This window comes from Cupriavidus numazuensis (assembly GCF_905397435.1).
Lineage (GTDB): Bacteria > Pseudomonadota > Gammaproteobacteria > Burkholderiales > Burkholderiaceae > Cupriavidus > Cupriavidus numazuensis.
Genome location: NZ_CAJPVI010000018.1, coordinates 1 through 113,448, shown reverse-complemented (window position 1 = coordinate 113,448; position 113,448 = coordinate 1). Strand labels below are relative to the sequence as shown.

The following is a 113,448-nucleotide window of genomic DNA, read 5'->3' as shown; positions in this document are numbered from 1 at the left end:
TCGAGCCGGGCGAGGAGCGCTTCCTCGACAGCCGCTATTCGGACGGCAAATCCAAGAACATCAACCTGCGCGCGGGCGACACGGCCGTGCGCGGCGCGCAGGGCACCGAGCAGGATCAAGCCGATCTGTACCGCCTGATCCACCGCTACGCCGATTTCAGCGAAAAGCTGGTGCTGTCGCTGTTCCCGGAGTACGGCCCGTACATGACGCGCGCGGGCACCTCGCTGCGCCCGAGCCAGATCGCCGGCCGTGCCGTGAGCTGGCGCAAGGACGACACGCGCCTGCACGTCGATTCCTTCCCGTCGAATCCACTGCTGGGCAAGCGCCTGCTACGCGTGTTCCACAACATCGACCCGGAAGCGCCGCGCGTGTGGCGCGTGGGCGAGCCGTTTGCCGATTTTGCGCAGCGCTTCGTGCCGAAGACCCACGGCATGTGGCCGGGGCAGGCGGCGTTGATGAAACTGCTGCACATCACCAAGCGCACGCGTTCGGAATACGACCACCGCATGCTGCAACTGCACGACCTGGCCAAGGCCGACCTGGACTACCAGGCCAGCGTGCCGCAGCAGGAATTCCATTTCCCGCCGGGCTCGACGTGGATCGTCTTCAGCGACCAGTTGCTGCACGCCGCCATGCGCGGCCGCGCGATGATGGAGCAGACCATCTATCTGGACCCGAAGGCGATCTCCGACCACACCCACTCGCCGGAAGCCGTGCTGTCGCGCATGCTGGGCCGGCCGATGCTGGTCTCCTGACGGCCCGCGCGCGCGGCGACTCCGCAAGACGCGCGCCCTCCGGCCTTCACTTCACGCGGCGGCAGCGCCTACACTGGTTTTCAGGCTTGCCATCCTCCGGGGTGCGGGCAGAGGGCTGAGGCCCCGCCGCCATCTCCGGACTCGCGGGGAGACTGATGGAAACCACGTATGACTATGTCGTTGTCGGCGCGGGTTCGGCTGGGTGTGCGCTGGCCGGGCGTCTCGCTGACAGCGGCAGCGACAGTATCGCGTTGGTCGAGGCCGGCCACCACGACCACCATGTGCTGGTGCGCACACCCGCGGGCATCGGCGCCATGCTGCCGCGCAGCGGGGCCCGCAACTACGCCTATGAAACCGTGCCGCAGGCCGGGCTGAACGGCAGGCGCGGCTTCCAGCCACGGGGCCGCGGGCTCGGTGGCAGCTCGTCGATCAACGCCATGATCTACACACGTGGCCGCCCGGCCGACTACGACGCGTGGGCCGCCGCGGGCTGCGACGGCTGGTCGTGGGACGATGTGCTGCCGTACTTCCGCCGCGCCGAGTGCAATGCGCGCGTGGCCGGCAGCGACGACGATCCGCTGCACGGCGGCACTGGCCCGCTTCACGTATCGGACCTGCGCACGCCCAATCCATTCGGCCAGCACTTCATCGACGCTGCCCAGCAGGCCGGCTTCACGCGCAACGACGATTTCAACGGCGACGAGCAGGAAGGCGTCGGCTGGTACCAGGTTACGCAGCATGAAGGCGAGCGCTGGAACGCCGCGCGCGCTTACCTGCATGGCGGCAATGCACGCGACAAGGCCTGTAACGGCGGACGTGCCGGCCTGCACGTGCTGACCGGCATGCAGGTGCTGCGTATTGTCTTCGAGGGCAGGCATGCGGTGGGCGTGCTGGCTGTGCGCAATGGCCGCCAGCACCTGCTGCGCGCACGCCGCGACGTGATCGTGTCGGCTGGCACCTTCGGCTCGCCACAACTGCTGATGGCCTCCGGCATCGGACCCGCGGCGCACCTGCGCGATCTCGGCATTCCGGTGGTGCATGACCTGCCCGGCGTAGGCGGCAACCTGCAGGACCATCTCGATGTCATCCTGCAGAAGCGCGTGGCCGCGCCGGAACTGTTTGGCCTGTCGTTCAGCGGTGCCATGCACTTGCTGTCCGAGATGCTGCGCTACCGCCGCGAGCGCGCGGGCATGATGAGTTCCAACTTTGCCGAGGCCGGCGGATTCATCCGCAGCCATCCCGACCTGGCGGAGCCCGACCTGCAACTCCATTTCGTGGTGGGCATGGCCGATGACCACATGCGCAGGATCCGCTTCGGCCACGGCTATTCGTGCCATGTGTGCGTGCTGCGTCCGCGCAGCCGCGGTGAAGTCCGGCTGGATTCGCCCGACATGCGGCAGCCGCCGCGCATCGATCCCGGCTACCTGTCCGATGCGCGTGACCTCGACGATATGGTGACCGGCGTGAAGATCGTGCGCCGGATTTTCAATCAGCCGCAGCTCCTGTGTTTTGGCGGGCGAGAACTGCATTCCGCGCACCTGCATGCCGACGACAGCGACGACGCCGCCGTGCGCGAGATGATCCGCGAGCGCGCGGACACGATCTACCATCCGGTGGGCACATGCCGCATGGGCATGGACGCAATGGCGGTGGTCGATCCGCAATTGCGCGTGCGCGGCGTGGAAGGCCTGCGCGTGGTCGATGCCTCGATCATGCCGACGCTCATCGGCGGCAACACCAATGCGCCCGCCATCATGATCGGCGAGCGCGCGCACGACCTGATCCGCTACGCGCCGCGCGTACTGCTCAGGATTCGCGAGCCGATGGAGGCCTGAGCCGTTTCCCTGGTTTCACGCCGTCCATCCGCGTTCGAACACGCGCTTCAGCGCTTCGGGCTCCATGTCGAGCGTGCCGAATACGCGCCCATGCTGACGGCCGAGCCGGCTTGCAACAAACGCTTCGGCATTCTCGGCATCGGCATGTGCGAGCATCAGTGCGGACTGCGCGGTGAGCACCAATCCCTGCGCGAAGCGCCGCGCATGGGCTTCGAGCTGCTCCGCAGGCTCTCGCAGCATGGCCTGCAGCGATGCCAGTTCGGCACGCACCGCAGGATGCGCCGCGGCGCGCCGGGACAGGTCGTGCAGCAGGCGCGCGGCGTCGTCGGGCGTGCGCTGGATCGCGCGCAGCACGTCCAGGCACATGATGTTGCCGGAGCCTTCCCAGATCGAATTGACTGGGGCTTCGCGATAGAGGCGCGCCATCGGGCCGTCTTCGACATAGCCGTTGCCGCCCCAGACTTCCATCGCCTCGCCGGTGGCCTCGATCGTGCGCTTGCAGATCCAGAACTTGGCGGCCGGCGTCACCACGCGCTTCCATGCCGCGGCGAGCGGATCGGAGTCGGCATGCTCGAACGCATGGGCCAGCTCCATCATCATCAGCGTGGCGGCCTCGCTTTCGAGCGCGAGATCGGCCAGCACATTGCGCATCAGCGGCTGGTCGGCCAGAAGATTGCCGAACGCGGTGCGGTGGCGCGTATGGTGCAGCGCCTGCACATAAGCGGCGCGCAGGATCGCCGCGCTGCCGATCACGCAATCGAGCCGCGTGCTCGTGGCCATCTCTATGATGGTCGGGATGCCGCGGCCTTCCTCGCCGATCAGGATGCCGCTGGCCTCGCGGAACTCCACTTCGCTGCTGCTGTTGGAGCGGTTGCCGAGCTTGTCCTTCAGGCGCTGGATCTGGATCGGGTTCTTGCTGCCGTCGTCGCGAAAGCGCGGCACGAAGAAGCAGGATAGCGGGCCGTCTTCCGCGCCCATGCGCGCGACCACCAGATGCGCGTCGCACATCGGTGCAGAGAAGAACCACTTGTGACCGGTCAGCAGGTATTCGGCGCCACGGCCTTCGCCACGCACGGGGCGCGCAACTGTGGTGTTGGCGCGCACATCCGAGCCGCCTTGCTTCTCGGTCATGCCCATGCCGATCATGATCGCGGTCTTGTCGCGCCATGGCAGGTCGCGCGCATCATGGTCCTTCGCGTACAGGCGCGGTTCCAGTTCGGCGAACAGCGCGGTTTCCTTGCGCAGCACGGGAATGCTCGCAAAGGTCATGGTGATCGGACAGAGTGATCCGGATTCGACTTGTGCCTGCAGGAAATAGCCCGCCGTGCGCGCCATCCACGCACCGGCGCGCGGCTCGGCGAATGGCATCGCCTGCAGTTGCTGGCTGCGCAACAGGGACAGCAGCGCATGCCAGCTCGGGTGGAACGTGACCTGGTCGATGCGCTCCCCGGTGCGGCTGTGCGTATGGAGTTCGGGAGCGTGCCGGTTGGCATCGGCGCCCCACGCGAGCACTTCAGGCTCGCCAAGCCGTGCCCCAAAAGCCATCAGATCCGCCGCGTGCCAGCCGCCGCCGAGGCGCTCCAGCGCATCGCCGACGATAGGGTCGCAGCCAAACAGGTTGTAGTGCGCGAGATCCGGCACCTGGTTGAAGACGCGATGCGTGGCGGCGTCGGTCATGATGTCTCCTGGATCGTGCTGGCGCTTGATTGCATGGTAGAGCACGTGGAAGCGCACATGAGTGCCCCGTTGTGCCCTTATGGCGCGTTCTGCGCTGCAGCATGCGCGATTCGATACCGTGGCGAAAAGCTGTGGCACCACAAATGACCGGCAACTGGCACTGGCGCCCACCCGGTGCTTATGCTTAAATTCACCCCGTTGGATGAAACAGGGGTGCCGTACGGATGGGCCGTGCGAGCTGAGAGAGTCCCTTCGAACCCGATCCGGTTAGTACCGGCGTGGGAAGTTTCTAGCAAGACCAAGCCTCTTGTCCCTCCGGGACTCGCCTCCCCGGCCTCAGGCCCCGGCGGCGCTCACAGGGCTCCTGGTTTCGTCCACCCCGCAAGAGAGAGGACGACACCCATGGCCCGTACTGCCCCCGCCGCATCATTCGAATCGCTCGAGAGCGACCTCGACCAGAAGTTTGCCTACCCGGCTTCCAGCAAGACCTACATTCCCGGCAGCCGCCCGGATATCCGCGTGCCGATGCGCACGATCCTGCAGACGTCCACGCGCACCGAGAAGGGCGAAATGCCCAACCCGCCGATCCCCGTGTACGACACCTCGGGCCCGTACAGCGACCCGGACGTGCATATCGACCTGAAGGCCGGCCTGCCGGCGCTGCGCGAAAAGTGGATTGCCGAGCGCGGCGACACCGAGGTGCTGCCCGGCCTGTCGTCGGAATATGGCCGCGACCGCGCCAATGACCCGGCCACCGCGCACCTGCGCTTTGCCCAGCTGACCAACCCGCGCCGCGCCAAGGCCGGTGCCAACGTGTCGCAGATGCACTATGCGCGCAAGGGCATCATCACGCCGGAAATGGAATACGTGGCGCTGCGCGAGTCGCTGAACCTGCAGGCGCTGTACGACAAGCCCGAATACAAGGCGCTGCTGCGCCAGCACCCCGGCAATGCGCTGGGCGCCGGCCTGCCGCTGCGTCCGGAAGACATCACGCCGGAATTCGTGCGCAACGAGATTGCCACGGGCCGCGCGATCATTCCCGCCAACATCAACCACACCGAGCTGGAGCCGATGGCGATCGGGCGCAATTTCCGCGTCAAGATCAACGGCAACCTGGGCAACTCGGCGGTGACGTCGTCGCTGGCCGAGGAAGTGGAAAAGATGGTGTGGTCGATCCGCTGGGGCGCCGACACCATCATGGATCTGTCGACCGGCAAGCACATCCACGAAACGCGCGAGTGGATCCTGCGTAATTCGCCGGTGCCTATCGGCACGGTGCCGATCTACCAGGCGCTCGACAAGACCGGCGGCATCGCCGAGGACCTGACCTGGGAGATGTTCCGCGACACGCTGATCGAGCAGGCCGAGCAGGGCGTGGATTACTTCACGATCCATGCGGGCGTGCTGCTGCGCTATGTGCCGATGACCGCCGACCGCGTCACCGGTATCGTCTCGCGCGGTGGCTCGATCATGGCCAAGTGGTGCCTGGCGCATCACAAGGAAAACTTCCTGTACACGCACTTCGACGAGATCTGCGAGATCATGAAGGCGTACGACGTGTCGTTCAGCCTCGGCGACGGCCTGCGTCCGGGTTGCATCGCAGACTCGAACGACGATGCCCAGTTCGGCGAACTGCGCACGCTCGGCGAGCTGACCGCCAAGGCGTGGAAGCACGACGTGCAGGTCATGATCGAAGGCCCGGGCCACGTGCCGCTGCAGCGCATCCAGGCGAACATGGATGAAGAGCTCAAGCACTGCTACGAAGCGCCGTTCTACACGCTCGGCCCGCTCGTGACCGACATCGCCCCCGGCTACGACCACATCACCAGCGGCATCGGCGCGGCCAATATCGGCTGGATGGGCACGGCCATGCTGTGCTACGTCACGCCGAAGGAGCACCTGGGCCTGCCGGACAAGGAAGACGTGCGCGAGGGCATCATCACCTACAAGATCGCCGCGCATGCCGCCGATCTCGCCAAGGGCTGGCCCGGCGCACAGCTGCGCGACAACGCGCTGTCGAAGGCACGCTTCGAGTTCCGCTGGGAAGACCAGTTCAACCTCGGCCTGGACCCGGAACGCGCGCGCTCGTACCACGATGCCACGCTGCCGGCCGAAGGCGCCAAGATTGCCCACTTCTGCTCGATGTGCGGGCCGAAGTTCTGCTCGATGAAGATCACGCAGGAAGTGCGCGACTACGCGGCATCGTTGCCGAAGGAAGCGCAGCAGGGCATGGAAGAGAAGTCGATCGAGTTCCTGAAGAAGGGCAGCAAGATCTATTCGTAAGGCAGTACGGGCATGGTTCGCTGCCATGCCCGCGTTCTTTCCGCCCGTCGCGCAGCGCCTCGCGCGGCGGGCTATCCGGAATAGGAGGCCGGAGGCGGCGCGCATGCGTTGCCAGACGGCACACACCCCATGACAGCAGTGCAGTCCTTTGATGTCGCGATCCTCGGTGCAGGCCTGGCCGGTCGCCTGGCCGCATGGCAGCTGGTGCGCCACGGCGCGCGCGTGGCACTGGTCGAGCGCGGCAGCCCGGACGGTTCGGGCTCTGCCGCGCATGTCGCCGCCGCGATGCTGGCACCGCTTGCGGAGTCGGCAATTGCCGAGCGCCGCATCGTCGATCTCGGCATTGCCAGCGTCGACCTGTGGCGCGCGTGGCTGGCACAGTTGCCCGAGCCCGTGTTCTTCCAGGAGGACGGCACGCTCGTGGTCTGGCATGCGCGCGATCGCGGCGAGATGTCGCTGTTCACGAGCCGCGTGCGCGCAGTGTCGCCGCCGGAACTGGTGGCGCAGCGCATGCGCGTGCTCGACGGCAAGGGCGTGGGCGACGTGGAGCCTGCACTGGCTGGGCGTTTTCCCCAAGGCCTGTTGCTGTCCGGCGAAGGCCAGCTCGACAACCGTGGCGCGCTGCGCGCGCTGCTGTCGTGCGCGGTCAGCGAGGGCGTGCATTGCGTCTGGGAGGCCGGAGAGGTGGACGTTGCCACGCTGCCGTCGCTAGGCATCCAGGCGCGCGTGGTGCTTGACTGCCGTGGTCTGGGTGCGCGCACCGCGTGGCCGGCCGAACCGGGCAAGGATGGCCGCGGCGCGATGCCGGGCCTGCGTGGGCTGCGCGGCGAAGTCGTACGCGTGCATGCGCCCGATGTGAAATTGCATCGGCCGGTGCGCATGCTGCATCCGCGTTACCCGATCTATATCGCGCCGAAGCCCAACGATCTGTACGTGATCGGCGCCACCGAACTCGAAAGCGAAGATGATTCGCCGATGAGCGTGCGCTCCGCGCTGGAACTGCTGTCGGCGGCGCACTCGCTGCATCCGGCATTCGGCGAGGCGCGCGTGCTTGAACTGAACGTGCAGCGCCGCCCGACGCGTCCCGACCACTTGCCTGCGATCCGCGTGGACCAGCAGGCGCGCGTGGTGCGCGTGAACGGCCTGTACCGGCACGGCTTCCTGATCGCACCCGCGGTCACCGAAGCGGCCTGCGCCGTCGTGAACGCGCTGCTCAATGATGACCCGGCCGCGCATGCGGTGCCGGCGGCTCTGCGCTGGCCCGGCATGATCGAGGCCGTGACGGAAACACCCGCGCTCGCCGGGGCCCCTGTGGTCCACTCCGGCCTGCTGCACTGATGCTGAACCCATGGATATCCTGCTGAACGGCCGCCCCTTCATCGTCGCCGACGCCGCCACGCTGGCGGACGCGGTGGTGGCCGCCAAGATTGCTCCGCCGTTCGCCGCGGCGGTCAACGGCCAGTTCGTGCCGCGCGCTGCGCACGCGGCCACGCCCCTCGCGGCCGGCGACCGCATTGACCTCGTCCAACCCGTGACGGGAGGCTGACCCCCATGACATTCGAACCGACAGAAACCCTGCGCGACCCGTTCGTGCTCTACGGCGAGTCCTTCGACTCGCGCCTGCTGCTGGGCACGGCCCGCTATCCGTCGCCGGCCACACTGCAGGCCGCCGTGGAAATCTCGCGCCCGGCCATGGTGACCGTGGCACTGCGCCGCCAGGGCGCGGTGGGCGAAGGCGAGGGTGGCCAGGCCTTCTGGCAGATGCTCAAGGGCTTGGGCGTGCCGGTGCTGCCCAACACGGCTGGCTGCTTCGCGCCGCAGGAAGTGATCACCACCGCCATGATGGCGCGCGAGGTGTTCGAGACCGACTGGATCAAGCTCGAGCTGATCGGCGACGACTACACGCTGCAGCCCGACACGCTGAACCTGCCCGCCGTGGCCGAAACGCTGATCAAGGAAGGCTTCAAGGTGCTGCCGTATTGCACCGAGGACCTCGTACTGTGCCGCCGCCTGCTCGATGTGGGTTGCCAGGCGTTGATGCCATGGGCCGCGCCGATCGGCACCGGCCGTGGCGCGATCAACCCGCACGCGATGCGCGTGCTGCGTGAACGCCTGCCGGACACGCCGCTGATCGTCGACGCGGGCCTGGGCCTGCCGTCACACGCCGCGGAGGTGCTCGAATGGGGCTATGACGGCGTGCTGCTGAACACCGCCGTGGCGCAGGCCGCCTATCCGGTCAACATGGCCCGCGCCTTCGCGCAGGCCGTCGAAGCCGGCCGCACCGCCTACCTGGCCGGGCCGATGCCCGAGCGCGAAGTCGCGCAGGCCAGCACGCCGGTGGTCGGCATGCCGTTCTGGCACGCCGAAGGCACGGAGCACCGCGCATGACCCGCCACGCGGTACACGCCGCGAGCGACGGTCCGCTGCGCCAGGCCGTACTGGAGCATTACGGCGAGACCTTTGGCCTGTCGGATCATCCGTGGCAGGCGTGGCGGCTTGCCGATGCGCCCGCCACGCCCGGCGTGCACGACGTGCTGCTGTCGGATGGTGAGGTCGATGCCGACCTGATCGCACGGATTGCCACCGCCGGTGCCACGCTGATCGAGACTGACCGCGAAGGCGGCCAGTGGATCGACACCGTGCGTTCGCCGATGGGCACATGGGTGCTCTCCTCGCGCGCTGACGACGATCACGCACACTCGCCGGCGTTCGTTGCGGTGCTGCTGGCTTGTCTGTCGCTGCATTTCCCGGCGCATGACGCGCTGTGCCTCGCACGTGCGTGGCGGCCGGGGTCGGCGGAATGGCCGTCAGAGTTCGAGCGGTTCCCGCGTGTGCGTCACGCCGCGCTGGTGGCGCCGGAAGCTGCTGCGCAGGCCTTCGCGCCGTGCCCGCCGGCGCTTGGCCTTTATGCTGTGGTGCCTACCGCGGAATGGATCGAGCGGCTGGTGCCGCTGGGTGTGCCCACGGTGCAGTTGCGCTTCAAGTCGGATGACCCGGCCGCCGTGCGTGCGGAAATCGCGCGTGCCGCGCAGGCTGCCAAGGGATCGCAGTCGCGGCTGTTCATCAACGACCACTGGCAGGCGGCTGTTGAGCTACATGCCGCCGCCGGCGGCGACAGCGGTATCTATGGCATCCACCTCGGTCAGGAAGACCTCGACGATGCCGACCTTGATGCGCTGCGCGCTTCGGGGCTGAGGCTCGGCGTGTCGACGCACGGCTATGCGGAGATGCTGCGCGTGGCGGCGATTCGGCCTAGTTATCTGGCGTTGGGGGCGATCTTCCCGACGACCACCAAGGTCATGCCTACGGCGCCACAGGGCATGGGGCGGTTCCGCGCGTATGCGAAGCTGATGCAGCCGGTGATTCCGGCGCTGGTGGGCATTGGTGGTGTGAATGCTTCCAATATGGGGCAGGTGCTGGCGGTTGGGGTTGGGAGTGCTGCGGTGGTGCGGGCGGTTACCGAGGCTGTTGATTTGACTGCGGCGGTGGGGGAGTTGAAGGCTTTGTTTGGTGTTTGATTGAGGGCGCTTGAGGTGGTGGGTTTGTCGTGCTTGGCGGGCGCCGCTGTTTCGCCGGCGTAGCCGGCGAGTCACTTTTGTCCGAGCGACAAAAGTAACCAAAAACGCGTTTTGGTTGCCCCAAAGGGGCGAATTTTTATCGTAGTGTGCTGAGGGTGTTGTACGGGTATGGGCTTCAGAGTGAATTACGCTGCCTGCCGCGTGGGGCACGACCGTGAGTGGGAATACAGCGCTGATTGAACGAGCCCTGCAAGCGTCTGTGGCCCCTGCTGCGAGCGATATCGTGTGATCGCCTTCGGCTGCGCTGCGCGCAGAGCCCTAGTCTGAGCACACAAGCCCAGGGCAAACCACGCCTCGGGGACGATGCCCGCGCATGGCATGCCGAAGTCGAGAGGACCTTGGACGAACCTGGGCGCCAGCGACGTTGATGAGCTTGCCCCCAGACGACGACGTGCGCGCAGCGCAGCCGAAGGCGTCCCACCACTGACCTGGTTGGAACGCTGTACCCGAGTCCGTCTTGGGGATCGTCCAAAAGTCGTGCCGCGTGAGGCACAGGTTCTGACTCACATGGCGTAGCAGGTTGGAACGGCCGACCACCATCGCTGGCGTCCAAAGCCGTTGGAACCACTGTCGCCGTGGAATTGATGGCCAGCGGCAACGACGCGCTTTTTGGTTACTTTTTGTCGCTCGGACAAAAAGTGACTCGCCGGCTACGCCGGCGAAACAGCAGCGCATGCCAAGAGCGATACCCCGGTCTCAACCAAAACCCGCCGGCTACGCCGGCGAAACAGCGGCGCCCGCCAAGAGCGATTCCCTCGCCCGAACCAAAATCCCTCCCCGATCCCCCCAAAATTCGTGCGACTTTCGCCCAGCACCCGAAACCGCTCCAAACCACCCCGCTATCATGTCGTGCAGCATCCCCGGCCAACCACCGATCGTTCCCCGCCATGTCCAGCCCGACCATCCCCGAAATCATCCCCGCCGCCCCCGGCACGCCTGAAAAGCCGTATTTCGGCATCGATGTCCCGCTGATGCGCTACTTCGGCCTGCAGCCGGAGCTGATCGAGGAGGGCTATTGCCGCACGCGCCTGCCCGCGCATCCGCAGCTCGTGAACAGCCGCGGCGACGTGCACGGCGGCACCCTGATGGCAACGCTGGATTTCACGCTGAGCGGCGCGGCTCGGTCGCACGCACCCACGGAAACGGGTGTGATCACGATTGATATGTCCACACATTTCCTGGCTGCGGCGCGCGGCGAGCTGACGCTCGAGGCCCGTTGCATGCGCCGCGGCGCCCGCATCGCGTTCTGCGAGGGCGAGGTGAAGGACGCCTCGGGCACCGTGGTGTGCGTGGCCCGTGCGGCCTTCAAGCTCGTGCCGCTGTCCAGCGGCGGCAACTGATCAGTCCGGCAGTCGCCGGTAGACCGCTGCGAAGCGCTTCTGCTCGGTGATGCCGTAGTCGCCGGGCGCGTACTGCATCAGCCAGTCGCCCGGCTTGCCGTGCAGCACATCGCCGCCGTCCGAGCGCGCGATGCTGAACGCCTCTTCCATGCGCCGGGCCAGCACGGGTACCGGCTTGTTGCGGTAGGGGCCATCCTGGCCGTGGGCGGACGGCTCCAATGCCACGTACTTCGGGTCGAAGCGCTCGCGCGAGACGACCCAGCGGTCGCCGGTCGCGCCAGTGACGATGGCATCGCCGACCCGGTAGCGGTTGGGGCCTTCGCGGCTCTCCAGTTCGCCGGCTTTGGCGGCAAACATCACCTGTACCTGCTCTTCCTTGACGTAGCGCGCGGCGGCGGGGTCTTCGCGCAGGTCGATGTCGGATAGCTGCTGCATATCGGCTCCGTTCAGCCCAGCACGCGCGGTGCGAAGGCGTGGTTAAGCGGGCCATTGCCCGCGCCAAGTTTCAGGCTGGCGCCGGCTGTGATCGCCTGCGCCACGTAGTCCAGTCCCTTGCTGACAGCATCTTCCAGCGCGTCGCCGCGTGCCAGTTGCGCCGCGACGGCTGCGGCCAGCGTGCAGCCCGTGCCGTGCAGGTTCTTCGTGTCGATGCGCGGGTGCGTGAAGACACGCACGGTGCCGTCGGCCAGCATCAGCAGATCGTCCAGTCCGCCGGCCACGCTCGCGGGGCCATCGTCATCGAGGTGGCCACCCTTGAGCAGCACTGCGGGACAGCCCAGCGCGATCAGGTCGGCGGCGGCCTGTTCCATCTCGGCGCGGCGTGTGATCGGCCGGCCCAGCAGGTAGGAGGCCTCAGGCAGGTTGGGCGTCACCAGCACGGCGCGCGGGAACAGCAGGCGCACCATGGCCTGGCTGGTGGCGTCATCCGAGAGCGTCGCGCCCGATGTCGAAATCATCACCGGGTCGACGACCAGCTTGCGGATGCCATGGCGGTCCGCAGCGGCAGCCACGGCCTCGACAATGGCCGCGGTGCCGAGCATGCCGGTCTTGGCGGCATCGACGCCGATGTCCGAGGCGACTGCGTCGATCTGCGCGGCAACCATGTCGGCCGGAATCGCATGCACGCCCGTCACGCCCAGCGTGTTCTGGGCCGTGATCGCGGTGATGGCGCTCATGCCGAAGCAGCCGAGTGCCGAGAACGTCTTGAGGTCGGCCTGGATGCCGGCGCCGCCGCCCGAGTCGGAACCTGCGATGGTGAGAGTGCGGGGTGGTGTCGGGGTCATGTCAAGGAAATGAGCGGAAAAAAAGCCGGTGGCCATTGTGCGGGTCCACGCCGGGCAGGCTACAATACCGCCACTCCGAGGAGCGTTGCAACGGATCGTGGCGTAACATGCCCTCCGCCAGGCTCGGACTGTCTTCAACGGCGCTCGCTGATCCGTGGTTTGCACGGTGGCGAGTCGACCTATCCGCCCGTTTCATCCCTATCCGCATGGCGTTTCATGCATATGGGAAGCGCGGCCTGATTTCCCGCCCGTCACCGTCATCCACTCTTCACCGGGAGTGATACATGAACGCTGTGACCGACCTCAAGCAAGATTATCTCGTCGCCGACATCGGCCTGGCCGGCTGGGGCCGCAAGGAAATCGCCATCGCCGAGACCGAAATGCCGGGCCTGATGGCGATCCGCGACGAATTCGCCGCCGCGCAGCCGCTCAAGGGCGCGCGCATCGCCGGCTCGCTGCACATGACGATCCAGACCGCCGTGCTGATCGAGACCCTCGCGGCACTGGGCGCCGACGTGCGCTGGGCCTCGTGCAACATCTTCTCGACGCAGGACCACGCCGCTGCCGCGATCGCCGCGGGCGGCACGCCGGTGTTCGCATTCAAAGGCGAGTCGCTCAAGGAATACTGGGACTTCACGCACCGCATCTTCGACTGGGCCGACGGCGGCACCCCGAACATGATCCTGGACGACGGCGGCGATGCCACGCTGCTGCTGCACCTCGGCGCCAAGGCCGAGAAGGACGCTTCGCTGATCGCCAACCCGGGCAGCGAGGAAGAGACCTTCCTCTTCGCCGCGATCAAGGAAAAGCTGGCCAAGGACCCGTCGTGGTACAGCCGCAACCTGGCCGCCATCCGCGGCGTGACCGAGGAAACCACGACCGGCGTGCACCGCCTGTACCAGATGGCGCAGAAGGGCGACCTCAAGTTCCCGGCCATCAACGTCAACGACTCGGTCACCAAGAGCAAGTTCGACAACCTGTACGGCTGCCGCGAATCGCTGGTCGATGGCATCAAGCGCGCCACCGACGTGATGATCGCCGGCAAGGTCGCCATCGTGGCCGGCTACGGCGACGTGGGCAAGGGCAGCGCGCAGGCGCTGCGTGCGCTGTCGGCTCAGGTGTGGGTCACTGAAATTGATCCGATCTGCGCGCTGCAGGCTGCCATGGAAGGCTACCGCGTGGTCACCATGGACTACGCCGCCGAGCACGGCGACATCTTCGTGACCTGCACCGGCAACTACCACGTCATCACGCATGAGCACATGGCCAAGATGAAGGACCAGGCCATCGTCTGCAATATCGGCCACTTCGACAACGAGATCGATATCGCCTCGATCGAGAAGTACGAGTGGGACGAGATCAAGCCGCAGGTCGACCACGTCAAGTTCCCGGACGGCAAGAAGCTGATCATCCTGGCCAAGGGCCGCCTGGTGAACCTGGGCTGCGCCACCGGCCACCCGTCGTACGTGATGAGCTCGTCGTTCGCCAACCAGACCATTGCGCAGATCGAACTCTGGCAAGAGCGCGACAGCGGCAAGTACCCGGTCGGCGTGTACACGCTGCCGAAGCACCTGGACGAGAAGGTCGCCCGCCTGCAACTGCGCAAGCTGAACGCGCAGCTGACCGAGCTGACCGAGCAGCAGGCCGCGTACATCGGCGTGAAGAAGGAAGGCCCGTACAAGGCCGATCACTACCGTTATTGATACCGTTGCCACGCACCCTCTCCCGCTTGCGGGAGGGGGAGAAACCGATTCCAAGGAGCCGTCATGAGACTGCTGATCGTCTGGATCATCAACGCCGTGTCCCTGTTCGTGCTGCCGTACATCCTGCCGTCGATCCACCTCAAGAGCTTCGGCTCGGCGATGCTGGCCGCGCTGGTGCTGGGCCTGGTCAATACGCTGATCCGGCCGATCCTGGTGATCCTGACGTTGCCGGTGACGGTGCTGACGCTGGGGCTGTTCATCTTCGTGATCAACGCGCTGCTGTTCCTGTTCGTCGGCAACTTGCTGTCGGGCTTCTCGGTCGGCGGTTTCGGCGCGGCGCTGCTGGGCTCCATCCTGTACAGCGTGATCTCGTGGCTGCTGTCCAGCTTGCTGCTGGGCGAGCGCACGGCCTGACGGCCGCGCACTACCGCGGGTCCTACCAAGCGCGCTGTGCCAACGCAGCGCGCCACTATCATGCAAGACCGCTACTACAGCTTTGAATTCTTCCCGCCGAAGACGGCGGAGGGTGCCGAGAAGCTGCGCAACACGCGCGCGCAGCTCGCTCCGCTCAACCCGAAGTACATCTCGGTGACGTTCGGCGCCGGCGGCACCACGCAGCAAGGCACGCTCGATACCGTGCTGGAAATCCAGCGCGAAGGCATCGAAGCCGCGCCGCACCTGTCGTGCGTGGGCTCGTCGCGCGAGAGCATCCGCGAGATCCTGCAGCAGTACCGCGACGGTGGCATCCGCCACATCGTGGCGCTGCGCGGCGACATGCCGTCGGGCATGGGCGAGATCGGCGAATTCCGCTACGCCAACGAACTGGTGGAGTTCATCCGCGCCGAGACCGGCGACTGGTTCCAGATCGAAGTGGCGGCCTACCCGGAATACCATCCGCAGGCAAAATCGCCGCGCCACGACCTGGAGAACTTCGCGCGCAAGGTGAAGGCCGGCGCGAACTCCGCGATCACGCAGTACTTCTTCAACGCCGACGCGTACTTCCGCTTCGTCGATGATGCGCGCGCGATGGGCGTGGACGTGCCGATCGTCCCGGGCATCATGCCGATCACCAACTATTCGCAGCTGATGCGCTTCTCCGACATGTGCGGCTCGGAAGTGCCGCGCTGGGTGGCCAAGCGGCTGGAGAGCTTTGGCGATGACCGCGAGTCGATCCGCGCGTTCGGCCTGGACGTGGTCACGGCGCTGTGCGAACGGCTGCTGGCTGGCGGCGTGCCGGGCCTGCATTTCTACACGCTCAACGCGGCCGGCGCCACCAAGGCGATCTGGCAGCGCCTGAAGCTCTGAGCGTGGCCGCGCGCCGACCCGATCCCTTCATCGAACACCTGCTCGAACTGATGGGGCCGCTGGCGGCGTGCATCGGCGCCATCTCCGCGCGCCGCATGTTCGGCGGACACGGCCTGTTCTATGACGGGCTGATGTTCGCGCTGGTCAGCGATGGCCAGTGCTACCTCAAGGCCGACGACAAGACGCTGCCGCGTTTCGAGGCCGAGCGCAGCCATACGTTCCGTTACCAGTCGTCCCGGGGCGAGGTGGCGTTGCGCCACTACCTGAGCCTGCCGGCGGAGTGCCTGGAGTCGCCGGCGGCGATGACGCCTTGGGCGCAGATGGCCGTGGAGGCCGCGTTGCGGCTGGCGAACCAGAAGGGCTGAACCGCGCCACGGGGCCAACGGTGTCATACTCTGCCCCATGGTCACCGCTACCTTCCGCTTCTACGAGGAGCTGAACGACTTCCTTGCGCCGGACCAGCGCAGGCGTGACCTGTTGTGCCCGTGCGCGCGCGCCGCCACGGTCAAGCACATGATCGAGGCACTGGGCGTGCCGCATACCGAGGTGGAGCTTATCCTCGTCAACGGCGAGTCGTCAGGCTTCGACCGCATGCTCGAGGACGGCGACCGCGTCTCGGTCTATCCCAAGTTCGAATCGCTCGATATTTCTCCGCTGCTGCGGGTACGCGCATATCCCATGCGCGTCATGCGTTTCGTGGCCGATGCCCATCTTGGCGGGCTGGCCCACCTGCTGCGCATGATGGGTTTCGACACGCTCTACGACAACCACTTCGAAGACAGCGAGATCGAGCGCATTGCCGAGCGCGAAGGGCGCATCGTGCTGACGCGCGACCGCGAGCTGCTCAAGCGCCGCGGCATTACGCACGGCTGCTACGTGCGCGCGATCAAGTCCACGCCGCAGGTGCGGGAGATCTTTCAACGGCTCGACCTGGCCCGCAGTGCCAGGCCGTTCTCGCTCTGCCTGGACTGCAACGTACCGCTGCAGCGGGTGGCGCGCGACGTCGTGGCGGACCGCGTGCCGCCTGCCGTGCTCGAACGCCACGACCGCTTCGTCACGTGCGATTGCTGCCGGCGCGTGTTCTGGGAAGGCTCGCACTGGCGCTGCATGCGCGCGCTGGTGGACGAACTGGTCTGCGCGGGCTGAGCCCCCTCAAGCCTCGCGCCGTTTCACCGTTAGTCTCAGCGTCAGAACACGCCAGCCTCGCTGACGATCCAGTCCATCGGCAGGTCGTGCTCCTGCGCCTGCAGCGCGATGCGGCAGGCCTCGAAGCCAATGCCGATGGCCACGGGCGACGCGGACATGGCCGCCAGCGTGCGGTCGTAGAAGCCGCCGCCGTAGCCGAGGCGGAACTTATCGGGGCTGAAACCGACACAGGGAATCAGCAACGCGTCGGGCTGCGCCGCGTCGGTGCCGTCCGGTACCGGAATGCCGTAGTGGCCCTTGGTCATCGGCGTGTCCGGTGTCCACAGGTGGAAGTCGAGCGGCGCGCCCGGGCGGCTGACGGCGGGCAGCGCGGCGCGGCGGCTGGTGTCCTCCGACAGCCACTGCATCACGACGGCGCGTGCATCGAATTCCTGCTGGATGGGCCAGTAGAAGCCCAGGCAGCGGATCGCCAGCCGTTCGAGCAGCGGCAGCAGGCTGGCGGCGATGCGCGCCTCGGCATCGCCACGGTCGGGCACGGCGGCACGCAGCGCGAGCAGGCGGGCGCGCTGCGCGCGGCGGTCGTCTTCCGGACCTGAATCGGGGGGCGGCGAAGGTGGATGATGGGCTGACATGGCGTGGGATAATGCCTGCAATCGAACCAACATTGGCGGCGGTGGCGCGCAAGGCTGGCGCTGCACGACGTCACAACAAGGAAGCAAAGAATATGCTGAAGGGAGTATATCTGCGGCGTGCCGGGCAGGCCGCATGGGTCACCGTGGCGTGTGCCTTGCTTGCCACCCCCGCGCTCGCGCAAAAGCGCCCGCAGCAGCAGGCTGCGCCGCGCGTGCAGGCGGCGCCGGTCATCCCGTCCGATCCGGACGACGCGTTCGTTGCGTTGCGCGAAGCTGCGCGCAAGAACGACGTCGAGCGCGCGTACGCCATCTCGGCGACGCTGGTCGACTACCCGATCCCGTCTTACGTCGAATATTTCCGCATCAAGCCGCAGATGTTCGACGGCAGCGGACTGGCGCGCATCGATGCGCCGGACGACCAGGTGCGCGCGTTCCTGCAGCGCTACAAGGGCCAGGCCATTGCCGACCGCATGCGCAATGACTGGCTGCTGGTGCTCGGCAAGAAGCGCGACTGGGCCAATTTCGATGCGGAGTATCCGCAGTTCGTGCTCAAGGACGACACGCAGGTCGAGTGCTATGCGCTGCTGTCGCGCGCGCTCAAGGGCCAGAATGTGGCGGCCGATACGCGCAATGTGCTCAGCGATGTGCGCTACTACGGCGAAGGCTGCGTCGACCTGATCAGCTATCTCGTGCAGAGCCAGCAGATCCAGCGCAGCGATGTCGCGTTCCAGGCGCGCCAGGCGCTAGAGCAAAACCTGGTCACGCTGGCGGGCAGGATCGCGGCCACGGTGCCCGATGCGCGCGCGGACGGCGACACACTGGCCACTATCGTCAAGATGGCGCGCAATGATCCGTCGCAGGCCGTGGCCTATCTGACCGCAAGCGGCGGGAGCCTGTCGCGCGACGAGCAGGGCGCGGCGTGGGGCGTGATCGGCCAGTACGCGGCCAAGAAGCTGCTACCCGATGCCGCCTTCTACTACCGCCGCCAGATGGACCTGGGCGGCAACCAGTGGATGTCCGACGAGTCGCAGGAATGGCGCGTGCGCGCTGCGTTGCGGCAGGGCGACTGGAAGCAGGTGCGCCAGGCCATCGAGATGATGCGGCCCGAGCTGCGCGCCAAGGACCCGGCCTGGACCTACTGGTACGGCCGCTCCCTGAAGGCTGATGGCCGCGACGCCGAGGCGCAGCAGCAATACCAGCAGATCGCTGGCCAGTTCAATTTCTATGGCCAACTCGCGAGCGAAGAACTCGGCAACCGCATCACGCTGCCGTCGCGCACCACCGTAAGCGATGCCGAAGCCATGGCCATGCGCAGCCGCGCGGGGTTCCAGCGTGCGCAGAAGCTCTACAACATGAACCTGCGTTTTGAAGGCACGCGGGAATGGAACTGGGAACTGCGCGGCATGAGCGACCGCGAGTTGCTGGCTGCTGCCGAGTACGCACGCCGCGTCGAACTGCTCGATCGCACCGTCAACACCGCGGACCGTACGCGCGCCGAGCATGACTTCTCGCTGCGCTTCCCGATGCCGTATCGCGACCTCATGCAGCGCGCGACCGACGATGTCGGCCTCGACATGGCATGGGCCTACGGCCTGATCCGCCAGGAATCGCGTTTCATCATGAATGCGCGTTCGTCGGCGGGCGCGCATGGGCTGATGCAGGTGATGCCGGCGACCGCCAAGTACGTGGCGCGCAAGATCGGCATGCCCGACTTCTCGCCGTCGATGATGGGCGATCCCAACATCAACATCGTGCTCGGCACCAACTACCTGAGCATGGTGCTCACGGATCTCGACAGTTCGTGGACGCTGGCGTCGGCGGCCTACAACGCTGGCCCGGGCCGGCCCAAGGCCTGGCGCAGCACGCTGTCGCGCCCGGTCGAAGGCGCGATCTTCGCCGAGACCATTCCGTTCAACGAAACGCGTACGTACGTGAAGAATGTGCTTTCCAACGCTACGTACTATGCTGCATTGATGAGCGGCCAGCCTCAGTCGCTGAAGTCGCGCCTGGGCCAGGTTGCACCGTCGGCGGTGACCACCACCAGCCTGCCCTGAACGCGTGCGCGCCCCGCCTCTCCGGGGCGCGTGCCTAGGCCGGTCTGCCGCCACGTGCCGTTTTCCTCGCACGGAGGCATCCATGCAGACCAGCAACGTCCTCATCGTCGGTGGCGCCGGGTTTATCGGCAGCCATCTCGCTTCCCGGCTGGCCGGCGCCGCCTCGGCGTCCGGCGCGCCGCTGGAACCGGGCTCCAATCCTGATTCCCCCATCGCGCCCGAACGCATCGTGATCGGCACGCGCAACGTGGAGCATGCGCAGCATCTGCTGCTGTTGCCGCGTGTCGAGGTGGTGGAACTTGGCCTGGCCGACAATGCGGCGCTCGACGACGCGATTGGCCCGCTCGGCACGGACGGCATTGTCGTCAACCTGGTTGGCGTGCTGCACGGCGAACGTGGCGATCCGTATGGGCCGGAGTTCGCGGCCGCCCATGTCGAAATCGTCGAGCAGGTGGTGGGTTCGTGCCTGCGCACCGGTGTTCGCCGGCTGCTCCATATGAGTGCGCTCGGCGCGGACAGCCGCGGCCCCTCGATGTACCAGCGCAGCAAGGGCGACGGCGAACGCCTGGTACGCGACAGCGGCCTGGACTGGACCGTTTTCCGCCCCTCCGTAGTCTTTGGTCCCGACGACCACTTCCTCAACCTGTTCGCGCACATGCAAGAGATCGCGCCGGTGGTGCCGCTAGCCTGCGCGCATGCGCGCTTCCAGCCGATCTACGTACTGGACGTGGTGCAGGCCTTCGTCAACGCCATGGTCACGCCCTCGACGATCGGACATGGCTATGACCTCGGCGGACCGCAGGTGTACACGCTGGAAGAACTGGTGCGCTTTGCGGGCCGTGCTTCGGGGCACCCGCGCCCGGTGATCGCATTGCCCGACGCGCTGGCTCGCGTGCAGGCCGCAGTGATGGAGCACATGCCGGGCGATCCGCTGCTTTCGCGCGACAACCTCGATTCGATGCAGTTCGACAACGTGCTGCACGGGCCGATGGCGAGCGAACTCGGCCTGCATCCGGTCGGGCTGGAATCCGTCATGACAGACGTGCTGGCCGGGCGCACGCGCGATGCCCAGCTCACGGTCATGCGCGCGAGCGTGCATCGGTAGCGAGGACCCGCCTGCCAACGCTGCGTCTCTATGTGATCTGGATTCACAGCCGTTGCGAGTCCTTTTCACTTTGAGAGCGAACGGCGCGCTGGCAAAATGAACGGTTCGGCACAGCCACCCGCAAGCGGCGGCTGTGCCGGCCCCGGTCAGGCAATGCCGCTGCCCGGCGGCCTTTCTCCATCCCTTCCTCCCCCAAGGATTTCGCGATGAAGCTCGTCATCGGCAACAAGAATTACTCGTCCTGGTCGCTGCGCCCGTGGCTGCTGATGCGCCAAGCCGGCATTGCATTCGAAGAAGTGAAGGTGCGGCTGTTCGTCGACAGCTTTGCCGACGAGATCGCGAAATATTCGCCGGCCGGCAAGGTCCCGGTGCTGATCGATGGCGACATTGCGGTGTGGGACACGCTGTCGATCGCCGAATACCTGGCCGAGCGTTTCCCCGAAAAGGCGCTCTGGCCCGCTGACCGCGCCGCGCGCGCGCATGCGCGCTCGGTCTGCGCCGAGATGCACGCCGGCTTCACCAACTTGCGCAACCAGATGCCGATGAACGTGACCGCGGTGCTGCCCGGCTGCGGCTGGAACGTCTCCGTGCAACGCGACGTGGACCGCATCGCGCAGATCTGGACGGATCTGCGCGCGCGCCATGGCGACGCGGGCCCGTTCCTGTTCGGCGCCTTTACGGTGGCCGATGCCTATTACGCGCCAGTGGTTTCCCGCTTCGCGACGTACGGCGTTCACCTGCCGGAGGCGGCCAAAGTCTATGCGGACTTCATCCTCGAGCTGCCGGCCGTGCAGGAATGGATTGCCGATGCGCGCGAAGAGCGCGATTTCCTGGCTGACGACGAGCCGTATCGCCTGGCGCCTGATCGTGCCGATGCGATAATCATCAACCACTGAGCGCCGCGCCGGCGGCGCAGCACAACGAGGCAAGACAATGCAGGTGTACGCCGTCGGCGGCGCAATCCGCGACGAACTGCTGGGCAAGCCCAGCCAGGACCGCGACTATGTTGTGGTGGGGGCCACCCCGGCCGACATGGAAGCCGCCGGCTACAAGCCGGTCGGCAAGGATTTTCCGGTCTTCCTGCATCCGCGCACCAAAGAGGAATATGCGCTCGCGCGTACCGAGCGCAAGACCGCAATGGGCTACAAGGGCTTCGCGTTCTATTGCGAGCCCGATGTCACGCTCGAAGACGACCTGGTCCGGCGCGACCTGACCATCAACGCGATGGCGCGCGCCGTCGGCGATGACGGCAATCTGGTCGGCCCGGTCATCGACCCGCACGGTGGCCAGCGCGATCTGGCGGCGCGGCAATTCCGGCACGTGTCCGATGCCTTTGCGGAAGACCCGGTGCGCATCCTGCGCGTGGCGCGCTTTGCCGCGCGCTTCCATGACTTCACCGTCGCACCCGAGACCGTTGCGCTGATGCGCAGGATGGTCGACGCTGGCGAAGTCGACGCACTCGTGGCCGAGCGCGTCTGGCAGGAGCTGGCGCGCGGCCTGATGGAGGCGCGGCCGGCGCGCATGTTCGAGGTGCTGCGCCAGTGCGGCGCGCTCGCGCGCCTGCTGCCCGAACTGGACCGGTTGTGGGGCGTGCCGCAGCGCGCGGACTATCACCCCGAAATCGATACTGGCGTGCATGTGATGATGGTGATCGACTGCGCCGCCGCGATGCGCACGCCGCTCGCGGTGCGCTTTGCCGCGCTGGTCCATGATCTTGGCAAGGGCACCACGCCCGAGCACGTGCTGCCGCGCCACCTGGGCCATGAAACGCGCAGCGTCGAACTGCTCGAAGACGTTTGCAAGCGCCTGCGCGTGCCTAATGACTGCCGCGACCTGGCCGTGGTGGTGGCACGCGAGCACGGCAACATCCATCGCTCCACGGAATTCGGCGCGGCCGCGATCACGCGCCTGCTCGAGCGCTGCGACGCGCTGCGCAAGCCTGCCCGCTTTGCCGATGCACTGCTCGCGTGCGAGGCGGACAAGCGCGGACGCAAGGGTTTCGAGGCGGACACCTATCCGCAGCGGGCGCGGCTGCTCGCGGCGCTGGATGCCGCGGCCAGCGTAGACGCCGGCGCCATCGCCAAGGCGTCCGCCGACGATGTCAGCAAGATCAAGGAACGCGTGCACGAGGCGCGCGTGGCGGCGGTGAATGCCCGACTAGAGCAGCTTGCCGATCACTAGCGCGATCAGCGACAGCAGGATCGTCGACGCGAACGGCAGGGTGTAATCGCGCCCGAACAGCCGGAAGCGCACGTCGCCGGGCAGCCGGCCGATGCCGAGCTTCTGCAGCCACGGCAACGCTGCCGACAGCACGACCACGCTCAGGAAGATGGTGAGTGTCCAGCGCAGCATGGCGGCAGCGGCTCAGAGCGTGTGGCAGCGGTCGCCGCGTGCAAAGCCTGCGAGCGGCTCGCTGTCGTCCAGGCCGCGTGTCAGCGCCACCACCTTGAACAGTTCGCCCATCTCGGCTTCGGACAGCAGCTTCTGCACGGCGTTGGCGGCGGGCAGGAAAGCGCGTGTGTCGGACGGGTCCAGCGTCATCAGGAGGTCGGTGATGCCGGCGTTCATCAGGAAGCGCGCCTGCGAGGCAAAGCCCGACACGGACAGGCCGGCGTCGACAGCCGCATGGGCGATGCTGCTGAAATTGACGTGAGCGGTGATGTCCTGCAGCCCCGGGTAGAAGAAAGGATCGGGGTGCGCGTGGTGGCGGTAGTGGCACATCAGCGTGCCGCCGGTGCGCTGCGGGTGGTAGTACTCGCTCGCCGGGAAGCCATAGTCGATGAAGAACGCGGCGCCGCGCGCGAGCATGGCGCCCACCGCGCGCGCGAAGCCATCGGCCTCGGCGTGGGTTTCGGTGACGACGTCGTGGTCGCCGGGAATGGCATGCAGCGCGTCGGGGACCGCTTGCGCGGCGAGCAGGCGGTCTTCGAACGAGAACGCATGCGCGGCGGTGCTGTCATCGCCGGCGACGCTGCGGGCCACGCCGCGTTCATGCCAGCGCGCGCCCGTGCGCGCGAACAGCCGCACCGGCATGGCGTCCAGCACTTCGTTGCCGACCACGATGCCCTCGAAATGTTCGGGCAGCGTGTCCAGCCATTGCACGCGCGGCGCCAGGTGTGGCGCGCGCTGCGTCAGCGTATCCTGCTGGCGCGCGCGCAGTTCGCCGGACAGTTCGACGATGCCGTAGGTGTCGGGTAATTGCCCTTCCTGTTCCAGCGCCAGCAGCAGGTCGGCAGCCAGCCGCCCGGTGCCCGCGCCGAACTCGAGCATGCGCGGCAGGCCCTGTGCCAGCAGCGGCGCGAACTGGCGCGCGAGCGTGCGCGCAAAGAACGGGGACAGTTCCGGGGCGGTGATGAAGTCGCTGCCATCGCGCACATCGCGCCCGAACTTGGCGGCGCCGCCGCTGTAGTAGCCCAGTCCGGGCGCGTACAGCGCCAGCGACATGTAGCGGTCGAAGCCGATCCAGCCACCGGCCGCATCGATGGTTTCGCCGATCAGGGTGGCCAGCGCGTCGGAGGCGGCCAGCGCGTCGGCGGGGGGAAGGGGTAAACTAGCGGCTTTCTGCATGCCTTGATTGTAGCAATGCCCGAAACCAATCCATCTGCCGCCGCTCCCTCGCCGGCCCAGCCGCAGGCTACGGCCGCGCGCGGCGTGGCCATCGTCACCGGCGGCGCGCGCCGGCTTGGCCGTGCCATCGCGCTCGAACTGGCCGCGCAAGGCTGGGATGTGGCCGTGCACTGCCACCGTTCCCGCGACGAGGCCGAGGCGCTGGCCGCGAAGATCCGCGCCGGCGGTCGCCGTGCCGCCGTGCTGCAGGCCGACCTGGCCGACGAGGCCTCCACGGGGACGCTGATCGCCGCCTGCACGGCCGAACTGGGCGTGCCGACCTGCCTCGTCAATAACGCGTCGCTGTTCCAGTACGACGTGGCGACGAGTTTCTCGTATGCGTCGCTCGACACGCATATGCGCACCAACGTTGCGGCGCCGCTGCTGCTCGCGCGTGAGATGTACAAGGCACTGAGCGCCGCCGATGATGCGGTGACGGACCCGCGCGGCGTCGTGATCAACCTGCTGGACCAGAAGCTCGACAACCTGAACCCGGACTTCCTGTCGTACACGCTGTCCAAGGCCGCGCTGCAGACCGCCACCGTGCAGCTCGCACAGGCCTTCGCGCCGCGCCTGCGCGTGGTTGGCGTCGCTCCCGGCATCACGCTGATGTCGGGCGAGCAGTCGGAGCAGAGCTTCCGCCGCGCGCACCGCGTCACGCCGCTGGGCAAGTCGTCCACGCCCGAGGACATTGCCCAGGCTGTGGCCTATCTCGCCTGCGCGAATGCCGTGACCGGCACCACGCTCTACGTCGACGGCGGCCAGCACCTGATGCCGCTGTCGCGCGACGTGATGTTCCTGACAGAATGATGTAAACACCTGCCGCGCCTGCACACCATTTCGTGGCCAGGCGCGGCCCCTCCTGAATTCCCTTTTCCCCGCTTGCCATGACCATGCTCGCCGCCCTGACCCATCCCAGCCTGCAAGACTGCCGCCGCATGTTCCTGCGTAATTACGAAGTGCAGATCAATATCGGCGTGCACGAATTCGAGAAGAAGGGCGAGCAACGCGTGCTGATCAATATCGACCTGTTCGTGCCGCTGGCCGCCAGCACGCCGCAAGCCGACAAGCTTGAAGAAGTCGTCGACTACGATTTCATGCGCAATACCGTCGCCGAGCGCATGGCGCAGGGCCACGTGCACCTGCAGGAAACGCTGTGCGACGACGTGGCCCGCGCCATGCTCAAGCACCCGAAGGTGCGTGCCGTGCGCGTGTCGACGGAGAAGCCCGACGTCTACCCGGATTGCGACTCGGTCGGCGTGGAAGTCTTCCACATCAAGCAGAACTGAGCCGGCCCGGGTAAAATCTTGGCCCTTCCGAGCCGTCCCGGCCATTTCATCCGGGCGGCCGCAACGATCAGGTATGCCCCATGAGCCACTCCAATAACTTCTACCGCCTCGAGACGAGGCTGCAATCGCAAACCGGCAAGGCCATCGGCGACTTCGGCATGATCGAGGACGGCGACACTGTGCTGGTCTGCATGAGTGGCGGCAAGGACTCGTACACGATGCTGTCGGTCCTGATGGCGCTGCAGAAGCGCGCGCCCATCCAGTTCAAGCTGATCGCGATGAACCTGGACCAGAAGCAGCCTGGCTTCCCGGAGCATGTGCTGCCGGAGTACCTGAAGTCGACGGGCGTGGAATACGTGATCGTCGAGGCGGACACCTACTCGATCGTCAAGGAGAAGGTGCCCGAGGGCAAGACCACGTGCTCGCTGTGCTCGCGCCTGCGCCGCGGCGTGATCTACCGCACCGCCAAGGAGCTTGGCGCCAACAAGATCGCGCTGGGCCACCACCGCGACGACATCGTCAACACGTTCTTCCTGAACATGTTTTTCGGCGGCAAGATGAAGGCCATGCCGCCCAAGCTCGCCACGGACGACGGCGCGCACATCGTGATCCGGCCACTCGCGTACTGCTCGGAGAAGGACATTGCCGCCTATGCGCGCGCGATGGAATTCCCGATCATCCCGTGCAACCTGTGCGGCTCGCAGGAGAACCTGCAGCGCAAGAAGGTTAGCGAAATGCTGCAGGCATGGGAGCGCGAGAACCCGGGCCGTATCGACAATATCTTCGCCTCGCTGCGCAATGTGGTGCCGTCGCACCTGGCCGATACTGACCTGTTCCCGTTCACGGGGCTGGCCACGGGTCTGGCCAAGGTGGATGAGGCGTCCCTGTTCGGCGAGACCACGTTCACGCAGCAGCCGCTGGTGTTTGCCGGCAGCAGCGACGAGAACCGACTGGAATTCGTGCGCTTCGAGCGGCCACAGACGTCGGCGCCGGCCCAGCAGGCCAGCATCGAATAATCGGCCCGCCGGAAAGCAAAACGCCCGCGTTGTGACGCGGGCGTTTTGCATTGGGCCGGCGCTACTTGTTGGCCGCCTGGGACGTATTGCCCTGCCGTTCGCGCATCAGGCTGCGCGTGTCGTCGATCCACTTCTGGAAGCGTTCCACGGCATGCGCCTTCTGCGTGGGCGTTGCGAGGTTGGCGATGGTCGTGGCCAGCGCCACGCCGGCCTGGTTGTTGGCTTCATAGCTGGCGGCGCGTACCTGGCCCTGCGGGTGCTGCCAGCGGTCGCCGAAGCGGCGCAGCAGTTCGACGACCTGTGCCTTGGGCGGATGCGTCTGCTGGACCTGCCGCGCCAGCGCCAGCCAGTCCTCCTGCCGCCGCAGCCGTTCCGCGTAGCGCGCCTGGGCACCCTGCATCAGCGGGGCCATGGCGGCGTGGATGGCCTGTTCCTGCTCGTTCGAGAAGCTTCCGTAGATCAGCTTGGCGTAGCTCATTACCTTGTCAAAGCGCGCCGATTCGCGGTCCTCGGCGCTGCCGCTCAGGAATTTCTTGCGGTACTTGGCGTTGCCCTCGTCAAACTTCTTTTCCATCCGGTCGATCTGGGCCGGGGTCAGCGTGAGCAGCAGGTCCGCCACATCGGGGATGGCCTGGTCGAACGACTGCCGCGCCAGGCGCTGGCTGGCCTCCTGGATCTGCACGATGGCCGCGGTGCTAACCGGTTGCTGGACCTGATTCCGGGCCTGCGTCAGCAATCCGGCGATTTCCGGCAGCTGCGCCTGCCGGTGCCAGGCGAAGAAGCGCGCAATGGCCTCGCGCGTGGGCGGCTCCTGAGCGTCGGTGACGTCGACGTAGTGGTCGACCCACCAGTAAGCCAGGCGGTCGCCCTGCTGATAGCCGGTCTTCATTGCGCTGCACGCGCCAAGGATTGCCGTGGCAAATATCGCCAATATCAGGCGCAGCCAGCGATTGTGAGAATCGGAAACAGGGGGGGATTGAGCAGATACCGTCATGTTAAAATCGCCGCGCATCTTGCCAGGGTTTGCTGATTGCCCACAAGCCCAGTCCTGGCAAGGGTTCGGCGGTTCCAGAAAAGCTGGAAGCCACCACCGCCGGGCTGGCGGAAACCGGGTTGTTGAACGCCATGAACGCCGGTTATCGAACATCCGGCTGGTGCTTTAAAGAATATATTTCCCGATACATGCACCAAGGGGTCTCCTTGTGAATATCGTCATTCTCGCCGCGGGCATGGGCAAGCGGATGCATTCCGATTTGCCCAAGGTCCTGCACCCAGTCGCCGGGCGCCCGATGCTCGCGCATGTCATCGATACGGCACGTACGCTGTCGCCTTCGCGGCTGGTCGTGGTCGTCGGCCACGGTGCCGAGCGTGTGCGCGAGGCCGTCGCCGCCGATGATGTCACCTTTGCCGAACAGGCCCAGCAACTGGGTACCGGCCATGCGGTGATGCAGGCACTTCCTCAGTTGGACGACAACCAGCCCACATTGGTTCTCTATGGTGACGTGCCGCTCACCACGGCAGCGACGCTCAAGGCGCTGGTCGAGGCAGCCGGCAACACGCGTTTTGGCGTGCTGACCGTGGAAATGCCAGATCCGACCGGCTATGGGCGCATCGTGCGTGATGCCGCGGGCAGTATCGTGCGGATCGTCGAGCAAAAGGACGCCAGCGAGGCTATCCGCGCGATCCGCGAGATCAACACCGGCATCATCGTGTGCCCGACTGGCCATCTGCGTCGGTGGCTGTCGACGCTGGGCAACGACAACGCGCAAGGCGAGTACTACCTGACCGATACCGTCGAGCGCGCGGCGACCGAAGGCATCGACATCGTCTCGGCCCAGCCCGCGGCGCTGTGGGAGACGCTCGGCGTCAACAGCAAGGTCCAGCTGGCGGAAGTCGAGCGCATCCACCAGCGCAACCTGGCCCAGCGCCTGCTCGAGGCCGGCGTGACGCTGGCCGACCCGGCGCGCATCGACGTGCGGGGCGAGCTGACTTGCGGGCGCGATGTCTCCATCGACATCGGCTGCGTGTTCGAAGGCCGCGTGCATCTCGGTGACGGTGTGCAGATCGGCGCCAATTGCGTGATCCGCAACAGCAGCATCGATGCCGGCGCGCAGGTACAGCCGTTCTGCCATATCGACAGTGCGAAAATCGGTGCCGACGGCCGCATCGGACCGTATGCGCGCCTGCGCCCCGGCACCGAACTGGGCGAAGATGTCCATATTGGCAACTTCGTGGAAGTGAAGAATTCGCAGGTCGCCGCGCACAGCAAGGCCAACCACCTGGCTTATGTGGGCGACGCCACGGTCGGCGCGCGCGTGAATATTGGCGCCGGCACCATCACCTGCAACTATGACGGTGCGAACAAGTTCCGTACGGTGATCGAGGACGATGTCTTTATCGGCTCCGATACGCAACTGGTTGCGCCGGTGACGGTGCGCCGCGGTGCGACCATCGGCGCTGGCACGACGCTGACCAAGGAAGCGCCGGCCGACAAGCTGACGCTGTCGCGCGCCAAGCAGATGACGCTCGACGCCTGGCAGCGCCCGGTCAAGAAGCCGAAGCAGTAAGCGAGTAAGCGGTACGGCGGCCGCGCACGTCATGTACGGTGGCCATCGATCAACACAATACGGCGGCCGCAGTGTTGCGGCCGTTCCGGCGCGGCGCTGTGGCCGCGACCGGCATTGAAACAGGCGCCGGCATCGGCGCCGAGCACGGGGGTACAGCCATGTGTGGCATCGTCGGCGCGGTTTCCACGCGCAATATCGTTCCGGTCCTGATCGAAGGCCTGCGCCGCCTCGAATACCGCGGCTATGACTCCTGCGGCGTCGCCGTCGTGCGCGATAACGCTGTCGAGCGCGCACGCACGGTGTCGCGCGTGGCCGATCTGGATGCCCAGACGCAGGCATCGGGCCTGGCGGGCACCACTGGCGTTGCGCACACGCGCTGGGCCACGCATGGCAAGCCCGACACCGTGAACGCCCACCCGCACCTGTCCGGCGAGACCATCGCGCTAGTGCACAACGGCATCATCGAAAACTACGAGCCGCTGCGCGAAGAACTGCGCGCGGTCGGCTATGGCTTCGAGTCGCAGACCGACACCGAGGTCGTCGCCCACCTGATCCACCAGGCCTACTGCTATCCGAGCAGCGCCACGCGCGGCGACCTGTTCGCATCGGTGCGCGCCGTGACCAAGCGCCTGCACGGCGCCTACGCGATCGCCGTGTTCGCCAAGGACCAGCCCGAGCGCGTGGTCGGCGCGCGCGCGGGCTCGCCGTTGGTGGTGGCGCTTGGCGACGGCGAGGCCTTCCTCGCTTCGGACGCGCTGGCTGTGGCTGGCACGGCCAACCGCATCATCTACCTGGAAGAGGGCGATGTCGTCGAGGTCACGCGCGACGGCGTGACCATCCACGACGGCCATGACCATCCGGTCGAACGCGAAGTGCGCGTGGTCGAGGCGCACGCCGCCACGGTGGACCTGGGCCCGTACCGCCACTTCATGCAGAAGGAAATCTTCGAGCAGCCGCGCGCGCTCGGCGACACGCTGGAAGGCATCGACGGTATCTCGCCCACGCTGTTTGGCGATCGCGCCGCCGAGGTGTTCCCGGAGATCGACAGCGTGCTGATCCTGGCTTGCGGTACCAGCTACTATTCGGGCTGCACGGCCAAGTACTGGCTCGAAAGCATCGCGAAGATCCCCACGCAGGTCGAAGTGGCCAGCGAATACCGTTACCGCGACACGGTGCCCAATCCGCGCGCACTCGTGGTGGTGATCTCGCAATCCGGCGAGACCGCCGACACCATGGCTGCATTGCGCCATGCACGCGCGCTGGGCCATACGCATACGCTGTCGGTCTGCAACGTGGCGACCAGCGCCATGGTGCGCGAGACCGAGATGCGCTTCCTCACGCGTGCCGGCACTGAAATCGGCGTGGCGTCCACCAAGGCCTTCACTACCCAGCTCGCCGCGCTGTACATGCTGACGCTGGCGCTGGCCAAGGTGCGCGGTTTCCTGTCCGAAGAAGCCGAGGCCAAGGACATGGCCAACCTGCGCCACCTGCCCGCCGCGCTGCATGGCGTGCTGGCGCTGGAGCCGCAGATCATCGCGTGGTCGGAAGAATTCGCGCGCCGCGAAAACGCGCTGTTCCTGGGCCGCGGCATGCACTACCCGATCGCACTCGAAGGTGCGCTCAAGCTCAAGGAAATCTCGTACATCCACGCCGAGGCGTATCCCGCCGGCGAACTCAAGCATGGCCCGCTCGCACTGGTGACGGAAGCCATGCCTGTGGTCACCGTGGCCCCGCACGACGCGCTGCTCGAGAAGCTGAAGTCCAACATCCAGGAAGTGCGCGCACGCGGCGGCCGTCTGTACGTGTTCGCCGACAGCGACACGCATATCCAGTCGTCGGACGGCATCCAGGTGATTCGGATGCCCGAACACTATGGCGACCTGTCGCCGATCCTGCACGTGGTGCCGCTGCAGCTGCTGGCGTACCACACGGCGTGCGCACGCGGTACCGACGTGGACAAGCCGCGGAACCTGGCGAAGTCGGTGACGGTGGAGTAATTGGGCGCGCCTGGCGGCGCGTCGTAGTAGTACACCCCGGCAAGATAAAGCCCCGCTTGTGCGGGGCTTTGTCATTCAGGCAAGATGGCCGGGCGTTACTTGGCGTCCGGTGTAGATGCCGGGCACGTCTTTACGCCAAGAAGGCTATACGCTGGACAGACGCGCAGGATGCCCGTGGCCAGCGGTACGATGCCGATCCATCCCCACGCCCCGATGTGCCCCGTTGCCGCCAGGACGATGAGGGCCAGGCCGATGACGATCCGGAGAGTCCGGTCGAGGGTTCCGACGTTTGCTTGCATGGCCGGCTCCTTGCCAGTTTGCGATGCGGGTGAAATTCCCGGGATCTGCCAGCAATAACGCCGGCAGATCCATACTGCGCCTTGCGTGCGGCCGGCCCTTGATCTGGCGCAATCTCCCGCGACAATGCCGACACACTCAGGCTTGCCGCATGGTGGACGTTGCGCGCTCGACGACTTCGAATACGATCATGCGGCCACCCTGGCCGCCACAAGGCCAGTTGCTACGAGGCCGTTCTCGCGCAGCACGCCCAGTTGCCGGGACAGCGCGGGCTGGCGGATGCCAAGCTGTTCCTCCAGTTCGCCCACGGCAAGCTCTCCCTGCGACAGCTGGCACATTCGCAGCAGGCGATCCGGGTTGGCCAGCACCTTGAGCACGCCGCATGCGCCGGGCCTTACTTGCATGATTGAAGCCTCGGCAGTAGCATGGTCCGCACGACGGTCTCCCGCTTTGACAACCAGCCACGCCACCATGCAGAGAAAGACCTTCCGGGACATGCAGTGTCCCATCGCGCGGAGCCTTGAGCGGGTCGGGGAGTGGTGGAGCATCCTGATCCTGCGCGAGGCGTTCTATGGCACGACGCGCTTCGATGCCTTCCAGAAGAACCTTGATATCGCGCCGAACATGCTGACGCGCCGCCTCAACGGACTGGTGGATGAAGGCTTGCTGGAGCGCCGCCAGTATTCGGAGCGGCCGCCGCGCTACGAATACGTGCTGACCGAGTGCGGCCGCGATTTCGAGCCGGTAATGCTGTCGATGCTGGCCTGGGGCAACAAGCATTTCGCGCCCGAGGGAGTGAGCGTGCAGCTTGTCGACAAGGCCACCGGGGCGCCCGTCGAACCCGTGCTGGTCGATGCCGCGAGCGGTGCGCCGGTTGACCTCGCGCGTTACGCGCTGGCACCCGGGCCTGCAGCCGGCGAAGGGGTGCGCCGGCGCCTGGCCGATGCTGCCGCCTACCTGTCGACCACGGAAAAGGCCGAAGCCGGTTAAGGCGACGCGGCGCTTCCTTCCTGCCCCTTACCAGCCGCCACCGAGCGCACGGAACGCCGCCACCGCGGCGCGTGCGTTGTCGGTGCCCACGCGTGCCTGCTGGTCGCGTGCGGCCAGTAGCTGGCGGTCTTCCTCAAGCACCTCGAACAAGCTGACCGCGCCGCCCTTGTAGGCCTCTTCGGACGCGCCGCGCGAGCGGGCCTGAGCATCCACTTCCACGGCCAGATCCTGGCTCTGCAGTTGCAGCTGGGTCAGCGTGACGATGGCGTTCTCCACATCCTCCGTCGCGCGCAGCATGGATTTGCGATAGGTGGCGAGTGCCTCCGCATTGGCGCCGCGCGCCTGCGCGACTTCGGCGTCGACGCGGCCGAAATCGAACAGGCGCCAGCGCAGGCCCGCCATGGCCGCGGGCTGGAACGTGGCGGCCGTGAACATCTTGCCCGCCGACAGGCTTTCAAAGCCGAGCAGCGCCGATAGCGACAGCTTGGGGTAGTACTCGGCAGTGGCCACGCCGATGCGCGCGCTGGACGCGGCCAGCCGGCGTTCGGCGGCAATGACGTCGGGGCGGCGCTCGAGCAGCGCGGCAGGACCCTGCGCGAGCGGGATCTGCGGGACGCCCGTGCGCGCACCCGGCGCGGCGAGTTCGGCGGCATAGGTGCCCGGCGCAGCGCCCATCAGCACGTCGAGTCGGTTGAGCTGCGTGTCGAGCTCGATCTGCAGCGGCGGGATGGTCACGCGGGTTTGCGCGAGCCGCGCTTCGGCCTGGGCGCGCTCGCGCTCGGCGCCGATGCCGTCGGCCAGGCGCAGCTTCACCAGATCGAGCAGCCGCGCATTGGTCTGCACCTGCTGCTGTGCAATGGCGATGCGCTGCTGCGCACCGCGCACGCGGAAGTAGGCGTCGGCCGCTTCCGCTGCCACCAGCACGCGCACGCCGAGGTGTTCGGCCTCGGCCGCCTGGGCTTCCGCGTCGGCCGCCTCGGCCCCGCGCCGCAGGCCGCCCGCGATGTCGATTTCCCAGCTTGCCCCGGCACCGATGTTGTACAGCGTGTTGTTGCGCTCGAAGCCAGGCGACTTGCTGGCGATCTTGCCGAGCGGGCTTTCGAGCGACTGCCGTTGCCGCGCGACGCTGCCGGACAGCGATCCCTCGGGCAGCAATGCCGCGCCCGCGTAGTTGGCCGCCGCACGCGCCTGGTCGACACGGGCCACCGATGCGGCAAGGTCCAGGTTCTGCGCCAGCGCGCGCTCGATGATCCGGGTCAGCGCGGGATCGTCGAATCCCTTCCACCAGCTATCCAGCGCGGGCGCTGCAGGCACCGCTTCCTGACCCTGCAAGGCGGCGGCGTGCGCATAGGCCGCCGGCAGGTCCGCTGCGGGGGCACGGTAATCGGGGCCGACCGCGCACGCGGCCAGGCTGGCGGCCATTGCCGCGGCGGTCAGGGCCGCGAGGCCGCGCCCGAAGCGCGCTGCCAAGGGGAAGGGTTGCGCTTGCGTCATGTCATACACCTCTCATTCGTGATCCGGACTGCATGTTTCAAAATTAACTTGCAACATGATAGTCACCACTCTAGACTAACTTTCAACTTGATAGCAACCCCGGATTGAAAGGGATGATGATCATGCAGAGAAAGCCACTGGACCAAGCACCGTGCCCGATTGCGCGGACCGTCGCGCGTATCGGCGACGCGTGGAGCGTGCTGATCCTGCGCGAGGCCTTCTACGGCACGGCCCGCTTCGACGATTTCGAGAGGAGCCTCGGCATCGCGCCGAACATGCTCGCGCGCCGGCTTGCCGCGCTCGTCGCGGAAGGCTTGCTGGAGCGGCGCAGCTACTGCGAGCGCCCGCCGCGCTTCGAATACGTGCTGACCCCGCGCGGTCGCGACTTCCGTCCCGTGCTGGTGGCGCTGCTGGCGTGGGGCAACCGGCATTTCTCGCCAGAAGGCGAAAGCGTGCAGCTCCTGGATCGCGAGACCGGAGCGCGTGTCGAGCCGGTGCTGGTCGATGCCGCGAACGGGCGGCCCATTACCGAGGCCGCCTATGTGCTCGGGCCCGGCCCGGCCGCGAGCGAGCGCATGCGGCAGAGACTGAATCGCACTGCGGCGGCCCCGGCCGCATCCGCTACGAATCTGAATCCCTCCGAACTCAAGTGCAGAAAGGAAGTGCAATGACAAGCAACACCATGACCGAACGCACGGGCGAGCAGCCCGTTCCGGCCGCGAAACAGGCAGGATCGCGGCCCAATACGAAGAAGCTGCTCGCGACCGGGGCCCTGCTTGTCGCGGGACTGGCCGGCGTCGGCTACGGGTACCACTGGTGGAGCTCCGCGCGCTTCGTGCAGAGCACCGACGATGCCTACGTGGGCGGCGACGTGACCGTGATCGGCGCGAAGGTTGCCGGCTATATCTCCGAAGTCGCCGTGACTGACAACCAGCCTGTGCATGCAGGGGATGTGCTGGTTCGCATCGACGACCGCGACTATCGCGCCGCGCTGGCCAAGGCCGAGGGAGCGGTGGCTGCGCAGCAGGCGCTGCTCGAGAACCTCGATGCCACGCAGCGGCTGCAGGAAGCCGTCATCGGCCAGGCCCGGGCCGGCTTCGCGGGCGCGAATGCCGATACCGTGCGCGCGCGCCAGGACCAGGCACGCTATGCGAGCCTGGTCGAGAAATCGGCGGTGTCGATCCAGAGTTCGCAGAAGGCCGACGCCGACTACAAGCAGGCGGCCGCCAACAGTGAAAAGGCACAGGCGTCGCTGCTCGCCGCGCAGCGCCAGCTCGAGGTGATCGGCACGCAGAAGCTGCAGGCGAAGGCGGCGCTGGCGCAGGCCGTGGCGGAGCGCGATATCGCAAAGCTCAACCTCAGCTACACCGAATTGCGCGCGCCGGTCGACGGCACGGTGGGCAACCGGCGCGCGCGCGTCGGCGCCTACGCGGGCAGCGGTAGCCAGTTGCTGTCCATCGTCCCGGCCAGCGGCTTGTGGGTTGATGCGAACTTCAAGGAAGGTCAGCTCACGCATCTGCGCGAGGGCATGCCGGTCACGATCGAAGCCGACGTGCTGCCCGGGCGCGTCTTCCATGGCCGCGTCGGCAGCCTGGCGCCGGCGACGGGCGCGCAGTTCAGCGTGCTGCCCGCCGAAAACGCGACCGGCAACTTCACCAAGATCGTCCAGCGCGTGCCGGTACGCATCCAGCTCGACGAGAAAGATGCCACGCTCGGCACCTTGCGCCCGGGCCTGTCCGTCATTGCGCAGGTCGATACGCATCCCGATACGCATCCAACCAAGCAGGTGCAATGATGGGTACGGCCACCCTCGACAGGCCGGTCGCGGCGCCGGCGGCGGCATTGCCGTCCCCGGCATCGCTATCCACGCCGGCGAAGATCTTCGCCTTCGCGACCATGTGCGTGGGCATGTTCATCGCGCTGCTCGACATCCAGATCGTCTCGGCGTCGCTGCGCGATATCGGCGGCGGCCTGTCGGCGGGCACCGACGAGACGGTCTGGGTCCAGACCAGCTACCTGATCGCGGAGATCATCGTCATCCCGCTGTCCGGCTGGCTGTCCCGCGTGATGTCGACGCGCTGGCTGTTTGCCGCATCGGCCGCCGGCTTTACGGTGACCAGCCTGCTGTGCGGCGTGGCGTGGAATATCCAGAGCATGATCGCGTTCCGTGCGGCGCAGGGCTTCCTGGGCGGATCGATGATCCCGCTGGTGTTCACCACGGCCTTTGCATTCTTTGCGGGCCCGCAGCGCGTGATCGCCGCAGCGACCATCGGCGCGCTGGCGTCTCTCGCGCCTACGCTTGGTCCGACCATCGGGGGCTGGATTACCGACAACTTCTCGTGGCACTGGCTGTTCTTCATCAATCTGGTGCCTGGCATCTTCGTCACGGTTGCCGTGCCGATGCTGGTCAAGGTCGATCGCCCGAACTGGTCGCTGGTGCGCGGCGCCGACTACCTCGGCATCCTGTTTATGGCGCTGTTCCTGGGCTGCCTGGAATACACGATGGAAGAGGGGCCGCGCTGGGACTGGTTTGGCGACGAAGTGATCCTTGCGACCGCATGGATTGCCGGATTATCGGGCGTGGCCTTTGTCTGGCGATCGCTGACCTACGCGAATCCCGTGGTGGACCTGCGCGCGCTGCGCGAGCGCAACTTCGCATTGGGCTGCTTTTTCTCGTTCGTTACCGGTATCGGCATCTTCGCGACGATCTACCTGACGCCACTGTTCCTCGGACGCGTGCGCGGTTTCAGCGCGCTGGACATCGGCCTGGCGATCTTTTCGACGGGCCTGTTCCAGGTCGCGTCGATTCCGTTCTATGCCTTCCTGGCCAATCGCGTCGACCTGCGCTGGCTGATGATGTTCGGACTCGGTTTGTTTGCGCTGTCGATGTGGTTCTTCGCGCCGATCACGCATGACTGGGGTGGTGCCGAACTGCTGTTGCCGCAGGCACTGCGCGGCATGGCGCAGCAGTTTGCGGTGGCGCCGACAGTTACGTTGACGCTGGGCAGCCTGCCGCCCGAACGGCTCAAGCTTGCATCGGGCCTGTTCAACCTGATGCGCAACCTTGGCGGCGCCATCGGCATCGCGGCCTGCGCCACCGTGCTCAACGACCGCGGCAACCTCCATTTCCTGCGCGAGGCGGAGCACCTGAATATCCGCAACGAGGCGATGGGTGCGTTCCTGCAGGGCGCCGGCAACCAGATGCTCGCAGCAGGCCACGACCTGGTCGATGCGAACACGGCCGCGCTGAAGCAACTCTTCGCGCTCGCCTGGCGGGAAGCGCAGACGCAGACGTTCGGCGATGCGTTCCTGATTGTCATGGTGTGCTTCGTGATTGCCACCGCGATGGTCCCGTTGATGCGCAAGGTCGCGCCGCCGAAGGCACCGTCTGCGGATGCGCATTGAGCTGGTGCGCTACGCCAGGAAGCCCGACATGAAAATACTTCTACACTGTGCCGCGCTGCTGGCAGCAAGCGCGTTCACGGCGGTGCACGCCGACACCGACCGTCCGCGCCAGACCGGCGTGGCATGCGCCCGCGCCGGCAATAGCTACTGCCAGGCGCCGCAACCAGCGGCGGATTCCGCGTCGCACGCCTTGCGGCCTGGCAGCACCGACACGCCGGCTCCGGTTGGCGTACCCGCCTGAGATCCTCTTACGCCTGCTTCGCCAGCACGACGTGCATGGCAGCCGGCGTATTCACGTGCTCGCTGCAAGCGAAGCCGAGCGCGGGCAGATCCAGTCCGGCCAATAGCGCCTCGCCGCCGCCGAGCAGTTTTGGCACGATGGCAAGGTGCATCTCGTCGACCAGGCCGGCCTGCAAATACTGGCGGATCGTTGACACGCCGCCCCCGAGCCGCACGTCGCGTCCCTGCGCCGCTTCGCGAGCGCGCGCCAGGGCCACATGGATGCCTTCGGTGACGAAGTGAAAGGTCGTGCCACCGTCCATTTCGATCGATGGCCGCGCGTGGTGCGTGAGCACGAACACGGGTACATGGTAGGGCGGGTTATCGCCCCACCAGCCTCGCCAGTTCTCGTCGGGCCATGGTCCGCGCACGGGCCCGAACATATTGCGGCCGAGAATCCATGCGCCGACGTTGTCGAAGCCGCGTTCGACGAATTCGTTGTCGACGCCGGTGCCGCCGCCTTCGCCGCCGAACATGACCTGGAAGCGGCGTGTGGCGAACGCCCATTCGTGCAGCGCTTCGCCGCCCACGCCCAACGGGTTCTGGAGGCTCTGGGCGGGCCCGGCACCATAGCCGTCAAGCGACAACGTAAAGCTGTTCACTCTGAGTCTGGACATTGCCGTGTCTCCTTTTTCTTCGGGAAACCGAAGTGCAAAGCATACGCCGCACGCGCCTACCGTGCGCCCTTGCGCAAGGCCGGATGTTCGGCCAGCACCTCATGCACCAGCGTCACGAACGCCCGCGCGGCCGGGGACAGGGAGTGCCCGGCCAGTGACACCACGCCATACGGTGCGCGCAGTTCCGTCGCGGGACGCAGCGGCAGCGCCACGGCTTGTCCGTCGGCCTGCAGGCCCGCCATCATCGCGCGCGGCACCAGCACCACGGCATCCGTCGACAGCATCAGCGTGCGCAGCGCGTGCATGTCGTCGCACGTGACCGTCAGCAGTTCACGCGCGGTGCCATCGGTGTTGCCCTGGTCCTCGGCGACCCGGCGGTTGAAGAAATCGCTGACGTCGGCAGGCAGGCGCGGACCGGCGACCGGGTAGGGCGTCAGTGCCGCAAGGTTGACCGCGCGGCGTTTGGCCAGCGGGTGGCTGCTGCGCACGAAGAATGCCGTCTGCAACGCGGGCAGCCGTTCGATGTGCAGATGCGGCAGCCGGGCCAGGCTCTGGCTCTCGCCGACAAAGGCATCGAGCCGTTCCGCTTCCAGCGACTTCAGCATGGTGCGCGTGTCCGCTGTCTCCAGATCGATGCGCAGCGTCGGATGGCGCGCCACCAGCGCCGCCAGCACCGGCTCCAGCAGGAACGCGGACGCGAACGGCCCGAAGCCGATGCGGATCTCGCCGATCTCGATGTCCTGCAGCATCTGCAGGTCGCGCCTGAGTTCGCGGCCTTCGCGCAGCATACGCTGTGCGCGCTCGAGCACGATGGCGCCGGCAGCGGTGGGTCTGGCTTTGCCATAGGCGCGGTCCACCAGTGTGCCGAGGTCGCCTTCGAGCGTCTGGATGCTGCGTGTGAGCGCGGGCTGCGACAGGTGCAGCGCATCCGCGGCGCGGGCAAAGCTGCCTTGCTCGATCAGCGTGACGAAGTGATGGAGCTGGCGCAGGCTCATAAATTCAGCTTTTATGCATGGAAATCTGAAAAATATTGCATTGGACGTATTTTCTCAAGCCAGTTAGCTTGTCTGCCAAACCAAGAACATCAAGCTCAAGCAACTGGAGACAAGGCATGAACCGACGTGCGCTGCTGGCGCTCGCCCTGAGTGGCATCACTGTTTGCAGCGCACCGGCGCTCGCGCAGACCTATCCCTCCAAGCCGATTCGCATCGTCGTGCCGTACGCGGCCGGCGGCGGCACCGACACCGTGGCGCGCGCGCTCGGCGAGAAGCTCAGCAAGCGGCTGGGCCAGCCCGTCGTGGTCGAGAACAAGGCGGGTGCCTCCGGCATCATCGGCACCGACGCGGTGGCCAAGGCCGCACCGGACGGCTATACGCTGCTGGTGACGATCACCCAGACAGTCCTCACCAACCAGTTCCTGTTCGCCAAGCTGCCTTACGACCCGCGCAAGGATCTGTCGATGGTCAGCGTGCTCGCCGACGCACAGCTCGTGCTGGTGACGAATCCGTCATTGCCGGCGCGTTCCCCGCGCGAACTGGGCGACTATGCGCGCACGCGGCCGGGCAAAGTCAGCTATGCATCGTGGGGCGTGGGCTCGTACTCACATCTGAGCGGCGCGTATTTCAGCAAGCTTTCACACGCCGAGTCCACCCATGTGCCGTACAAGGGCGAAGCGCCGATGCTGCAGGACCTGCTCGGCGGCCAGGTGCAGTTCGGCTTCGCCAGCATCCTCACGGCCAAGCCGTATATCCAGAGCGGCAAGCTCAAGGCGCTGGCAGTGACGGGTGCGCAACGCAGCAGCGCGCTGCCCGAGCTGCCGACCTTTGCCGAACTGGGCATGGGCGACAGCGCGTTCAAGACGGTAGGCTGGATCGGCATGGCAGCCCCCGTTGGCGTGCCGCCGGCAGTGACCGCGAAGCTGGAAGAAGAGGTGCGCGCGATCATGCAGACGCCCGACATGCAGTCGCGCATGGTGGGGCTGGGCCTGCGCCCCCTCGGCAGCACGCCGGCCGAGGCCCAGACGATTTTTGCGCGCGACTGGCCGGTTCTGAAAATGCTGGTGGCCGATTCGGGGGCGAAGCTCGACTGAGTCCGGCATCGCGATGGGGCAAAGAAAGAAAACCGCCGGTCACGGCGGTTTTCTACTTCTGCATGGCAAAGCATAATCTGGACGAAAATCAAAACCATACGCATTCTCGATTACCGTCGCGAGAAGTGGCGATTACCGTCGCATTTTGGCGTGTCGCTTGATGTCACGCCAATTGTGGCTACCATAAAAATGCACCGGTAAAAGCCGGGCACGATGGAGAAAAAGGAGAAGCACGATTTTCAGCCGCCGGGGGGAGGGAATATGCCATGAAAACGGACAAGAAAGTCATCCAGCTCCTCAACGGCCAGCTCAAGCATGAACTGACCGCGATCAACCAGTATTTCCTGCACGCGCGCATGTACCGGCACTGGGGCATGAACGCGCTCGGCAAGCATGAATACGAGGAATCGATCGAGGAAATGAAGCATGCCGACAAGCTGATCGAGCGCATCCTGTTGCTCGACGGCTTGCCGAATCTGCAGGACCTCGACAAATTGCTGCTCGGCGAAAACACCGAGGAAATGCTGGCCTGCGATCTCAAGCTCGAACAGGTTTCCCAGGCGAGCTGCAAGGATGCGATCAAGTATTTCGAATCGGTGGGCGACTATGTGTCCCGTGAGGTGGTCGTCGATATCCTGCAAGCCACCGAAGAACATATCGACTGGATCGAATCGCAGATCGAGCTGATTGGCAAGGTCGGCATACAGAACTACATCCAGTCGGCCATGGGCGGCATGGAATAGCCGCGCCGCGAGCAGCGTTCCTGCAGACTTTCCGATTTCCCGCTACACTGCGCCCCGCAACACGATTTGTCCCCGGACGTTACGTCCACGGCGGGGTGGCAGAGTGGTGATGCGACGGCCTGCAAAGCCGTTTACGACGGTTCGATTCCGGATCCCCGCCTCCAGTTTCCTTCCGCGCGCCTGGCGCCGGATCTTCGCGGCGCCGTGCAGCGGCGCCCGCATTCCAGTATTGCCTTTCTCTCTCACCCGTTCGGGGCCTCTCCGGCACCCGCGCCTCGCGGCCGGTGTGCTGAATTTGCCGCTGTTTACGCGTTCTTCCCGTCTGGAACAACCGCGCGGTTTAAGGTACTGTGATGGCGCGGCTGCGAGTCGATGTACGGCATACACTTCAGGCAGACGCACGTGACAACCATGCAGGGCTTCCGTGGTGTTGCCGTACTTGAGTGACGCAAGAACAAGAGGCTCCAGATGATCAAAGATTTGCGAATCCGGGCGGCGCTCGCTCCGGATGCGCCCGCGGTCGGCGCCGTGCTGGAACGCTGCGGCTTGCCGACCGATGATGTGTTCCGCTTGCTGGAACACTTCCACGTTGCCGTCCATGAATCGCAGATTGTCGGCTGCGGGGCCGGCGAGCGGTTTGGCGACACCGTCGTGATCCGCTCGGTCGCGGTGTTGCCGGAATACCGCGACCAGGGCGTTGCGTCCCATGTGGTCCGCGCGGTGCTGATGCGGGCGCGTGCCAACGGCGTCAAGCGCGCCGTGCTGCTGACGACGAGCTGCCCAAGCTATTTCGCACGCTATGGCTTCTCGCTGATCCCGGCCGCCAAGCTGCCGGCCGAGGTGCTGTCGTCGAGCGAATTCCACCGCCATACCGACACGCCGCCGCTATGCATGTGCTGCGAGCTGACCTGAACGCTTGCGCCTGAGCGCCGGCACGTTTTCGCAAAACCGGAAATAATCGGGTCTTCTCAACCACAGGAGACCCGGCATGCCGACCGCCCGCGTCATACGCGTCCACGAATTTGGCCCACCCGAAGCCATGCAGCTCGAACGCATCGAGCTGGCATCGCCCGCCGAAGGCGAGGTACTGGTGCGCCAGACTGCGATGGGCTTCAACTTCATCGACATCTACCAGCGCCGCGGCACGTATCCGTTGCCGCCGGGCACCGGTCTTGGCCATGAGGCTGTCGGCGTGGTCGAGGCAGTCGGTCCGGGCGTGAACGGGTTTGCACCGGGCGACCGCGTGGCTTACATGAATGCGGGCCTTGGCGCCTATGCCGACTACCGCAACGTGCCGGCCGCGAAGCTGGTGCGCGTGCCTGACAGCATCAGCGACGAGCAGGTAGCCGCCGTCATCTTCAAGGGCATGACCGCGCAATACCTCGTGCGCCATACCCATGCCGTGAAGGCGGGCGATGCCGTGCTGGTCCATGCCGCCGCGGGCGGCGTGGGCCAGATCCTGAGCAGCTGGGCCAAGGCGCTCGGCGCCTTTGTGATCGGCACCGCGGGCTCGCCGGAGAAATGCGAACTCGCGCGCCGGATGGGTTGTGACGTGGCCATCGACTATCGCACCAGCGATTGGGTGAAGGCTGTACGCGATGCCACCGGCGGACGCGGCGTGCGCGTCGTGTACGACGCGGTGGGCAAGGACACTTTCCTGGGCTCGCTCGATTGCGCGCAGCAGTTCGGCCTGGTGGTGCTGTACGGCGCTGCGTCCGGTCCGGCGCCGGCAATCGAACCCGAACTGCTGAACAAGAAGGGCTGCCTGTTCCTGACGCGTCCTTCAGTGTTTCCGCACAACGCCGATCCGGATACCTTCAGGGCCAATGCAAAGGACCTGTTCGACGCCGTTACCGCCGGCCATGTGAAGGTGGAGATCGGTGCGCGCTACGCGCTGGAAGACGTTGCCAACGCGCATGCCGCCGCCGAGGCCAGGGCGACGACCGGAGCGATCGTGCTGTTGCCGTAGTGTGCGATCAGCCGTGCCGCGTTGCCGGCACGGCGTGCCAGTCTTGATCCCGGCATACACTGATCTCCACCGTCACGTGCACGAGCTCCTCGTGCACGGACAGCGCCTCGCGCACGTGCTGCGGCGTCAGCGTGGTGTCGTGCGTGACCAGGCAGACAATGGAGGCGAACTGCTGCTTGCCGACGCGCCAGACATGCAGGTCGGTCACGCGCGTGGCGTCGCGGTCGTTGCCGGCGTGCTCGAATGCGGCGAGCACCTCGCGAACTTCATCGACCACGGGATGGTCCATCTCGCGATCCAGCAACACGGTGCCGCTCTGGCGCAGCAGCCCGAACGCCCAGCGGCCCACCAGTGCCGCGCCAACCAGTCCCATCACCGGATCCAGCCAGCTCCAGCCGAGCCACCATCCGCCCGCCAGCGCGACGATGGCGAGCACCGACGTCGCCGCGTCCGCGAGCACGTGCAGGTAGGCCGAGCGCAGGTTGATGTCGTGGTGGTGGTCGTGGCCGTGCGCGTGGCCGTGATCATGGTGGTCGTGCGCATGCCCGTGGCTGTGTTCGTGATGGTCGTGGCCGTCGTGGTGGTGATGCGCGCCGCCGAGAATCAGCGCGCAGCCCAGGTTCACCAGCAGGCCGAGCGCCGTAACCACCATGGCTTCACGGTAGTGGATCGCCTGCGGACTGAACAAGCGCTCGACGGAGCCGATCGCCATCAGCGCCGCCACGCCAAGCAGGAATATGGCGCTCGCGAAGCCCGCGAGCACCTCGACCTTCCACGTGCCGAACGCAAAGCGCGCATCGGTCGCATAGCGGCGCGCGGCGGCGTAGGCAAATGCCGTCAGGCCGATAGCAATCGCGTGCGAGCTCATGTGCCACCCGTCGGCCAACAGCGCCATCGAGTTGAACCACCAGCCCGCGGCGATCTCTATCACCATCGTCGCGGCGGTGATCACCATCACCAGCCGCGTGCCGCGCTCGGCAGCATGGTTGCCTGTGTCGAAGACGTGGCTGTGGGTCCACGAGGAAAGGTTGTCAGTGTGCATAGCGTTATGTCACAGAATGAGCAGAATGAAGCACCATCAAGACGGATATTCGGCGAATGTGATGATTGCCAGAAACATACATTCATGAATGCATGTATAATTTCAAAAAGTATTCACATTCTTGCCTCACATTTGTTGTTGATTCCGATATGAGCTACCGTTTCATCGCTACCTGCATGACAGTCTGGATTGGCGTTTGCGCGACGGCAGGCTGGGTGGTCGAGCGCCTCTGGGGTTGATCCTCCGCGGCGGCCGGTTCATCAGCTTCAGGCGGCGCGTGCCGCGCGCTCCCGGTCCGCCAGGCTGTCAAAGAATTCCCACAATTGTGGCGCGTCGCCCGTCGCCACATTGAAACGAATCCACGGCGAATCTGTTTCCTCCGGCTCGAAATAGGAGCCTGGCGCCAGCCAGATGCCCCGTTCGAGCGCCAGCGTGGCCAGCCGGTTGCCGGTCATGGGCGCGCCATCATGCAGGGCATCGCGCACACGTGCCCACGCGAACATCCCGCCTTCCGGCCGCAGCAGCACTTCCAGGCCGTGCGCTTCCATCTTCTCCGTCACGCGGTCCTGCTGCGCGCGCAGGCGCTCGGCCAGCGCTGCCACGTGCCGGCCGTAGTGGCCGCTCGTGAGCACCGAGTACACGAGCCGCTCCGTGACCTCCGATGACGTCAGGCCGACGGCCATCTTGGTCCGCGCAAACGCCTTGGCCAGATCCGCGCTGGCGGCGAGGTAACCCACGCGCAGCGACGGGGTGATGGTCTTGGAAAACCCGTTGATGTAGACCACCTGCGACAGCCCGTCCATCGCGGCCAGCATCGGCGAGCCGGCCGGCGCGAGCTCGCGGTAGATGTCGTCTTCCACGACCAGCAACCGGTGCTGCTCGGCTAGCTGCAGCACGCGGAACGCGTTCATGCTGGTCAGGCTCGCGCCGGTGGGGTTCTGCAGCACGGTGTTGATGAAGAGCGCGCGCGGTGCGTGAGTGCGGATGGCGTCTTCGAGTGCATCGGTATCGAGCCCGGCCGCGGTGCGGGGCACGCCGATCACGCGTAGCCCGGCCAGCCGCAGGATCTGCAGCAGGTTGCAGTAGCAGGGCGCCTCGACCAGCACCGCATCTCCGGCGCGCAGCAGCGTACGTACCACGAGGTCCAGCGCCTGTGTGGCGCCTTGCGTCAGCACGACCTGCTGCGCCTGCGCAGGTATGCCGTACTGGCCCAGGCCCGTGGCGATATGCTCGCGCAGCGGCGCGTAGCCATAGGGGTGGCCATAGCCTGATACCTGCGCGGCTGGCACCCGCGCCGCCGCGCGCATGGCCTGGTGCAGGCCTTCCTCATTGAGCCAGTCGCCCGGCAGCCAGCCGGCGCCGGCCTTGATCGGCACCGAATGATCGGCGAATACATCCGACAGCAGCCATGCAGCGTTGAGACCGGGCGCCTCCCATTGCGGCGAGCGCATGCCGCCGGCCGGCGCATGGCGGTGCGCGACGGTGTAGCCGGAGCCCGGGCGGGCAGCGAGATAGCCGAGCGCGGTGAGGCGGCCATAGGCTTCTGCCACCGTAAAAGTGCTGACGCCATGCTGCTGCGCGAAGCGGCGTACCGAAGGCAGTGCGGAGCCCGCGCGCAGCGCGCGGCGGTCTACCAGTGCGGCAATGCCGGCCACGATCTGTTCGGTCAGGGTCTCGCCGCCACGGCGGCTACGGGTAAGGTCCAGGGTCAGCATGGGGCACTTCGGGCGGGTTCCAACCTGTACAGTTTAGCGGTTGCGCGACTCGCTCTGGCGAAGGCGGCCGCGCTGTCTCCGTAAATGACGCAGTGCAATGTGGGGCGCCGCACGGCATCGCATCGACCACTCTGCCAGACTGCGCGCGGACTGCTGCTGCACCGGCACAATCCTGTACGGTTTGGCTTGTCTAAACTGTACGGTAAGGCGACGTTGTCCGGACTGTATATTTTGTCGCCCCCGCGCCGCCGGTAGAGTGGCCGACATCCCTGCCGCTGCACACGTTTCGCCGTGACAGCGCGCGCCAACGCGAATTGCCTGATTGCCCAGAGGAGGACGTATGGACGCCGCCAAGACCGTGATTCCCGATCTCGATGCCCTGTGGATGCCCTTTACCGCGAACCGCCAGTACAAGGCGGCGCCGCGCCTGCTGGCCTCGGCCAGTGGCATGTATTACACCACCCACGACGGACGCCAGATCCTCGACGGTTGCGCGGGCCTCTGGTGCGTAGCGGCCGGCCACTGTCGCAAGGAGATTGCCGAGGCTGTGGCCCGCCAGGCTGCCACGCTGGACTACGCGCCGCCGTTCCAGATGGGCCATCCGCTGTCGTTCGAAGCCGCCACCAAGGTGGCCGCGATCATGCCGCAGGGGCTGGACCGTATCTTCTTCACGAATTCCGGTTCGGAGTCGGTCGACACTGCACTGAAGATCGCGCTGGCTTACCACCGCGCGCGTGGCGAGGGACAGCGCACCCGCTTCATCGGGCGTGAGCGCGGTTACCACGGCGTGGGCTTTGGCGGCATGGCGGTGGGTGGCATCGGGCCGAACCGCAAGGCGTTCTCGGCCAACCTGATGCCGGGCACCGACCATCTGCCGGCGACGCTGAACATCGCCGAAGCCGCGTTCTCCAAGGGCCAGCCGACATGGGGCGCGCATCTGGCGGATGAACTCGAGCGTATCGTCGCGCTGCATGATCCTTCCACGATTGCCGCCGTCATCGTCGAGCCGCTGGCCGGCTCGGCCGGGGTGATCGTGCCGCCGGTCGGCTATCTGGACAAGCTGCGCGAGATCACCAGCAAGCACGGCATCCTGCTGATCTTCGACGAGGTCATCACGGCTTTTGGTCGTCTGGGTACCGCCACCGCGGCGGAACGCTTCAAGGTCACGCCGGATCTGATCACCATGGCCAAGGCCATCAACAACGCCGCCGTGCCGATGGGCGCCGTGGCCGTGCGCCGCGAGGTGCACGATGCCGTGGTCAACTCGGCCGCACCGGGTGCGGTCGAGTTCGCGCATGGGTACACGTATTCGGGCCACCCGCTGGCCGCCGCCGCTGCCATCGCCACGCTGGACCTGTACCAGCGCGAGAACCTGTTCGGCCGTGCCGCCGAACTGTCGCCGGTGTTCGAAGCCGCCGTTCACAGCGTACGCGGCGCGCCGCACGTAAAGGACATCCGCAATCTCGGCATGGTGGCCGGCATCGAACTGGAGCCGCGTCCGGGCCAGCCCGGCGCACGTGCCTACGAAACCTTCCTCAAGTGCCTGGAGCGTGGCGTGCTGGTGCGCTACACCGGCGACATCCTGGCGTTCTCGCCGCCGCTGATCATCAGCGAGGCGCAGATCGCCGAGCTGTTCGATACGGTCAAGCAGGCCCTGCAGGAAGTGCAGTAACGAAGGATTCAACGTGAATATTGCTGAGAACCGGCAGATCGCCGAAATCCACCACTACATTGGTGGCACGGTCCGGCCAGGCGCGTCCGCGCGCTTTGCCGACGTCTTCAACCCGGCCACCGGTGAAGTGGCCGCGCGCGTGGCGCTCGGCACTGCGCAAGAGGTGTCCGACGCCGTCGCCGCCGCGAAGGCAGCGTTCCCGGCCTGGGCCGACACGCCGCCGTTGCGCCGCGCGCGCATCCTTTTCAAGTTCAAGGAGTTGCTGGACAAGCATCACGATGACCTTGCTGCGCTGATCACGCGTGAACACGGCAAGGTGTTCAGCGATGCGAAGGGCGAAGTCACGCGTGGCCTCGAGATCGTGGAGTTTGCCTGCGGCATCCCGAACCTGCTCAAGACCGATTTCACCGACAACGTTGGCGGTGGCATCGACAACTGGAACCTGCGCCAGCCGCTGGGCGTGGTGGCCGGCATCACGCCGTTCAACTTTCCGGTGATGGTGCCGATGTGGATGTTCCCGGTCGCGCTCGCATGCGGCAACACGTTCGTGCTGAAGCCTTCGGAACGCGATCCGTCGCCGAGCCTGCTGATCGCCGACCTGCTCAAGCAGGCAGGCCTGCCGGATGGCGTGTTCAACGTGGTCCAAGGCGACAAGGTCGCGGTCGATGCGCTGCTCGCGCATCCGGACGTGCAGGCGCTGTCGTTCGTGGGCTCGACGCCCATCGCCGAATACATCTACACGGAAGGCACGAAGCGCGGCAAACGCGTGCAGGCACTGGGCGGCGCGAAGAACCATCTCGTGGTGATGCCCGACGCGGACCTGGACCAGGCCGTCGATGCGCTGATCGGCGCGGGCTACGGTTCGGCCGGCGAGCGTTGCATGGCGATCTCGGTTGCGGTTGCCGTGGGCGACGTAGCCGACAAGCTCGTACCGCGACTGGCCGAGCGCGCCGCGGCGCTGAAGATCCGCAACGGCATGGAAGCGGACGCCGAAATGGGCCCGCTGGTGACCGGCGCGCACAAGGCGAAGGTCGAAGGCTATATCGCCAAGGGCGTGGAAGAAGGCGCGACGCTGGTGACCGATGGCCGCGGCCACAAGGTCGAGGGCCACGAGAACGGCTTCTATGTCGGCGGCACGCTGTTCGACCATGTCACGCCGGACATGACGATCTACAAGGAAGAGATCTTCGGGCCGGTGCTGTCGGTGGTGCGCGTGCATGACTTTGCCGAAGCGGTGGCGCTGATCAACGCGCATGAGTATGGCAATGGTGTGTCTTGCTACACCAGCGATGGTGGCATCGCGCGGGCGTTTGCGCGGCAGATTCAGATTGGTATGGTGGGGATCAATGTTCCCATCCCTGTGCCGATGGCATGGCACTCGTTCGGCGGCTGGAAACGCTCGCTGTTCGGTGACCACCATGCCTACGGCGAAGAGGGCGTGCGCTTCTATACGCGCTACAAGAGTGTGATGCAGCGTTGGCCGGATTCGATTGGCAAGGGGGCGGAGTTTATGATGCCGGTGGCGAAGTAAGAGGGATTGCTGGGAATGGCGTTGATCGTTCTTGGCTGGCGCCGCTGTTTCGCCGGCGTAGCCGGCGAGTCACTTTTGTCCGAGCGACAAAAGTAACCAAAAACGCGTTTTGGTTGCCCCAAAGGGGCGAATTTTTATCGTAGTGTGCTGGGGGTGTTGTACGGGTATGGGCTTCAGAGTGAATTACGCTGCCTGCCGCGTGGGGCACCACCGTGAGTGGGAATACAGCGCTGATTGGACGAGCCCTGCAAGCGTCTGTGGCCCCTGCTGCGAGCGATATCGTGTGATCGCCTTCGGCTGCGCTGCGCGCAGAGCCCTAGTCTGAGCACGCAGGCCCAGGGCGAACCAGGCCCGGGTGAAGATGCCGCGCTTGCATGCGCGCAGAGAAAGGAAATCTGGACTCGGGCGCCAGCGACGCTGATGAGATCGCACCCAGACGACGACGTGCGCGCAGCGCAGCCGAAGGCGTCCCACCACTGAGGCTATTGAAATGCTGTACCCGAGTCCGTCTTGGGGATCGTCCAAAAGTCGTGCCGCGCCAGGCACAGGTTCTGACTCACATGGCGTAGCAGGGTCGAACGGCTGACCACCATCGCAGGCGTCCAAAGCCGTTTGAATGACTGTCGCCGTGGAATTGATGGCCAGCGGCAACGACGCGCTTTTTGGTTACTTTTTGTCGCTCGGACAAAAAGTGACTCGCCGGCTACGCCGGCGAAACAGCAGCGCCTGCCAAGGGCGACCACCTCCCCCTAACAAGAAGCCCCCGGCGATTAGTGCCTCCCCCCGCCCCCCCACAAGAGTAAACTCCGACCCTTTCCAGAAAGAGCCGAATCCCCTCCACAAGACGGGCATTCGCAGGAGTTGCTCCAATGAGTCTGTTCCGCACCAAGAATATCGACGCCATGCTCGCCGTGGCACACAACGACGGCCTGAAGAAGGTCCTCGGGCCGATGGATCTCGTGATGATGGGCATCGGCGCCATCATCGGCACCGGCATCTTCGTGCTGACCGGGACCGGCGCGCTGACTGCCGGGCCCGCGCTCACCGTGTCGTTCGTGATTGCCGCGATGGCCTGCGGGTTTGCCGCCCTGTGCTATGCCGAGTTCGCATCGGCCATTCCCGTCTCGGGCTCCATCTACACCTACAGCTATGCCACGCTCGGCGAGATCATCGCGTGGATGATCGGTTGGGACCTGTTGCTCGAATACGGGCTCGCTACGTCGGCGGTGTCGGTGGGCTGGTCCGGATACTTCCAGTCGCTAGTGGCAGGCTTCGGCGTGAAGTTGCCGGCGGCGCTGACCGCGGCGCCCGGAGCGGTGCCCGGCGTCGAGACCATGGTGAACCTGCCGGCCGTGCTGATCATGCTGGCGATCACGTGGGTGGTGTCGTATGGCGTGAAGGAATCGGCGCGACTGAACAACGTGATGGTCGCGATCAAGATCAGCGTGGTGGTGCTGTTTATCGCGGTGGGCGTCTGGCACGTGAAGCCGGCCAACTGGCAACCGTTCGCGCCGTTCGGCATGACCGGCGTGTTCAATGCGGCGGCGCTGGTGTTCTTCGCCTTCATCGGCTTCGATGCCGTGACCTCGGCCGCGGAAGAGGTGCGTAATCCGAGCAAGGATCTGCCCATTGGCATCATCGGCTCGCTGGCGGTCTGCACGGTGCTTTACGTCGTGGTGGCCGCGATCATGACGGGCATCGTGCCGTTCGACAAATTCGCGGGTGTGGATCACCCCGTGTCGCTGGCGCTGCAGTACGCGGGCAAGAACTGGGTGGCGGGTTTTGTCGACCTTGGCGCCATTCTCGGCATGACCACGGTGATACTGGTGATGACGTACGGCCAGACCCGCATCATCTTCGCGATGTCGCGTGATGGCCTGCTGCCCGAGCGGCTGTCGTCGGTGCATCCCGTCCACGCCACGCCGTATTTCGCCACGTGGACCGTGGGCATCGTATTTGCCGCGATTGCCGGCTTCGTGCCGCTCAATGTGCTGGCGGAGCTGATCAACATCGGCACGCTGGCTGCGTTCACGCTGATCTCGATTGCCGTGCTGGTGCTGCGCCGCACGCGCCCGGACCTGCCGCGCGCGTTCCGCTGCCCGGGCGTGCCCGTGGTGCCACTGCTGTCGGCCGGTTTCTGCCTGTTCCTGATGGCGCATCTGCAGGCGCTTACGTGGATCGCATTCCTGGTGTGGCTGGTGATCGGGCTGGCGATCTATTTCCTCTACGCGCGGCGCAATGCCGTGCTGCATAACCACGGCGGCTGAACGTCAGTCGCGGCTTACCCTCTTGAGGCGGCCTCGCGCAAGAACGCCACGGCGCGGGGCTCGTTGACGTAGGCGGTGTTGACGCGGATCCACGCCGAGGTCTCGCCGCCAGGCCGGAAGTAATTGCCCGGCGCCAGCGTCACGCCGAACGTCTCGGCCAGCGTGACCAGTTCGCGCGAATCCTCGACGCCCGGCGGGCGGGCCCACAGGAAATTGCCGCCGGCTGGCTCGCAGAATACCTCCCACCCGCAGGACGCAAGCTGGCGCAGCGCGTTGGCCGATGACTCGCGCACGCGCAGGCGCAGCCGCTCCACATATTTGCGATAGCCGCCACGCTCCAGCAGCGCGGCCGTGACGGCTTCGCCGAAGTGTGAGCCAGCCACGCTGGTCAGCACTTTCACATCCACCAGGTCTTTCACCAGCGCCTTGTCGGCGACCACGTAGCCGATGCGCAGCGACGCCGACACGGTCTTGGAAAATCCGCCGATGTAGATCACGTGCTCGAGCTGGTCCAGCGTTGCCAGCCGGTCGGTGAAGTGCGTTTGGAAGTCCGAGAAGATGTCGTCCTCGACAAAGCGGAAGCCATGGCGGCGCGCAAGCTCCAGCAACCGGAACGCGACCGGCGGCGCCAGTGTGGAACCCGTGGGGTTCTGCAGCACGCTGTTGGTGAAGAACAGCTTGGGCTTGTGCTGGCGCAACAGCGCCTCGGTGGCATCGGGATCTGGGCCCGAAGGGGTCTGGGGCACGCCGACGAGTTGCACGCCGTGCAGGCGCAGCAGGCCGAACAGGTTGTAGTAGCCGGGGTCTTCGACGAACACGGTATCGCCGGGCTTGAGCAGATGGCGCACGACTAGATCGAGTGCCTGGCTTGCGCCGGTCGTGATCAGCACCTGCGGCAGTTCCGCCGCGATGCCGAGCTGGCGCACGCGGTGCAGCACCTGCCGGCGCAGCTCCGGGTGGCCCATCGGCGTGGCGTAGTGGATCACGCTGTCGATCTCGTTGCGCGAGACCGCGCGGATCGCCTGCGTCAGTCCCTCCACATCGCGCCAGGTCTCCGGCACAAAGCCGCCTGCGAGCTTGAGCGTGCTGCTCGGGTGGTTGAACTGTTCGAGGATATGGTCGGACAGGTCCTCGGCCAGGCTCGGGTCCGACCAGCCGCGCGCCGAGCGGCTCGCCAGCGGACTATCCGCGACATAGAACCCCGAACCCTGCCGCGAATCGAGCAATCCCTGCGATACAAGGCGGTCATAGGCTTCGATCACCGGGAAGCGGCTGATGCCGTTGTCGGCCGCGAGTTGCCGGATCGACGGCAGCCGCGCGCCGGGACGCGCTTCGCTCGAACTGATCCAGGCCTTCACACCCTGGATGATCTGGTCGGTCAGTGGGATGCCGGTGTTGGCGTCGAGGATCAGCTTCATGGCGGCGTGGTGAACTGTCAGGGAAAACTGCTGAACAGTTCATCGAAAACTGTTCACAACTGTACATGGGATTGTAGGCGCCAATGCGAATAATGGAAGCATGGCGGCGAAGGGTCCCGCCAGGCAGACAAGGAGTGGCGACATGCGTGAACTCAGGGTGTTCGAACTGGAAGAGCCGGGGCAGCCCGTGAGCCTGCGCGCCGGCTATGGGCAAAGCGTGAAGGTGATGGAAGGGCGGGTATGGGTCACGGTGGAAGGCTGCGTGGCCGATTTCTGGCTGCAGCCGGGCGAAGTCTTTGCACTGGCGGAGGGCGAGCGCTTCTGGCTGTCGGGCGAGGGCGGCCCGGCTCGATTCACGCTGGCGGCAACCTCAGCGCCGCTGTCATTGCGGCGGCTGGCCGGCTGGCTGCGGGCGCTGGCGCACCGCTGGGGCGAGTGGAAGACGGATGCGTTTGGCGAGTGTCCGAGGCTGAGTGTGCGGTGATGCCGCTCAACGGTTTGGCGAAGGCTGCCTTCGGCTAGCCTTCGTCACGATGTGGCTTGGGCCACAACCGTTTGCCGGCTGATCTCCGCCAGCTTGGCCGGGCCGATCCTTTCTTTCGCCATTTCGGTGTCGTAGTAGGTCTGAAGGTTCATCCAGCTTTGCGCATCGGTGCCGAAGTAGGCGGCCAGGCGCACCGCTGTGTCCGCCGTGATCGCGCGTTCGCCTTTGACGATCTCGTTGATGCGGCGCGGCGGTACGTCGATGGCTTTTGCCAGAGCATTCCGCGAAATGTGGTGTGGCTCGAGCCACTCCATCTGAAGAATCTTCCCCGGCGTGGCCAGGGGGATTTCACGTGCCATAGACCGCTCTCCTTCATATCTAGGTCGGAATATGCCAGTGTGACCGAGCGCTCTTGCCGCCACAACCGTCCAAAGCTTGTCTGACGTCAAAGTCATATAATCGACTGGCCTTCGCCTCGCGAGGGCCATCCCCGCATGCACGGCCAAGCCGGCAACAGACCGGCGTAACAGGCCAGCAAGCGGCCGCCAGCCCATATCAGCGAGCGGTGGAGACTATGACCGACCTTTCCGATGTGCGAGACGTACGTCGCGACGCGCCCCAGGCCCAGGCGCGCGGCCCCGTCAACAAGGTGCGTTTCGTCACGGCGGCTTCGCTGTTCGACGGCCACGATGCGTCGATCAACATCATGCGGCGCATCCTGCAGTCCCAGGGCTGCGAGGTGGTTCACCTCGGCCACAACCGCTCGGTCGACGAGATCGTCACGGCCGCCCTGCAGGAAGACGCGCAGGGCATTGCCATCTCCAGCTATCAGGGCGGCCACGTCGAGTACTTCAAGTACATGGTCGACCTGCTGCGCGAGAAGGGCGGCGAGCATGTGCAGGTGTTCGGCGGCGGTGGCGGCGTGATCGTGCCGGACGAGATCCGCGAGCTGCAGGCCTATGGCGTCGCACGCATCTTCAGCCCCGAGGACGGCCAGCGCATGGGCCTGGCCGGCATGATTGCCGACATGGTGCAGCGCTGCGATATCGACCTGAGCCGCTACGCGCCGACGACGCTCGATACCGTGAAGGCCGGTGATCGTCGCGCGCTCGCGCAGCTCATCACGGCATTGGAGAACGGCAAGGCGGAGCCGGGACTGGTCGCGGACATGCACGTGCAGGCTGGCAAGGCCACGGTACCCGTGCTCGGCATCACGGGCACAGGCGGCGCGGGCAAGTCGTCACTGACCGATGAACTGATCCGGCGCATCCGACTGGATCAGCGGGACACGCTGCGTATCGCGGTGGTGTCGATCGATCCGTCGCGGCGCAAGTCGGGCGGCGCGCTGCTCGGCGACCGCATCCGCATGAACGCGATTAACCATCCGAACATCTTCATGCGATCGCTGGCGACGCGCGAGGCAGGCAGCGAGATATCGCAGGCGCTGCCTGACGTCATCGCCGCATGCAAAGTTGCCGGGTTTGATCTCGTGATCGTGGAGACCTCCGGCATCGGACAGGGCGACGCAGCCATCGTGCCGCACGTGGACCTGTCGCTCTATGTGATGACGCCCGAGTTCGGCGCCGCGAGCCAGCTCGAGAAGATCGACATGCTCGACTTCGCCGATTTCGTCGCCATCAACAAGTTCGACCGCAAGGGCGCGCAGGATGCGTGGCGCGACGTCGCCAAGCAGGTGCAGCGCAACCGCGAGCAATGGCACGGCAAGCCCGAGGATATGCCCGTGTATGGCACGCAGGCCTCGCGCTTCAATGATGATGGCGTCACCATGCTCTACCAGGGCCTGCGCGCGGCGCTCGCGGGCAAGGGGCTGAAGCTGGAGCCGGGTACGTTGCCAGCGCTGAAGGGCCGCATCTCCACGGGGCAAAACGTGATCGTGCCGCCGCAGCGCAGCCGTTATCTGGCGGAGCTGGCCGATACGGTGCGTGCTTACCATCGTTGCGCAGTGGAACAGAGCCGCATCGCGCGCGAACGTCAGCAACTGCGCGCATCGAGCCGGATGCTGACGGAAGCAAATGGCGAGGGCGCTTCAGCCCTGGACAACCTTGCCGCCGAGCGCGACGCAGCGCTCGGCGCACTCGAACGCAAGCTGCTGGCGATGTGGCCGCAGATGCAGCAGGCCTACAGCGGCGACGACTACGTGGTGAAGATCCGCGACAAGGAACTCCGCACGCGGCTGGTGACCACCACGCTGTCCGGCACCAAAATACGCAAGGTGGTGCTGCCACGCTTCGAGGATGAGGGCGAGATCCTGAAGTGGCTGATGCGCGAGAACGTGCCTGGCAGCTTCCCGTACACGGCTGGCGTGTTCGCATTCAAGCGCGAGAACGAGGATCCGACCCGCATGTTCGCGGGCGAGGGCGATGCGTTCCGCACCAACCGACGATTCAAGCTGGTGTCGGAGGGCATGGACGCCAAGCGGCTGTCCACGGCCTTCGATTCCGTCACGCTGTATGGCGAAGACCCGCATGTGCGTCCCGACATCTACGGCAAGGTCGGCAATTCAGGCGTGTCGATCGCCACGCTTGACGACATGAAGGTGCTGTACGACGGCTTCGACCTGACCAGCCCGAGTACATCGGTGTCGATGACCATCAACGGTCCGGCGCCGACCATCCTGGCGATGTTCATGAACACCGCCATCGACCAGAATCTCGACAAGTTCCGCGCCGACAACGGCCGGGAGCCGACCGACGACGAAGAAGCCAAGATCCGCGCGTGGGTGCTGCAGAACGTGCGCGGCACGGTGCAGGCCGACATCCTCAAGGAAGACCAGGGCCAGAATACGTGCATCTTCTCGACCGAGTTCTCGCTCAAGGTCATGGGCGATATCGCCGAGTATTTCGTGCACCACCAGGTGCGCAACTTCTATTCGGTGTCGATCTCGGGCTATCACATTGCCGAGGCCGGTGCGAATCCGATCTCGCAGCTCGCCTTCACGCTGGCGAACGGCTTCACCTACGTTGAAGCGTACCTCGCGCGCGGCATGCATATTGACGATTTCGCGCCCAACCTGTCGTTCTTCTTCTCGAACGGCATGGACCCGGAATACAGCGTGCTCGGCCGCGTGGCGCGCCGCATCTGGGCGGTCACGATGCGCGACAAGTACGGCGCCAACGAGCGCAGCCAGAAGCTCAAGTACCACATCCAGACCTCCGGCAGATCGCTGCACGCGCAGGAAATCGACTTCAACGATATCCGCACCACGCTGCAGGCGCTGATCGCGATCTACGACAACTGCAATTCGCTCCACACCAATGCGTATGACGAGGCCATCACCACGCCCACGGGCGAGTCGGTGCGCCGCGCGCTGGCGATCCAGCTGATCATCAACCGCGAATGGGGCGTGGCGAAGTGCGAGAACCCGAACCAGGGCAGCTTCCTGATCGAGGAACTGACCGACCTGGTGGAAGAGGCCGTGCTGCAGGAATTCGAACGCATCGCCGAGCGCGGCGGTGTGCTCGGCGCGATGGAGACCGGCTACCAGCGCGGCAAGATCCAGGAGGAGTCGCTGCACTACGAGCAGCTCAAGCATGACGGCACGCTGCCCATCATTGGCGTGAACACGTTCCGCAATCCGGAAGGCGATCCGATTCCGCAGAAGCTCGAACTGGCACGGTCCAGCGAGGCCGAGAAGCAGAGCCAGCTCGACCGCCTGGCTGCGTTCCAGCACGCGCATGCGGCCCAGGCCCCGGCGATGCTGCAGCGGCTGCGTCAGTCCGTGATCGACAACGAGAACGTGTTCGCGGTGCTGATGGACGCGGTGCGCGTGTGCTCTCTTGGGCAGATTACGCACGCGCTTTTCGAGGTTGGAGGCCAGTACCGGCGCAATATGTAGGTCGAACCGGGCTGGAAGCGCGGAAACCGCCTGGAAATCGGGGGGCGGAGGGTGGCTGTCACGTCCATGGCGGCCCTCGTGCGGTAAACTCGGAGGCTCGCCGGATTCCGGAACCACCGCCGCACCCGACCATGAACAGCCAATACGACACGAACAACATTTTCGCGAAGATCCTGCGCGGGGAGATTCCGTGCAACAAGGTCTATGAAGATGCCGAGACCATCGCCTTCATGGACATCATGCCGCAATCGGATGGCCACACGCTGGTAGTGCCCAAGGAGGCCGCGGTCAACCTGTTCGACCTGTCGGAAGCCGGTGCCGAGGCCGCCATCCGCACCACGCAGCGCGTCGCGCGCGCGGTGCGCCAGGCGTTCAATCCGGACGGACTGTCGATTGGCCAGTTCAATGGCGCGGCAGCCGGCCAGACCGTACCGCACATCCATTTCCATATCGTGCCGCGCTATGCCGACCAGACGCTGCGCGGTCACGCGCGCGACATGCAGGACCCGGACCTGCTCAAGAAACACGCAGAGCGCATCATTGCCGCGCTGAGCGAACAGGCAGCCTGAGCTGCCGCGAACACCGAATATATAACCAGCAAAGAGGAAGAAGAGATGGCAATCAGGACAGTAGGCATCGTGGGTGCCGGCACCATGGGCAACGGCATCGCGCAGGCCTGCGCGGTGGTGGGCCTGGACGTGGTGATGGTGGACATCAGCGACGCAGCAGTGCAGAAGGGCATCGCCACGGTCGCCGGCAGCCTGGACCGCCTGATCAAGAAGGACAAGATCAGCGAAGCCGACAAGATGACCGCGCTCTCGCGCATCCACGGCAGCACTGCGTATGACGACCTGAAGAAGGCCGACATCGTGATCGAGGCCGCCACCGAGAACTATGACCTGAAGGTCAAGATCCTCAAGCAGATCGACGGCATCGTCGGCGAGAACGTGATCATCGCGTCGAACACCTCGTCGATCTCGATCACCAAGCTGGCCGCCGTGATTAGCCGCCCCGAGCGCTTCATCGGCATGCACTTCTTCAACCCGGTGCCGGTGATGGCGCTGGTCGAACTGATCCGCGGCCTGCAGACCAGCGACGCGGCCCACGCCGACGTCGAGGCGCTGGCCAAGGAACTGGGCAAGTACCCGATCACCGTCACGAACAGCCCGGGCTTCGTCGTCAACCGCATCCTGTGCCCGATGATCAACGAGGCCTTCTGCGTGCTCGGCGAAGGCCTGGCCTCGCCGGAAGAGATCGACGAAGGCATGAAGCTTGGCTGCAACCACCCGATCGGCCCGCTGGCGCTGGCCGACATGATCGGCCTGGACACCATGCTGGCCGTGATGGAAGTGCTGTACACGGAATTTGCCGATCCGAAGTATCGTCCGGCCATGCTGATGCGCGAGATGGTGGCTGCGGGCTACCTGGGCCGCAAGACTGGCCGTGGCGTGTACGTCTACAGCAAGTAATGGAAGCTTTGACCTGACCGGTCGGCGGCCAGGTCGATGAAGGCCGGCAACTGGACTTCAGTCCGGTGCCGGTCTTTTTTTGTTCCTGCGAGGCGCAACGTGGCCGCCGAATTTCGGGGCCCGGATCATTGCCGGTGCCACGCTGGCGTGCGGCGCAGTGTCGCCACTTGCGATAACAGTTCCGCAAGTGACTTCGGTTACGTTTGAGGCCGATCCGGCCTTTTCCGAACGGCCAAACCACGATTAGCTCAAGGAAGCAGGCGCATGAATGCTGGCGAACTCATCCTCTACACCACCGATGACGGTGTGGCACAGATTCGACTGCGGGCGGTGGACGGCACGGTTTGGCTGACGCAGGCGGAAATGGCGGAGCTTTTCCAGACCACGCCGCAGAACATGACGCTGCACATCAAGGCTGTCTATGCCGAAGGCGAGTTGAAGGCGGAGGCAACTTGTAAGGAAGACTTACAAGTTCGCCTTGAGGGCGGGCGGCAGGTCCAGCGCCAGTTGAAACAATACAACCTGGACGTGATCCTGGCCGTGGGGTACCGGGTTCGCTCCCATCGTGGCACCCAGTTTCGCCGGTGGGCCACCACGCACCTGCGCGAATTCCTGATCAAGGGATTCGTGATGGACGACGAGCGGCTCAAGGAGCCCGGCGGGTGGGACTACTTCGAAGAGCTGACCAAGCGCATCCGGGACATCCGGGCGTCCGAAAAGCGGTTCTATCAAAAGATACGCGACATCTACGCTACAGCCGTGGACTATGACAGCACGACTGAAGCAGCCCAGCGCTTCTTTGCCAAGGTCCAGAACAAGATGCTGTGGGCCGTCACTGGCCATACCGCCGCTGAATTGATTGCAGCGCGCGCAGATGCTGCTCAGGCCAATATGGGGTTGACGAGTTGGAAAGGCCGGCGCGTGCGGCAGGGCGATGTGACGGTTGCCAAGAACTATCTGCAACAGGCGGAAGTGGACACGCTCAATCGCATTGTCGTGATGTATCTGGACTACGCGGAAAACATGGCGGAGCGGCGCAAGGTGATGACCATGCACGAGTGGGCAGAGAGACTGGATGCATTCCTGGAGTTCAATGATCACGACGTGCTGACGAACGCAGGACGGATTTCTGCGGAGGTGGCTGAGCGCTTGGCGGTGGGGCGCTATTCGGAATTCGACAGCAAGCGCCGCGAGGCCGAGCGGTGCGATGCCGATGCTGAGGATGCCCGTGAACTGGAGCGAATGACGCGCCAGCTTGAAAGCAACGGAGCGGCAAAGGGAAAGGGCGCAACCGAAAGTGAAACTTGATCGCTGTGCTCGTCCGATCACCGCGTGTTGTTGCCCGACAACACGGAATGTGAAGTGAACGTTGGCCGCCTTTCAGGCGGCCGGTTTTTTTTTGACGTGAATTCGGGCGTTGGCGGCGCGCCGCGAAAGCCGCTTACACGGATACACATGCGGAAACAATTCCCCGTCACCCGTTACGCGACTCGCGCGTTAGAGTGAATCATGGATGCAATACAAAAGAGGAATCCGATGATCCGCCCCCTGCTTGCCACCCTGACGCTCGGCGCGCTGTCGCTGGCAGCCAGCCCGGCAATGGCACACGTCGATGTCGGTGTGAGTATCGGCGTGCCGGCGCCCGTGTATGTCGCCCCCGCACCTGTCTACGCGCCGCCCCCGCAACCGGTCTATGTAGCGCCGCCGCCACCCGTCGTTTATGGCCCGCCGCCCGTCGTATATGGTCCGCCGCCTGCGGCCTATGGCCCGGCCCCCGTGGTGGTCGCGCCGGCCCTCGTCATCGGCTGGCATGGCGACCGCTACTGGGACGGCCGCCGCTGGTGGGGACGCGATCAATACTACGGCCATCGCCACCATCGCGACCACGATCGCTGGTGATCGCTGGTCATTGCCCTCCGGGGGCAGGGTCCGATTTCGTCTATAACTGAAGTCGCCCCTGCTCATCACCGGAGACGGCAATGCAAAGAACCTGTCTGGCAGTCCTGCTCCTGGCCCTGTCGCTCACCGGTTGTATTTCCGTCAGTAGCAGCGATCCGAATCCTCCTGCCAACAATGCTGCGGCGAGGCCGTCGTCCGGAACCACAGTCACGTGTACGCAGTTGCCGTGTTATTGAGCGCTGGCAGGAGTTGACGGGCGGGAGAGCGGCGAAACCCGGACCAACCCGTCCTCCCGCTGTTCCGACCCAATCCGCCTGACCTGCATCATGACGTCGTCCGCGAACACCGCGATCGGTGCGAGCGGCAGCCCGGCATGGCGCAGCGCGTCGGCCGTCCACGTATTGCACGTATAGAGCAGGCTGTAGGCGGCCGTCGCTGACAGGTAGGCGCCGCCTTCGTAGGGCCCGGCGCCAAGCGGTATGGCGCCGCCGTCCGCATTCCTTTCCACGGCGTTGCGCAGGTAGGTCTGCAGTCCTTCAAGCCCGGCATCGCCGACGGCCAGGCCGACCACATTCTCCGCCCCGAACGCATCGGCCGGCGGCGCGCGCAGCGCGGTCATCAGCACTACGCCGCGCCCTGGCACCAGCGCCAGCAGCATGGTGCCGATCCCATGATTGCGCCGGACCACATACGAGCGGTCGCCGAATCCGAAGCACAGATAGCGCACGTCCTCGAACCCGCTGGCGAGGCTGCGCACGCCGGCGCCTGCATCCTCGCTGCGCAGGCAGACGTCGGTGTGCCAGTCGCGCGCGACCACGTCGATCGTGGCGGCAACCGGGATGGCTGGCGTGGTGGACGGTGCAGGCGGCAGCGGCGCGCATGCGGCAGACGCCAAAGCGGCCGCGCTGGTCAGCAGGCGAATGGCACGGGCAAAGGCGCGGCGCACGATCAGCGCAGCAGGATCAGGCGCGGTACGGCGTCGGCGCCGCTCCAGACGATGGCGTTCTGGCCGTACTTTGCGCCAAGCATGCGGACGGCTTCAAGCGAGATGCCCGGCACAAGGAAGCTCGGCTCCCCCGGCCAGCCATTGTCCGGATGCTGGCCGACGCCCGGGATGGCGGTAAAGCCGAGCTGCACGAGTTCATCGGCCAGCGCTTGTTGGCGTGCGTCGTTAAGCGAGGGATCGCAAGGCTGGCTGAGCGGATTGGCCGCCGTGATGAACGCGCTCGATGCCACGTGCAGGCGTTCGTGCAATGCAGCCAGCGGTGCGTTCGGTTCGTCGATCTTCAGTGTCAGCGGCGCGTCGCCATGCACGCGGTATTCGGTCTCGCGATAAGCCCGCAGCGTGGCATCGTCGATCGCGGAGCGCGCTGGCATCGCGTCACTCGCCGTACTGGCGCAGCCCTTCGAGATCGAGCACTTCGATCACGCCATAGTCCACGCGCACCAGGCCCTGCTGTTCGAGCACCTTGAGCGCCTGGTTCGCGCGCTGGCGCGAAATGCCGGCGAGCAGGCCGATCTCTTCCTGCGAGATTTCCAGTGTTTTGCCGATGCCTGGATAGAGATGCTCATTGAACAGCGACGACACCGCGCGCGCCACGCGGGAATCGATGTCGAGCAGGCGTTCATATTCGACCGCGGCGATGAACTGGCCAAGGCGCTCGTTGAACTGCGTGAGCAGGAAACGCGTGAATGGCAGGCTGGTATCCAGCAACCACTGAAAAACCTCGCGCGGCAGGAAGGCGATGGTCGAGCGGCGCAATGCCATCACGTCGTACTTGCGGATCTCCGACTTGAGCACCGCGCCCTCGCCGAACCAGCCGCCGGTCGGCACGCCGGTGAACGTGACCGACTTGCCGGATGGCGACACGGTAGTGATCTTGACGATGCCTTCGAGCACGCCCATCCAGTGCTCGGCCATTTCACCCTTATGACAGACGTAGTCGCCCTGCGTGTACTCGCGCACGAACATCGCGCGGCGCACGACGTCACGCTGCTCCGGACTGAGGTCAGCGGCCCATACGCAACGGTCGACGAAATCGTTCAGCATGGCGAAAAAATCATTGTGTAGGGATTAACCCGGAATTGTCACCGGCGTGACAACCGGGGGGGAAGGCATCGGCTATCTTACGTTCACCACGGAGCCGGCAAGTGCCACAAGGCAAGACAACAAACAGGGCACGACGGGCTTGATGCGCCGCGGCATGACTGCCGCCAGGCAAAACAGGCCAAGTATAACGACCGGACCGGCGCTTGACACCGCGAGTGGATCCCCACCGCGGAGGGACAGGAGACAGCGATGCAGGAATCGTCGGCGACGACCTTCCCGCGATTGCTGCTGGAGCACGCCCGGCAGCGGCCGGCGCATCCGGCGTATCGCGAAAAGGATCTCGGCATCTGGCAAACATACAGCTGGTCACAGGCGGCGCAGGAGGTCAGGGCGCTGGCCTGCGGGCTCGCGGCACTGGGATTCACGCGCGGCATGAACCTGGCAGTGGTGGGCGACAACCGCCCGCGCCTGTACTGGGCCATGACTGCCGCGCAGGCCCTGGGCGGCGTGCCGGTGCCGCTGTACCAGGACGCCATTGCCAATGAAATGGTCTATGTGCTCAACGATGCGGAGATCGACTTCGCGATCGTCGAGGACCAGGAGCAGGTGGACAAGCTGCTGGAAGTCGAAGAGCAGCTTGCCGCGTCCGGCCGCAGCGTGCGGCACGTGATCTACGAAGATCCGCGCGGCCTGCGCGACTACGATCATCCGTCGCTGATGTCGTACGAGCGGCTGCAGGAAATCGGCCGCGAGTTCGACCAGGCGCATCCCGGCTTCTATGACGAGGCGATTGCCGCGGGCTCGTCCGAAGACACAGCCATCATCCTCTACACGTCCGGCACCACCGGCAAGCCCAAGGGCGTGTGCCACGCGCATCGTGGCCTGATCGGCTCGGCGCAGAACGGCTGCGGCTTCGATGGACTGACGGAGAAGGACGACGTGCTGTCGTACCTGCCGATGGCGTGGGTCGGCGACAACCTGTTCTCGTACGCGCAGGCCATGGTGGCCGGCTTCACGGTGAACTGCCCCGAATCGCGCGAGACTGTAATGACGGACCTGCGCGAGATCGGCCCGACCTATTACTTCGCACCGCCGCGCATCTATGAAGGCCTGCTCACGCAGGTGATGATCCGCATGGAAGACGCGGGCTGGATCAAGCGCAAGCTGTTCCACTGGGCCATGGACGTCGCAAGGCGCTGCGGCGCCGACATCCTCGACGGCAAGCACGTGGGGCTGGCCGACCGCATGCGCTATGCCGCAGGCGAGTTCCTGGTCTACGGCCCGCTGCGCAACGTACTCGGCATGAGCCGCATCCGCGTGGGCTATACCGCGGGCGAGGCGATCGGCCCGGACCTGTTCCGCTTCTATCGTTCGATCGGCGTGAACCTCAAGCAGTTCTATGGCCAGACCGAAACCTGCGCCTATGTCTGTCTGCAGCCCGACGGACAGGTGAAGTTCGATTCCGTGGGGCCCGCTGCACCGGGCATGGAAATCCGCATCGCCGACAACGGCGAAGTGCTCGTGCGTGGCGTGGGCCTGCTCAAGTCCTACTACAAGCGCGACGACGCCACGCGCGAGGCCATCAACGACGAGGGCTATTTCATGACCGGCGATGCCGGCGTGATCGATGCCGACGGCCACCTCAAGATCATCGACCGCGCCAAGGACGTGGGCAAGCTTGCCGATGGCTCGATGTTCGCCCCCAAGTACATCGAAAACAAGCTCAAGTTCTTCCCGTACATCAAGGAAGCGGTGGCCTTCGGCACCGACCGCGACACGGTCTGCGCGTTCATCAATATCGACTTCGACGCGGTGGGCAACTGGGCCGAGCGCCGCCACCTGCCGTATGCCGGCTACGTGGACCTCGCGGGCCAGCCCGACGTGATCGCGATGATCGGCGAATGCGTCGAGCAGGTGAATGCCGACCTCGTCAACGACGGCATGCTGGCCGGCTCGCAGGTCGCGCGCTTCCTGATCCTGCACAAGGAACTCGATCCGGACGATGACGAGCTGACGCGCACGCGCAAGGTGCGGCGCGGCTTTATCGCCGAGAAGTATGCGGTGCTGGTCGATGCGCTGTATGCGGGCAAGACCGAGCAGTTCATCGAGACGCGCGTCAAGTTCGAGGACGGGCGCGAGGGCAGCGTGTCGGCCACGCTGAAGCTGATGGATGCCAAACGCCTGCCGCCGGCGGCACGTGCGGCATGAGCAGGGGAGCGAAAGCATGACGCAAGTGGCCTGGCAAGGAACGGACCGCATGCCCGCGGCGCGTACTGACGCGAGCGGTGCAATGCCTGGTGGCGGCACCATTGCGCCGGTTGGTCCGATGGCGCCCGATACGCTGGCCGATACTGGCCTGCAGACCGGCACGCGGCATTCGCAGCAGACGCATGAGCACGCGCGCACCGGCGGCGAGGTGATCCTCGACCTGCAGAACATCTCGCTGTCGTTCGGCGGCGTGAAGGCGCTGACCGATATCTCGTTCAATGTGTGCGAGCACGAGATCCGCGCGATCATCGGACCCAACGGTGCGGGCAAGAGCTCGATGCTGAACGTGATCAACGGCGTGTATCACCCGCAGCAGGGACGCATCGTGTTCCGTGGCGAGGAACGCCGCCAGATGCACCCGACTGCCGCTGCGCGCCAGGGCATCGCGCGCACGTTCCAGAACATCGCGCTGTTCAAGGGCATGACCGTGCTCGACAACATCATGACCGGTCGCAACACGCAGTTCCGCACGAGCTTCCTCGCCCATGCGCTGTGGTGGGGCCCGGCGCGCAACGAGGAAGTGCGGCACCGCCAGAAGGTGGAGGAGGTGATCGACTTCCTGGAGATCCAGTCGATCCGCAAGACGCCGGTCGGACGCCTGCCGTACGGCCTGCAGAAGCGCGTGGAACTGGCGCGCGCACTCGCGGCCGAGCCCTCGATGCTGCTGCTCGACGAACCGATGGCCGGCATGAACGTGGAAGAGAAGCAGGACATGTGCCGCTTCATCCTCGACGTGAACCGGCAGTTCGGCACCACCATCGTGCTGATCGAGCACGACATGGGCGTGGTGATGGATATCTCGGACCGCGTGGTGGTGCTCGATTACGGCAAGAAGATCGGTGACGGGACGCCGGAAGAGGTGAAGGCGAATCCGGATGTGATCAAGGCCTACCTCGGTACGTCGCACTGATTGTTTGCTCCCCCTCTCCCGCGCGCGGGAGAGGGGAGCCAGGCGGCGGTAAAGGTTGGACCTTATACGGAAGCAAGCAAAGGCAAACCATGACGTTCTTCATTGAAATCCTGCTCGGCGGCTTGCTGTCGGGCCTGATGTACTCGCTGGTGGCGCTGGGCTTCGTGCTGATCTACAAGGCCTCGGGCGTATTCAACTTCGCGCAGGGCGCGATGGTGTACTTCGCCGCGCTGGCCGTGGTGGGCCTGATGGACAAGGGCTTGCCGATGTGGGCCGCCGTGATCGGCGCCTTCGTGGTGATGATCCTCGTCGGCATGAGCACCGAGCGCTTCGTGCTGCGCAAGCTGGTCAACCAGCCGCCGATCACGCTGTTCATGGCGACCATCGGCCTGTCGTTCTTCCTGGAAGGACTGGGACCGCTGCTGTTCGGCAACGAAGTGCGCCCGATCAACCTTGGCATCGTCGACGAGCCGATCGAAGCGATCCTCACGCGCTTCAATATTGTCCTCTCCAAGTTCGACATCGCCGCCGCCGCGATTGCCGGCGTGCTGGTCGGTTCGCTCGCGCTGTTCTTCCAGTACACCAAGGTGGGCCGCGCGCTGCGCGCTGTCGCCGACGACCACCAGGCCGCGCTGTCGCTGGGCATTCCGCTGCAGCACATCTGGGCGATCGTGTGGGGCGTGGCGGGCTTTGTCGCGCTGGTGGCCGGCATGCTGTGGGGCTCGCGCAATGGCGTGCAGTTCGCGCTGACGCTGACCGCGCTGAAGGCACTGCCGGTGCTGATCCTTGGCGGCTTCACTTCGGTGCCGGGCGCCATCGTTGGCGGGCTGATCATCGGCGCGTCGGAGAAGCTTGCCGAGATCTACATCCCGCCGGTGTTCCAGTCGGCGTTCGGCGGCAACTTCGGCGGCATCGAAGGCTGGTTCCCGTATGTGTTCGCGCTGCTGTTCCTGCTGGTCCGTCCGGAAGGGCTGTTCGGCGAGAAGCACATCGACCGCGTTTGAACTGACTACGCTCCAGGAGACTTTCCATGTTCTATCGTGAAGCCGGCCAGTTCAAGACGAGCTACGTCGCGGACAGCCAGATCTTCCCCATCCGCCAGGACCGCATCGGGTTTGCGGTGCTGATGGCGGTGGCCTTCGGCGTGATTCCGTTCGTTGGCTCCGAATACTGGTTCTCGGCCATCCTGATCCCGTTCCTGATCTTCTCGCTCGCGGCGCTCGGACTGAACATCCTCACGGGCTACGCTGGCCAACTATCGCTTGGTACGGCCGCTTTCATGGCGGTGGGCGCCTACGCCGCGTACAACTTCCAGCTTCGCATCGAGGGGATGCCGGTGCTGCTCACCTTTATCCTCGCCGGCCTGTCGGCGGCGGTGGTGGGCGTGGCCTTCGGCTTGCCGTCGCTGCGCATCAAGGGCTTTTATCTCGCGGTCGCCACGCTCGCCGCGCAGTTCTTCGTAGTGTGGGCGCTGACCAAGTTCCCCTGGTTCTCCAACAACAGCTCCTCGGGCGTGATCACGGCGCAACGACTGGACCTGTTCGGCATCGCCATCGACACGCCGGTAAAGAAGTACCTGTTCGTGCTGGCCCTCGTCACCGTACTGGCATTCATCGCCAAGAACCTGGTGCGCTCGGCCACGGGCCGTGCATGGATGTCGGTGCGCGATATGGACGTGGCAGCGGAAGTCATCGGCATTCCGCTGATGCGCACCAAGCTGCTGGCCTTTGCCGTGAGCTCTTTCTACTGCGGCGTGGCCGGAGCGTTGTACGCGTTCTGCTACCTCGGCTCGGTCGAGCCGGACGGCTTCTCGCTGGACCTGTCGTTCCGCGTGCTGTTCATGATCATCATCGGCGGCGTTGGCAGCATCCTGGGCTCGTTCCTGGGCGCGGCGTTCATCCTGCTGCTGCCGATCTTCCTGGACAACGTGCTGCCGCCGCTCGCATCGCTGCTGCACCTGCCGTTCACGAATGCGACGGTGTCGCATATCCAGCTCATGGTGTTCGGCGGGCTGATCATCTTCTTCCTGATCGTCGAGCCGCATGGCCTCGCGCGGCTGTGGCAGATCGCCAAGGAGAAGCTGAGGCTGTGGCCGTTCCCGCACTAGCCGCATCGCTGATTTTCAGACGTAGCGTTCGATTCAAAACGGGTACCCCATAACAAACGCACCTGCCAAGGTGAAGGAGACTGTCATGACAACCCTGATTCGCAATGTGCAGCGTGCCGTGCTGGCCGTGAGCGCCGCGGCCGCACTGATGGCGCCGGCGGCATCCGCACTGGCGCAGGCCAACGAGCAGTTCGTGGCATTGCCGAGCTACCGCGTGGGCCCGTATGGCGCCAACGGGCAGTCCTGGTATGGCGGCTTCGTCGACTACCTGAACTACGTCAACCTCAAGGACGGTGGCGTCAACGGCGTCAAGCTGAGCTGGGAAGAGTGCGAGACCGAATACAACAACGCCAAGGGTGTGGAGTGCTATGAACGCCTGAAGGCGAAGAACGCCACCACCAAGGGCACCGCCTATCACTCGATGTCGACGGGCATCTCGTATGCGCTGGTCGACAAGACCGCCGCCGACAAGGTGCCGCTGGTAATGATGGGTTACGGCCGCACCGATGCGGTGGATGGCTCGGTGTTCCCCTATGCCTTCCCGCTCGTGACGACCTACCAGATGCAGGTGTCGGCCATCGTGAAATACCTGGCGACCAAGAATGGCGGCTCGCTCGCCGGCAAGAAGATCGTCTACCTGTACCACGACTCGGCCTATGGCAAGGAGCCGATCGTCGCGCTGCAGGCCGAGGCCAAGCTCGGCAAGTTCAACCTGGTCGAGATTCCGGTGGCGCACCCGGGCAACGAGCAGGGCGCGCAGTGGCTGAAGATCCGCCAGGAGAACCCGGACTACGTGATTTTCTGGGGCTGGGGCGTGATGAACCAGACCGCGCTGAAGGCCGCGCAGAAGGTGGGCTTCTCGCGTGACAAGATGATTGGCTCGTGGTGGGCGGGTTCGGAAGAAGACACCGTGCCAGCCGGCGAAGCCGCCAAAGGCTATATGAGCGCCACCTGGAACGTGGCGGGCCGCAGCGTTCCGCTGATCGCCGACATCGACAAGGTGGTGTACGGCGCGGGCAAGGGCAATATGCAGGACAAGAACAAGGTTGGTTCGGTGCTCTACAACCGTGGTGTTTCCGCGGCTGTGGTGACCGTGGAGGCGGTGCGTGTGGCACAGGAGAAGTTCGGCAAGGGCAAGCCGATGACCGGCGAGCAGATGCGCTGGGCGTTCGAGAACCTGAACCTGACCAACGCGCGCCTGCAGCAGCTTGGCGCGACCGGCCTGCTGCCGGAGATCAAGACGAGCTGTGACAACCACGAGGGCTCGGGCAAGGTGAAGATCCAGCAGTGGGATGGCACCAAGTGGGTCGTGGTGTCCGACTGGATCGAAGGCAACAAGAACCTGATCCACCCGCTGTTCAAGGCAACCGCCGCGCAGTACGCGAAGGAGAAGGGAATCACGCCGGGGTGCATGAAGTCGTGATTGCCGCGGCAGTGAACGCTGCCAGTTGTGTGCTCTCCGCTCGTGCGTGCACGGGCGGAGAGGCCCCAGACATTTGAGAGCCGTACCATGACCCTCCTCTCCGTCAACAATATCGAAGTCATCTACGATCACGTGATCCTGGTGCTCAAGGGCGTATCGCTCGAAGTGCCGGAGGGCAAGATCGTCGCGCTGCTGGGCGCCAACGGTGCGGGCAAGACCACCACGCTCAAGGCCATCTCCAACCTGCTGCATGCGGAGCGCGGTGACGTCACCAAGGGCTCGGTCGAATACCGCGGCGACCGCGTCGACCAGCTCACGCCCAACGACCTGGTCCGGCGTGGCGTGATCCAGGTGATGGAGGGCCGCCACTGCTTCGCCCACCTCACCATCGAAGAGAACCTGCTGACCGGCGCCTATACGCGCGGCCTGTCGCGCGGCGAGACGCGCGACGAGCTGGAGAAGATCTACGCCTATTTCCCGCGCCTGAAGACACGCCGCAAGTCGCAGGCGGGCTATACCTCTGGCGGCGAGCAGCAGATGTGCGCGATCGGCCGGGCCATGATGGCCAAGCCTGCGATGATTCTGCTCGACGAGCCGTCGATGGGCCTCGCGCCGCAGATCGTCGAGGAGATCTTCGAGATCGTGCGCGACCTGAACACGCGCGAGAAGGTCAGCTTCCTGCTGGCCGAGCAGAACACGATGGTGGCACTGCGCTATGCCGACTACGGCTACATCCTCGAGAACGGCCGCGTGGTGATGGACGGCGACGCCGAGTCGCTGCGCACCAATGAAGACGTCAAGGAGTTCTACCTTGGCGTGGCCGCCAACGACGCGGAGGGTGGGGAGAGGAAGTCGTTCCGCGATGTGAAGAGCTATCGCCGGAGAAAGCGCTGGCTGGCGTAACGTAATCCAACTGTTTTCCCTCTCCCCTCAGCGGGAGAGGGGAGCACCTTCCGCCGAATTCACCGAACCTATTCGTCGTATCCCACCATGCCTGAATACTTCGATTCGCTCGAAACCCGTGCGCCGGAAGTCCGCGAGCAGGCGCTGCTGGCTGCACTGTCCCGGCAGGTTGCCCATGCGCGTGCGCATGCGCCGTACTTCGCGGAAGTGCTGCGCGATGTCGATCCCGCCATGCTGACCACGCGCGAAGCGCTGGCCGCGCTGCCGGTAACACGCAAGTCGGACCTGACCGCGCGGCAAAAGGCCATGCCACCGCTTGGCGGCCTCAATGCCACGCCGATCGGCGGCCTGCGCCACATCTTCCAGTCGCCGGGCCCGATCCACGAGCCCGACGGTCACGACGCCGACTGGTGGCGTATCGCGCGCGCCATGTTCGCAGCAGGATTCCGCTCGGGCGAGCTGGTCTACAACACCTTCTCCTATCACTTCACGCCGGCCGGCATGATGATGGAGACGGGCGCGCACCGGCTCGGCTGCTGCGTGTTCCCGGCAGGTGTCGGGCAAACCGAGTCACAGGTGCAGGCGCTGGCCAGCCTGCAGCCGTCCGCCTACGCGGGCACGCCGTCGTTCCTCAAGCTGCTGCTGGAGCGTGGCGTGGAAATGGGCATGCCATGCCACAGCCTGTCCAAGGCGCTGGTCTCTGGCGAGGCATTGCCGCCATCGCTGCGCGGCTGGTTCCAGGAGCGCGGCATCCGGGTGCAGCAGATGTATGGCTCGGCCGATCTCGGACTCATCGCTTACGAAACGGACGGCGGCGATGGTTGGGTCGTCGATGAAAACGTGCTCGTCGAGATCGTCGAACCGGGCGGCACGCGGCCGATGCCTGAAGGCGAGACCGGCGAGGTCGTGGTGACCGTGCTCGGCAATGGCGACTATCCGTTGATCCGCTTCGGTACTGGCGACCTGTCGGCAATCGTCGCCGATTCCTCGCATCGCGCAAGCCCATGTGGACGTACCAATATCCGCCTCAAGGGCTGGCTCGGGCGCGCCGACCAGACCACCAAGGTCAAGGGCATGTTCGTGCATCCGGGGCAAGTGGCCGACGTGCTGCGCCGCCATCCGGAAATCCGCGCCGCGCGGCTGGTCGTGACCGGCACCATGGGCGCCGACGTGATGACGCTGCATTGCGACGCCACGCGCGACGACGACGGGCTGAAGCAGGCGGTGGCGGAGTCGTTGCGGGAAGTGATGCGCCTGCGCGGCGAGGTAGCGTTCGTGCCATCGGGTTCCTTGCCGCAGGACGGCAAGGTGATCGAGGACGCGCGTCGCTACGACTGACGCCGCCGTCTCAGCGCCCCCCCTGTGTGCTCCCCTCGCCCGCTTGCGGGAGAGGGGCTGGGGGAGAGGGCCGGCGCGTGCAATCGCGACAAGCCATCCGCTCTGACGCAGTGGTCTAGTTCCCGTGCCCGCCCGGAGGCCGTGTCGGCAGGCGCAACATCCAGATACTGACCGCCGCCGCACAAGCGATCAGCGCCGCCGACGCCAGCGGCCGCGCGCGCATCAGCCACGCGGTGGCGCCCATCGATGTCCACATCATCACGAGCGCCAGGCATTTCGCGCGCAGCGGAATGCTGTGATGGCGCTGCCAGTCGCTGACCAGCGGCCCGAAGCGAGGATGCTCCAGCAGCCAGTCGTGGAAGCGCTCGGAGCCGCGCGCAAAGCACGCGGCGGCCAGCAGCACGAACGGCGTGGTCGGCAGCACCGGCAGGAAGATGCCGATGATCCCGAGCAGCAGGCTCAACGCCCCCAGCGTCACCCACATCGCGCGCAGCAGCCGCTGCCGGCGGCTCAATACCACCGTGGCAGCAAGCTCCGGTTCGGGCGTGTTGCGGCGCAGGGACGGCAACGGTACGAAGCAGGCTTAGCGCGCGATGCCGAGCCGCGCCTTGGCGGCATCGTACTCGGCCTTCATGCGCGCGACGATCTCGCCGGCGGGCGGGATATCGTGGATCTGGCCCACGCCCTGGCCGGCGCCCCAGATCTCCTTCCATGCCTTGGCCTTGGAGCTGCCGCTGGAAAAATCCATCTTGCTCTTGTCGGCTGACGGCAGGTTGTCCGGATCGAGGCCGGCACCGACGATGCTTTCGCGGATGTAGTTGCCGTGCACGCCGGTGAACAGGTTCGTGTAGATGATGTCGGAGGCGGCCGAGCCCGTAATCGACTGCTTGTACGCTTCGTTGGCGTGCGCTTCCTGCGACGCGATGAAGCGCGTGCCCACGTAGGCAAAGTCGGCACCCATGGCCTGCGCGGCGAGCACGGCGTCGCCGGTGGCGATCGAGCCCGACAGCGCGATGGGGCCATCGAAGATCTTGCGTACTTCGCCGACCAGCGCGAACGGCGACAGCGTGCCGGCATGGCCGCCTGCACCCGCCGCCACCAGGATCAGGCCGTCGACACCCGCTTCCAGCGCCTTCTCGGCATGGCGCAGGCTGATCACGTCATGCAGCACGATGCCGCCATAGCTGTGCACGGCATCGATCATTTCCCTGACCGGCGCACGCAGCGAGGTGATGAAGATCGGCACCTTGTGGTCCACGCAGACCTTTACGTCCTGTTCCAGGCGGGCGTTGGACGTATGCACGATCTGGTTCACCGCGATCGGCCCGACCGGCTTGCCGGGATTGGCGGCCTGGAAGCTGGCCAGTTCCTCCTGCATCTGCGTGAGCCATTCGTCGAGCAGCTCGGCCGGGCGTGCGTTCAGCGCGGGGAACGAGCCGACAATGCCGGCCTTGCACTGCGCCAGCACCAGTTCCGGATAGCTGACGATGAACATCGGCGAGGCGATGACGGGAAGAGCCAGGTTTTGGAGCGCCTGGGGCAGTTGTCGTGCGGCGGGCATGATGTCTCCTGAGCCACGTACGGGCGCCGGCGGCACCCTGAAATGAACGGTCGTTCGATTATAGGGATTTTCGGATTGCGGGGGCTAGAAGCGTCAATCTACGCCAAATTGGGGAATCGTCGCGGCGGTGCGCAACCGCGGGTTGGCTTACGCTGCGACTACTCGCTCAAGGCAGACACCATCTCCTTTGCCGCCTGCTGCAACTCCGGCACAAACCGACGCGTCGCCTCTGCCGGACTGATCGCCTGCTCCAGATACACGACGTTCAGGCTCGCCAGCACGCGCCCCTCTGCCTGGATCGCAACTGCCACCGCCCCGATCTTTTTCTGGTCCGCCCAGTCCCCATGATTGGACCCGAACCCGTCCTTGCGCGTCTGCCGGATCAGGTTGCGGATATATGCGTCATCCATCGCCAGCTTGAGCTGCTGTTCGCCGCCCGCGCCCGAGCGCAGGACTTCGAGAATGTCTTCGCGCTCGGCATCGGGGCACATCGAGAAATACACGCGGCCGGCCGAGGTCAGCAAGATCGGCAGCCGCCTGCCGACCATCGCACGGTGAAACGACAGCGGGCTGAAGCGGTGCGTGGTCTCGCGGATGATCATGGCGTCGCCGTCCGGCGTGGTCAGGTCTGACGGCCACACCACGCGCTGCAGCAGCCGTCCCATGATCGGCGGCGCGATGGTGGCGATGCGTTCGTCGTCGGTGAAGCCTTCGCTGAGCGCGCGCACGTCTAGCGTCAGGCGGAAGCTGTCGTCCGACGTACTGCGCCGCACGAATCCTTCTTCGACCAGCGTTTCCAGCAGACGCCGCACGGTGGTTCGGTGCAGCCCGGTCGCTTCGCTCAGTTGCTGGCTGGTGGCACGGCCGTTTTCCATGGCATTGAGCGCCCGCAGTACCTGCAGGCCGCGTGACAACCCCCGCACGTTGGCGTACTTGGTCATGGAAAATCCTTAAAAATCAAAGATGTGCATTCCTTGCACATTTTATAGAAATGTTTGAGCGCGCGCTGGCGGATGCCTAGACTCCTCTGAAAATCGCAAATCCACGGAGACGCCCCCAATGCCCTGCCTGATCCGTCGCCAGCGCCGCACTTCCGGCGCCTGACCCTGGCCGGAACCCCGGCCACCTGATTCCCATTCATCGCAGCACAGCCATGACGCGCCACAACGGCGCGGGGGCGCGCTCGTGCCTTGCCAGTAGGAGACCTATGAACACCACGGCCACGCAGACGGCACACGCCGACCGTCTTCCCGATGTCGATACCGACGTCGCCATCATCGGCGCCGGCCCGGTCGGGCTGATGATCGCCAACATTCTCGGCCTGCAGGGCGTGCGCGTCACGGTCGTCGAAAAGCTGGACCAGCTCATCGACTATCCGCGCGCCATCGGCCTCGACGATGAAGCGCTGCGCGTGTTCCAGGCGGTCGGGCTTGCCGACACGCTGCTGCCGCACACCACGCCTGACCACTGGATGCGCTTCGTCACGAAGGACGGCCATTGCTTCGCGTCCATCGAGCCGCGCACCGACGAGTTCGGCTGGTCGCGCCGCAATGCGTTCATCCAGCCGCTGGCCGACCGCGTGCTGTATGAGGGCCTGCAGCGCTTCGAACACGTGCAGGTGCTGTTCGGCCACGGCGTCGAGGCGTTCACGCAGGACGGCCACGGCGTCAGTGCCGAGGTGACCACCAGCGCCGGTAGGCGCCGCACGATCCGCGCCGCGTACATGGTCGGCGCGGACGGCGGCAACAGCATTGTGCGCCGCGCTCTGCAGGTGCCGTTTGAAGGCCGCACCAAGCCGAACCAGTGGATCGTCGTCGACGTGCGCAACGACCCGGTCGGCTCGCCGCACATCTACATGCACTGCGACCACGAGCGCCCGTATGTCTCGGCCGCGCTGCCGCATGGCATCCGCCGCTTCGAGTTCATGGTGATGCCGGGCGAGACCGAAGAGGAGCTGTCCAAGCCTGAGAACATGGCCGCGCTGATCCGCAAAGTGGTGGCCGATCCGGACAAGGTCGACTACATCCGCAAGCGCGTGTACACGCACAACGCCCGGCTCGCGTCGACGTTCCGCGTCGATCGCGTGCTGCTGGCTGGCGACGCCGCGCACATCATGCCGGTGTGGCAGGGTCAGGGCTACAACAGCGGCATCCGCGACGCCAACAACCTCGGCTGGAAGCTCGCGATGGTCGCGAAGGGGCTCGCCGATGGCCGTCTGCTCGACACCTACACCGCCGAGCGCCGCGCGCACGCGCGTTCGATGATCCACCTGTCCGAAGTGGCAGGCGATATCTTCGCGCCGAACACCCGCTTCGGCGTACGTTTCCGCGATGCCTTCGTTCGCAGCTTCAATGTGCTGCCCGCGGTCAAGCGCTACTTCATCGAGATGCGGTTCAAGCCGATGCCGCGCTATGAGGAAGGCGTTGTGCTGCTGCCGCCGCCGCAACCGCGCGGCGGCTGGCTCGCCCGTGTGCTGGAACGCGCCGGCAACTCGGCGCCGGGCCGCCTGCTTGGCCTGATGAGCGAGAAGCGCGAATCGTTCCTTGGGCGCCTGGTGTACGGCAAGGATCCGCTGGCCGGCTCGCCCGTGGGCCGCATGTTCATCCAGCCGCGCGTACGCACCGCCAATGATCGCCTCACGCTGCTCGACGACGCGATCGGCAACGGCTTTGCCGTGGTCGGCTGGGGCACCGACCCGACCTTCGGCCTGACGCCGCAGGCGCGCGCGCTCGCCGAGAAGGCCGGCATGCGCTTCGTGCTCGCCAAGCCTGATGTGCAACTGCGCCACGGCGACGATGTGCCCGAAGGCGTGATCGCGATTGGCGACGCCAGTGGCCGCCTGAAGGAGTGGTTCAGCCGCCTGCCGCAATCGGTGGTGCTGCTGCGCCCGGACCGCTTCGTGGCGGGCGTGTGCTCGCCGCAGCAAGTGTCGGAAGCCATTACCGAACTCGCCGGCAAGCTTGGCATGACGCAGGCGTCGCCCTATGCGGAAGCCTCCAACCCTTCCATGACGTCGCGCCCTGTGCTCGACCCCATCACCGTTACCCAGGCAGCAGGAGCATGAGGATGCCGATTCAACTTGAATGTCTGTCGCATACGCCGTTGCACGGCTACGTCGACCCCGCGCCCGAAGTCGTTGCCGAGGTCGAGCGCGTACAGGCCGCAGCGCGCGAGCGCGTGCGTGCATTCGATCCCGAACTGGTCGTGGTGTTTGCGCCGGACCACTTCAACGGCTTCTTCTATGACGTGATGCCGCCGTTCTGCATCGGTGCTGCGGCCACCGCGATCGGTGACTTCAAGAGCCTGGCCGGCAAGCTGCCCGTGCCCGCAGACCTCGCGCAGTCGCTGGCCGAAAGCGTGATGGCCGCGGATATCGATGTCGCGCTGTCGTACCGGATGCAGGTCGACCACGGTTGTGCGGATGCGCTCGCAGCACTGACCGGCGGTTTGGATCGCTATCCGGTCATCCCCGTCTTCATCAACTCGGTGGCGCCGCCGATGGCCACGTTACGCCGCGCGCGACTGCTCGGCGATGCGGTCGGCCGCTTCCTGTCGCGCACCGGCAAGCGTGTGCTGGTGGTCGGTTCGGGTGGCATCTCGCATGAGCCGCCGGTACCGGAACTGGCCGGTGCGAGCGAGGAAGTTGCCGAACGCCTGATCGCGGGGCGCAACCCGTCGCCCGAATCGCGTGCCGCGCGCCAGGCCCGCACCGTTGCCGCTGCCAAGGCATTCGTCGCAGGCGACAGCCATTTGCACCCGCTCAATCCCGAGTGGGACCGTGCGTTCCTGTCGCTGCTCGCATCCGGCGAACTCACCGCTGTCGACGGCATGACCAACGACGCCATCACGCGCGACGGCGGCAAGTCGGCGCACGAGATCCGCACGTGGGTAGCTGCGTTTGGGGCGCTGGCCGCATACGGACCATACCGTGCGTCGCTCGACTTCTACCGCGCGATTCCCGAGTGGATCGCGGGCTTCGCCACCATGCACGCCGAGCCTGCGGCGGCCTGATCCGATCAAGGAGAATCCATGACTGAACCGAACATCGTCAACGCCATCGCGGCACGCCTGCGCGATGCCGAGGCCACGCGCCAGACCGTTGCACCGGTGCGCGGCGAGATCGCGATCGATGACATCGCGACCGCGTACGCTGTGCAGCAGGCCAACGTCGACGCGCGCATCGCACAAGGCGAGCGCATCGTCGGCCGCAAGATCGGCCTGACGTCGATGGCCGTGCAGAAGCAGCTCGGCGTCGACCAGCCCGACTTCGGCGCGCTGTTCGCAAGCATGGCGTATGGCGACAGCCAGCCGATGCCGCTATCGCGCCTGATTCAGCCGAAGGTCGAGGCCGAGATCGCGCTGGTGCTCGAGCACGACCTGACGCACGAGCGCCACACGTTCGCCGACATCCTGCGCGCCAGCGCCTACGCGCTGGCAGCGATCGAAGTCGTCGACAGCCGCATTCAGAACTGGGACATCCGCTTCGTCGATACCGTGGCCGACAACGCGTCGAGCGCGCTGTTCGTGCTCGGCAGCCGTCCGGTGCCGCTGTCCGCGGTCGATCTCACGGCATGCGCGATGACGCTTTCGCGCGACGGCGAAGTCCTGTCGCGCGGCAACGGCGCTGCCTGCCTCGGCAATCCGCTCAATGCCGCGGTCTGGCTTGCGGATCGCATGGTGCAGCTCGGCACGCCGCTGCGCGCCGGAGACGTCGTGCTGACCGGCGCGCTCGGCCCGATGGTCGCTGTGACCGAGCCCGGCACCTACACCACCGAAATCGAAGGACTCGGCAGCGTCCGCGCGACGTTCGCCGCATAAGCCGCCACCAAGAGCGGCATACAGATAGAAGCGGAGACAAGAATGAGTACATCGAACATCAGCAGCGCCGACGTGCGCAGCACAAAAGGCAGCATCACCACCATCGGCCTGTGCCTGGCCATCGCCCTGCTGGAAGGGCTGGACCTGCAATCAGCCGGCGTCGCCGCGCCACGTATTGCGAAGGAGTTCTCGCTGTCGGTGGCGCAGATGGGCTGGGCCTTCAGCGCCGGCGCCATCGGCCTGCTGCCGGGTGCGGCGCTGGGTGGGCGGCTGGCCGACCGCATGGGCCGCAAGCGCGTGCTGATGCTGTCGGTCGCGCTGTTCGGCGCGTTTTCGCTCGCGACGACGCTGGTGTGGAACTTCGAAAGCCTGCTGGCCGCGCGCCTGCTGACGGGCCTCGGTCTGGGTGCCGCCATGCCCAACCTGATCGCGCTGTGCTCGGAAGCGGCTTCGCCCGCGCAGCGCAGCACCGCCGTTGGCGCAATGTACTGCGGCATGCCGTTCGGCGCCGCACTCGCAGCCGCAATCGGCATTGTCAGTCCCGCTGACGAAGGCTGGCGGCACATCTTCTACGTGGGCGGGTTCGGGCCGCTGCTGATGGTGCCGCTGCTCGCGCTGTGGCTGTCCGAATCGGCGCAGTTCGTTGAAGCGAAGTCGCAATCGGCGAAGCGCACGGAAGCCACACCGAGCTTTGCCGAGGCCTTGTGCGGCGACGGCCGTACGCGCGCCACGCTGGCGCTGTGGATCAGCTATCTGGGCACGCTCATCGTGCTGTACTTCCTGATGAACTGGCTGCCGTCGATGGTGCTGTCCAACGGCCTGACACGCACGCAGGCGGGCATCGCGATGATGATGTTCAACATCGGTGGCGGTATCGGTGCGGTGGGCATTGCCAACGTGATGGACCGCTTCAGCCGCCGCCTGACGGTGGTCGGCATGTACGTGGGCATCGCCGCCGCACTGGCGGGGCTGGCCGGAGCGGGCGGAAGTACCTCGATGGCGGTCGGCGCGTTCTTTTGTGGCCTGTTCCTGGTGGGCGGTCAGTCGGTGCTGTACGCGCTGGCCGGCCAGGCCTATCCGACGCAGGTGCGCGGCACTGGCGTAGGCGCAGCGGTCGCGATCGGCCGGCTCGGCTCGATCCTCGGGCCGCTCGTCGCCGGGCAGTTGTTCGCGCTGGGCCAGAGCGCATCGATGCTGGTAGCCGCGAGCATTCCGCTGATCGTCATCGCTGCAGTCGCCGCGCTGGCGGTGGTGGGTTCATTCTCGCCGCGCCTTGCCTCCGGTGCGGCAGTTGCAGGCGGGCGCGGCGCCTGAGCGGCGCACTGTCAGCACATTCCATTCCCTACAGATTCAGTCGAGCAAGGAAGATCAACATGCAAGCGAACGTACAAGCTATCACCGAAGCCAGCACAAGCCGTTTCGTGACCGTGAAGGATGGCGATACCGAATTCCGCATCCACTGCAACGATACCGGCGCCGGTGCCGAAACCGTCGTCATGCTGCACGGCTCGGGGCCGGGTGCGACCGGCTGGGCCAACTTCAATCGCAATGTCGAGCCGCTGGTGGCAGCCGGTTATCGCGTGCTGCTCGTCGATTGCCCGGGCTGGGGCAAGAGCGATCCTGTCGTCAACGCCGGCTCGCGTTCGGAACTCAACGGTCGCGTGCTCAAGGGCGTGCTGGATGAACTCGACATCGAGCGTGTGCACATTCTTGGCAACTCGATGGGCGGACATAGCGCGGTGGCTTTTGCGCTTGCCAACCCGCAGCGTGTCGGCAAGCTCGTGCTGATGGGCGGCGGCACCGGCGGCCCGAGCCTGTACGCGCCGATGCCGACGGAAGGCATCAAGCTGCTCAACGGCCTGTACCGCGAGCCGTCGATCGAGAACCTGAAGCGCATGATGAATGTGTTTGTCTATGACGCCAGCTCGCTGACTGATGATCTGATGCAGGCACGGCTCGACAATATGCTGGCGCGGCGCGATCACCTCGAGAACTTCGTCAAGAGCCTCGCGGCGAATCCGAAGCAGTTCACCGACTACGGTTCGCGCCTGGGTGAGATCACTGCGCCGACGCTCGTGATCTGGGGGCGCGACGATCGCTTCGTGCCGATGGATGTCGGGCTGCGGCTGATCGCCGGGATTCCTGATGCGCAAATGCATATTTTTAATCGCTGTGGGCACTGGGCGCAGTGGGAGCATGCGGAGGCGTTTAATCGGATGGTGGTGGGTTTTTTGGGGAATTGAAGGGGGCTACTGGGGTGATGTCGTCGTGCTTGGCATCCGCGGCTGTTTCGCCGGCGTAGCCGGCGAGTCACTTTTGTCCGAGCGACAAAAGTAACCAAAAACGCGTTTTGGTTGCCCCAAAGGGGCGAATTTTTATCGTAGTGTGCTGGGGGTGTTGTACGGGTATGGGCTTCAGAGTCAGTGACGCTGCCTGCCGCGTGGGGCACCACCGTGGTCGGGCATACGGCGCTGATTGAACGAGCCCTGCATGCGTTCGTGGCCCCTGCTACCACCCATATCGTATGAACGCCTTCGGCTGCGCTGCGCGCAGGGCCCTAGTCTGAGCACACAGGCCCAAGGCAAACTACGCCTCGGTGAAGATGCCCGCGCTTGCATGCACGTAGAGAAAGGAAACGGACCTCGGGCGCCAGCGACGTTGATGCGCTTGCCCCCAGACGACGACGCGCGCGCAGCGCAGCCGAAGGCGTCCCACCACTGACCTGGTTGAAACGCTGTACCCGAGTCCGTCTTGGGGATCGTCCAAAAGCCGTGCCGCGCGAGGCACAGGTTCTAACTCACATGGCGTAGCAGGGTCGAACGGCTGACCACCGTAGCAGGCGTCCAAAGCCGTTTGAACCACTGTCGCCGTGGAATTGATGGCCAGCGGCAACGACGCGCTTTTTGGTTACTTTTTGTCGCTCGGACAAAAAGTGACTCGCCGGCTACGCCGGCGAAACAGCCGCGCCAGCGAAGAGCGACACCCCCCCATCCCAACCACAAAACCCCCGTCGGCTACGCCGGCGAAACAGCGGCGCATGCCAACAGCGATGCCCCCATCAACTGAAACCCAAAAAAAACGCCCCGCACAAAGCGGGGCACCAACTACCACGAAGACTGATAAAAGAAGCAAGCAGTCAAGGCACCTGCCAATGCCGCAACCGCACACGAAATATAGTCGCCGATTGTGACGTTGACATGGCAGTGTAGTGAAAACCCTGAGACGGGTTATGCAGCAAGTTTCCTATAAGCCATAGCGCTTGATCTTGTCATACAGGGTCGCCTTCCCGACCTGCAGCAAGTCCGCCGCCTGGCTGACGGCACCGCCGGTGCGGGCCAGCGCATCGGCGATGACGGCGCGCTCGAAATGCTCCATCCGTTCGCGCAGCGGCGCAGTCTCGTCCGGCGCCGCTGTGGCCGCGCCGGCCTGTCCGCCTTCGGGCACACCCAGCACGAGCCGGTCCGCCGCATTGCGCAGCTCGCGCACATTGCCAGGCCAAGGCCGCTGCGCCAGCGCCTGGCGTTGCGACTCCGACAGGATGGGTGCGGGCCGCTGATAGCGCACAGCCGCCACGAGCATGAAATGCTCGAACAAGGGCACGATATCTTCACGCCGCTCGCGCAGCGGCGGCAGCGCAATGGTGACGACGTTCAGGCGGTAGTAGAGATCCTGCCGGAACACACCCTGCGCCACCAACGCGTCCATGTCGCCCTTGGCGGCCGCCACGATGCGCACGTCGATCTTTACCGACGCATTGGAGCCAAGCCGCTCCAGCGTGCCTTCCTGCAGCACGCGCAGCAGCTTGACCTGCAAAGCCAGCGGCATGCTTTCGATCTCGTCGAGGAACAACGTGCCGCCCGACGCGTGTTCGAGCTTGCCGATACGACGCTTGCCGGCGCCGGTGAAGGCGCCCGCTTCATGACCGAACATCTCGCTTTCGAAAATCGACTCGGGCACAGCGCCGCAATTGAGCGCGATGAAGGGCCCGTCGGCGCGGTTTGACAGCGCATGCAGGCTGCGCGCGACCAGTTCCTTGCCGGTGCCGGTCTCGCCGTTGATCATGACCGGCACGTCGGTGGCTGCGACGTTGGCCACGAGCCCACGTACCTGATCGATCGCATGCGAGCGGCCGATGATGCGCGTGCCGGCCGCCGAGCCCGCCAGCTCGCGGCGCAGTGCCTGGTTTTCCAGTTCGAGCCCACGCCGTTCGATGGCGCGGCGCACGGTCTCGGTCAGGCGGTCGGCACCGAAGGGCTTTTCAATGAAGTCATAGGCGCCTTCACGCATGGCCTGCACGGCCATGGTGATGTCGCCGTGGCCTGTGACCAATATCACGGGCACACCGGGCGCGGCGTTGCGGCAGTGATGCAGCAGGTCCAGGCCGCTCGCGCCGGGCAGGCGCACGTCGGTCACGAGCACGCCGGGGAAGTCGGCGCTCAGGTGGGGCAGGGCAGCTTCGGCCGTGGGCAGCGCAAGCACGGAGAAGCCGGCCAGCTCCAGGCTTTGCGCGGTGGCCTGGCGCACCAGCGGTTCGTCTTCGACGAAGAGGACGCGCAAACCGTCTTGCATGGGGGGCCTCAATGTGTCTGGGCGACGCCTGCCCCGGCTTCTGCCGGTGCGCGCGTCAGCACGATGGTGAATGCCGCGCCGCCGCCATCGGCATTGGCGGCGCTGAGCTGTCCGCCGAACTCGCGCACGATCGACGACGAGATCGCCAGGCCGAGGCCCAGCCCCTGACCGGTTTCCTTGGTCGTGAAGAACGGTTCGAACAGGCGCGGCAAGTCTTCAGGCGGGATGCCGGTGCCATTGTCGCGCACCTGGATCGTCACTGCGCTTGCATCGGCGCTGACGGAAACGTCGATGCGCCCTTGCGCAGGCGCCGCGCTGGCGATGGCATCCAGCGCATTGCCGACCAGGTTGAGCAGCACCTGCTCGAGCTTGAGTTCGTCGGCGCGCACGGCGATGCAGGGCAGGGTGTCGAGCCCTTCCACATGCAGCGTCACGCCAGCCAACCGCGGCGCCAGCAGCGCCAGCACATGTTCGATCGCGGCGCTGACCAGCACCGAACGGCGCGGCGGGCGGGCCTTGCCGGCAAACAGCTTGAGCTGGCCCGTGATCTTGCCCATGCGCTCGGTCAGGTCGGCAATGGCGGACAGATTGCCCTCTGCCGCGGCCAGTTGCCCACGCTCCAGCAGTACGCGCGTGTTGTCGGAGAATGTGCGCAGCGCCGCCAGCGGCTGGTTCAGCTCATGCGTGATGCCGGCGGCCATTTGCCCGAGCGCGGCGAGCTTGCTGGCCTGCACGAGTTCATCCTGCGCCGCGCGCAACTCGCTTTCGGCGCGCGTGCGTTCGGCGACTTCTTCTTCCAGCTTTTCGTTGATGGCCATCAGGTCGGCCGTGCGTGCTTCGACACGCCGCTCCAACTCGTCATAGGCGGCCTCAAGCAGGCGGCGGCTGTAGAGCATGTCGCGCGCGCGCTGTCGGCGTTGGCGCCAGTTGACCAGCAGCAGGCAGATGCACGCGTAGGCCAGCGCCGCAGCCACGGTGGCATTGCGCGCATTGGCGAGCACCGGGTCGAGCGGCGCCATCACCTGCATGGTCCAGTCCGCCGGGCCCACCTTGCGGCCGAGTTCGAGGTAGCGGTCGGCACGCTCGCTGCCGTCCGGATTGGAGCTGTCGGCGCGCACACGCACCAGGCGAGCGCCCGGATCGAGCGCCCTGGCGGCCAGCCATTCGGTGACCGGCGAGGTCAGTGGTTCAAGCGGAAGCGGCGTGACATCGCGGTCGTGATACTGGCGGGTCTTGCCCAGTTCGTCATGCAGTTCGGCCGGCAGCGGGCCCAGCGTGCGGTACTGCCAGGCCGGCACCGACGAGAGGAAGATGACGCCGTGGTCGTCGCTGACCATGAGCGGCTCGGCGCTGCCGCCGCCGGCGCGCTGGAACCATTCCAGGTTGAGCTTGACCACGGTGACGCCGATCACCTTGCCGCCCGACTCCACGGGCTGCGCGATGTAGTAGCCCGGCTCGTCGCTGGTGATGCCGATGGCATAGAAGCGCCCCATCTCGCCGCGCGATGCGATCTGGAAGTAGGGGCGGAAGCGGTAGTCGGTGCCGACGAAGCTGCCGGGCTCGCCGGCATTGCTCGCGGCCAGCGCGATGCCGTTGGTGGCGATCACGTAGGTGGCCGAGGCATGCGAGCGCCGGTTCACCTCGGCCAGATAGTGGTTGGCCGCGGCCACGCGGGCCGGGTCGTCAGGCGCCTGCAGCAGGCCGCGCACGAAGGGGTGCAGCGATACCAGCGCGGGCAGGAATTCGTAGCGGTCGAGCGTGCTTTCGAGCGTGGCGGCGTAGCGGTCGGCGCGCGTGGCGGTGGTTTCCTGCAGCGTTGCCAGGCCACGCTGCACCGATACCAGCCAGGTCAGCGCGCACAGCAGCACCAGGCCTGCCACCAGCACCACGGCAAAGCCCCACCAGCGGCGGTTCTCGCTGCCGGGCTCGTGCGCCGCCTGGGCGGCGGCGGGGTCATGTACGGCGAGGAAGTCGTCGGAATGGGGCATCGGCGCGCGCGAAGGCTGTCGCGCCGATGATACTCGCTGCGGAGTGGCCGGCCCATCAGGCCGGCCACTTGCCTGCGGCGCGTCAGACGTTCTGGCCGGCGTCGGCGAGTTCAGCCTCATCGTCTTCGCCACCCTTCTGCAGGGTGCGTTTGAGCTGGGCGCGGTCAAGCTCGTGCTCCCATGCCGAGACCACCACGGTCGCCACGCCGTTGCCGATGATGTTGGTCAGCGCACGGCATTCGCTCATGAAGCGGTCGATGCCCAGGATCAGCACCATGCCGGCCACGGGAATGGTCGGCACCACCGCCAGCGTGGCGGCGAGCGTGATGAAGCCTGCGCCGGTCACGCCGCTGGCGCCCTTCGAGGTCAGCATGGCCACCGCCAGGATGGTCAGCTGCTGCATCCACGTCAGTTCGATGCCGGTCGCCTGGGCGATGAAGATCACCGCCATGGTCATGTAGATGTTGGTGCCGTCCAGGTTGAACGAGTAGCCGGTCGGCACGACCAGGCCGACCACCGACTTGGAGCAACCGAGCTTTTCCAGCTTCTCCATCAGGTGCGGCAGCGCGGCTTCGGACGAGCTCGTGCCCAGCACGATCAGCAGTTCTTCCTTGATGTACGAGATGAAGCGCAGGATGTTGAAGCCGGTCATGCGCGCGATCGTGCCAAGCACGAACACCACGAAGATGATGGCCGTGAAGTAGAACGTGCCGATCAGCTTGAGCAGCGGCACGAGCGAGCCCAGGCCGTACTTGCCGATGGTGAACGCCATGGCGCCGAACGCGCCGATCGGCGCGACCTTGGTGATGACGTGCACGATGTGGAAGAACACCTTCGACACCTGCTCGATCAGCTGCACGACGATGCGCGCGCGTTCGCCGATGGCCGCCAGCGCGGCGCCGAAGAACAGCGAGACCAGCAGGATCTGCAGGATGTCGCCGTTGGCGAAGGCGCTGAAGATCGTGTCCGGGATGATGTGCATCAGGAACTCGACCGTGCTCTGGCCATGCGCCTTGGACACGTACTGCTCGATGGACTTGGTGTCCAGCGTGGACGGGTCGATGTTGAAGCCCACGCCCGGCTGGAGCAGGTGCCCGGCGCCCAGGCCAATCAGCAGTGCGAAGGTGGAGACGATCTCGAAATACAGCAGCGCCTTGCCGCCGACGCGGCCGACCTTCTTCATGTCGCTCATGCCGGCAATGCCAGTCACGACCGTACAGAAGATGATGGGGCCGATGATCATCTTGATCAGCTTGATGAAGCCATCGCCGAGCGGCTTCATGGCAACGCCCGTGTCGGGCCAGAAATGGCCCAGCAGGATGCCGACAAAGATGGCGAACAGCACCTGCACGTACAGGATCTTGTAGAAGGGTTTCCTCATGATGTCGTCCTCGGTTTTTTGGGCCGTAACCCGCCAGGCCGGCGGGCGCGCACCGTCGCGGATGCGGCGCGTCTCGGGATCTGGAATCGCAATGGATGTGCCAGCGCGCGCCAGATTCGTAACTCTTTGATTTGAAAGAGGACATGCAGCCAGGCGCAGGGCTCGGCACTCCGGATTTCCGGAAATCCGGAATCGCCGGCTCCGGGGATCCGGAAGGTCGGCGCACGTTGGGGTGCCCGATATGGCACATGAGGCGGCAGGATTGGGCGACAGCGCGCGCGGACCCTGCTTGCGAAAGCCGGATTGGCCTGGTCCGGCCCTCCGCACACCGTATAATTCCGAGCTTCCACCCATGCCGCCGGACGCGTCGAACCCTGTGCCGGTGCGGCAAGCCATCTTCCCCAGCACGCATGAGCAGCTACTACAAGCACCACGTCTTTTTCTGCCTCAACCAGCGCGAGGCCGGCGAGAACTGCTGCGCCCAGCACAATGCCAAGGCCATGCAGGAGTACGCCAAGAAGCGTTGCAAGGAACTGGGCATCGCCGGCGGAGAGGGCCGCGTGCGCATCAACAAGGCCGGCTGCCTGAACCGGTGTGAACTCGGACCGGTACTGGTGGTCTACCCCGAGGCCGTCTGGTACACCTTCGTCGACGAGAAAGATATCGACGAAATCATCGACAGCCATCTGCTGAACGGCAAGCCGGTGGAGCGGTTGATGGTGGACCGCTGAGCCGCTGAATGCGGTGCCTGCCCGCGCGGCAAGGCCCGCATCACCGGATGTCCCGAGGTTTTCCAGTGTTTACCGTAGCGATGCCGCTTCAGCCCGAGCGCAGCGGCAGCGTTTTTCATTGCCCATTGCCCCAGTTGCATCGTCCATCGTCATCATGAACGCGCATACCCAGGTACTGACCATTGCCGGCCCAGCCGGCGCGATCGACCTCTCGGTCGACCTGCCGCAAGCCGCGCCGCGCGGGCTGGCGCTGGTCGCGCACCCGCACCCGCTGTTCGGCGGCACCAAGGACAACAAGGTCGCGCAGACGCTCGCGCGCTGCTTCGTGCAGCTCGGCTATGCCACGGTGCGCCCGAATTTCCGCGGCGTGGGCAACAGTGCCGGCGAGCATGACAACGGCGTGGGCGAGCAGGACGACCTGCTCGCCGTGGTCGCATGGATGCGTGAGCAGACCGCATGGTCACCTGACGCAGCGACGCTGCCGCTTGCGCTGGGCGGATTTTCATTCGGCAGCTTCGTGACCACGCACGTCGCGAAACGCCTGGCCGACGCCGGCACGCCCGCGCAGCGCCTGGCGCTGGTCGGCACCGCCGCAAGCCGCTGGCAGGTGGCCGACGTACCCGCCGATACCATCGTGATCCACGGCGAGCAGGACGACACCGTGCCGCTGCAAAGCGTGTTCGACTGGGCTCGCCCGCAGGAACTACCCGTGATTGTCATACCGGGCGCCGATCATTTCTTTCATCGCAAGCTGCACCTGATCAAGCAGCTCGTCGTCAACGCGTGGGACCGGTAAGGACGGCCTTGCCCGTAGCCGCCACCGTCTTTCGCGAAACTTATCTTGTCGGAAACTGAAAACATGCTGAACAGAGCCACGCCGCGCCTAGCGTCCGTCTTTGCCCCCGCCGCCATCGTCGCGGCAGCCACGCTCGCCGCCGCGCCTGCCGCCGTGCTGGCCCAGGGCGTGCCGATGCCGCAGGTGGCCGCCAAGTCCTGGATGCTGTTCGACGTGACCAGCGGCCAGGCCCTGGCTTCGCAGAACGCGGACCAGCGCATCGAGCCCGCGTCGCTGACCAAGCTGATGACCGCCTACCTGGCGTTCGAGGCACTGAAGGAAAAGCGTCTGACGCTGGACCAGACCGTGGTGCCCACCACGCTGGTGCTGAAGGTCAAAAGCGATGAATCGCGCATGTTCATCGAGCCCAACAAGCCGGTCAGCGTGCAGGACCTGCTGATGGGCCTGATCGTGCAGTCGGGCAACGACGCCGCACTGGCGCTGGCCGAAGCCGTGGGCGGCTCGGAAGAGGGTTTCGTCGCGATGATGAACCGCGAAGCCCAGCGCATGGGCATGAAGAACACCCACTTCACCAACACCGACGGCATTCCCGACCCGAACCACTACACCACCGCGGTGGATCTGGCGACGCTGACCACGCGCCTGATCCAGGACTTCCCCGAGTACTACGGCATGTACTCGCAGAAGGAGTTCACCTATAACAAAATCAAGCAGCCGAACCGCAACCGCCTGCTGTATATCGACCCGACCGTCGACGGCGTCAAGACCGGCCACACCAAGTCGGCCGGCTACTGCCTGATCTCGTCGGCCAAGCGGCCGCTGGCCAATGTGCCGAACGGTTCGCGCCGGCTGATTTCGGTCGTGATCGGCACCACCACCGAACAGGTGCGCACCCAGGAAAGCCTGAAGATCCTCAACTACGGCTTCCAGTTCTTCGACACGCTGCGCCTGTATGACAAGGGCCAGGTGCTGGCCACGCCGGACATCTACAAGGGCAAGGCCGGCACGGTCAAGATCGGCGTGCAGAACGAGACCTTCGTCACGGTGCCCAAGGGCACGGGCGGCCGCCTGAAGCCGGTGCTGGAGCGCCAGGAACTGCTGATCGCCCCGATCGCCGCCGGCCAGCAGGTGGGCTCGGTGAAGCTGATGGATGGCAACACGAAGGTGGCGGAATTCCCGGTGGTGGCACTGGAGGAAGTGCCCGAGGCCGGCTTCTTCGGCCGCCTGTGGGACACCATCCGCCTGTGGTTCAAACGCAAGTAATGGGATGGAGCGGCCCGGCGCGCATGTCGCGCACCAGGCCGCCGGAGAAACTGATATGACAGCCGATAACACTGGCGGCAAGCCGGGCGATATCCCGCCCGAACAGTCGCTGATCGAATACCCCAGCCATTTCCCCATCAAGGTAATGGGCGCGATGCAGGACGGCTTTGCCGAAGCCATCGTGGCGCTGGTGCAGGAGTTCGACGCTGGCTTCGACGCAGGCAAGATGGAAATGCGTCCGTCCAGCAAGGGCAACTACCTTGGCCTGACCGTGACCGTGTGGGTCACGAGCCGCGAACAGCTCGACGATATCTATCGCGCGCTGACGGCGCATCCGATGGTGAAGGTGGTGCTGTAAGGCATTGCTTTGTTGCGTCACTTCCCACATTGTTTTCTCCCCTCTCCCGCGCGCGGGAGAGGGGCCGGGGGAGAGGGCAGGCGTATGCAATATCGACGCCCGTCACTTCGTTGACGCTCTTGCCCTCTCCCCCAACCCCTCTCCCGCAGGCGGGAGAGGGGAGCTGTCCGTAGCATGAGACACGCGCTCTGCGACGGCGAGCTTTTCCCCATACCAACATGAACATCATCACCCTCAAGCCCGGCAAGGAAAAATCCCTGCTGCGCCGTCACCCTTGGATCTACGCGACCGGCATTGCGACCACGGAAGGCCGCTGCGAGCCGGGCGCGACCGTCATCGTGCGCGCCGCCGATGGCCGCTTCCTGGCCAAGGCCGCCTACAGCCCCGAATCGCAGATCCGCGCGCGCGTGTGGACGTTCGACGAGAACGAGCCCGTCGATCACGCCATGTTCAAGCGCCGCATCTCGGCGGCGGTGGCGCATCGCCGCCAGTGGGTGAAGGACAGCGACGCGGTACGCCTGATCTTCGGTGAATCCGACCGACTGCCGGGCCTGATCGTCGACTACTACGGCAATGGCGAAAGCGGCCAGCTCGTGTGCCAGTTCAACGCCGCGGGCGTGGAGCACTGGAAGACCGCCATCGTGCAGGCATTGGTCAAGGAGACTGGTTGCCCGAACGTATATGAGCGCTCCGACGCCGCCGTGCGCCAGCGCGAGGGACTGGAACTGGTGACCGGCGTGCTCGCGGGCGCCGAGCCCGATCCGGCGCTGTCGGTGACCGAGCATGGCGTGCGTTACTACGTCGACGTGCGAAACGGCCACAAGACCGGCTTCTATGTCGACCAGCGCGACAACCGCAAGCTCGTGGGCGACCTCGCGGCGGGCCGCGAGGTGCTCAACTGCTTCTGCTATACAGGCGGTTTTTCGCTGGCGGCGCTGCGCGGTGGCGCTACCTCCGTGACGTCGATCGACTCCTCGGGCGAGGCGCTGAAGATTGCTGCCGGCAATGTCGCACTCAACGGCTTCGACGAAAACCGCGCGACGTGGCTCGATGCCGACGTGTTCAAGACCCTGCGCGAATTCCGCGCCGAGGGCCGCCAGTTCGACCTGATCGTGCTCGACCCGCCGAAGTTCGCGCCGTCGTCGCAGCATATCGACCGCGCCGCGCGTGCTTACAAGGAAATCAATCTCGTCGGCATGCAACTGCTGCGTCCGGGCGGACTGCTGTTCACGTACTCGTGCTCGGGCGCGATCAGCATGGAGCTGTTCCAGAAGATCGTGGCCGGTGCGGTGACGGACGCGCGTGCCGATGCGCGCATCATGCGACGTCTGTCGGCGGGCACGGATCACCCGATGCTCGCGGCATTCCCGGAAGGGGAGTACCTGAAGGGGTTGTTGCTGGAGAAGGTGGCTTAAAGGGAGTCGACAGCGGCCTTTAATAGACCACTGTCTTTCTCCCCTCTCCCGCTTGCGGGAGAGGGGCGGGGGAGAGGGCAGGAGCTTCGACGAAGTAACGGCCTTCGCTATTGCGTACGCCGGCCCTCTCCCCCAACCCCTCTCCCACTTCGCGGGAGAGGGGAGCAAAGAGCGTGAGCATTCCACTCACCGCCACATATTCCGCATCCTGCTAGCCAAATCCACCGGCGCCAGCGTCGCCTTCGACGGCGCTTCCCCCGGCATCGGCGGCGGCGGCCAGGACCGGCTGTAGAAATTCGGCATTACGCGATTCGGCAGGAAGCGCGTGCGCGACGCATACACATGGCGGTCGCCGAACCCCGGTTGCTGGTGCACGTAGAAGCGCTGCGGCACCACGACATCGAGATGGTCCTTGGCGCGCGTCATCGCCACATACAGCAGCCGTCTTTCCTCTTCGATCTCTTCCGTGGTGCCGGTGGCCAGGTCCGACGGCATGCAGCCGTCCACGGCGTTGAGCACGTACACCGCTTTCCATTCCTGGCCCTTGGCCGAGTGAATGGTCGACAGGATCAGGAAATCCTCGTCGCGCAGCGGTACGCCCGATTCATCGCTGGATGCGCTCGGCGGGTCCAGAGTCAGCTCGGTCAGAAATCGCTCGCGTGAGGCATAGGTCGCGGCAATGCGTTCGAGCTGCTGCAGGTCGGCCATGCGCGCGGCGGCATCGTCGTGGATGCGCTCCAGATGCGGCTGATACCAGGCGACGACCTGCTCGAACTCCGACGGCCACGGCGATGCGGGTCCCAGCAGCGCGCGGGCGAGCGCCAGGAAATCTGTCCAGGCCGGCGCGGCAGCAGGTGGCGGCTCGAACGATTCCAGCGCGAATAGAGGCTCGGTGGCGACGGCGAGTCCGTCCAGCACGCGCGCCGCGGTCTTGGGCCCGATGCCCGGCAGCAACTGCAGCGTGCGGAACCCGGCGATGCGGTCCAGCGGGTTCTGCAGCCAGCGCACCACCGCCATCGCATCCTTCACGTGCGTGGATTCGAGGAACTTGAGCCCGCCGAACTTCACGAACGGGATATTGCGCCGGGCCAGCTCGATCTCGACCTGCGCGCTATGGTCGGCGGCGCGGAACAGCACGGCCTGCGCCATCAGCGACAGGCCCGCCTCGCGCCGCTCGAGCACGCGCTCGACCACGAAGCGGGCCTGGTCGGCTTCATCGTTGACGACGACCACGCCAGGCTTCTCGGCCGAGGTCCGCTCGGACCACAGATCCTTGGTGTAGCGCTCGGCAGCCAGCCCGATTACCGCATTGGCGGCATGCAGGATCGGCTGCGTCGACCGGTAGTTCTGCGACAGCGTGACCTGATGCGCGGCCGGCGCGAATTGCGCCGGGAAATCGAGAATGTTGCGTACGGTCGCGCCGCGGAACGCGTAGATCGACTGCGCGTCGTCGCCGACCACGGTCAGGCCGCGCCCGTCGGGCCGCAGCGCCAGCAGGATCGACGCCTGCAGCGCATTGGTGTCCTGGTATTCGTCGACGAGGATATGGTCGAAGCGCGCGCCCATGTCCTGCGCGATCGCGGGTTCGGTCAGCGCCTGTGCCCAGTACAGCAGCAGGTCGTCGTAGTCGAGCACCTGCTGTTTCTGCTTGGCTTCCACATAGCCCGCGAACAGCGTGCGCAGCGCATCGACCCACATGGTGTAGCGCGGGAACCAGCGCTTGAGCACGTCTTCGAGCGGCGCCTGCGTGTTGACCACGCGCGAATAGATTGACAGGCAGGTTTCCTTTTTCGGGAAGCGGCTGGCCTGCTCCGACAGCCCCAGGTCGTGCCGTACCACGTGCATCAGGTCGGCGGCGTCGCCACGGTCGCAGATCGTGAATGCGGGCGACAAGCCCAGCGTCTCCGCATACTCGCGCAGCAGGCGAGCGCCGATCGCGTGGAACGTGCCGGACCATTGCAGCGCGGCGCGGCCTGCGCCGGTATTGGTACCAAGCGCCTGGTCGACGATGCGCTCCACGCGCCGCCCCATCTCCGCCGCGGCGCGGCGCGAGAACGTGAGCAGCAGGATGCGGCGCGGATCGGCACCATTGAGCACGAGGTGTGCGACGCGGTGCGCGAGTGTGTTGGTCTTGCCCGAGCCTGCGCCGGCGATGATCAGCAGCGGGCTGTCGCTGTGGTGCTCGACCGCCGCGCGTTGCTCCGGATTGAGCCGGGCGAGGTATGCCGGAACATCAGCGTCCGGGGAGACGTCTGCGGAGGGAGCGGACGGGCGTTCCGCAAGAGGGGCAAGATCCAGTGACACGGGCGGTTCGGGAGCGCCAGGGCGCGGGGCGGATGAGACTGGCGCAAACTGTATATCCATACAGGCCGGTGATGCAAGCCGCTTGAGCGAACGCGGCAGCCGCCCAACAAAAAAGGTGCTCGATGAGCACCTTTTTCGTAACTTTCGCTGCCGTTGCCGGGAAATCGGTCAGGCGGCCTTCTCCAGCGCGCCGTCGAGCAGCTTGTGCAGGGCGTCCCACTCGGGCTCGCCGACATAGCGCTTCAGGATGCGGCCGTCCTTGTCGACGACGAAGGTGGTGGGCGTCAGCTGCACATTGCCGAAGGCCTTGGCCGCCGCGCCGTCCGAGTCCATCGCGACCTTGAACGGCAGGCCGCGCGTCTTGGCGTAGTTCATCACGTACATCGGCGGATCGTAGTTCATGGCCACGGCCACGAACTCCAGGCCCTTGCCCTTGTACTGCTCGTAGGTGCGAACCATGTCGGGCATTTCCTTGACGCACGTGGCGCAGCTCGTTGCCCAGAAATTGATCAGGTAGACCTTGCCCTTGAGGTCGCCGGTGCTGACTTTCTCGCCCGACAGCAGCGTGAACGTGGCCGCAGGCACCTGGCTCGACGGCGACAGCGCGCGATAGCCGAACCAGCCCAGCGCGGCGAGGACGACGAGCGCCACGGCAATGGGCCAAAGCTTGCGGGGTTTCGAAGTGGCGGATGCGGGGTTTGTCATGGCAATGCGGTCCGGCGGGGGCGGAGCCCGTTTAACTGGCAACAGGCCATTCTAAACCCGTGTGCGCGGTGTTGCTGTCATCCGGCGCCTGCGTCAATCGGCCGCAGTCCGGGACCGGTCAGTGCGAGGCGGCGACGGCAGCGCGTGCCTGGCCCAGCGCCTGTTCCAGATAGGCGCCGTAGAAGTCGGGCTGGAGGCCGCGCAGCGGGGAAGCTGCCTGCTTGCCATCGCGATCGAGGAACAGCACCGTCGGCGCGACCCGCACCTGGTGAGCCCGGGCCCAGGCGCGCGCGGTGGTCATGGTGCCGTCGGTGTCGCGCAGCGGCGTGTCGGCCGTCATGTCGATCTCGCGCACGGCGATCTCGCCAGCCGCCGCCTGCGGGCCGAGGTAGCTCTTGCGTACGGTGTCGCAATAGCCGCAGTCGGGCAGCGAAACCAGTACCACGAGCGGTTCGCCGCGCCGCGCCGCTTCTGCGGTGTGGGTGGCCAGGTCAGTCGCGCGCGGCAGATGTGCGGTGCCAGCGCCAGCCGGGCTGGCGAGCGTGGCCGTCGTCAACAGCAAGACTGCCGCAAGACGAAAGGAGGGGCGACGGATCGGGGGGATCGCAGTGATCGGATTGAGGGGGCGCATCATGTGAAGTGCGGCATGCAGGGGCGGGCCGCTTCCCCGATAATACCGGTTTCGCCCGACGGCAAGGCGTGCCCGCCAGCCGTGCGCCGGTCCCGATAACACGCGCCGCACCGTACGGCCACGTCCTCCGATGCCCCTTCCTCAGGTTTGTCAGTGGTTCCCCCGGCTGCGCCTGGTGCTGCCGGCCATGCTCGCCGTGGCCTGGCTCGGCGCATGTTCGCCGCGCTATGACTGGCGCACCATCCAGTCGGGCGAGGGCGGCTATGCGGCGCTCTATCCGGCAAAGCCCACGAGCGCCGCGCGCGACGTGGCCATCGCCGGACACAAGCTGCCGATGACCATGCAGGCGGCCCGCGTCGACGACACGCTGTTCGCCGTCGGCGTGGTCACGCTGCCGTCTGACGACGCCGGGTTGCGGCGCGAAGCGCTGGCCGCCATGCAGTCCGGTCTGCTGGCCAACCTTGGCGTGCATGCCGGCGACCCCGCGCGTACACGCCCGGTGACGATCCAGTCCGCCGACCAGCCGGCGCGGCCGCTCGATGGTGTAGAGGTCCAGGTCAGCGGCGTGTCGCCGCAGGACCAGTCGCCACGCCGCCTGACGGCGCGGCTCGTGGCCGTGGGCACACACGCTTATCAGGCCGTGGTGCTGGAATCGGGCGAAGGCGCGCGCGACCAGCGCAACGCCGAGCAGGTGGAGCAGTTCCTGGGCGGATTCCATCCGTACTGATCCGCCCCGTAAGGTTTATCTGAAGGAGAGAAGTGATGCGTTGGGAAGTCTGGCTGGCTTATTTCGCCGCGTGCTGGGTCATTGCGGTGTCGCCCGGTTCGGGCGCGGTGCTGTCGATGAGCCACGGCCTGTCGTACGGCGTGCGTCGGACGTCGACCACGATCTTCGGCCTGCAGGCCGGGCTGGTGATCATCCTGCTGGTGGCCGGCGGCGGGCTCGGCGCGCTGCTGCTGGCGTCGGAGCACGCGTTTGCCGTGGTCAAGACCGTCGGCGCGATGTACCTGATCTATCTGGGCCTGCAGCAATGGCGCGCGAAGGTCGAGGAAGGTGGCGCCGACAGCGGCAACACCACCGTCCGCGTGACGCCCATGAGCCCGCGCCGGCGTTTCGCCACCGGCCTGCTAACCAATGTGACCAACCCGAAGGGCATCATTTTCATGGTCGCGGTGCTGCCGCAGTTCATCGACCCGTCCCACCCGCTGGCGCCGCAGCTCGCCATCTTGGCCGCGACCATGTGCGGCGTGGACCTGATCGTCATGCACGGCTACGCGCTGCTGGCGTCGCGCATGCAGGGCCTGTTCCGTAACGCGCGTGCCGTGCGCTGGCAGAACCGCTTCTTCGGCAGCGTGCTGATGGCGGTCGGGGCGGCGTTGTTCTTCGTGCGGCGGCAGCACGCCTGATAGCCGCAGCCCGGTTGCGTGCTGGCGGCTTGACGCCCGGTTTGCTTCAATGGGAGAGACCCCTCGCCGCGGAGATCTCCCGAATGCCGACAATTCCGTTCCCCCAAGCCGGCACGTTTGCGCACCCCACGCATACCGTGCCGCCTGTCGACGATCCCCCGCCGCCGGGCGTCCCGCCTGATCTGCCGTTGCCGCCCGAAGAGGACCCGGTTCCCCCGCCGGTCGATCCGCCTGTCGGCGTGCCGCCGCGCCGCTGAGCGCATCGGATCTCCCTCATCCCGGCGTGCGCAAGGCGCGCCGGTATTGGATCGCCTCGCCCACGTGCGCGGTGGTCAGGACTTCGGCACCTTCGAGATCCGCAATCGTGCGAGCCACCTTGAGCACCCGGAAATAGGATCGCGCCGACCACGCCAGGCGGGCCATGGCCCCGCGCAGCAAGGCCTGGGCGGTCGGTTCCAGCGGACAGTGCTTGTCGATCTCGCGCCCGGACAGGTCGCTGTTGGGTTTGCCCTGCCGCGCAAGCTGGCGCTCGCGTGCGGCCAGCACCCGTGCGCGCACGACTTCGCTGGACTCGCCCGCGGGCCCGTCCAGCATCTCGCCCTGGTCCTGGGCCGGCACTTCGATCTGCAGGTCGATCCGGTCCAGCAGCGGCCCCGAAATCTTGGACTGGTAGCGCCGGATCTGGTCCGGCGTGCAGCGGCATGCGCGCTCAGGGTGTCCGAGATAGCCGCAGGGGCAGGGGTTCATCGCCGCCACGAACTGGAAGCAGGCCGGGAAGTCAGCGTGGCCGGCGGCGCGCGCAATGGTGATGCGACCGGATTCCAGCGGCTCGCGTAATACTTCCAGCACTTTGCGGTCGAACTCCGGCAACTCATCCAAAAACAGCACGCCGTGGTGGGCCAGCGAAATTTCGCCGGGGCGAGGATTCCCGCCGCCGCCAACCATGGCCGGCCCCGAGGCGGTGTGGTGAGGCGCCCGGCACGGACGCACGCCCCATCGCGACGGCTTGAAGCCGCCCGGCGTCAGGCTGAGCACGGCGGCTGACTCGAGCGCTTCATCGAGCGACATGGGCGGCAGCAGCCCCGGCAGCCGCTGGGCCAGCATCGACTTGCCGGTGCCGGGAGGTCCAACGAGCAGGGCCGAATGCTGGCCTGCGGCAGCCACTTCCATGGCGCGCCGCGCCTGCGCCTGGCCACGTACGTCGCGCAGGTCCGGCCCCGGTTCCGGTACCAGCGAGAGCGCGGCCGGTACCGCGCGGGCCAGCCGACGGTCGTGCGGCGGCGTGAAATGGGCGCAGACCTCGCGCAGCGTGGTGCCGCTGTGGACGGCCAGGTCTTCGATCAATGCCGCCTCGGCCCCGTTGCCTGCGGCCACCAGGAACGCGCGAGGGTTGGCGCCGCTGGCCTGCCGCGCGGCGTTCTCGCGCGCCAGGCGCATGGCCATCGCCAGCGCGCCGCGCACCGGGCGCAGGTCGCCGGACAGCGACAGCTCGGCGGCGAATTCGTACTGGTCCAGCTCGGCGGTGGGAATCTGGCCGCTTGCCGCCAGGATGCCCAGCGCGATGGCAAGGTCGAACCGTGGAGTTACGGGTTAGATTGCGGACGTGGACATGGCGAAGACGTACGGCAAAGCCGCCTCTCCGGATTCTTGCCTTGTCCATGCCGAAGGCAAAACGGAGTGGACGCACCAAGGCAATGGCTATGAAAACTTCGGCACCAAGGTGAAGGCACCGCCGGGAGGATTCCCCGAATTTGTCAGAGTGGCTGCCTACGGATCCTTTACCGACGAAATGCGGGAAAGTCATATACGAAAGCTCACAGCGATAGCCGCTATACTTGCAAACTGCTAGCAGTTTGCTCACAGGAGGTGCGCAGTGGCCGTTACGAAAACTGAAGTGGTTAGCGCTCGCGTGCCACCGGACGTCAAGGCGGCGCTGTCTGCCGCCGCTCATATGGAGAGGCGCAGCGTTGCCTCCATGCTTGAAGTGATGGTCTTGAGCTACTGCCGAGAACACGGAATCGCGGCGGCGCCGGCAAGTTCCGTTAGCCAGCAGAGCGTTCAGGCCATTGATTAAGTTTGCTTTCCCAGCGTCTGCCAACGAAATAATAGTGCGGTCGTTGCGCGACGGCCAAATCGGTCTTTACAAATAGCGAACTTGTAGGTTCAGTGGGATTGTATTTTGCACGGATTCCCTGTGGCTGCGGCACTCTTCGCTAGTAGTAACATATCTCAGAAAAAAGATACCCTCATGACTTCTATGAACGCTGCAGCGTCCGACATCGTTGCAAAGCTCTGGAACCTGTGTCACATATTGCGCGACGATGGTGTCACCTATCACCAGTACGTTACCGAACTCACCTATTTACTTTTTCTGAAGATGATGCAGGAGACCGACCAGGAGGATCGGCTGGTCGTCTTTAAAGCCTCTAAGAAAAACACTGAAAAGGAGCAACAGAGCGGTATTCGGTGGTCGGATTTAATGAGCTGCACACCGCTGCGTCGGCTTGACCTTTATAAGGAGTTGCTTCGTGATTATGGCCGTAATGGTCATGGCACTGTTCAAGAAATTTATGCCAACGCCAGCACCTTCATCACTAAGCCCGTAACGCTGTCCAAGTTAGTAGAGGGAATCGACAAGCTGGATTGGTACAGTGTACATCGTGAGGATCTGGGCGATCTATATGAGGGGTTGTTAGCGCGTAACGCTAACGAAAAGAAGAGCGGAGCAGGCCAATACTTTACACCGCGTGAGTTGATTGACAGTATCGTGGCGGTAATGAAACCTTCGCTTGACGATGTAATTCAGGATCCGGCCGCTGGAACATCCGGATTTCTAATTGCAGCAAATCATTACCTTCGTCAACACAATGACTTCAGCAAACTCTCCGAAGCCCAATTGGAGAAGTACAGGCATAGTACGTTCTACGGCATAGAGCTTGTTCAAGATGCACATCGCCTGTCGCAGATGAACATGCTGCTACACGGAATCGAAGGGGGCATCCAATTTGGCGACACATTGGCCGAAGAGGGGGAGGCCCTTCCTCCTGCTACGCTGATTCTGTCCAATCCTCCTTTTGGCACCAAGAAGGGAGGAGGTCTGCCTACGCGTGGGGATTTCACTTTTCCCACGGCGAACAAGCAGTTTTGTTTCCTACAGCATATCTATCTCAATCTGAAGAGGGGGGGGCGCGCGGCTGTAGTCTTGCCCGATAACGTACTGTTTGAAAGCAATATCGGCGCAGAAATACGTAAAGACCTAATGGATAAATGCAATCTGCATACCATCCTACGTCTTCCCGCGGGACTATTCTATGCCCAAGGCGTGAGGACAAATGTGCTATTTTTCACTCGTGGTGCGAGTGACAAGGGCAACACGAAGGACGTTTGGGTATACGACATGCGTGCAAACATGCCGCAGTTCAATAAGCGCACGCCCCTAACGCGAGGGCATTTCGCAGAGTTCGAAGCCGCGTTTGGGAAGGACCCATTTGGCCTTCCAAAGAATACAGCCAAGCGTAAGGACACGGGCGAACAGGGAAGGTTTCGAAAGTTTTCGCGAGAATGGATTGCGCAGCGCGGAGAAAGCCTGGACATAGCGTGGCTACGGGATGAAAACCTAAGCACGGGAGACGGCGTGCCCGAGCCCGCAGCGCTAGCGCGAGAGGCAATGACCGAGCTCGAGAGCGCTTACGAAGAACTGCGCGGGATACTCGCAGTCCTGGGCGAAGACGAGGATCTATTGGAGGTCGGTGCGTGAACGAGCTTCCTGACGGGTGGATAGAGACTACTATCGGGGAAGTAGCCGAGTATGTTGCGCGAGGTAAATCACCAAAATACGCGGAAAAAAGTAGTCTTCCCGTTATCAACCAAAAAGCAATCCGCTGGAACGGCATCCAAAAGGAGCACCTTAAGTTCATACATGAAGATCAGATTGACCAGTGGGGTGCGGAGCGTTTTATCAAACAGGGAGATATTCTTTGGAATAGCACCGGTACTGGGACGATGGGGCGCGCTTGTTTAGTGCGTGCCGCCGATCTAGATCCGCCGAAGGTTGTAGATAGCCACGTCACTATCATTCGACCGACGCCCGGTATCATTGACTCACGGTTCTTGTTCGCATGGATCCGGGGGCCTCAAGTTCAAGATAGTCTTGAAGAACTCGCCTCGGGAAGTACAAACCAGATCGAACTAAATCGAAGTACTGTTGTTTCCATTAGGCTACCTTTAGCCCCTCTGCCTGAGCAAGAGAGAATCGCCAATAGACTTGACCCCCTCCTGGCGCGTGTGGAAGCGTGCCGCGATGGCCTCAACCGCGCTGGCGTAATATTGGAGAGTTTTCGTTCATCCGTGCTCGCGGCAGCGACGAGAGGGCATCTTACGCGGGATTGGCGCGAAGAGCATAATCTCCCGCGGGAATGGCCTATTGTCGAGTTAAAGAACGTTGCATCGGATTTCTCATATGGTTCGTCCTCTAAATCGTCAAAGGTCGGCGAGATTCCCGTTCTACGCATGGGAAATATCCAAGGCGGCGTGCTCGATTGGCAAGACTTGGTTTATACAAGCGATCCTGCGGAAATAAAGAAGTATAAGCTCTCGCCAGGCGAAGTTCTCTTCAATCGAACGAATAGTCCCGAGCTGGTTGGGAAGTCGGCTGTGTATTGGGGGGAGAGAGAGGCGATTTTTGCCGGTTATTTGATCCGTGTTAGATGCGGTGAGGCATTGCTCCCTGATTATCTGAATTATTGTCTTGGGAGTCCTGCGGGTAGAGAGTACTGTCGTGCAGTTAAGTCAGATGGTGTTAGTCAATCTAATATTAATGCGAAGAAACTCGCGGCATTTGCTTTTGAGCTACCTAGCGTTGCTGAGCAGCGTGAGATTGTTCGGCGCGTGAAAGAGCTCTTGGCATTGAGCGGAATGATGGAGGTTAAAAGATCTCGAGCTGCAACGCTCGTAGATAACCTCATTCCCTCAATTCTCGCGAAGGCATTCAGGGGGGAGCTCGTCTCGCAGGAATCAAGGGACATGCCGGCCTCTGTAATTTTGAATAAATTGAAGGGCGATGGAAATGTTGAATCCGCAGCCCCTCCTCGCAAGCGCTCAAAAAAGCCAGTGGGTCGTTCGAATATGAAAAACGTTGATAAAGATTCCATCAAGGAGGTAATCCTCAAGTTGGAAGCGAACGAATTTTCTTTTGATGAGCTCAGGGCGAAATTAGGCGGCGACTATGAGTTCCTGAAAACTGCTCTCTTTGACCTATTGCAAGAGCCGACCCCCATTGTCCGACAGGTCTTCGACGTGAACGCGCGTGCTATGCGGTTGGTGCGAGTCATTCTATGAAACTAACTCGCGTTCATATCATTAGGGCAGCGACCTGCGGCGGACTGTTGGATGGACTGGACGTTGGCTTGAGGGGCGGGCTTCCGAATTCGAGGCAGTTCGATCCGCTCTGCCTTGTTGGTGCCAATGGAGCTGGCAAATCGCAATTTCTTCAAGTTATAGCGGAGGCATTTCAAACCACATTTCATGCCTGCGCGGGCGATGAAGAGCTAGCCAAAGGTAATGAAGACCTTCAGTTTGAACTTGAGTATTTGATTTCTCCTAAACCCGCTGACGAGCCGCTCCTCGTGAGGCTATCGCGCCGTGGCGAAGGAAAGCGGAGGCCGATGCTTAAGGTTCAGCGTAGGGAAGGTCGTGAGTGGGTGGATTGTGGGCTGGATGACCCCGCAACGCGGGAGCTGCTGCCGACGAGAGTGGTGGGGTACACCTCGGGTGATAACGAAACGCTGAGCCTGCCATTTCTGCTTAGCAGAAGTGGATATGCTGAGGCAGTGGGGAAGCAGGCTTTGGATGGAGATCTGGGCACAATCCGGAAGCCAGTCCCCGATACACGTCTAATGTTGGTGGACTATGGAACCCACCTCGAAGTACTCGTGGCAAACCTCATTCTCGGCTCAGAGGAGGAACGCCAGGCATTGCTCAACGATGCGAAGCTCAGTGAGCTGCATTCGTTTCGATGCGTAATCCAACTAGCACACAGCGCGGTTCCCAAACTTACTGCCCGCTCGACCAAGAAAAAGCGGAAAGGTGTGCAACTTACAGATGAGCTGGAAGCCTATATCGAACAGCTGGGACGTTGTTCGACTTGCCATTCCTACGACGAAAAGTCTGAGACCTATATCTTCGATTTCTTGGTGACAGAGGAGACGCGGGTAGCTTTCCGTGCTTTCTGGGCGACAACAATTGAGTTGTATTCCGCTCTACATAAGCTGTCAATGCTTAACGACTTGGCGATTCCGAAAGCAGCGAGGGCGCGTCTGCTTCGGGATATAAAAACAAGGCGATTTGCCTCACGGCTACCAGAGCCACAAGATGAGGATCGAGTTTTCCGTTTTGAGCAGGTTCGCTTTCGTCCTAAAACTGGGGAGGGCGTTGTTGACTATGTCTCGTTATCGGACGGGGAGCACCAGCTTGCACAGATTTTAGGCACCATGTGCATGGCATCATTTCCCAATACATTGTTTTTACTTGACGAGCCAGAGTCACATTTCAATCCTCAGTGGCGTGTAAAATTTATTTCGCGTTTAATGGACCTACCGACTGCCAATGGGAAACGTAGCGATCCTGTAAGCTCGTCGGCGCAGCAAGACTGCCTGTTGACAACCCATTCGCCATTCGTGCCGTCTGACATGGCACGTGAAAAGGTGCTTCTTTTTCAGAAGGCAGAAGCGGGTGTTCTCGTTCGTCGTCCTGGGATTGAGACATTCGGTGCGACGTTCGATACGATCCTCGACGATTGCTTCGACGTTCGCCCGCCAATGTCGGAGGTCGCTCGCAAGGAAATTGAAGAGCTCATGCAAAGCAATGATCGCGAAGCAATAAAGACGGGTCTTGCCCGCCTGGGAGATTCTGTCGAAAAGGTATTCTTGATGGATCGTCTCCGAAAATTATCATAATAAAAATCTGGAATCATGCTTTTCGGTTATCCGATTGCTGCAACCCAAAACAACTGGCTTCACGAGTGTATTTGTGAAGCAATTCGTCGAATTCACGCGGCAGCAGATGCAAGGAAACGTTATCCGGTTTGGCCGCAGATACTCCCTGAGGAATATAGAGAAAATCTGGCTTCACGGCGTGGGTTGCGAGACAGGCTGCAGACCTATAATCGAGCAATTCGAAGATTGAGCGCGGACGAGCGCGCTCTGGTACTTGAGACGCTCGATGCGGAAAATCGAATCCCAGACTTGCTGTCCGGAGCACATGACTGCGGTACCGTTGACTCCTTGCCAGAGATCGTGCAAAAACCCGTTATCGATCTCTACAGTTTTGCATTTGACTTGCTTACAGAACTAAGTTTGCGAGACGAGCATTACGCGGCAATATATGCAGCAGCTCCCGAGCATACTTGCCCGTTCTGTGGCACTGAGATCTTCGATGCTCCTGGTGCGCCGCGAGAGGACCTGGACCACTACCTCGCGCGGAGTCGCTACCCGTTCGCAGCGATCAATCTACGTAATCTGGTGCCCATGGGGCATAAATGTAATTCGAAGTACAAGCTCGCGCGCGACTTATTGCGGCGCGATGATGGCTCCAGACGGGTGGCATTTGATCCATACAACCATGTTAAGGTTGACGTTATTTTGGACGATAGTGATCCATTTGACGGTTCCACTGCGAATACCCCACGGTGGATTGTGCGCTTCGATCCAGAAACGGCAGAAGTTCCAACCTGGGATGAGGTTTTTTCGGTGCGGGAACGGTATAGTCGCGATCATCTTGACCCGTCGTTTTCGAGGTGGCTCAGCCTGTTCGGTAAATGGGCTAGATCCGAAATTGGCGATGATACCGATGAAGCCCTAGTGGCGGTCTTGAGAAAATATGAGGAATTCTGGGCGGATCATGGCATGCAGGATCGGGCTTTCTTGAAAGCAGCGGTGTTTCGTATGCTTCGTCTTCATTGCGAGGCCGGTCACAGGCGACTTATTCAACAGCTCCGCCACGTGATCAGTCCCTCTAGATATTTTGGCGCCCTTTAGCGCCGGCGTAGCAGGGGTATTCTAACCATGATCGATATAATGTCACTGGAAGAGCTCTCGCCAGACGAGGAGGAGCAATTCTTTGCCATTTTCGAGTACATGCTTACCAACGATGATGACACAGAAGCGGCGCGGCACCTGAGTCAAGGTCGTGCCATCTACATATCCGATCCACACTATCCTGGCCGCGCCATACGCGAGCATCCCGATGGTAGGCGCGAACTGATGCGACTAGATATGGCAAGCGGACAGTTGGTAGTGGAGGTCGCCATCTGATAACAATAATGCGTTGCAGTGACGCATGAGGGACGGCGCGACAAAAATTTGGGGTCTTGCGTTTCTCGCCCAACGGAGTGTCTAGTGGCGTGCCGGCCGATTTCGCGAAGATGGATTAGCATTAAGGGTGCTGATGAGTTTCCCAGGAAGTCTGCCATGTCCTATTCAAATAGAAAACGATCGTCCGGAAGGCTCTCGCCATTTGCCCAAGCGCGCTCACAGGCAAATGTCCTTTTGGAAATTGCCTTTTCGCCGGACGTACCGCATTTTGAGGCAGTTCGTGTTGGTCCGCGCACAATGAGTGTGGCAGAGGTGAGAACCGAGTTGAATGCCGTTCGCGCCCGTGTTGAGGTGCAGTTGGCTCGGCCGAACATGGGAGCAGACGCAGTTCGGGAACGTACCAACAGGGCTAAGCAGCGAGATGATGAGATGCCTTTCGGCGTAATGACGGGAAGCGTCGATAACCCCTAATGTGCTGTCGCAGATGCTTCGCCGCTGTACACCGTTCCAAGTGACCTACACTTGCAATATTCTAGGGAGAGGCGCTCTCATCGTGCCAAGAAGAATGGTGCAGTGTCCAGCTGCGGATAATCTGGGTGTCGATTTCTCGGACCTCCGATGAATGCCATTTTCCGCTTTCTGTTTGGTATTCGACGCCTGTTTGCACACCGGACGACCATTCTCGCAAAGCGACCACGCGTTCCAACTCCCACGAGTCACCATGTGAAATATGGGGCGGCATGAGAACCTGAACGGCGCCAATCTGAGTCGGAGAGCAGGAGAGGTATTCGGTCAATGCCTCAAACTGAGGCAGCAAGATCCACTCGCTGTGACTTTCTCCTGCATCTTGATGTCTGACCTCAACCAACAATAGAGCTCGTATGAAGCCGACCGCAATACAGCACCACGCAACTGCGGGGCTTGCAAGCGCCTGTACGTAACGATTCGGGTGGCGCCATTCTTCACGCGTTAGAAACATAGCTCCTCCTGTGAACACTATAGATTGTAGCTCTATAGTGTTCGTAGGGGCGAGATTCTTAGATTTGCACAGAGCAAGTCTCATGAATCTTCGCCGGAATTTCGGTCGCGCTTTACGAGCAGCGCGAAGGCTTCGCAACATGCCGCAAGAGGCGCTCGATAGCGTAAGTAGCCGTACGTATATCAGCACACTGGAGCGTGGATTAAAGAGCCCCACGCTTGACAAGATCGACCAAATTGCGAGCGAGCTAAATATGCATCCTCTTTCTCTTCTCGCGTTTAGCTTTGTCGGTCGGCAGCCAGCTCAAACCATCGATGAAGTATTGAGACAAGTCGAAGCAGAATATTTACTACTTGTTGAAGCGGATCGTGATTGAGCTAAATCCACACCACAATACGCAGGGATGACTGGTCTCGGTCGGACAAGACGGGCAACGAGCTAATGAGTTCGCCATAGGCGTGGGTGTCGGTAGCATGGGAGCGAGCGAGAATCGCATCGTAGCTGGCAAACACAGTCATTTGACAATGATTTGTCGATAGATAGATAACCGCTCATTACGTGATTGCTGTATTTACCGTAGATGGTAAACGTTCGACTTTGGCACGAGCGCCTGCATGCGCTCATTCTCAATTCTAAGTTCCAATATTTTCGCATCTGCCTCCACAAGCAATGAGGCTAAGTGATCCCTTTGGGCTTTCAATTCTGAAATTTTTGCCACCAATGTTATCCGCTTCCTTCTTTTGGATAACTGTAGTTGCCGGGAGGTAACCACGAGAGCGTTATCTTTATTCCATTGCTGGATCTCGGCGATCAAGGAAGGAAATCTTGCTTTCTTGAGTGCGGAGGCGTCGCAGCCGGCCTCACGAGCGACGTTGTTTTGAGATATTTTTGAGCCAGGGGGCAATCTCTCTGGTATCCCCAATTTTAGGCGCTCAAACGCTTCTCTAAAGGATTTTTCGGCGTGGTGAGATATTGTCATATTTGGTCATTATTAATGGTTTGAAGTGCGTTTTGAATTGCTTTCTGTTGCGCTTGTAGTGATTCCCAATACGGCGAATTTAAAGGTGCAATGCGAAGATGCGAGCTTATTATATTGCTGAGGCGCTGCAGATCCCCGTGGCGTTCCCGGTCATACAATGCATCGGCGCACGGACCTCGCCCATCGCCTCCGCCGCATCGCACGATATTATCTACGCCGCCATACTCACAAGGCCCTCGTTTGGTGCATCCACCGAGAAGCGTTTCACGCCAGGAAATACTCCCAGCCTTTGCAGCAGCGAGTAATCGGATTCGGTCCTTGGGACTTACAATCTGCAGTATTTCCCACTTTCGCTCTGAGCCATATGGGCTCACAAAGCGGTCGGACGCTAGATTGGCAATGTCATGGCTCATCACCTCGTACATCGTCCGTATATATTCCGACCGTGCGGATTCGCTCAGTCGGACTCGCGAATAGCCTTGCCCATAATACAAAGACATCGACAAGGTGGCGTGCTTAAGTTGATATTGCAACGACGAGTCGGAAACAAGCCCCGAAGCTTGCATGTTTACTGCGCCGGTTCGCCGGAGTTGATGCCATGAGAATGGCCAAATGGAACCAACAGCGATGTTCGTAAGCTTGAGCGTTGGCGTAGTTGTGCGCGCTATCTCGAGATCCTGTTGATTTAGGCGTATTATGTTTCGATCAAATAGAAAGGGATGATCATCGATGACGCTCTGGTAGGAGGGGTAACTCGGCCGAGATGAGTGCGGCAGCAATATGTTCTTCGCCCGCGCCCACGGCTCATATGGTCTGACTACAAGATGCGGGTTTTCGAAGTCTTCCCTGGATAGGGGGACTAGGGGATTAGCTTTCGCGGCGAGCATGCGAAGGCGGGAAACGGTGGAAAGAACATCGATTGCAAGTTTGGCATATGGCGACGTCACCCAACGTGCATTGGTATCCTCGGTGAATTTGTTTGTCGTGCCCTTCAGCAGATAAACGTGGCCCAGCAATGTATCGCACTCGATTTCGAGGCAATTGCAGCGTAAATTCCAAGCCTCCTGAATGCGCATCAGAGACAGATTGAGAACGTAGGCAATCCCAACTCGACTCGCCATGGTAAGGTACGTGGAAAGTGTGCCAATCCGAAGATTCTCGGCGCCCGCTTCACTTGTACACCAGCGTTGCAAGAGTTGGCTAAGTTGGAATTCGTCCGCAACCCGTTGAAAGCCACGACCGTATCTGCCTGTGAACGGACCGCTCTTGCCCTGGGCTCGCCGACTCCCTCGCTCCAGCGTGCCATAATGCTTGTCATAGGCCTCGAGGCAATATCTATAGCACCGATCTATGCCGTCTCGATTGGACAAAAAGTCTTCCAAGAATGCACGAAGTCGGTTAAGCTGATATCCGTAAATCCGCGGAGGGATATAAAGCGTTTGCTGTTTCTGATGATCTGGTAAAGCTGCTGCCAATCTCCTAAGGGCTTCCTGGTCCAGGATCGTAAATCCCAAATTGAGCCTCTCATTGAATAGCATATGAAGGGTGCTCAACAGTGAGAATGCATGTGATGAGGCGATAAGGCTAGGAAGCTTATCCGCTACCGCCGGGTACCTGCTTAACTGAGAGGCAAGAATTTTCTCCCTAGAGCAAAGCTTAAAAACAATACGAAGAAATTTTACCTGGCTAACAAGTGAGTCAGCATTTCGTATTGATCGGGGGCGCCAAAGTAGCCATGCTGCCACTTGTCGCAAAAGTTGAGCATTAGCTGGCGAGATGGAAGCCACTCCTCTACGCTGTGGGCCATCTCCAAAGTTAACCGTTGTTGGTTTGAGCGACCATGGGGAGAGGTCCCACACCGGATCAGCATATCGACTAATAACTTCGCCTTGTTGGTCGAGAACCACAGGAAAGTCCGCGGGCGGAGGCCAAGATGGCGGTCTGAAATTGGGTCTCGAACTGCTGACGAGGGGCGAGTCAATGCTCAGCCCAAGCATGTTAATACTCATGCTCATATACGGGCCTCATATAGCTCTATGAATCCGTGCCATTTGGGATGGTATGAGCCTTCTGCTACTCGCGCCAACGCCTCCTCGATCCATAGGGCTCGCTCGGACCCGCTGATTCGAAGATTCTCGAGCTTTGCAGAAAGGCGTTCGACAACGGCTGCAGTTGGATGCAGTCCCTGGGGGGATTTTGAGAATCGGGAGCCGGCAAGTTCCAGAGTCTTGAGATGCCGATATGTAGCCAGTGACCACATATGGTCAGAACTATCAATGTCCCTGTGATGTACGCAGAACAAGCATCCAGCAGGGCTGACACAGTCGGGTCGCGGCGCCTCTTTCGGTGCATCGCGATTGGGCTTTGCTTCTGCTCTTGCGCAAGATCCCGGGCCCGGCGGCATTAGGTGCGATTCGTCCGATGAATGGAACCGTGTGATTTCTGCAACGGCAAGTTGATGATGTGGGCGCAGGTAATTCTGCAACAACGTTTCTTGCGTATGTTGAGCCATTTCTGCCGTCAATTCGCGGTCGTTGGAGTATCTCATTAACCAATTGACACGCGTGTGCCGAAGGATTCTGGGTCCGATGAAGGCGACACCTAGCCTGGCACAACGCTTTCGAACCGCTGAAAAAAACGGGGCTACATCTGGGCTGCGGCGCTGGGGGGAGTTAAGCGGAAAGAGGCGACCTTCCGGATCATTTGGAAACATATCGGCTCTCCATGATAGATACCTGTCGAATATTGGACGATATTCGCTATATATTTGAAACTCCACTTCGCCATGTTTTCTCTGTTTATATATGCGTCGAACTTGGTAGCCATCAAAATAGCTTTGATAAGAGAATTTTCCGCATTGAATTCTGTATGCTTGAGATAAGTTCATGCCGGTCTGGGAGATAAACAACAGCATCTCCGCTTCTATTCGAAGATTCATTAGCGGGTGCCTTGTTCGCGCCGATGTGTCAGTCTCATATGCTGCCCGTTTTTCAATCGACGTTTGCCTGTCACGGCTATTCGCCGCTTCTGATTGCGATTTGAGGCTGCTTGTCGGTCGCAGACGTGACCACTCTTCGAGCGATTGACCGGTCCGAAGCGATATGATAACGGGAAGCGGGCCTCTAATTGTGCTTGTGGGGAGCGCGTTTATAATATCAATTAGTGTTTGACCAAAAAGAAGTGTGCTATCTAGCGGCTGTTTTTCGGATTGAAGTCCAATGGGTCGCCGCTTTACACAGGTGTTTCTAATGCGCGTCGTGTCGACGAGTCTTGTCTCTGTGTCGAGGGCTTCGTCGAGCAGGGCGCCAAGTCGATTGGCTTTTGCATAAATGGTGAGTCGGTTTATGCATTTGGTGGTTCGCAACCGGTCCAATTGATGTTCTGTCCATTGCTGAAACTGGTCTGAAATCGATTCAACCGTTGGCGAAAGGCCGTTTTCGTCTAGCCACGCATAGAACGTCCTTAGAGTGGAAATCGTGCCTTTCGCTGTATAATAGCTTCCGCCCGCTGATAGGCGGCTTGTAATTGTTTCGTGTAATTTTCGTACAAGCGGAATTCTAGTTTCGATAGGTTGGCCTAATTTGCCAGAGGTTATTAGGGTGCTGACTTTGCGGGCGTCAATGCATGCTCCACCGCGGAACAACAGCGGTAGGAGATTCCATGGCGCGGCAGTGGAACTGAACGTTATATTTCGGAACGAGAGGTCAGGGATTTCGGAAGGCCACATGTCAATGCCGTCGGCTTTCGATGAGGCCAAGAAATTCTTGCGTAAAGACATTTGCCGCCTCGATTTTTGCCGGCATCGTCTCTATAAACTTGATGTATCTAAGGGATGTGGATTCATGCTTATGGAGTAACGCATCGCGAACTAAGGCGATAGCATTGACGGCGCCGACCGTTGAGATAGCGATTTTCGCTAACTCGGTCGCAAAAGTGCTGCGAGTCTGATGAAATCGGAGATTTCTCCAAGAGTTGTTTCCCGCCGCTAAAGCCTTCTTGCGAAATGCGTGCATTTCCACGTTCAATGCAACGCTCTTGTCGGTGCCGCGCCGCGCATATGGGTTGCCAAATCGAGTGAGGAACAAGAGATTCTTGTTGTTTACCGTGGCGCGAGCCTCTCGCTGTAGTCTCCGAACGCTGTAAGCATAATCAAGAAGCCAGTCTAAATGGGTTTTGGTAATCCAAACGTCCCCTGAAACGCTAAACTTCGTTGCCACCGGTGGCTGTGCGCTTGGTCCAAGGGACAGGCGAAATAGTCCGACTGCCGAACTGTCCTGTATTGCATTCTGTAGGGTCTGGATCTTGATATCGGCTATAGTCCCTAGCCTCATACCAGTAAAAAAGCCAAGCGTTAGAAACAAATAAAGCTCTACAGAAGAGTTTTCCTGCGCAAATGCTAGTATTTTGTTTCTATCGTCAGAGCTAACCGGAAAGAGCCCATCCTCGAGTCGAAATTTGGTTGTCGAACGGTTGGGGATGTGAACGTCGGTTGTTGTGACTGATATGGTTCTGTCAATACCCGTTGAACTTTGTAGATGTATTCCGATAGTTCGCTCTCGCCACATTGGCTGAGAGGTTGAAATTAGATCATTAGAGCGCAGCCATCGATAAAACCTGATTACCACTCTCATGCGCTGCGATACTGTAGAGGGAGAAAGCCTCCCTTCATCGCGCGCGCTAATTAGGTGTCCCCGGAATTGAATTATGCAACGCTCGGATTTTCGCTCCGGAAAATGCCACCATGCAATCTTGGCTTCCTCGAGCCAGTTTGCGTATGCGTGCAGTGCTGTAGCAAGTGCTAAAACGGTTCGCAAACTAACGCATCGGCTGCTAGCTAGCTCAAATGTCCACAGATTTGCTTCCCGCCAGGGGTTTCCATCAGCCCAGAAAATTTGCGGGAGTCCCTCGATGTGGCCAAACCGCGCAGGCGTCCATATCGTCTGTTGGCCGCGTATTTCGGATCGGTGAGGCGAAAAATATATTGATTCTAATCGCGCCAATTTACTTCCCCTCCGATAGGGCCGGGACTTCTTTACTGGAGGTGGTCGACCTCCCAACTGATTATCCGTGGAGATGGTCAAAGAAATCAACCGCTTTTCGTTGTGGTGCATTTTGGGCATCTTATGTGAGATGCGTAAATGCTATAAAGATATAAAGCTACGTCGATAGTTCGATAGCAGGCTGTTGGTGAAATTTCTTTGTAATCAAGTTGTTGTTCTCCGCCGCGGCTCGCATGTAGTAGCAGCGATGGTCGAAATTAAGCCAAGCATCTGTATTTGAAAATGCCTTGTTATCGTCGGCGCTCTACAGGGATGGGGCAGCACGGAGCATTCCGAAATGTAACGAACAAGGCATATCAGGGTGCGTCAGGGCACGACGTGAAGCGCCAGGAATTGCTTCACCGAACTACTAAGTCCAGCCAGGAGTCGTTGGGTTGTTCTGTTGTCCATGGTATGAACGAATCACCGTACGTCGTCCATGCTCCATCTAATCCGTGTCCGGACTCCTTCGGCAAATCCGCAGGCGCCAGATTGACGGTGATGCGGCGGTTCGGGAATTCAAAGCCGCTGTTGAGGATGGCGGCGCGTACGCGTTCGCGGCTTTCGCGTACGCCGGTGTCGGCCAGGCCGACGATGGTGAAGACGGGCAGGCCGTTGGCCAGATGGGTTTCGACGCGCACGGGCGGCGCTTCGATGCCGGTGAGCGCGCGGCTATGCAGGACGGCGAGGCTCATATCGCGGAAGCAGTTGTGATGGAAGCGTTAACGAAAAAGGCCGCCGTGAAACGGCGGCCTTTCGGCAAGGATCGGGTCGCAGGACCGTGGCGTCATGCGCCTCCGGTGGTGTCCACCGCGCCCGGGCCGGGCGGGATGCCGGCGCGGCGTTCGAGCTCGGCCACGCGCTCCTCGAGTTCCTCGAGGCGTGCGCGCGTGCGCGCCAGTACCTGCGACTGCACATCGAATTCCTCGCGCGTGACCAGGTCCAGCCGGGCGAAGCCCTGGGTCATCATGCTGCGCACGTTCTTTTCGATGTCCCTTGCCGGCGAGTTGCGCAGTGCCTCGCTGACCTTGTTCTGCAGGTCGTTGAAGAGATCGGTCGGTTTCATGGTTTCTCCTTCGCGCACCGTGGTGGTGCCAATGCGGGAAATGACCTGCCGCATGCCTCGCTTTCGCACAGGAATTGGGCGCCCCTAATGCGGGCGACCGCGTTGCCGTGCGTGCCGGCTGGTCATCTTCAGGCTTCGATTATCGCCCTTCAGGCACGTGCATGAAAGCACCGTGTCGTGGTCGTTCACACCTTTTGACGCGATCTGGCTTTGATGCAAGGCAGATTCAAGCCGGGTTTTGATCACCCGCCGTCCTTCGGGCTTTTCCGGATGCGTGTTTTTCGCAAAGCTGGCACGGCTGTTGCAGTAGTCAGTTCGACAGCATCACCGAAACCCTAAGAAACGAAATCCGAGCCAAAAAGGAAAAGGAGAAGGAATCCATGAAGAAGTTGGCCCTTGCAGTCAGCGCGGTCGTTCTCTGTAGTTCCGCTGCCACCGCATTCGCCCAGACCGCCGCGGATGCAGCGGCGCCGGCCCCGGCTGCCGCCGCTGCCGAGCCCGCGTCGCCGCACACGTTCACGGCGAATGTCTCGCTGGTCAGCGATTACCGCTATCGCGGCATCAGCCAGACCAACCTGCGCCCGGCGATTCAGGGCGGGTTCGACTACGCACACGAGAGCGGCTTCTACGTGGGTAACTGGAACTCCAGCATCAGCTGGCTCGAGGACGCGAATTCGTCTGTGTCCGCGCCGGTCGAGATGGATTTCTACGGCGGCTTCAAGAACACCTTCAAGGTGGCGGACCTGGAGTTCAACTATGACCTCGGCGTGCTCGAGTACTACTACCCGGGCGGTTACAACAATCCGCGTCCCTACACCACCGAGCTGTACGCCGGCATCGGCTGGGGTCCGGTATTCCTGAAGTATTCGCATGCGGTCACGAACCTGTTCGGCTGGGCCGACAGCAAGAACAGCTACTACGTCGACCTGAGCGCGAACGTGCCGCTGAACTTCTGGGACCTGACGCTGAACGCGCATGTGGGCTACCAGGGCGTCAACCATAACAGCGACGCGTCGTACACCGACTGGAAGATCGGCCTGACCAAGGACCTGGGCAAGGGCTTTGCGCTGGCGGTGGCCTATGTGGACACCAACGCCAAGGAAATTGCTTACACCAGTGCCAACCGCGGCCGCTATCTCGGCAAGGCTGCTGCCTGGGCGTCGATCACCAAGACTTTCTGAAAACTGCCGGAGGCCAGGCGGGCCTGATGCAGGTCCGCCGCTAGGAGAAACCTGATGAAACTCATCATTGCAGTCATCAAGCCGTTCAAGCTCGACGAAGTGCGCGAATCGCTGTCGGACGTTGGCGTGTCCGGCATCACCGTCACGGAAGTGAAGGGCTTTGGCCGCCAGAAGGGCCACACCGAGCTGTATCGCGGCGCGGAGTACATCGTCGACTTCCTGCCCAAGGTGAAGATCGAGGTAGCCGTGCCGGACGACGTGGTCGAACGCGCCATCGAGGCCATCGAGAAGTCGGCCCGCACCGGCAAGATTGGCGACGGCAAGATCTTCGTGGCCCCGATCGAGCAGGTCATCCGTATCCGCACCGGCGAGACCGGCAGCGATGCCCTGTGACAGCACAACCACAAGAGGTTAAGCAAATGACAACCTGGTTCAAGCGAATCCTGACGGCGGGCGCGATGGCGCTGGCCATCGGCACGGCCGGCGTCGGCCTGTCCACCCATGCCGTCGCGCAGGACAAGCCGGCGGCCTAGGCCTCCGCGCCGGCCGCCGCAGCGGCTCC

Annotated in this window: 101 protein-coding genes, 1 tRNA gene, 3 pseudogenes and 2 riboswitches (1 of these 107 only partly in view); of the genes and pseudogenes, 71 read left to right on the top strand and 34 right to left on the bottom strand. The window is 64.0% G+C overall.

Annotated features, from left to right (window positions below; translation table 11 throughout):
* Both KHO41_RS16215 and KHO41_RS16210 read left to right on the top strand, forming a co-directional pair.
* A protein-coding gene (locus KHO41_RS16215) for a Kdo hydroxylase family protein (protein WP_211954297.1) crosses the window boundary here: on the top strand, nt 1-755 show its 3' portion. Its footprint begins 157 nt before the window's first position; only the last 755 of its 912 coding nucleotides appear in the window; its start codon lies off the left edge, out of view; its stop codon occupies nt 753-755.
* Between the two features lie 155 nt (nt 756-910).
* Nucleotides 911-2,590: a GMC family oxidoreductase gene (locus KHO41_RS16210; protein ID WP_211954296.1), complete on the top strand. Its 1,680-nt coding sequence runs from the start codon at nt 911-913 to the stop codon at nt 2,588-2,590.
* A 15-nt stretch (nt 2,591-2,605) separates the two neighbouring features.
* Here KHO41_RS16210 and KHO41_RS16205 read toward each other — a convergent pair whose 3' ends face one another.
* A complete protein-coding gene (locus KHO41_RS16205; RefSeq protein ID WP_211954295.1) occupies nt 2,606-4,267 on the bottom strand; it encodes an acyl-CoA dehydrogenase family protein in 1,662 nt (553 codons plus the stop codon).
* A 199-nt stretch (nt 4,268-4,466) separates the two neighbouring features.
* Nucleotides 4,467-4,569: riboswitch (TPP riboswitch) on the top strand.
* 100 nt (nt 4,570-4,669) lie between these two features.
* Between KHO41_RS16205 and thiC the strand changes: the two genes are divergently transcribed.
* The 6 genes from thiC to KHO41_RS16175 all read left to right on the top strand — a co-directional run bounded on the left by thiC (nt 4,670) and on the right by KHO41_RS16175 (nt 11,468).
* Nucleotides 4,670-6,550 carry a phosphomethylpyrimidine synthase ThiC gene (gene thiC, locus KHO41_RS16200; protein WP_211954294.1) on the top strand — a complete coding sequence of 627 codons (1,881 nt, stop codon included), beginning with the start codon at nt 4,670-4,672 and terminating at the stop codon, nt 6,548-6,550.
* A 129-nt stretch (nt 6,551-6,679) separates the two neighbouring features.
* Nucleotides 6,680-7,888, top strand: a complete 1,209-nt coding sequence (locus KHO41_RS16195; RefSeq protein WP_211954293.1) for an FAD-dependent oxidoreductase — start codon at nt 6,680-6,682, stop codon at nt 7,886-7,888.
* Nucleotides 7,889-7,898: 10 nt separating this feature from the next.
* Nucleotides 7,899-8,096: a sulfur carrier protein ThiS gene (gene thiS / locus KHO41_RS16190; RefSeq protein WP_211954292.1), complete on the top strand. Its 198-nt coding sequence runs from the start codon at nt 7,899-7,901 to the stop codon at nt 8,094-8,096.
* Between the two features lie 5 nt (nt 8,097-8,101).
* Nucleotides 8,102-8,938, top strand: a complete 837-nt coding sequence (locus KHO41_RS16185) for a thiazole synthase (RefSeq protein WP_211954291.1) — start codon at nt 8,102-8,104, stop codon at nt 8,936-8,938.
* On the top strand, nt 8,935-10,068 hold the full coding sequence (locus tag KHO41_RS16180) for a thiamine phosphate synthase (protein WP_211954290.1): 1,134 nt from the start codon (nt 8,935-8,937) through the stop codon (nt 10,066-10,068). The genes KHO41_RS16185 and KHO41_RS16180 overlap by 4 nt, the downstream gene beginning before the upstream one ends.
* A 947-nt stretch (nt 10,069-11,015) precedes the next feature.
* Nucleotides 11,016-11,468 carry a PaaI family thioesterase gene (locus KHO41_RS16175; protein ID WP_211954289.1) on the top strand — a complete coding sequence of 151 codons (453 nt, stop codon included), beginning with the start codon at nt 11,016-11,018 and terminating at the stop codon, nt 11,466-11,468.
* Here KHO41_RS16175 and KHO41_RS16170 read toward each other — a convergent pair whose 3' ends face one another.
* Both KHO41_RS16170 and thiD read right to left on the bottom strand, forming a co-directional pair.
* Nucleotides 11,469-11,903, bottom strand: a complete 435-nt coding sequence (locus KHO41_RS16170; protein WP_211954288.1) for a PGDYG domain-containing protein — start codon at nt 11,901-11,903, stop codon at nt 11,469-11,471.
* An 11-nt stretch (nt 11,904-11,914) separates the two neighbouring features.
* A complete protein-coding gene (gene thiD, locus KHO41_RS16165; protein ID WP_211954287.1) occupies nt 11,915-12,751 on the bottom strand; it encodes a bifunctional hydroxymethylpyrimidine kinase/phosphomethylpyrimidine kinase in 837 nt (278 codons plus the stop codon).
* Between the two features lie 71 nt (nt 12,752-12,822).
* A riboswitch (S-adenosyl-L-homocysteine riboswitch) is annotated at nt 12,823-12,904 on the top strand.
* Nucleotides 12,905-13,035: 131 nt separating this feature from the next.
* On the opposite strand from thiD, the gene ahcY reads away from it, so the two are divergent.
* The 5 genes from ahcY to KHO41_RS16140 all read left to right on the top strand — a co-directional run bounded on the left by ahcY (nt 13,036) and on the right by KHO41_RS16140 (nt 16,905).
* Nucleotides 13,036-14,454 (top strand): adenosylhomocysteinase, encoded by a 1,419-nt coding sequence (ahcY, locus tag KHO41_RS16160; RefSeq protein WP_211954286.1) that lies wholly within the window; start codon nt 13,036-13,038, stop codon nt 14,452-14,454.
* A gap of 63 nt (nt 14,455-14,517) precedes the next feature.
* Nucleotides 14,518-14,868: a phage holin family protein gene (locus KHO41_RS16155; protein ID WP_211954285.1), complete on the top strand. Its 351-nt coding sequence runs from the start codon at nt 14,518-14,520 to the stop codon at nt 14,866-14,868.
* 60 nt (nt 14,869-14,928) lie between these two features.
* Nucleotides 14,929-15,759 (top strand): methylenetetrahydrofolate reductase [NAD(P)H], encoded by an 831-nt coding sequence (gene metF / locus KHO41_RS16150; protein ID WP_211954284.1) that lies wholly within the window; start codon nt 14,929-14,931, stop codon nt 15,757-15,759.
* Nucleotides 15,760-15,761: 2 nt separating this feature from the next.
* Nucleotides 15,762-16,124 carry a TfoX/Sxy family protein gene (locus tag KHO41_RS16145; protein ID WP_211954283.1) on the top strand — a complete coding sequence of 121 codons (363 nt, stop codon included), beginning with the start codon at nt 15,762-15,764 and terminating at the stop codon, nt 16,122-16,124.
* A 37-nt stretch (nt 16,125-16,161) separates the two neighbouring features.
* Nucleotides 16,162-16,905 (top strand): Mut7-C ubiquitin/RNAse domain-containing protein, encoded by a 744-nt coding sequence (locus KHO41_RS16140; RefSeq protein WP_211954282.1) that lies wholly within the window; start codon nt 16,162-16,164, stop codon nt 16,903-16,905.
* 41 nt (nt 16,906-16,946) lie between these two features.
* Here the strand turns inward: KHO41_RS16140 and KHO41_RS16135 are convergent, their stop codons facing one another.
* Complete coding sequence (locus KHO41_RS16135) at nt 16,947-17,537, bottom strand: 5-formyltetrahydrofolate cyclo-ligase (RefSeq protein ID WP_211954281.1); 591 nt, start codon at nt 17,535-17,537, stop codon at nt 16,947-16,949.
* A gap of 92 nt (nt 17,538-17,629) precedes the next feature.
* Here KHO41_RS16135 and KHO41_RS16130 point away from each other — a divergent pair, with 92 nt between their 5' ends.
* From KHO41_RS16130 to KHO41_RS16115, 4 genes are all read left to right on the top strand, one after another.
* A complete protein-coding gene (locus tag KHO41_RS16130; protein ID WP_211954280.1) occupies nt 17,630-19,591 on the top strand; it encodes a lytic transglycosylase domain-containing protein in 1,962 nt (653 codons plus the stop codon).
* 82 nt (nt 19,592-19,673) lie between these two features.
* Nucleotides 19,674-20,696: a complex I NDUFA9 subunit family protein gene (locus KHO41_RS16125; RefSeq protein WP_211954279.1), complete on the top strand. Its 1,023-nt coding sequence runs from the start codon at nt 19,674-19,676 to the stop codon at nt 20,694-20,696.
* A gap of 206 nt (nt 20,697-20,902) precedes the next feature.
* The gene (locus KHO41_RS16120) at nt 20,903-21,592 is read left to right on the top strand and encodes a glutathione S-transferase family protein (RefSeq protein ID WP_211954278.1); all 690 of its coding nucleotides are present in this window, start codon (nt 20,903-20,905) and stop codon (nt 21,590-21,592) included.
* 37 nt (nt 21,593-21,629) lie between these two features.
* Nucleotides 21,630-22,877 (top strand): multifunctional CCA addition/repair protein, encoded by a 1,248-nt coding sequence (locus KHO41_RS16115; protein ID WP_211954277.1) that lies wholly within the window; start codon nt 21,630-21,632, stop codon nt 22,875-22,877.
* Here the strand turns inward: KHO41_RS16115 and KHO41_RS16110 are convergent.
* Together KHO41_RS16110 and KHO41_RS16105 are read right to left on the bottom strand one after the other, a co-directional pair.
* Nucleotides 22,854-23,048 carry a DUF2905 domain-containing protein gene (locus KHO41_RS16110; protein ID WP_011296413.1) on the bottom strand — a complete coding sequence of 65 codons (195 nt, stop codon included), beginning with the start codon at nt 23,046-23,048 and terminating at the stop codon, nt 22,854-22,856. The two genes, KHO41_RS16115 and KHO41_RS16110, sit on opposite strands and share 24 nt — an antisense overlap.
* 12 nt (nt 23,049-23,060) lie before the next feature.
* Nucleotides 23,061-24,263, bottom strand: a complete 1,203-nt coding sequence (locus KHO41_RS16105) for a class I SAM-dependent methyltransferase (protein WP_211954276.1) — start codon at nt 24,261-24,263, stop codon at nt 23,061-23,063.
* 15 nt (nt 24,264-24,278) lie between these two features.
* Between KHO41_RS16105 and KHO41_RS16100 the strand changes: the two genes are divergently transcribed.
* The 3 genes from KHO41_RS16100 (at nt 24,279) to ttcA (ending at nt 26,607) form a co-directional block, all read left to right on the top strand.
* Entirely contained in the window at nt 24,279-25,112 is an 834-nt protein-coding gene (locus KHO41_RS16100) for an SDR family oxidoreductase (RefSeq protein WP_211954275.1), read from the top strand.
* A 77-nt stretch (nt 25,113-25,189) separates the two neighbouring features.
* Entirely contained in the window at nt 25,190-25,591 is a 402-nt protein-coding gene (locus tag KHO41_RS16095) for a dihydroneopterin aldolase (RefSeq protein WP_011296416.1), read from the top strand.
* 80 nt (nt 25,592-25,671) lie between these two features.
* Nucleotides 25,672-26,607, top strand: coding sequence for a tRNA 2-thiocytidine(32) synthetase TtcA (gene ttcA, locus KHO41_RS16090; RefSeq protein ID WP_211954274.1), 936 nt, complete (start codon nt 25,672-25,674; stop codon nt 26,605-26,607).
* A 61-nt stretch (nt 26,608-26,668) separates the two neighbouring features.
* Here ttcA and KHO41_RS16085 read toward each other — a convergent pair whose 3' ends face one another.
* The gene (locus KHO41_RS16085) at nt 26,669-27,496 is read right to left on the bottom strand and encodes a DUF6279 family lipoprotein (protein ID WP_211954273.1); all 828 of its coding nucleotides are present in this window, start codon (nt 27,494-27,496) and stop codon (nt 26,669-26,671) included.
* A gap of 134 nt (nt 27,497-27,630) precedes the next feature.
* On the opposite strand from KHO41_RS16085, the gene KHO41_RS16080 reads away from it, so the two are divergent.
* The 3 genes from KHO41_RS16080 to glmS all read left to right on the top strand — a co-directional run bounded on the left by KHO41_RS16080 (nt 27,631) and on the right by glmS (nt 31,171).
* Complete coding sequence (locus KHO41_RS16080; protein WP_211954272.1) at nt 27,631-27,813, top strand: hypothetical protein; 183 nt, start codon at nt 27,631-27,633, stop codon at nt 27,811-27,813.
* Nucleotides 27,810-29,174 (top strand): bifunctional UDP-N-acetylglucosamine diphosphorylase/glucosamine-1-phosphate N-acetyltransferase GlmU, encoded by a 1,365-nt coding sequence (gene glmU / locus KHO41_RS16075; protein ID WP_211954271.1) that lies wholly within the window; start codon nt 27,810-27,812, stop codon nt 29,172-29,174. The genes KHO41_RS16080 and glmU overlap by 4 nt, the downstream gene beginning before the upstream one ends.
* A 158-nt stretch (nt 29,175-29,332) precedes the next feature.
* Entirely contained in the window at nt 29,333-31,171 is a 1,839-nt protein-coding gene (glmS, locus tag KHO41_RS16070; protein ID WP_211954335.1) for a glutamine--fructose-6-phosphate transaminase (isomerizing), read from the top strand.
* Nucleotides 31,172-31,266: 95 nt separating this feature from the next.
* On the opposite strand, the gene KHO41_RS16065 is transcribed toward glmS, so the two are convergent.
* Nucleotides 31,267-31,470, bottom strand: coding sequence for a YgaP family membrane protein (locus tag KHO41_RS16065; RefSeq protein ID WP_211954270.1), 204 nt, complete (start codon nt 31,468-31,470; stop codon nt 31,267-31,269).
* A gap of 216 nt (nt 31,471-31,686) precedes the next feature.
* A pseudogene (locus KHO41_RS16060) lies at nt 31,687-31,872 on the bottom strand (ArsR/SmtB family transcription factor); the annotation flags it as partial.
* A gap of 67 nt (nt 31,873-31,939) precedes the next feature.
* Here KHO41_RS16060 and KHO41_RS16055 point away from each other — a divergent pair.
* Entirely contained in the window at nt 31,940-32,458 is a 519-nt protein-coding gene (locus KHO41_RS16055; RefSeq protein ID WP_211954269.1) for a winged helix-turn-helix transcriptional regulator, read from the top strand.
* Between the two features lie 27 nt (nt 32,459-32,485).
* On the opposite strand, the gene KHO41_RS16050 is transcribed toward KHO41_RS16055, so the two are convergent.
* Nucleotides 32,486-33,952: an efflux transporter outer membrane subunit gene (locus tag KHO41_RS16050; protein WP_211954268.1), complete on the bottom strand. Its 1,467-nt coding sequence runs from the start codon at nt 33,950-33,952 to the stop codon at nt 32,486-32,488.
* A gap of 122 nt (nt 33,953-34,074) precedes the next feature.
* On the opposite strand from KHO41_RS16050, the gene KHO41_RS16045 reads away from it, so the two are divergent.
* The 4 genes from KHO41_RS16045 to KHO41_RS16030 are packed head-to-tail and all read left to right on the top strand — an operon-like array spanning nt 34,075 to nt 37,598.
* On the top strand, nt 34,075-34,623 hold the full coding sequence (locus KHO41_RS16045; protein WP_211954267.1) for a winged helix-turn-helix transcriptional regulator: 549 nt from the start codon (nt 34,075-34,077) through the stop codon (nt 34,621-34,623).
* The gene (locus KHO41_RS16040) at nt 34,620-35,747 is read left to right on the top strand and encodes an HlyD family secretion protein (protein WP_211954266.1); all 1,128 of its coding nucleotides are present in this window, start codon (nt 34,620-34,622) and stop codon (nt 35,745-35,747) included. The genes KHO41_RS16045 and KHO41_RS16040 overlap by 4 nt, the downstream gene beginning before the upstream one ends.
* Nucleotides 35,747-37,357, top strand: coding sequence for a DHA2 family efflux MFS transporter permease subunit (locus KHO41_RS16035; protein ID WP_211954334.1), 1,611 nt, complete (start codon nt 35,747-35,749; stop codon nt 37,355-37,357). Before KHO41_RS16040 ends, KHO41_RS16035 begins: the two co-directional genes overlap by 1 nt.
* 28 nt (nt 37,358-37,385) lie before the next feature.
* Nucleotides 37,386-37,598: a hypothetical protein gene (locus tag KHO41_RS16030; RefSeq protein ID WP_211954265.1), complete on the top strand. Its 213-nt coding sequence runs from the start codon at nt 37,386-37,388 to the stop codon at nt 37,596-37,598.
* Between the two features lie 7 nt (nt 37,599-37,605).
* On the opposite strand, the gene KHO41_RS16025 is transcribed toward KHO41_RS16030, so the two are convergent.
* Nucleotides 37,606-38,253: a dihydrofolate reductase family protein gene (locus KHO41_RS16025; RefSeq protein ID WP_211954264.1), complete on the bottom strand. Its 648-nt coding sequence runs from the start codon at nt 38,251-38,253 to the stop codon at nt 37,606-37,608.
* A 56-nt stretch (nt 38,254-38,309) separates the two neighbouring features.
* The gene (locus KHO41_RS16020; RefSeq protein WP_211954263.1) at nt 38,310-39,248 is read right to left on the bottom strand and encodes a LysR family transcriptional regulator; all 939 of its coding nucleotides are present in this window, start codon (nt 39,246-39,248) and stop codon (nt 38,310-38,312) included.
* Nucleotides 39,249-39,364: 116 nt separating this feature from the next.
* On the opposite strand from KHO41_RS16020, the gene KHO41_RS16015 reads away from it, so the two are divergent.
* The 5 genes from KHO41_RS16015 (at nt 39,365) to KHO41_RS15995 (ending at nt 43,054) form a co-directional block, all read left to right on the top strand.
* A complete protein-coding gene (locus KHO41_RS16015; RefSeq protein WP_211954262.1) occupies nt 39,365-40,342 on the top strand; it encodes a Bug family tripartite tricarboxylate transporter substrate binding protein in 978 nt (325 codons plus the stop codon).
* Between the two features lie 266 nt (nt 40,343-40,608).
* Nucleotides 40,609-41,085: a bacterioferritin gene (gene bfr / locus KHO41_RS16010; RefSeq protein WP_211954261.1), complete on the top strand. Its 477-nt coding sequence runs from the start codon at nt 40,609-40,611 to the stop codon at nt 41,083-41,085.
* Nucleotides 41,086-41,174: 89 nt separating this feature from the next.
* Nucleotides 41,175-41,249 (top strand) — tRNA-Cys (locus tag KHO41_RS16005).
* Nucleotides 41,250-41,553: 304 nt separating this feature from the next.
* Entirely contained in the window at nt 41,554-41,997 is a 444-nt protein-coding gene (locus KHO41_RS16000; RefSeq protein ID WP_211954260.1) for a GNAT family N-acetyltransferase, read from the top strand.
* 76 nt (nt 41,998-42,073) lie between these two features.
* On the top strand, nt 42,074-43,054 hold the full coding sequence (locus tag KHO41_RS15995; RefSeq protein ID WP_211954259.1) for a quinone oxidoreductase family protein: 981 nt from the start codon (nt 42,074-42,076) through the stop codon (nt 43,052-43,054).
* A gap of 7 nt (nt 43,055-43,061) precedes the next feature.
* Here KHO41_RS15995 and dmeF read toward each other — a convergent pair whose 3' ends face one another.
* Both dmeF and KHO41_RS15985 read right to left on the bottom strand, forming a co-directional pair.
* Nucleotides 43,062-44,096, bottom strand: a complete 1,035-nt coding sequence (gene dmeF / locus KHO41_RS15990; protein ID WP_211954258.1) for a CDF family Co(II)/Ni(II) efflux transporter DmeF — start codon at nt 44,094-44,096, stop codon at nt 43,062-43,064.
* Between the two features lie 266 nt (nt 44,097-44,362).
* Nucleotides 44,363-45,811, bottom strand: a complete 1,449-nt coding sequence (locus tag KHO41_RS15985) for an aminotransferase-like domain-containing protein (RefSeq protein ID WP_211954257.1) — start codon at nt 45,809-45,811, stop codon at nt 44,363-44,365.
* Between the two features lie 340 nt (nt 45,812-46,151).
* Here KHO41_RS15985 and KHO41_RS15980 point away from each other — a divergent pair, with 340 nt between their 5' ends.
* From KHO41_RS15980 to KHO41_RS15970, 3 genes are all read left to right on the top strand, one after another.
* Nucleotides 46,152-47,483 (top strand): aspartate aminotransferase family protein, encoded by a 1,332-nt coding sequence (locus KHO41_RS15980; RefSeq protein WP_211954256.1) that lies wholly within the window; start codon nt 46,152-46,154, stop codon nt 47,481-47,483.
* 13 nt (nt 47,484-47,496) lie between these two features.
* Nucleotides 47,497-49,014 carry a CoA-acylating methylmalonate-semialdehyde dehydrogenase gene (locus tag KHO41_RS15975; protein ID WP_211954255.1) on the top strand — a complete coding sequence of 506 codons (1,518 nt, stop codon included), beginning with the start codon at nt 47,497-47,499 and terminating at the stop codon, nt 49,012-49,014.
* An 869-nt stretch (nt 49,015-49,883) separates the two neighbouring features.
* A complete protein-coding gene (locus tag KHO41_RS15970; RefSeq protein WP_211954254.1) occupies nt 49,884-51,281 on the top strand; it encodes an amino acid permease in 1,398 nt (465 codons plus the stop codon).
* A gap of 14 nt (nt 51,282-51,295) precedes the next feature.
* On the opposite strand, the gene KHO41_RS15965 is transcribed toward KHO41_RS15970, so the two are convergent.
* Entirely contained in the window at nt 51,296-52,699 is a 1,404-nt protein-coding gene (locus tag KHO41_RS15965) for an aminotransferase-like domain-containing protein (protein WP_211954253.1), read from the bottom strand.
* A 142-nt stretch (nt 52,700-52,841) separates the two neighbouring features.
* On the opposite strand from KHO41_RS15965, the gene KHO41_RS15960 reads away from it, so the two are divergent.
* The gene (locus KHO41_RS15960) at nt 52,842-53,183 is read left to right on the top strand and encodes a DUF2917 domain-containing protein (RefSeq protein ID WP_211954252.1); all 342 of its coding nucleotides are present in this window, start codon (nt 52,842-52,844) and stop codon (nt 53,181-53,183) included.
* 44 nt (nt 53,184-53,227) lie between these two features.
* Here KHO41_RS15960 and KHO41_RS15955 read toward each other — a convergent pair whose 3' ends face one another.
* Entirely contained in the window at nt 53,228-53,542 is a 315-nt protein-coding gene (locus tag KHO41_RS15955) for a HigA family addiction module antitoxin (protein ID WP_211954251.1), read from the bottom strand.
* 215 nt (nt 53,543-53,757) lie between these two features.
* Between KHO41_RS15955 and icmF the strand changes: the two genes are divergently transcribed.
* The 5 genes from icmF to KHO41_RS15930 all read left to right on the top strand — a co-directional run bounded on the left by icmF (nt 53,758) and on the right by KHO41_RS15930 (nt 60,407).
* Nucleotides 53,758-57,039, top strand: coding sequence for a fused isobutyryl-CoA mutase/GTPase IcmF (icmF, locus tag KHO41_RS15950; RefSeq protein ID WP_211954250.1), 3,282 nt, complete (start codon nt 53,758-53,760; stop codon nt 57,037-57,039).
* A 131-nt stretch (nt 57,040-57,170) separates the two neighbouring features.
* Nucleotides 57,171-57,608: an HIT family protein gene (locus KHO41_RS15945; RefSeq protein WP_211954249.1), complete on the top strand. Its 438-nt coding sequence runs from the start codon at nt 57,171-57,173 to the stop codon at nt 57,606-57,608.
* Between the two features lie 45 nt (nt 57,609-57,653).
* Complete coding sequence (locus tag KHO41_RS15940) at nt 57,654-58,508, top strand: 3-hydroxybutyryl-CoA dehydrogenase (RefSeq protein ID WP_211954248.1); 855 nt, start codon at nt 57,654-57,656, stop codon at nt 58,506-58,508.
* A gap of 264 nt (nt 58,509-58,772) precedes the next feature.
* Nucleotides 58,773-59,816, top strand: coding sequence for a virulence RhuM family protein (locus KHO41_RS15935; protein ID WP_211954247.1), 1,044 nt, complete (start codon nt 58,773-58,775; stop codon nt 59,814-59,816).
* Between the two features lie 228 nt (nt 59,817-60,044).
* Nucleotides 60,045-60,407 (top strand): hypothetical protein, encoded by a 363-nt coding sequence (locus KHO41_RS15930; protein ID WP_211954246.1) that lies wholly within the window; start codon nt 60,045-60,047, stop codon nt 60,405-60,407.
* Nucleotides 60,408-60,636: 229 nt separating this feature from the next.
* On the opposite strand, the gene KHO41_RS15925 is transcribed toward KHO41_RS15930, so the two are convergent.
* From KHO41_RS15925 to KHO41_RS15915, 3 genes are read right to left on the bottom strand one after another with little or no spacing between them, the layout of a single operon-like run.
* Nucleotides 60,637-61,353: a DUF2459 domain-containing protein gene (locus KHO41_RS15925; RefSeq protein WP_211954245.1), complete on the bottom strand. Its 717-nt coding sequence runs from the start codon at nt 61,351-61,353 to the stop codon at nt 60,637-60,639.
* Between the two features lie 2 nt (nt 61,354-61,355).
* Nucleotides 61,356-61,784, bottom strand: coding sequence for a DUF3293 domain-containing protein (locus tag KHO41_RS15920; protein ID WP_211954244.1), 429 nt, complete (start codon nt 61,782-61,784; stop codon nt 61,356-61,358).
* A gap of 4 nt (nt 61,785-61,788) precedes the next feature.
* Nucleotides 61,789-62,457, bottom strand: a complete 669-nt coding sequence (locus KHO41_RS15915; RefSeq protein ID WP_211954243.1) for a Crp/Fnr family transcriptional regulator — start codon at nt 62,455-62,457, stop codon at nt 61,789-61,791.
* A gap of 249 nt (nt 62,458-62,706) precedes the next feature.
* On the opposite strand from KHO41_RS15915, the gene KHO41_RS15910 reads away from it, so the two are divergent.
* The 7 genes from KHO41_RS15910 (at nt 62,707) to KHO41_RS15880 (ending at nt 71,406) form a co-directional block, all read left to right on the top strand.
* Nucleotides 62,707-64,665 carry an AMP-dependent synthetase/ligase gene (locus KHO41_RS15910; protein ID WP_211954242.1) on the top strand — a complete coding sequence of 653 codons (1,959 nt, stop codon included), beginning with the start codon at nt 62,707-62,709 and terminating at the stop codon, nt 64,663-64,665.
* Between the two features lie 16 nt (nt 64,666-64,681).
* Nucleotides 64,682-65,635 (top strand): ABC transporter ATP-binding protein, encoded by a 954-nt coding sequence (locus KHO41_RS15905; protein WP_211954241.1) that lies wholly within the window; start codon nt 64,682-64,684, stop codon nt 65,633-65,635.
* Between the two features lie 89 nt (nt 65,636-65,724).
* Complete coding sequence (locus KHO41_RS15900) at nt 65,725-66,639, top strand: branched-chain amino acid ABC transporter permease (protein WP_211954240.1); 915 nt, start codon at nt 65,725-65,727, stop codon at nt 66,637-66,639.
* Nucleotides 66,640-66,665: 26 nt separating this feature from the next.
* Nucleotides 66,666-67,742, top strand: a complete 1,077-nt coding sequence (locus tag KHO41_RS15895) for a branched-chain amino acid ABC transporter permease (RefSeq protein WP_211954239.1) — start codon at nt 66,666-66,668, stop codon at nt 67,740-67,742.
* 85 nt (nt 67,743-67,827) lie between these two features.
* On the top strand, nt 67,828-69,165 hold the full coding sequence (locus tag KHO41_RS15890; RefSeq protein ID WP_211954238.1) for an ABC transporter substrate-binding protein: 1,338 nt from the start codon (nt 67,828-67,830) through the stop codon (nt 69,163-69,165).
* 87 nt (nt 69,166-69,252) lie between these two features.
* A complete protein-coding gene (locus tag KHO41_RS15885) occupies nt 69,253-70,068 on the top strand; it encodes an ABC transporter ATP-binding protein (protein ID WP_011296455.1) in 816 nt (271 codons plus the stop codon).
* A gap of 87 nt (nt 70,069-70,155) precedes the next feature.
* On the top strand, nt 70,156-71,406 hold the full coding sequence (locus KHO41_RS15880) for a phenylacetate--CoA ligase family protein (protein WP_211954237.1): 1,251 nt from the start codon (nt 70,156-70,158) through the stop codon (nt 71,404-71,406).
* 115 nt (nt 71,407-71,521) lie between these two features.
* On the opposite strand, the gene KHO41_RS15875 is transcribed toward KHO41_RS15880, so the two are convergent.
* From KHO41_RS15875 to KHO41_RS15865, 3 genes are all read right to left on the bottom strand, one after another.
* Nucleotides 71,522-71,890, bottom strand: a complete 369-nt coding sequence (locus tag KHO41_RS15875) for a YbaN family protein (RefSeq protein ID WP_211954333.1) — start codon at nt 71,888-71,890, stop codon at nt 71,522-71,524.
* 99 nt (nt 71,891-71,989) lie between these two features.
* Entirely contained in the window at nt 71,990-72,967 is a 978-nt protein-coding gene (locus KHO41_RS15870) for an NAD(P)H-dependent flavin oxidoreductase (RefSeq protein WP_211954236.1), read from the bottom strand.
* A gap of 158 nt (nt 72,968-73,125) precedes the next feature.
* Nucleotides 73,126-73,908, bottom strand: coding sequence for a DNA-binding transcriptional regulator (locus tag KHO41_RS15865; protein WP_211954235.1), 783 nt, complete (start codon nt 73,906-73,908; stop codon nt 73,126-73,128).
* Nucleotides 73,909-74,174: 266 nt separating this feature from the next.
* Here KHO41_RS15865 and KHO41_RS15860 point away from each other — a divergent pair, with 266 nt between their 5' ends.
* Genes KHO41_RS15860 through KHO41_RS15840 form a run of 5 tightly spaced genes read left to right on the top strand, consistent with a single transcriptional unit; the run spans nt 74,175 to nt 80,028 of the window.
* Complete coding sequence (locus KHO41_RS15860; protein WP_211954234.1) at nt 74,175-76,031, top strand: bifunctional 3-(3-hydroxy-phenyl)propionate/3-hydroxycinnamic acid hydroxylase; 1,857 nt, start codon at nt 74,175-74,177, stop codon at nt 76,029-76,031.
* Nucleotides 76,032-76,033: 2 nt separating this feature from the next.
* Nucleotides 76,034-76,978, top strand: a complete 945-nt coding sequence (locus KHO41_RS15855) for a 3-carboxyethylcatechol 2,3-dioxygenase (protein ID WP_211954233.1) — start codon at nt 76,034-76,036, stop codon at nt 76,976-76,978.
* 18 nt (nt 76,979-76,996) lie between these two features.
* Entirely contained in the window at nt 76,997-77,785 is a 789-nt protein-coding gene (gene mhpD / locus KHO41_RS15850) for a 2-keto-4-pentenoate hydratase (RefSeq protein WP_211954232.1), read from the top strand.
* A 42-nt stretch (nt 77,786-77,827) separates the two neighbouring features.
* Complete coding sequence (gene mhpT, locus KHO41_RS15845) at nt 77,828-79,099, top strand: 3-(3-hydroxy-phenyl)propionate transporter MhpT (RefSeq protein WP_211954231.1); 1,272 nt, start codon at nt 77,828-77,830, stop codon at nt 79,097-79,099.
* A 59-nt stretch (nt 79,100-79,158) separates the two neighbouring features.
* Nucleotides 79,159-80,028 carry an alpha/beta fold hydrolase gene (locus KHO41_RS15840; RefSeq protein WP_211954230.1) on the top strand — a complete coding sequence of 290 codons (870 nt, stop codon included), beginning with the start codon at nt 79,159-79,161 and terminating at the stop codon, nt 80,026-80,028.
* Nucleotides 80,029-81,028: 1,000 nt separating this feature from the next.
* Here KHO41_RS15840 and KHO41_RS15835 read toward each other — a convergent pair.
* From KHO41_RS15835 to KHO41_RS15825, 3 genes are all read right to left on the bottom strand, one after another.
* Nucleotides 81,029-82,354: a sigma-54-dependent transcriptional regulator gene (locus KHO41_RS15835; protein WP_211954229.1), complete on the bottom strand. Its 1,326-nt coding sequence runs from the start codon at nt 82,352-82,354 to the stop codon at nt 81,029-81,031.
* 8 nt (nt 82,355-82,362) lie between these two features.
* The gene (locus tag KHO41_RS15830) at nt 82,363-84,342 is read right to left on the bottom strand and encodes a sensor histidine kinase (RefSeq protein ID WP_211954228.1); all 1,980 of its coding nucleotides are present in this window, start codon (nt 84,340-84,342) and stop codon (nt 82,363-82,365) included.
* A gap of 82 nt (nt 84,343-84,424) precedes the next feature.
* Nucleotides 84,425-85,726, bottom strand: a complete 1,302-nt coding sequence (locus KHO41_RS15825) for a dicarboxylate/amino acid:cation symporter (RefSeq protein WP_280519701.1) — start codon at nt 85,724-85,726, stop codon at nt 84,425-84,427.
* Nucleotides 85,727-86,133: 407 nt separating this feature from the next.
* On the opposite strand from KHO41_RS15825, the gene KHO41_RS15820 reads away from it, so the two are divergent.
* From KHO41_RS15820 to KHO41_RS15800, 5 genes are all read left to right on the top strand, one after another.
* Nucleotides 86,134-86,454 (top strand): (2Fe-2S) ferredoxin domain-containing protein, encoded by a 321-nt coding sequence (locus KHO41_RS15820; RefSeq protein ID WP_011296468.1) that lies wholly within the window; start codon nt 86,134-86,136, stop codon nt 86,452-86,454.
* Nucleotides 86,455-86,608: 154 nt separating this feature from the next.
* The gene (locus tag KHO41_RS15815) at nt 86,609-87,250 is read left to right on the top strand and encodes an alpha/beta hydrolase (RefSeq protein WP_211954226.1); all 642 of its coding nucleotides are present in this window, start codon (nt 86,609-86,611) and stop codon (nt 87,248-87,250) included.
* A 63-nt stretch (nt 87,251-87,313) separates the two neighbouring features.
* A complete protein-coding gene (locus KHO41_RS15810; protein WP_211954225.1) occupies nt 87,314-88,513 on the top strand; it encodes a D-alanyl-D-alanine carboxypeptidase family protein in 1,200 nt (399 codons plus the stop codon).
* Nucleotides 88,514-88,568: 55 nt separating this feature from the next.
* Nucleotides 88,569-88,871 (top strand): HP0495 family protein, encoded by a 303-nt coding sequence (locus tag KHO41_RS15805; protein WP_211954224.1) that lies wholly within the window; start codon nt 88,569-88,571, stop codon nt 88,869-88,871.
* A 218-nt stretch (nt 88,872-89,089) separates the two neighbouring features.
* Nucleotides 89,090-90,286 carry a class I SAM-dependent rRNA methyltransferase gene (locus KHO41_RS15800; protein ID WP_211954223.1) on the top strand — a complete coding sequence of 399 codons (1,197 nt, stop codon included), beginning with the start codon at nt 89,090-89,092 and terminating at the stop codon, nt 90,284-90,286.
* 186 nt (nt 90,287-90,472) lie between these two features.
* On the opposite strand, the gene KHO41_RS15795 is transcribed toward KHO41_RS15800, so the two are convergent.
* From KHO41_RS15795 to KHO41_RS15785, 3 genes are all read right to left on the bottom strand, one after another.
* The gene (locus tag KHO41_RS15795; protein ID WP_342344462.1) at nt 90,473-92,590 is read right to left on the bottom strand and encodes an ATP-dependent helicase; all 2,118 of its coding nucleotides are present in this window, start codon (nt 92,588-92,590) and stop codon (nt 90,473-90,475) included.
* 168 nt (nt 92,591-92,758) lie between these two features.
* Nucleotides 92,759-93,295, bottom strand: a complete 537-nt coding sequence (locus KHO41_RS15790; RefSeq protein ID WP_211954222.1) for a TlpA disulfide reductase family protein — start codon at nt 93,293-93,295, stop codon at nt 92,759-92,761.
* A gap of 118 nt (nt 93,296-93,413) precedes the next feature.
* Nucleotides 93,414-93,926, bottom strand: a complete 513-nt coding sequence (locus KHO41_RS15785; RefSeq protein ID WP_211954331.1) for a SoxW family protein — start codon at nt 93,924-93,926, stop codon at nt 93,414-93,416.
* A gap of 130 nt (nt 93,927-94,056) precedes the next feature.
* Between KHO41_RS15785 and KHO41_RS15780 the strand changes: the two genes are divergently transcribed.
* From KHO41_RS15780 to KHO41_RS15770, 3 genes are all read left to right on the top strand, one after another.
* Nucleotides 94,057-94,653 carry a hypothetical protein gene (locus KHO41_RS15780; protein ID WP_211954221.1) on the top strand — a complete coding sequence of 199 codons (597 nt, stop codon included), beginning with the start codon at nt 94,057-94,059 and terminating at the stop codon, nt 94,651-94,653.
* Between the two features lie 35 nt (nt 94,654-94,688).
* Nucleotides 94,689-95,333 (top strand): LysE family transporter, encoded by a 645-nt coding sequence (locus KHO41_RS15775; protein WP_211954220.1) that lies wholly within the window; start codon nt 94,689-94,691, stop codon nt 95,331-95,333.
* An 83-nt stretch (nt 95,334-95,416) separates the two neighbouring features.
* Nucleotides 95,417-95,590 carry a hypothetical protein gene (locus KHO41_RS15770; RefSeq protein ID WP_211954219.1) on the top strand — a complete coding sequence of 58 codons (174 nt, stop codon included), beginning with the start codon at nt 95,417-95,419 and terminating at the stop codon, nt 95,588-95,590.
* A gap of 16 nt (nt 95,591-95,606) precedes the next feature.
* Here the strand turns inward: KHO41_RS15770 and KHO41_RS15765 are convergent.
* Nucleotides 95,607-96,911 (bottom strand): annotated as a pseudogene (locus tag KHO41_RS15765) (YifB family Mg chelatase-like AAA ATPase); the annotation flags it as partial.
* 31 nt (nt 96,912-96,942) lie between these two features.
* Between KHO41_RS15765 and KHO41_RS15760 the strand changes: the two are divergent.
* From KHO41_RS15760 to KHO41_RS15730, 7 genes are all read left to right on the top strand, one after another.
* On the top strand, nt 96,943-97,182 hold the full coding sequence (locus tag KHO41_RS15760; protein WP_211954218.1) for a hypothetical protein: 240 nt from the start codon (nt 96,943-96,945) through the stop codon (nt 97,180-97,182).
* A gap of 399 nt (nt 97,183-97,581) precedes the next feature.
* Nucleotides 97,582-99,090 (top strand): class I SAM-dependent DNA methyltransferase, encoded by a 1,509-nt coding sequence (locus KHO41_RS15755; RefSeq protein WP_244873861.1) that lies wholly within the window; start codon nt 97,582-97,584, stop codon nt 99,088-99,090.
* Nucleotides 99,087-100,670 carry a restriction endonuclease subunit S gene (locus KHO41_RS15750; RefSeq protein WP_211954217.1) on the top strand — a complete coding sequence of 528 codons (1,584 nt, stop codon included), beginning with the start codon at nt 99,087-99,089 and terminating at the stop codon, nt 100,668-100,670. Before KHO41_RS15755 ends, KHO41_RS15750 begins: the two co-directional genes overlap by 4 nt.
* Nucleotides 100,667-102,286 (top strand): restriction system-associated AAA family ATPase, encoded by a 1,620-nt coding sequence (locus KHO41_RS15745; protein WP_211954216.1) that lies wholly within the window; start codon nt 100,667-100,669, stop codon nt 102,284-102,286. The genes KHO41_RS15750 and KHO41_RS15745 overlap by 4 nt, the downstream gene beginning before the upstream one ends.
* Nucleotides 102,287-102,301: 15 nt before the next feature.
* Complete coding sequence (locus tag KHO41_RS15740) at nt 102,302-103,366, top strand: hypothetical protein (protein WP_211954215.1); 1,065 nt, start codon at nt 102,302-102,304, stop codon at nt 103,364-103,366.
* A 39-nt stretch (nt 103,367-103,405) separates the two neighbouring features.
* On the top strand, nt 103,406-103,642 hold the full coding sequence (locus tag KHO41_RS15735; protein ID WP_211954214.1) for a hypothetical protein: 237 nt from the start codon (nt 103,406-103,408) through the stop codon (nt 103,640-103,642).
* A 1,061-nt stretch (nt 103,643-104,703) separates the two neighbouring features.
* Nucleotides 104,704-104,997: a helix-turn-helix domain-containing protein gene (locus tag KHO41_RS15730; RefSeq protein ID WP_211954213.1), complete on the top strand. Its 294-nt coding sequence runs from the start codon at nt 104,704-104,706 to the stop codon at nt 104,995-104,997.
* A 195-nt stretch (nt 104,998-105,192) separates the two neighbouring features.
* Here KHO41_RS15730 and KHO41_RS15725 read toward each other — a convergent pair whose 3' ends face one another.
* From KHO41_RS15725 to KHO41_RS15705, 5 genes and pseudogenes are all read right to left on the bottom strand, one after another.
* The gene (locus KHO41_RS15725) at nt 105,193-105,600 is read right to left on the bottom strand and encodes a hypothetical protein (protein ID WP_211954212.1); all 408 of its coding nucleotides are present in this window, start codon (nt 105,598-105,600) and stop codon (nt 105,193-105,195) included.
* Nucleotides 105,597-107,138 carry a site-specific integrase gene (locus KHO41_RS41240; protein ID WP_244873860.1) on the bottom strand — a complete coding sequence of 514 codons (1,542 nt, stop codon included), beginning with the start codon at nt 107,136-107,138 and terminating at the stop codon, nt 105,597-105,599. The genes KHO41_RS15725 and KHO41_RS41240 overlap by 4 nt, the downstream gene beginning before the upstream one ends.
* A 2,190-nt stretch (nt 107,139-109,328) precedes the next feature.
* Nucleotides 109,329-109,817 carry a site-specific integrase gene (locus KHO41_RS15715; RefSeq protein ID WP_211954211.1) on the bottom strand — a complete coding sequence of 163 codons (489 nt, stop codon included), beginning with the start codon at nt 109,815-109,817 and terminating at the stop codon, nt 109,329-109,331.
* Nucleotides 109,818-111,097: 1,280 nt separating this feature from the next.
* A pseudogene (locus KHO41_RS15710) lies at nt 111,098-111,334 on the bottom strand (magnesium chelatase domain-containing protein); the annotation flags it as partial.
* Nucleotides 111,335-111,426: 92 nt separating this feature from the next.
* On the bottom strand, nt 111,427-111,705 hold the full coding sequence (locus tag KHO41_RS15705; RefSeq protein WP_041679795.1) for an accessory factor UbiK family protein: 279 nt from the start codon (nt 111,703-111,705) through the stop codon (nt 111,427-111,429).
* A 380-nt stretch (nt 111,706-112,085) separates the two neighbouring features.
* Here KHO41_RS15705 and KHO41_RS15700 point away from each other — a divergent pair, with 380 nt between their 5' ends.
* Together KHO41_RS15700 and KHO41_RS15695 are read left to right on the top strand one after the other, a co-directional pair.
* Complete coding sequence (locus KHO41_RS15700; protein ID WP_211954210.1) at nt 112,086-112,886, top strand: TorF family putative porin; 801 nt, start codon at nt 112,086-112,088, stop codon at nt 112,884-112,886.
* 54 nt (nt 112,887-112,940) lie between these two features.
* Complete coding sequence (locus tag KHO41_RS15695; protein WP_211954209.1) at nt 112,941-113,279, top strand: P-II family nitrogen regulator; 339 nt, start codon at nt 112,941-112,943, stop codon at nt 113,277-113,279.
* Nucleotides 113,280-113,448 lie beyond the last annotated feature (169 nt).

Bases quoted from the DNA above. Each gene is read 5' to 3' on its own strand.
- KHO41_RS16210 (WP_211954296.1), top strand. From the start codon at position 911: ATGGAAACCACGTATGACTATGTCGTTGTCGGCGCGGGTTCGGCTGGG.
- KHO41_RS16205 (WP_211954295.1), bottom strand. From the start codon at position 4,267: ATGACCGACGCCGCCACGCATCGCGTCTTCAACCAGGTGCCGGATCTC.
- thiC (WP_211954294.1), top strand. From the start codon at position 4,670: ATGGCCCGTACTGCCCCCGCCGCATCATTCGAATCGCTCGAGAGCGAC.
- KHO41_RS16195 (WP_211954293.1), top strand. From the start codon at position 6,680: ATGACAGCAGTGCAGTCCTTTGATGTCGCGATCCTCGGTGCAGGCCTG.
- thiS (WP_211954292.1), top strand. From the start codon at position 7,899: ATGGATATCCTGCTGAACGGCCGCCCCTTCATCGTCGCCGACGCCGCC.
- KHO41_RS16185 (WP_211954291.1), top strand. From the start codon at position 8,102: ATGACATTCGAACCGACAGAAACCCTGCGCGACCCGTTCGTGCTCTAC.
- KHO41_RS16180 (WP_211954290.1), top strand. From the start codon at position 8,935: ATGACCCGCCACGCGGTACACGCCGCGAGCGACGGTCCGCTGCGCCAG.
- KHO41_RS16175 (WP_211954289.1), top strand. From the start codon at position 11,016: ATGTCCAGCCCGACCATCCCCGAAATCATCCCCGCCGCCCCCGGCACG.
- KHO41_RS16170 (WP_211954288.1), bottom strand. From the start codon at position 11,903: ATGCAGCAGCTATCCGACATCGACCTGCGCGAAGACCCCGCCGCCGCG.
- thiD (WP_211954287.1), bottom strand. From the start codon at position 12,751: ATGACCCCGACACCACCCCGCACTCTCACCATCGCAGGTTCCGACTCG.
- ahcY (WP_211954286.1), top strand. From the start codon at position 13,036: ATGAACGCTGTGACCGACCTCAAGCAAGATTATCTCGTCGCCGACATC.
- KHO41_RS16155 (WP_211954285.1), top strand. From the start codon at position 14,518: ATGAGACTGCTGATCGTCTGGATCATCAACGCCGTGTCCCTGTTCGTG.
- metF (WP_211954284.1), top strand. From the start codon at position 14,929: ATGCAAGACCGCTACTACAGCTTTGAATTCTTCCCGCCGAAGACGGCG.
- KHO41_RS16140 (WP_211954282.1), top strand. From the start codon at position 16,162: ATGGTCACCGCTACCTTCCGCTTCTACGAGGAGCTGAACGACTTCCTT.
- KHO41_RS16135 (WP_211954281.1), bottom strand. From the start codon at position 17,537: ATGTCAGCCCATCATCCACCTTCGCCGCCCCCCGATTCAGGTCCGGAA.
- KHO41_RS16130 (WP_211954280.1), top strand. From the start codon at position 17,630: ATGCTGAAGGGAGTATATCTGCGGCGTGCCGGGCAGGCCGCATGGGTC.
- KHO41_RS16125 (WP_211954279.1), top strand. From the start codon at position 19,674: ATGCAGACCAGCAACGTCCTCATCGTCGGTGGCGCCGGGTTTATCGGC.
- KHO41_RS16120 (WP_211954278.1), top strand. From the start codon at position 20,903: ATGAAGCTCGTCATCGGCAACAAGAATTACTCGTCCTGGTCGCTGCGC.
- KHO41_RS16115 (WP_211954277.1), top strand. From the start codon at position 21,630: ATGCAGGTGTACGCCGTCGGCGGCGCAATCCGCGACGAACTGCTGGGC.
- KHO41_RS16110 (WP_011296413.1), bottom strand. From the start codon at position 23,048: ATGCTGCGCTGGACACTCACCATCTTCCTGAGCGTGGTCGTGCTGTCG.
- KHO41_RS16105 (WP_211954276.1), bottom strand. From the start codon at position 24,263: ATGCAGAAAGCCGCTAGTTTACCCCTTCCCCCCGCCGACGCGCTGGCC.
- KHO41_RS16100 (WP_211954275.1), top strand. From the start codon at position 24,279: ATGCCCGAAACCAATCCATCTGCCGCCGCTCCCTCGCCGGCCCAGCCG.
- KHO41_RS16095 (WP_011296416.1), top strand. From the start codon at position 25,190: ATGACCATGCTCGCCGCCCTGACCCATCCCAGCCTGCAAGACTGCCGC.
- ttcA (WP_211954274.1), top strand. From the start codon at position 25,672: ATGAGCCACTCCAATAACTTCTACCGCCTCGAGACGAGGCTGCAATCG.
- KHO41_RS16085 (WP_211954273.1), bottom strand. From the start codon at position 27,496: ATGAAGACCGGCTATCAGCAGGGCGACCGCCTGGCTTACTGGTGGGTC.
- glmS (WP_211954335.1), top strand. From the start codon at position 29,333: ATGTGTGGCATCGTCGGCGCGGTTTCCACGCGCAATATCGTTCCGGTC.
- KHO41_RS16065 (WP_211954270.1), bottom strand. From the start codon at position 31,470: ATGCAAGCAAACGTCGGAACCCTCGACCGGACTCTCCGGATCGTCATC.
- KHO41_RS16055 (WP_211954269.1), top strand. From the start codon at position 31,940: ATGCAGAGAAAGACCTTCCGGGACATGCAGTGTCCCATCGCGCGGAGC.
- KHO41_RS16050 (WP_211954268.1), bottom strand. From the start codon at position 33,952: ATGACGCAAGCGCAACCCTTCCCCTTGGCAGCGCGCTTCGGGCGCGGC.
- KHO41_RS16045 (WP_211954267.1), top strand. From the start codon at position 34,075: ATGCAGAGAAAGCCACTGGACCAAGCACCGTGCCCGATTGCGCGGACC.
- KHO41_RS16040 (WP_211954266.1), top strand. From the start codon at position 34,620: ATGACAAGCAACACCATGACCGAACGCACGGGCGAGCAGCCCGTTCCG.
- KHO41_RS16035 (WP_211954334.1), top strand. From the start codon at position 35,747: ATGGGTACGGCCACCCTCGACAGGCCGGTCGCGGCGCCGGCGGCGGCA.
- KHO41_RS16030 (WP_211954265.1), top strand. From the start codon at position 37,386: ATGAAAATACTTCTACACTGTGCCGCGCTGCTGGCAGCAAGCGCGTTC.
- KHO41_RS16025 (WP_211954264.1), bottom strand. From the start codon at position 38,253: ATGTCCAGACTCAGAGTGAACAGCTTTACGTTGTCGCTTGACGGCTAT.
- KHO41_RS16020 (WP_211954263.1), bottom strand. From the start codon at position 39,248: ATGAGCCTGCGCCAGCTCCATCACTTCGTCACGCTGATCGAGCAAGGC.
- KHO41_RS16015 (WP_211954262.1), top strand. From the start codon at position 39,365: ATGAACCGACGTGCGCTGCTGGCGCTCGCCCTGAGTGGCATCACTGTT.
- bfr (WP_211954261.1), top strand. From the start codon at position 40,609: ATGAAAACGGACAAGAAAGTCATCCAGCTCCTCAACGGCCAGCTCAAG.
- KHO41_RS16000 (WP_211954260.1), top strand. From the start codon at position 41,554: ATGATCAAAGATTTGCGAATCCGGGCGGCGCTCGCTCCGGATGCGCCC.
- KHO41_RS15995 (WP_211954259.1), top strand. From the start codon at position 42,074: ATGCCGACCGCCCGCGTCATACGCGTCCACGAATTTGGCCCACCCGAA.
- dmeF (WP_211954258.1), bottom strand. From the start codon at position 44,096: ATGCACACTGACAACCTTTCCTCGTGGACCCACAGCCACGTCTTCGAC.
- KHO41_RS15985 (WP_211954257.1), bottom strand. From the start codon at position 45,811: ATGCTGACCCTGGACCTTACCCGTAGCCGCCGTGGCGGCGAGACCCTG.
- KHO41_RS15980 (WP_211954256.1), top strand. From the start codon at position 46,152: ATGGACGCCGCCAAGACCGTGATTCCCGATCTCGATGCCCTGTGGATG.
- KHO41_RS15970 (WP_211954254.1), top strand. From the start codon at position 49,884: ATGAGTCTGTTCCGCACCAAGAATATCGACGCCATGCTCGCCGTGGCA.
- KHO41_RS15965 (WP_211954253.1), bottom strand. From the start codon at position 52,699: ATGAAGCTGATCCTCGACGCCAACACCGGCATCCCACTGACCGACCAG.
- KHO41_RS15960 (WP_211954252.1), top strand. From the start codon at position 52,842: ATGCGTGAACTCAGGGTGTTCGAACTGGAAGAGCCGGGGCAGCCCGTG.
- KHO41_RS15955 (WP_211954251.1), bottom strand. From the start codon at position 53,542: ATGGCACGTGAAATCCCCCTGGCCACGCCGGGGAAGATTCTTCAGATG.
- icmF (WP_211954250.1), top strand. From the start codon at position 53,758: ATGACCGACCTTTCCGATGTGCGAGACGTACGTCGCGACGCGCCCCAG.
- KHO41_RS15945 (WP_211954249.1), top strand. From the start codon at position 57,171: ATGAACAGCCAATACGACACGAACAACATTTTCGCGAAGATCCTGCGC.
- KHO41_RS15940 (WP_211954248.1), top strand. From the start codon at position 57,654: ATGGCAATCAGGACAGTAGGCATCGTGGGTGCCGGCACCATGGGCAAC.
- KHO41_RS15935 (WP_211954247.1), top strand. From the start codon at position 58,773: ATGAATGCTGGCGAACTCATCCTCTACACCACCGATGACGGTGTGGCA.
- KHO41_RS15930 (WP_211954246.1), top strand. From the start codon at position 60,045: ATGATCCGCCCCCTGCTTGCCACCCTGACGCTCGGCGCGCTGTCGCTG.
- KHO41_RS15920 (WP_211954244.1), bottom strand. From the start codon at position 61,784: ATGCCAGCGCGCTCCGCGATCGACGATGCCACGCTGCGGGCTTATCGC.
- KHO41_RS15915 (WP_211954243.1), bottom strand. From the start codon at position 62,457: ATGCTGAACGATTTCGTCGACCGTTGCGTATGGGCCGCTGACCTCAGT.
- KHO41_RS15910 (WP_211954242.1), top strand. From the start codon at position 62,707: ATGCAGGAATCGTCGGCGACGACCTTCCCGCGATTGCTGCTGGAGCAC.
- KHO41_RS15905 (WP_211954241.1), top strand. From the start codon at position 64,682: ATGACGCAAGTGGCCTGGCAAGGAACGGACCGCATGCCCGCGGCGCGT.
- KHO41_RS15900 (WP_211954240.1), top strand. From the start codon at position 65,725: ATGACGTTCTTCATTGAAATCCTGCTCGGCGGCTTGCTGTCGGGCCTG.
- KHO41_RS15895 (WP_211954239.1), top strand. From the start codon at position 66,666: ATGTTCTATCGTGAAGCCGGCCAGTTCAAGACGAGCTACGTCGCGGAC.
- KHO41_RS15890 (WP_211954238.1), top strand. From the start codon at position 67,828: ATGACAACCCTGATTCGCAATGTGCAGCGTGCCGTGCTGGCCGTGAGC.
- KHO41_RS15885 (WP_011296455.1), top strand. From the start codon at position 69,253: ATGACCCTCCTCTCCGTCAACAATATCGAAGTCATCTACGATCACGTG.
- KHO41_RS15880 (WP_211954237.1), top strand. From the start codon at position 70,156: ATGCCTGAATACTTCGATTCGCTCGAAACCCGTGCGCCGGAAGTCCGC.
- KHO41_RS15875 (WP_211954333.1), bottom strand. From the start codon at position 71,890: ATGTGGGTGACGCTGGGGGCGTTGAGCCTGCTGCTCGGGATCATCGGC.
- KHO41_RS15870 (WP_211954236.1), bottom strand. From the start codon at position 72,967: ATGCCCGCCGCACGACAACTGCCCCAGGCGCTCCAAAACCTGGCTCTT.
- KHO41_RS15865 (WP_211954235.1), bottom strand. From the start codon at position 73,908: ATGACCAAGTACGCCAACGTGCGGGGGTTGTCACGCGGCCTGCAGGTA.
- KHO41_RS15860 (WP_211954234.1), top strand. From the start codon at position 74,175: ATGAACACCACGGCCACGCAGACGGCACACGCCGACCGTCTTCCCGAT.
- KHO41_RS15855 (WP_211954233.1), top strand. From the start codon at position 76,034: ATGCCGATTCAACTTGAATGTCTGTCGCATACGCCGTTGCACGGCTAC.
- mhpD (WP_211954232.1), top strand. From the start codon at position 76,997: ATGACTGAACCGAACATCGTCAACGCCATCGCGGCACGCCTGCGCGAT.
- mhpT (WP_211954231.1), top strand. From the start codon at position 77,828: ATGAGTACATCGAACATCAGCAGCGCCGACGTGCGCAGCACAAAAGGC.
- KHO41_RS15840 (WP_211954230.1), top strand. From the start codon at position 79,159: ATGCAAGCGAACGTACAAGCTATCACCGAAGCCAGCACAAGCCGTTTC.
- KHO41_RS15835 (WP_211954229.1), bottom strand. From the start codon at position 82,354: ATGCAAGACGGTTTGCGCGTCCTCTTCGTCGAAGACGAACCGCTGGTG.
- KHO41_RS15830 (WP_211954228.1), bottom strand. From the start codon at position 84,342: ATGCCCCATTCCGACGACTTCCTCGCCGTACATGACCCCGCCGCCGCC.
- KHO41_RS15820 (WP_011296468.1), top strand. From the start codon at position 86,134: ATGAGCAGCTACTACAAGCACCACGTCTTTTTCTGCCTCAACCAGCGC.
- KHO41_RS15815 (WP_211954226.1), top strand. From the start codon at position 86,609: ATGAACGCGCATACCCAGGTACTGACCATTGCCGGCCCAGCCGGCGCG.
- KHO41_RS15810 (WP_211954225.1), top strand. From the start codon at position 87,314: ATGCTGAACAGAGCCACGCCGCGCCTAGCGTCCGTCTTTGCCCCCGCC.
- KHO41_RS15805 (WP_211954224.1), top strand. From the start codon at position 88,569: ATGACAGCCGATAACACTGGCGGCAAGCCGGGCGATATCCCGCCCGAA.
- KHO41_RS15800 (WP_211954223.1), top strand. From the start codon at position 89,090: ATGAACATCATCACCCTCAAGCCCGGCAAGGAAAAATCCCTGCTGCGC.
- KHO41_RS15790 (WP_211954222.1), bottom strand. From the start codon at position 93,295: ATGACAAACCCCGCATCCGCCACTTCGAAACCCCGCAAGCTTTGGCCC.
- KHO41_RS15785 (WP_211954331.1), bottom strand. From the start codon at position 93,926: ATGCGCCCCCTCAATCCGATCACTGCGATCCCCCCGATCCGTCGCCCC.
- KHO41_RS15780 (WP_211954221.1), top strand. From the start codon at position 94,057: ATGCCCCTTCCTCAGGTTTGTCAGTGGTTCCCCCGGCTGCGCCTGGTG.
- KHO41_RS15775 (WP_211954220.1), top strand. From the start codon at position 94,689: ATGCGTTGGGAAGTCTGGCTGGCTTATTTCGCCGCGTGCTGGGTCATT.
- KHO41_RS15770 (WP_211954219.1), top strand. From the start codon at position 95,417: ATGCCGACAATTCCGTTCCCCCAAGCCGGCACGTTTGCGCACCCCACG.
- KHO41_RS15760 (WP_211954218.1), top strand. From the start codon at position 96,943: ATGGCGAAGACGTACGGCAAAGCCGCCTCTCCGGATTCTTGCCTTGTC.
- KHO41_RS15755 (WP_244873861.1), top strand. From the start codon at position 97,582: ATGACTTCTATGAACGCTGCAGCGTCCGACATCGTTGCAAAGCTCTGG.
- KHO41_RS15745 (WP_211954216.1), top strand. From the start codon at position 100,667: ATGAAACTAACTCGCGTTCATATCATTAGGGCAGCGACCTGCGGCGGA.
- KHO41_RS15740 (WP_211954215.1), top strand. From the start codon at position 102,302: ATGCTTTTCGGTTATCCGATTGCTGCAACCCAAAACAACTGGCTTCAC.
- KHO41_RS15735 (WP_211954214.1), top strand. From the start codon at position 103,406: ATGTCACTGGAAGAGCTCTCGCCAGACGAGGAGGAGCAATTCTTTGCC.
- KHO41_RS15730 (WP_211954213.1), top strand. From the start codon at position 104,704: ATGAATCTTCGCCGGAATTTCGGTCGCGCTTTACGAGCAGCGCGAAGG.
- KHO41_RS15725 (WP_211954212.1), bottom strand. From the start codon at position 105,600: ATGACAATATCTCACCACGCCGAAAAATCCTTTAGAGAAGCGTTTGAG.
- KHO41_RS41240 (WP_244873860.1), bottom strand. From the start codon at position 107,138: ATGCTATTCAATGAGAGGCTCAATTTGGGATTTACGATCCTGGACCAG.
- KHO41_RS15705 (WP_041679795.1), bottom strand. From the start codon at position 111,705: ATGAAACCGACCGATCTCTTCAACGACCTGCAGAACAAGGTCAGCGAG.
- KHO41_RS15700 (WP_211954210.1), top strand. From the start codon at position 112,086: ATGAAGAAGTTGGCCCTTGCAGTCAGCGCGGTCGTTCTCTGTAGTTCC.
- KHO41_RS15695 (WP_211954209.1), top strand. From the start codon at position 112,941: ATGAAACTCATCATTGCAGTCATCAAGCCGTTCAAGCTCGACGAAGTG.